This is a genomic window from Vibrio sp. SCSIO 43097, from assembly GCF_023650755.1.
GTDB classification, from domain to species: Bacteria; Pseudomonadota; Gammaproteobacteria; order Enterobacterales; family Vibrionaceae; genus Vibrio; species Vibrio alginolyticus.
In genome coordinates this window covers 2,825,774-2,941,116 of record NZ_CP071840.1, presented here as the reverse complement: position 1 = coordinate 2,941,116, position 115,343 = coordinate 2,825,774, and the positions used below count along the sequence as shown (strand labels likewise).

The 115,343-nt window shown below is 43.0% G+C and carries 99 protein-coding genes, 2 pseudogenes and 2 other annotated features (2 of these 103 running past the window's edge); of the genes and pseudogenes, 66 read left to right on the top strand and 35 right to left on the bottom strand.

What is annotated here, in order from left to right; genetic code table 11:
- The 3 genes from gltB (J4N40_RS14180) to gltB (J4N40_RS14170) all read right to left on the bottom strand — a co-directional run.
- On the bottom strand, positions 1-3,445 hold the 5' portion of the coding sequence (gltB, locus tag J4N40_RS14180; RefSeq protein WP_033906097.1) for a glutamate synthase large subunit. It extends 1,019 nt beyond the left edge of the window; the window shows 3,445 of its 4,464 coding nt (coding positions 1-3,445); its start codon is at positions 3,443-3,445; its stop codon lies beyond the left edge, outside the window.
- A gap of 448 nt (positions 3,446-3,893) precedes the next feature.
- Positions 3,894-5,363 carry a glutamate synthase subunit beta gene (locus tag J4N40_RS14175; protein ID WP_025768420.1) on the bottom strand — a complete coding sequence of 490 codons (1,470 nt, stop codon included), beginning with the start codon at positions 5,361-5,363 and terminating at the stop codon, positions 3,894-3,896.
- Positions 5,363-9,913, bottom strand: a complete 4,551-nt coding sequence (gltB, locus tag J4N40_RS14170; protein WP_025768421.1) for a glutamate synthase large subunit — start codon at positions 9,911-9,913, stop codon at positions 5,363-5,365. The genes J4N40_RS14175 and gltB (J4N40_RS14170) overlap by 1 nt, the downstream gene beginning before the upstream one ends.
- Positions 9,914-10,464: 551 nt before the next feature.
- Here gltB (J4N40_RS14170) and mnmL point away from each other — a divergent pair.
- The 4 genes from mnmL (at position 10,465) to J4N40_RS14150 (ending at position 16,248) form a co-directional block, all read left to right on the top strand.
- Positions 10,465-11,424 (top strand): tRNA modification radical SAM protein MnmL/YtqA, encoded by a 960-nt coding sequence (mnmL, locus tag J4N40_RS14165; RefSeq protein WP_017633631.1) that lies wholly within the window; start codon positions 10,465-10,467, stop codon positions 11,422-11,424.
- Positions 11,425-11,459: 35 nt separating this feature from the next.
- A complete protein-coding gene (locus J4N40_RS14160) occupies positions 11,460-13,205 on the top strand; it encodes a sensor domain-containing diguanylate cyclase (protein ID WP_025768422.1) in 1,746 nt (581 codons plus the stop codon).
- A 237-nt stretch (positions 13,206-13,442) separates the two neighbouring features.
- The gene (gene arcB, locus J4N40_RS14155; protein ID WP_005381826.1) at positions 13,443-15,797 is read left to right on the top strand and encodes an aerobic respiration two-component sensor histidine kinase ArcB; all 2,355 of its coding nucleotides are present in this window, start codon (positions 13,443-13,445) and stop codon (positions 15,795-15,797) included.
- A gap of 1 nt (position 15,798) precedes the next feature.
- Positions 15,799-16,248: a putative periplasmic lipoprotein gene (locus J4N40_RS14150; protein ID WP_005381825.1), complete on the top strand. Its 450-nt coding sequence runs from the start codon at positions 15,799-15,801 to the stop codon at positions 16,246-16,248.
- A gap of 85 nt (positions 16,249-16,333) precedes the next feature.
- Here J4N40_RS14150 and arcA read toward each other — a convergent pair whose 3' ends face one another.
- Complete coding sequence (arcA, locus tag J4N40_RS14145; RefSeq protein WP_005381824.1) at positions 16,334-17,050, bottom strand: two-component system response regulator ArcA; 717 nt, start codon at positions 17,048-17,050, stop codon at positions 16,334-16,336.
- Positions 17,051-17,411: 361 nt separating this feature from the next.
- Between arcA and J4N40_RS14140 the strand changes: the two genes are divergently transcribed.
- Together J4N40_RS14140 and J4N40_RS14135 are read left to right on the top strand one after the other, a co-directional pair.
- On the top strand, positions 17,412-17,822 hold the full coding sequence (locus J4N40_RS14140; RefSeq protein WP_250654286.1) for a DUF3293 domain-containing protein: 411 nt from the start codon (positions 17,412-17,414) through the stop codon (positions 17,820-17,822).
- 64 nt (positions 17,823-17,886) lie between these two features.
- Positions 17,887-18,369, top strand: a complete 483-nt coding sequence (locus J4N40_RS14135; protein WP_005381822.1) for a putative 4-hydroxy-4-methyl-2-oxoglutarate aldolase — start codon at positions 17,887-17,889, stop codon at positions 18,367-18,369.
- On the opposite strand, the gene J4N40_RS14130 is transcribed toward J4N40_RS14135, so the two are convergent.
- Complete coding sequence (locus J4N40_RS14130; protein ID WP_025768423.1) at positions 18,366-18,836, bottom strand: hypothetical protein; 471 nt, start codon at positions 18,834-18,836, stop codon at positions 18,366-18,368. The genes J4N40_RS14135 and J4N40_RS14130 overlap by 4 nt on opposite strands.
- 423 nt (positions 18,837-19,259) lie before the next feature.
- On the opposite strand from J4N40_RS14130, the gene thrL reads away from it, so the two are divergent.
- The 5 genes from thrL to J4N40_RS14105 all read left to right on the top strand — a co-directional run bounded on the left by thrL (position 19,260) and on the right by J4N40_RS14105 (position 24,957).
- Positions 19,260-19,337, top strand: a complete 78-nt coding sequence (gene thrL / locus J4N40_RS14125) for a thr operon leader peptide (RefSeq protein ID WP_074192076.1) — start codon at positions 19,260-19,262, stop codon at positions 19,335-19,337.
- Positions 19,273-19,392, top strand: a sequence feature (Thr leader region). Its footprint overlaps the gene before it by 65 nt.
- Positions 19,393-19,445: 53 nt before the next feature.
- Positions 19,446-21,905, top strand: coding sequence for a bifunctional aspartate kinase/homoserine dehydrogenase I (thrA, locus tag J4N40_RS14120; protein WP_025768424.1), 2,460 nt, complete (start codon positions 19,446-19,448; stop codon positions 21,903-21,905).
- A 20-nt stretch (positions 21,906-21,925) separates the two neighbouring features.
- Positions 21,926-22,882: a homoserine kinase gene (gene thrB, locus J4N40_RS14115; protein WP_017635074.1), complete on the top strand. Its 957-nt coding sequence runs from the start codon at positions 21,926-21,928 to the stop codon at positions 22,880-22,882.
- Entirely contained in the window at positions 22,879-24,159 is a 1,281-nt protein-coding gene (gene thrC, locus J4N40_RS14110) for a threonine synthase (RefSeq protein ID WP_025768425.1), read from the top strand. Before thrB ends, thrC begins: the two co-directional genes overlap by 4 nt.
- Positions 24,160-24,297: 138 nt before the next feature.
- Complete coding sequence (locus J4N40_RS14105) at positions 24,298-24,957, top strand: NADPH-dependent FMN reductase (protein ID WP_025768426.1); 660 nt, start codon at positions 24,298-24,300, stop codon at positions 24,955-24,957.
- Positions 24,958-25,068: 111 nt separating this feature from the next.
- Here the strand turns inward: J4N40_RS14105 and grcA are convergent, their stop codons facing one another.
- Positions 25,069-25,446: an autonomous glycyl radical cofactor GrcA gene (grcA, locus tag J4N40_RS14100; RefSeq protein ID WP_005381814.1), complete on the bottom strand. Its 378-nt coding sequence runs from the start codon at positions 25,444-25,446 to the stop codon at positions 25,069-25,071.
- A 326-nt stretch (positions 25,447-25,772) separates the two neighbouring features.
- Here grcA and nfo point away from each other — a divergent pair, with 326 nt between their 5' ends.
- From nfo to J4N40_RS14085, 3 genes are all read left to right on the top strand, one after another.
- Positions 25,773-26,657 (top strand): deoxyribonuclease IV, encoded by an 885-nt coding sequence (nfo, locus tag J4N40_RS14095; protein ID WP_017821508.1) that lies wholly within the window; start codon positions 25,773-25,775, stop codon positions 26,655-26,657.
- Positions 26,658-26,946: 289 nt separating this feature from the next.
- Positions 26,947-27,627 (top strand): uracil-DNA glycosylase, encoded by a 681-nt coding sequence (ung, locus tag J4N40_RS14090; protein WP_005382846.1) that lies wholly within the window; start codon positions 26,947-26,949, stop codon positions 27,625-27,627.
- Positions 27,628-27,740: 113 nt separating this feature from the next.
- Positions 27,741-28,292, top strand: a complete 552-nt coding sequence (locus J4N40_RS14085) for a hemerythrin domain-containing protein (protein ID WP_017821507.1) — start codon at positions 27,741-27,743, stop codon at positions 28,290-28,292.
- Between the two features lie 236 nt (positions 28,293-28,528).
- Here J4N40_RS14085 and J4N40_RS14080 read toward each other — a convergent pair whose 3' ends face one another.
- Positions 28,529-28,714 carry a DUF3545 family protein gene (locus J4N40_RS14080; RefSeq protein ID WP_250654285.1) on the bottom strand — a complete coding sequence of 62 codons (186 nt, stop codon included), beginning with the start codon at positions 28,712-28,714 and terminating at the stop codon, positions 28,529-28,531.
- Positions 28,715-29,435: 721 nt separating this feature from the next.
- Here J4N40_RS14080 and J4N40_RS14075 point away from each other — a divergent pair.
- Both J4N40_RS14075 and yaaA read left to right on the top strand, forming a co-directional pair.
- Positions 29,436-30,869, top strand: coding sequence for an alanine/glycine:cation symporter family protein (locus J4N40_RS14075; RefSeq protein ID WP_005381800.1), 1,434 nt, complete (start codon positions 29,436-29,438; stop codon positions 30,867-30,869).
- Between the two features lie 110 nt (positions 30,870-30,979).
- On the top strand, positions 30,980-31,756 hold the full coding sequence (yaaA, locus tag J4N40_RS14070) for a peroxide stress protein YaaA (protein WP_005382848.1): 777 nt from the start codon (positions 30,980-30,982) through the stop codon (positions 31,754-31,756).
- Positions 31,757-31,865: 109 nt separating this feature from the next.
- On the opposite strand, the gene srmB is transcribed toward yaaA, so the two are convergent.
- Both srmB and J4N40_RS14060 read right to left on the bottom strand, forming a co-directional pair.
- Positions 31,866-33,089 (bottom strand): ATP-dependent RNA helicase SrmB, encoded by a 1,224-nt coding sequence (srmB, locus tag J4N40_RS14065; RefSeq protein ID WP_005381797.1) that lies wholly within the window; start codon positions 33,087-33,089, stop codon positions 31,866-31,868.
- A gap of 107 nt (positions 33,090-33,196) precedes the next feature.
- On the bottom strand, positions 33,197-33,916 hold the full coding sequence (locus J4N40_RS14060) for a tRNA1(Val) (adenine(37)-N6)-methyltransferase (RefSeq protein WP_104978805.1): 720 nt from the start codon (positions 33,914-33,916) through the stop codon (positions 33,197-33,199).
- Positions 33,917-34,246: 330 nt separating this feature from the next.
- Between J4N40_RS14060 and brnQ the strand changes: the two genes are divergently transcribed.
- Complete coding sequence (brnQ, locus tag J4N40_RS14055; RefSeq protein ID WP_005381792.1) at positions 34,247-35,557, top strand: branched-chain amino acid transport system II carrier protein; 1,311 nt, start codon at positions 34,247-34,249, stop codon at positions 35,555-35,557.
- An 85-nt stretch (positions 35,558-35,642) separates the two neighbouring features.
- On the opposite strand, the gene fldB is transcribed toward brnQ, so the two are convergent.
- Entirely contained in the window at positions 35,643-36,161 is a 519-nt protein-coding gene (gene fldB / locus J4N40_RS14050; protein ID WP_005381790.1) for a flavodoxin FldB, read from the bottom strand.
- Between the two features lie 157 nt (positions 36,162-36,318).
- Between fldB and xerD the strand changes: the two genes are divergently transcribed.
- From xerD to J4N40_RS14015, 7 genes are all read left to right on the top strand, one after another.
- Positions 36,319-37,236 carry a site-specific tyrosine recombinase XerD gene (xerD, locus tag J4N40_RS14045; protein ID WP_005381788.1) on the top strand — a complete coding sequence of 306 codons (918 nt, stop codon included), beginning with the start codon at positions 36,319-36,321 and terminating at the stop codon, positions 37,234-37,236.
- A 59-nt stretch (positions 37,237-37,295) separates the two neighbouring features.
- Positions 37,296-38,084, top strand: a complete 789-nt coding sequence (gene dsbC, locus J4N40_RS14040) for a bifunctional protein-disulfide isomerase/oxidoreductase DsbC (protein WP_005381786.1) — start codon at positions 37,296-37,298, stop codon at positions 38,082-38,084.
- Between the two features lie 43 nt (positions 38,085-38,127).
- Positions 38,128-39,867 carry a single-stranded-DNA-specific exonuclease RecJ gene (recJ, locus tag J4N40_RS14035; protein WP_017821504.1) on the top strand — a complete coding sequence of 580 codons (1,740 nt, stop codon included), beginning with the start codon at positions 38,128-38,130 and terminating at the stop codon, positions 39,865-39,867.
- 173 nt (positions 39,868-40,040) lie between these two features.
- Positions 40,041-41,139 (top strand): peptide chain release factor 2 gene (gene prfB / locus J4N40_RS14030; RefSeq protein WP_100068604.1). Its coding sequence is split into 2 segments (ribosomal slippage): positions 40,041-40,115 and positions 40,117-41,139, totalling 1,098 coding nucleotides; the frame shifts between segments, so codons are not numbered across the junction.
- A 34-nt stretch (positions 41,140-41,173) separates the two neighbouring features.
- Complete coding sequence (gene lysS / locus J4N40_RS14025) at positions 41,174-42,691, top strand: lysine--tRNA ligase (RefSeq protein ID WP_005382861.1); 1,518 nt, start codon at positions 41,174-41,176, stop codon at positions 42,689-42,691.
- Positions 42,692-42,933: 242 nt separating this feature from the next.
- Positions 42,934-44,268 (top strand): cyclic-di-GMP-binding transcriptional regulator VpsR, encoded by a 1,335-nt coding sequence (vpsR, locus tag J4N40_RS14020; RefSeq protein WP_250654284.1) that lies wholly within the window; start codon positions 42,934-42,936, stop codon positions 44,266-44,268.
- Positions 44,269-44,796: 528 nt separating this feature from the next.
- The gene (locus J4N40_RS14015; RefSeq protein ID WP_005381776.1) at positions 44,797-45,048 is read left to right on the top strand and encodes a hypothetical protein; all 252 of its coding nucleotides are present in this window, start codon (positions 44,797-44,799) and stop codon (positions 45,046-45,048) included.
- Positions 45,049-45,179: 131 nt separating this feature from the next.
- On the opposite strand, the gene J4N40_RS14010 is transcribed toward J4N40_RS14015, so the two are convergent.
- Positions 45,180-46,214, bottom strand: coding sequence for an NADP(H)-dependent aldo-keto reductase (locus tag J4N40_RS14010; RefSeq protein ID WP_005381774.1), 1,035 nt, complete (start codon positions 46,212-46,214; stop codon positions 45,180-45,182).
- Positions 46,215-46,368: 154 nt separating this feature from the next.
- Here J4N40_RS14010 and J4N40_RS14005 point away from each other — a divergent pair, with 154 nt between their 5' ends.
- Positions 46,369-46,680, top strand: coding sequence for a DUF6482 family protein (locus J4N40_RS14005; RefSeq protein ID WP_005381772.1), 312 nt, complete (start codon positions 46,369-46,371; stop codon positions 46,678-46,680).
- Positions 46,681-46,695: 15 nt separating this feature from the next.
- Here the strand turns inward: J4N40_RS14005 and mutH are convergent, their stop codons facing one another.
- Positions 46,696-47,376, bottom strand: coding sequence for a DNA mismatch repair endonuclease MutH (gene mutH / locus J4N40_RS14000; protein WP_017821501.1), 681 nt, complete (start codon positions 47,374-47,376; stop codon positions 46,696-46,698).
- A gap of 608 nt (positions 47,377-47,984) precedes the next feature.
- Here mutH and rppH point away from each other — a divergent pair.
- The 15 genes and pseudogenes from rppH to J4N40_RS13925 all read left to right on the top strand — a co-directional run bounded on the left by rppH (position 47,985) and on the right by J4N40_RS13925 (position 64,317).
- Entirely contained in the window at positions 47,985-48,506 is a 522-nt protein-coding gene (gene rppH / locus J4N40_RS13995; protein WP_005381953.1) for an RNA pyrophosphohydrolase, read from the top strand.
- A gap of 2 nt (positions 48,507-48,508) precedes the next feature.
- Positions 48,509-50,755 (top strand): phosphoenolpyruvate--protein phosphotransferase, encoded by a 2,247-nt coding sequence (gene ptsP / locus J4N40_RS13990; RefSeq protein ID WP_104975865.1) that lies wholly within the window; start codon positions 48,509-48,511, stop codon positions 50,753-50,755.
- A gap of 6 nt (positions 50,756-50,761) precedes the next feature.
- Positions 50,762-51,553, top strand: coding sequence for a sulfite exporter TauE/SafE family protein (locus J4N40_RS13985; RefSeq protein WP_005385965.1), 792 nt, complete (start codon positions 50,762-50,764; stop codon positions 51,551-51,553).
- Between the two features lie 87 nt (positions 51,554-51,640).
- Positions 51,641-52,462 (top strand): prolipoprotein diacylglyceryl transferase, encoded by an 822-nt coding sequence (gene lgt / locus J4N40_RS13980; protein WP_005381948.1) that lies wholly within the window; start codon positions 51,641-51,643, stop codon positions 52,460-52,462.
- Between the two features lie 9 nt (positions 52,463-52,471).
- Positions 52,472-52,801, top strand: a pseudogene (locus tag J4N40_RS13975) (thymidylate synthase); the annotation flags it as partial.
- A gap of 67 nt (positions 52,802-52,868) precedes the next feature.
- On the top strand, positions 52,869-55,088 hold the full coding sequence (locus J4N40_RS13970) for a hypothetical protein (RefSeq protein ID WP_020196722.1): 2,220 nt from the start codon (positions 52,869-52,871) through the stop codon (positions 55,086-55,088).
- 13 nt (positions 55,089-55,101) lie between these two features.
- A complete protein-coding gene (locus J4N40_RS13965; RefSeq protein ID WP_020196721.1) occupies positions 55,102-57,228 on the top strand; it encodes a site-specific integrase in 2,127 nt (708 codons plus the stop codon).
- Positions 57,218-57,796, top strand: coding sequence for a hypothetical protein (locus tag J4N40_RS13960; RefSeq protein WP_115385741.1), 579 nt, complete (start codon positions 57,218-57,220; stop codon positions 57,794-57,796). The genes J4N40_RS13965 and J4N40_RS13960 overlap by 11 nt, the downstream gene beginning before the upstream one ends.
- 8 nt (positions 57,797-57,804) lie before the next feature.
- Positions 57,805-59,154 carry a tyrosine-type recombinase/integrase gene (locus tag J4N40_RS13955; protein ID WP_020196719.1) on the top strand — a complete coding sequence of 450 codons (1,350 nt, stop codon included), beginning with the start codon at positions 57,805-57,807 and terminating at the stop codon, positions 59,152-59,154.
- Between the two features lie 374 nt (positions 59,155-59,528).
- Positions 59,529-61,313: a hypothetical protein gene (locus J4N40_RS13950; RefSeq protein WP_250654283.1), complete on the top strand. Its 1,785-nt coding sequence runs from the start codon at positions 59,529-59,531 to the stop codon at positions 61,311-61,313.
- 376 nt (positions 61,314-61,689) lie between these two features.
- The gene (locus tag J4N40_RS13945) at positions 61,690-62,622 is read left to right on the top strand and encodes a hypothetical protein (protein WP_020196717.1); all 933 of its coding nucleotides are present in this window, start codon (positions 61,690-61,692) and stop codon (positions 62,620-62,622) included.
- Complete coding sequence (locus J4N40_RS13940) at positions 62,612-63,040, top strand: hypothetical protein (RefSeq protein WP_020196716.1); 429 nt, start codon at positions 62,612-62,614, stop codon at positions 63,038-63,040. The genes J4N40_RS13945 and J4N40_RS13940 overlap by 11 nt, the downstream gene beginning before the upstream one ends.
- Positions 63,041-63,560: 520 nt before the next feature.
- Positions 63,561-63,773: a transcription antiterminator/RNA stability regulator CspE gene (cspE, locus tag J4N40_RS13935; protein ID WP_005380667.1), complete on the top strand. Its 213-nt coding sequence runs from the start codon at positions 63,561-63,563 to the stop codon at positions 63,771-63,773.
- Between the two features lie 119 nt (positions 63,774-63,892).
- Entirely contained in the window at positions 63,893-64,093 is a 201-nt protein-coding gene (locus J4N40_RS13930) for a hypothetical protein (RefSeq protein ID WP_020196715.1), read from the top strand.
- Positions 64,094-64,158: 65 nt separating this feature from the next.
- Complete coding sequence (locus J4N40_RS13925; RefSeq protein ID WP_020196714.1) at positions 64,159-64,317, top strand: hypothetical protein; 159 nt, start codon at positions 64,159-64,161, stop codon at positions 64,315-64,317.
- Between the two features lie 805 nt (positions 64,318-65,122).
- Here the strand turns inward: J4N40_RS13925 and J4N40_RS13920 are convergent.
- The 5 genes from J4N40_RS13920 to J4N40_RS13900 all read right to left on the bottom strand — a co-directional run bounded on the left by J4N40_RS13920 (position 65,123) and on the right by J4N40_RS13900 (position 68,186).
- Complete coding sequence (locus tag J4N40_RS13920) at positions 65,123-65,278, bottom strand: hypothetical protein (RefSeq protein WP_020196713.1); 156 nt, start codon at positions 65,276-65,278, stop codon at positions 65,123-65,125.
- A gap of 202 nt (positions 65,279-65,480) precedes the next feature.
- Positions 65,481-65,690 (bottom strand): cold-shock protein, encoded by a 210-nt coding sequence (locus J4N40_RS13915; RefSeq protein ID WP_005380677.1) that lies wholly within the window; start codon positions 65,688-65,690, stop codon positions 65,481-65,483.
- 840 nt (positions 65,691-66,530) lie between these two features.
- Positions 66,531-66,932, bottom strand: coding sequence for a hypothetical protein (locus J4N40_RS13910; RefSeq protein WP_020196711.1), 402 nt, complete (start codon positions 66,930-66,932; stop codon positions 66,531-66,533).
- Positions 66,925-67,818: a hypothetical protein gene (locus J4N40_RS13905; protein WP_031829691.1), complete on the bottom strand. Its 894-nt coding sequence runs from the start codon at positions 67,816-67,818 to the stop codon at positions 66,925-66,927. The genes J4N40_RS13910 and J4N40_RS13905 overlap by 8 nt, the downstream gene beginning before the upstream one ends.
- A 158-nt stretch (positions 67,819-67,976) precedes the next feature.
- Positions 67,977-68,186: a helix-turn-helix domain-containing protein gene (locus J4N40_RS13900; protein WP_020196709.1), complete on the bottom strand. Its 210-nt coding sequence runs from the start codon at positions 68,184-68,186 to the stop codon at positions 67,977-67,979.
- A 105-nt stretch (positions 68,187-68,291) separates the two neighbouring features.
- On the opposite strand from J4N40_RS13900, the gene J4N40_RS13895 reads away from it, so the two are divergent.
- The 7 genes from J4N40_RS13895 (at position 68,292) to J4N40_RS13865 (ending at position 75,024) form a co-directional block, all read left to right on the top strand.
- On the top strand, positions 68,292-68,831 hold the full coding sequence (locus J4N40_RS13895; protein WP_020196708.1) for a hypothetical protein: 540 nt from the start codon (positions 68,292-68,294) through the stop codon (positions 68,829-68,831).
- Entirely contained in the window at positions 68,821-70,140 is a 1,320-nt protein-coding gene (locus J4N40_RS13890; protein ID WP_020196707.1) for a HipA domain-containing protein, read from the top strand. The genes J4N40_RS13895 and J4N40_RS13890 overlap by 11 nt, the downstream gene beginning before the upstream one ends.
- A gap of 64 nt (positions 70,141-70,204) precedes the next feature.
- Entirely contained in the window at positions 70,205-70,402 is a 198-nt protein-coding gene (locus J4N40_RS13885) for a hypothetical protein (protein ID WP_020196706.1), read from the top strand.
- A gap of 250 nt (positions 70,403-70,652) precedes the next feature.
- The gene (locus tag J4N40_RS13880) at positions 70,653-71,015 is read left to right on the top strand and encodes an HVO_A0114 family putative DNA-binding protein (RefSeq protein ID WP_020196704.1); all 363 of its coding nucleotides are present in this window, start codon (positions 70,653-70,655) and stop codon (positions 71,013-71,015) included.
- Positions 71,016-71,133: 118 nt separating this feature from the next.
- On the top strand, positions 71,134-72,330 hold the full coding sequence (locus tag J4N40_RS13875; protein ID WP_020196703.1) for a metallophosphoesterase family protein: 1,197 nt from the start codon (positions 71,134-71,136) through the stop codon (positions 72,328-72,330).
- Positions 72,323-74,116: an ORC-CDC6 family AAA ATPase gene (locus J4N40_RS13870; protein ID WP_020196702.1), complete on the top strand. Its 1,794-nt coding sequence runs from the start codon at positions 72,323-72,325 to the stop codon at positions 74,114-74,116. The genes J4N40_RS13875 and J4N40_RS13870 overlap by 8 nt, the downstream gene beginning before the upstream one ends.
- On the top strand, positions 74,116-75,024 hold the full coding sequence (locus J4N40_RS13865; RefSeq protein ID WP_020196701.1) for a hypothetical protein: 909 nt from the start codon (positions 74,116-74,118) through the stop codon (positions 75,022-75,024). The genes J4N40_RS13870 and J4N40_RS13865 overlap by 1 nt, the downstream gene beginning before the upstream one ends.
- Positions 75,025-75,104: 80 nt before the next feature.
- Here the strand turns inward: J4N40_RS13865 and J4N40_RS13860 are convergent, their stop codons facing one another.
- Positions 75,105-75,956: a thymidylate synthase gene (locus tag J4N40_RS13860; RefSeq protein ID WP_020196700.1), complete on the bottom strand. Its 852-nt coding sequence runs from the start codon at positions 75,954-75,956 to the stop codon at positions 75,105-75,107.
- Positions 75,957-76,133: 177 nt separating this feature from the next.
- Here J4N40_RS13860 and J4N40_RS13855 point away from each other — a divergent pair.
- Positions 76,134-76,661, top strand: a pseudogene (locus tag J4N40_RS13855) (thymidylate synthase); the annotation flags it as partial.
- Positions 76,662-76,731: 70 nt separating this feature from the next.
- Here the strand turns inward: J4N40_RS13855 and J4N40_RS13850 are convergent.
- A complete protein-coding gene (locus J4N40_RS13850; RefSeq protein ID WP_053306894.1) occupies positions 76,732-77,874 on the bottom strand; it encodes a flavohemoglobin expression-modulating QEGLA motif protein in 1,143 nt (380 codons plus the stop codon).
- A gap of 147 nt (positions 77,875-78,021) precedes the next feature.
- The gene (locus J4N40_RS13845; protein WP_025768431.1) at positions 78,022-79,167 is read right to left on the bottom strand and encodes a Na/Pi symporter; all 1,146 of its coding nucleotides are present in this window, start codon (positions 79,165-79,167) and stop codon (positions 78,022-78,024) included.
- Between the two features lie 386 nt (positions 79,168-79,553).
- On the opposite strand from J4N40_RS13845, the gene nhaR reads away from it, so the two are divergent.
- Positions 79,554-80,444 carry a transcriptional activator NhaR gene (gene nhaR / locus J4N40_RS13840; protein WP_005381942.1) on the top strand — a complete coding sequence of 297 codons (891 nt, stop codon included), beginning with the start codon at positions 79,554-79,556 and terminating at the stop codon, positions 80,442-80,444.
- 288 nt (positions 80,445-80,732) lie between these two features.
- Complete coding sequence (locus J4N40_RS13835; RefSeq protein ID WP_005381940.1) at positions 80,733-81,041, top strand: ArsR/SmtB family transcription factor; 309 nt, start codon at positions 80,733-80,735, stop codon at positions 81,039-81,041.
- Between the two features lie 304 nt (positions 81,042-81,345).
- Here the strand turns inward: J4N40_RS13835 and rpsT are convergent, their stop codons facing one another.
- Positions 81,346-81,606, bottom strand: a complete 261-nt coding sequence (gene rpsT, locus J4N40_RS13830) for a 30S ribosomal protein S20 (RefSeq protein ID WP_005381938.1) — start codon at positions 81,604-81,606, stop codon at positions 81,346-81,348.
- 305 nt (positions 81,607-81,911) lie between these two features.
- Here rpsT and murJ point away from each other — a divergent pair, with 305 nt between their 5' ends.
- The 6 genes from murJ to ispH all read left to right on the top strand — a co-directional run bounded on the left by murJ (position 81,912) and on the right by ispH (position 89,518).
- The gene (gene murJ / locus J4N40_RS13825) at positions 81,912-83,474 is read left to right on the top strand and encodes a murein biosynthesis integral membrane protein MurJ (RefSeq protein ID WP_005385957.1); all 1,563 of its coding nucleotides are present in this window, start codon (positions 81,912-81,914) and stop codon (positions 83,472-83,474) included.
- 69 nt (positions 83,475-83,543) lie between these two features.
- Complete coding sequence (gene ribF, locus J4N40_RS13820; RefSeq protein ID WP_005381933.1) at positions 83,544-84,479, top strand: bifunctional riboflavin kinase/FAD synthetase; 936 nt, start codon at positions 83,544-83,546, stop codon at positions 84,477-84,479.
- A 64-nt stretch (positions 84,480-84,543) separates the two neighbouring features.
- Positions 84,544-87,372: an isoleucine--tRNA ligase gene (gene ileS / locus J4N40_RS13815; RefSeq protein WP_017821497.1), complete on the top strand. Its 2,829-nt coding sequence runs from the start codon at positions 84,544-84,546 to the stop codon at positions 87,370-87,372.
- Positions 87,373-87,445: 73 nt separating this feature from the next.
- Positions 87,446-87,952: a signal peptidase II gene (lspA, locus tag J4N40_RS13810; RefSeq protein WP_005385948.1), complete on the top strand. Its 507-nt coding sequence runs from the start codon at positions 87,446-87,448 to the stop codon at positions 87,950-87,952.
- Between the two features lie 144 nt (positions 87,953-88,096).
- Complete coding sequence (gene fkpB / locus J4N40_RS13805) at positions 88,097-88,528, top strand: FKBP-type peptidyl-prolyl cis-trans isomerase (protein ID WP_042521860.1); 432 nt, start codon at positions 88,097-88,099, stop codon at positions 88,526-88,528.
- Between the two features lie 24 nt (positions 88,529-88,552).
- Positions 88,553-89,518: a 4-hydroxy-3-methylbut-2-enyl diphosphate reductase gene (ispH, locus tag J4N40_RS13800; RefSeq protein WP_042521861.1), complete on the top strand. Its 966-nt coding sequence runs from the start codon at positions 88,553-88,555 to the stop codon at positions 89,516-89,518.
- A 46-nt stretch (positions 89,519-89,564) separates the two neighbouring features.
- Here ispH and J4N40_RS13795 read toward each other — a convergent pair whose 3' ends face one another.
- The 4 genes from J4N40_RS13795 to J4N40_RS13780 form a co-directional block, all read right to left on the bottom strand.
- On the bottom strand, positions 89,565-90,038 hold the full coding sequence (locus J4N40_RS13795) for an arsenate-mycothiol transferase ArsC (protein ID WP_250654282.1): 474 nt from the start codon (positions 90,036-90,038) through the stop codon (positions 89,565-89,567).
- Between the two features lie 71 nt (positions 90,039-90,109).
- Entirely contained in the window at positions 90,110-90,838 is a 729-nt protein-coding gene (btsR, locus tag J4N40_RS13790) for a two-component system response regulator BtsR (protein WP_005381917.1), read from the bottom strand.
- A 31-nt stretch (positions 90,839-90,869) separates the two neighbouring features.
- Positions 90,870-92,540: a sensor histidine kinase gene (locus J4N40_RS13785; protein ID WP_005381915.1), complete on the bottom strand. Its 1,671-nt coding sequence runs from the start codon at positions 92,538-92,540 to the stop codon at positions 90,870-90,872.
- Between the two features lie 193 nt (positions 92,541-92,733).
- Complete coding sequence (locus J4N40_RS13780; RefSeq protein ID WP_005381914.1) at positions 92,734-94,218, bottom strand: carbon starvation CstA family protein; 1,485 nt, start codon at positions 94,216-94,218, stop codon at positions 92,734-92,736.
- Positions 94,219-94,498: 280 nt separating this feature from the next.
- Here J4N40_RS13780 and J4N40_RS13775 point away from each other — a divergent pair, with 280 nt between their 5' ends.
- The gene (locus J4N40_RS13775; protein WP_005381912.1) at positions 94,499-94,840 is read left to right on the top strand and encodes a DUF2799 domain-containing protein; all 342 of its coding nucleotides are present in this window, start codon (positions 94,499-94,501) and stop codon (positions 94,838-94,840) included.
- Between the two features lie 114 nt (positions 94,841-94,954).
- Positions 94,955-95,227: a hypothetical protein gene (locus J4N40_RS13770; protein ID WP_005381911.1), complete on the top strand. Its 273-nt coding sequence runs from the start codon at positions 94,955-94,957 to the stop codon at positions 95,225-95,227.
- 51 nt (positions 95,228-95,278) lie between these two features.
- Here J4N40_RS13770 and murQ read toward each other — a convergent pair whose 3' ends face one another.
- Complete coding sequence (gene murQ / locus J4N40_RS13765) at positions 95,279-96,208, bottom strand: N-acetylmuramic acid 6-phosphate etherase (RefSeq protein WP_017636161.1); 930 nt, start codon at positions 96,206-96,208, stop codon at positions 95,279-95,281.
- A gap of 36 nt (positions 96,209-96,244) precedes the next feature.
- Entirely contained in the window at positions 96,245-97,357 is a 1,113-nt protein-coding gene (locus J4N40_RS13760; RefSeq protein ID WP_017821495.1) for an anhydro-N-acetylmuramic acid kinase, read from the bottom strand.
- Between the two features lie 99 nt (positions 97,358-97,456).
- Here J4N40_RS13760 and nagZ point away from each other — a divergent pair, with 99 nt between their 5' ends.
- The 3 genes from nagZ (at position 97,457) to tyrA (ending at position 100,873) form a co-directional block, all read left to right on the top strand.
- Positions 97,457-98,440: a beta-N-acetylhexosaminidase gene (gene nagZ / locus J4N40_RS13755; protein WP_017821494.1), complete on the top strand. Its 984-nt coding sequence runs from the start codon at positions 97,457-97,459 to the stop codon at positions 98,438-98,440.
- Positions 98,441-98,647: 207 nt separating this feature from the next.
- Positions 98,648-99,724, top strand: coding sequence for a 3-deoxy-7-phosphoheptulonate synthase (locus tag J4N40_RS13750; protein WP_005381904.1), 1,077 nt, complete (start codon positions 98,648-98,650; stop codon positions 99,722-99,724).
- A gap of 21 nt (positions 99,725-99,745) precedes the next feature.
- Complete coding sequence (gene tyrA, locus J4N40_RS13745) at positions 99,746-100,873, top strand: bifunctional chorismate mutase/prephenate dehydrogenase (RefSeq protein ID WP_005381901.1); 1,128 nt, start codon at positions 99,746-99,748, stop codon at positions 100,871-100,873.
- 77 nt (positions 100,874-100,950) lie between these two features.
- Here the strand turns inward: tyrA and J4N40_RS13740 are convergent, their stop codons facing one another.
- From J4N40_RS13740 to ettA, 3 genes are all read right to left on the bottom strand, one after another.
- The gene (locus J4N40_RS13740; RefSeq protein WP_005381900.1) at positions 100,951-101,952 is read right to left on the bottom strand and encodes a M23 family metallopeptidase; all 1,002 of its coding nucleotides are present in this window, start codon (positions 101,950-101,952) and stop codon (positions 100,951-100,953) included.
- Between the two features lie 39 nt (positions 101,953-101,991).
- Positions 101,992-102,351: a PilZ domain-containing protein gene (locus J4N40_RS13735; RefSeq protein WP_031781006.1), complete on the bottom strand. Its 360-nt coding sequence runs from the start codon at positions 102,349-102,351 to the stop codon at positions 101,992-101,994.
- A 230-nt stretch (positions 102,352-102,581) separates the two neighbouring features.
- Positions 102,582-104,249: an energy-dependent translational throttle protein EttA gene (gene ettA, locus J4N40_RS13730; protein WP_005381894.1), complete on the bottom strand. Its 1,668-nt coding sequence runs from the start codon at positions 104,247-104,249 to the stop codon at positions 102,582-102,584.
- A 364-nt stretch (positions 104,250-104,613) separates the two neighbouring features.
- Here ettA and sltY point away from each other — a divergent pair, with 364 nt between their 5' ends.
- Positions 104,614-106,560, top strand: a complete 1,947-nt coding sequence (gene sltY / locus J4N40_RS13725; protein WP_373921177.1) for a murein transglycosylase — start codon at positions 104,614-104,616, stop codon at positions 106,558-106,560.
- Positions 106,561-106,573: 13 nt separating this feature from the next.
- Positions 106,574-106,882 (top strand): trp operon repressor, encoded by a 309-nt coding sequence (trpR, locus tag J4N40_RS13720; protein ID WP_005381892.1) that lies wholly within the window; start codon positions 106,574-106,576, stop codon positions 106,880-106,882.
- Between the two features lie 110 nt (positions 106,883-106,992).
- Here the strand turns inward: trpR and yjjX are convergent, their stop codons facing one another.
- From yjjX to bamD, 5 genes are all read right to left on the bottom strand, one after another.
- Positions 106,993-107,526, bottom strand: coding sequence for an inosine/xanthosine triphosphatase (gene yjjX / locus J4N40_RS13715; protein ID WP_005381891.1), 534 nt, complete (start codon positions 107,524-107,526; stop codon positions 106,993-106,995).
- 24 nt (positions 107,527-107,550) lie between these two features.
- The gene (gene pheA / locus J4N40_RS13710; protein ID WP_017636154.1) at positions 107,551-108,729 is read right to left on the bottom strand and encodes a prephenate dehydratase; all 1,179 of its coding nucleotides are present in this window, start codon (positions 108,727-108,729) and stop codon (positions 107,551-107,553) included.
- A gap of 12 nt (positions 108,730-108,741) precedes the next feature.
- Positions 108,742-108,863: a sequence feature (Phe leader region), on the bottom strand.
- A 108-nt stretch (positions 108,864-108,971) separates the two neighbouring features.
- Entirely contained in the window at positions 108,972-109,298 is a 327-nt protein-coding gene (gene hpf, locus J4N40_RS13705; RefSeq protein WP_005381889.1) for a ribosome hibernation-promoting factor, HPF/YfiA family, read from the bottom strand.
- A gap of 313 nt (positions 109,299-109,611) precedes the next feature.
- Positions 109,612-111,105: an MltF family protein gene (locus tag J4N40_RS13700; protein WP_025768442.1), complete on the bottom strand. Its 1,494-nt coding sequence runs from the start codon at positions 111,103-111,105 to the stop codon at positions 109,612-109,614.
- 147 nt (positions 111,106-111,252) lie between these two features.
- Positions 111,253-111,981: an outer membrane protein assembly factor BamD gene (gene bamD / locus J4N40_RS13695; protein ID WP_005381876.1), complete on the bottom strand. Its 729-nt coding sequence runs from the start codon at positions 111,979-111,981 to the stop codon at positions 111,253-111,255.
- 136 nt (positions 111,982-112,117) lie between these two features.
- Here bamD and rluD point away from each other — a divergent pair, with 136 nt between their 5' ends.
- From rluD to clpB, 3 genes are all read left to right on the top strand, one after another.
- Positions 112,118-113,095 carry a 23S rRNA pseudouridine(1911/1915/1917) synthase RluD gene (gene rluD / locus J4N40_RS13690; protein ID WP_005381875.1) on the top strand — a complete coding sequence of 326 codons (978 nt, stop codon included), beginning with the start codon at positions 112,118-112,120 and terminating at the stop codon, positions 113,093-113,095.
- Between the two features lies 1 nt (position 113,096).
- Complete coding sequence (pgeF, locus tag J4N40_RS13685) at positions 113,097-113,825, top strand: peptidoglycan editing factor PgeF (RefSeq protein ID WP_115385746.1); 729 nt, start codon at positions 113,097-113,099, stop codon at positions 113,823-113,825.
- A 144-nt stretch (positions 113,826-113,969) separates the two neighbouring features.
- Positions 113,970-115,343 carry the 5' portion of an ATP-dependent chaperone ClpB gene (gene clpB, locus J4N40_RS13680; protein WP_005381873.1) on the top strand. It continues 1,200 nt past the right edge of the window, so 1,374 of the gene's 2,574 nt are visible here — the first part of the coding sequence; it begins with the start codon at positions 113,970-113,972; the stop codon falls past the right edge of the window.

Genomic DNA, 115,343 nt, shown 5'->3' with positions numbered 1-115,343 from the left:
GCACTTCGTCTGCCAGGCCGATGAAGTAATTCATCACCATTTCTGGTAGACCTTTGAAGTATTCTTTACGCAGTGTCTCGTCTTGAGTCGCAACCCCAGTTGCACAGTTGTTGAGGTGACAAATTCGTAGGAACTTACAACCCATAGCGACCATTGGCGCAGTACCAAAACCGAAGCTTTCTGCACCTAAAATTGCGGCTTTAACTACGTCTAAACCAGTCTTTAGACCACCGTCTACCTGTAGGCGGATCTTATGACGCAGACCATTAGCAACCAGAGCTTGTTGTGTCTCTGCCAACCCCAACTCCCAAGGGCTACCAGCGTATTTTACCGAAGTTAATGGGCTTGCTGCGGTACCACCGTCGTAACCCGAAATGGTAATAAGATCAGCGTAAGCCTTGGCTACACCCGTTGCGATGGTGCCGACACCTGGCTCGGAGACGAGTTTTACCGAAACCAGCGCATTCGGGTTGACTTGTTTAAGGTCGAAGATCAGCTGGGCCAAATCTTCAATCGAATAGATATCGTGATGCGGAGGAGGGGAGATCAGAGTCACGCCTTGTACCGAATAACGCAGTTTTGCGATTTCTGCGGTGACTTTGTGTCCTGGTAGCTGTCCACCTTCACCCGGTTTCGCACCTTGTGCCACCTTGATTTGCAGTACATCCGCATTAGTCAGATAATGCGGCGTTACACCAAATCGGCCAGAAGCAATCTGTTTGATACGTGAGTTACGCTCAGTACCGAAACGGCGAGGATCTTCACCGCCTTCACCCGAGTTAGAGTAACCACCAAGACGGTTCATCGCCGTTGCAAGTGCTTCATGCGCTTCTGGGCTAAGTGCGCCAATGGACATTGCCGCTGAGTCAAAGCGTTTGAACAGTTCAGTGCGTGGTTCTATTTGCTCAAGTGGCAGCGGTGAGTCTGATTTTTTCAGCGACATTAAGTCACGCAGCATGGCAACAGGGCGTTGGTTTACCTGCTTAGCAAAGCTCTGATAGTCGTTACTTTCGCCAGATTTAACGGCCTGTTGCAGCGTGCCGACGACATCCGGGTTGTAAGCATGATATTCACCTCCATGGACGTACTTTAACAAGCCGCCATGATCAATCGATTTGCGTTTCGCCCATGCTTTACGAGATAAGTTTGTAAGATCTTGCTGGAAGTCGTCAAAATTCGCGCCTTCAATTCGAGTTGTGACGCCTTTAAAACACAGATCGACCACATCTTGGCTCAAGCCAACTGCTTCAAACAGTTGTGAGCAGCGGTAAGAGGCGATGGTTGAGATCCCCATTTTCGACATGATCTTGTACAGGCCTTTGTTGATGCCGTATTGGTAGTTTTGCATCACATCGCGGTAGTCTTTCTCTAGTGCTTTATCATCAATCAGTTTACCTAAAGCTTCATAAGCAAGGTATGGGTAAACCGCAGTAGCACCAAAGCCAAGCAAGACGGCAAATTGGTGTGGATCACGGGCTGTTGCGGTTTCGACAACAATGTTGGCATCGCAACGCAAGTTCGCGTCAATCAGACGAGTTTGAACGGCGCCGACTGCCATTGCTGCCGGAATTGGCAACTTACCTTTGACCAAGGCTCTGTCCGAAAGCACCACTAAAACCGTGCCTTCACGAACGACTTGCTCTGCTTGCTCACACAGATCATTAATGGCTTGTTTAAGATCTTTTTGTTGTGGGTCGTAGTTGATATCGAGAATGGTATTACGGTAATGATCGTCACTCAGCTCTAGTAGTTGCTGCATGTCTGAATAGAGCAGTACTGGAGAATCAAAGGTTACACGATGCGCGTGGCCATCGGTTTCACAGAAGACGTTCATCTCCTGGCCGATGCTAGTCGCCAGCGACATGACGTGTTTCTCACGCAGCGGATCGATTGGTGGGTTGGTGACCTGCGCGAACTTCTGACGGAAGTAATCAGTCACCAAGCGCTCTTTCGAAGAAAGAACCGCCATCGGGGTGTCATCACCCATCGAACCGACGGCTTCTTGCCCCATATCACCGAGGACACGCAATACTTGATCGACTTCTTCATTGCTCATGGCAAACTGCTTTTGATAAGTCTTAAGCAAGTCTTCATCAAAGCTACGCTCACCTACTTGATCTTCAGGCAGTTGAGAGAACGGTGTTAGTTTGCGAACGTTGTTCTCCATCCATTCGCGATAAGGGTGACGAGATTTCAGATCATTATCGATCTCGCTAGATTGCCAAAGCTTACCTTTACGAGTGTCGATGACGAGCAATTCCCCCGGACCTACACGACCTTTTTTGGCAACTTCATCTGGGGCGTAATTCCAAATCCCTACCTCAGATGCCAGAGTGATCAACTTGTCTTTGGTAATTACATAACGCGCAGGACGTAGACCGTTTCGGTCTAGGTTACAAGCAGCATAACGACCATCGGACAGTACGATACCTGCTGGGCCATCCCATGGTTCCATGTGTTTGGAGTTGAAATCGTAAAACGCACGCAAATCCGGATCCATGTCAGGGTGGTTTTGCCATGCTGGCGGCACAAGCATACGCATGGCACGGAAGATATCCATGCCGCCAGCTAAAAAGAGATCTAGCATATTATCTAGGCTAGACGAGTCTGAGCCTGTCTCGTTCACAAACGGTGCTGCAGTTTGTAGGTCAGGCAGCAGTGGTGACGAGAACTTGTAAGCACGAGCGCGTGCCCATTGTCGGTTACCTTCAATGGTATTGATCTCACCATTATGAGCAAGGTAGCGGAACGGTTGAGCTAATGGCCAACGCGGTTGAGTGTTGGTAGAAAAACGCTGGTGGAACAGACAGATAGCAGATTCCATACGTAGATCGGCAAGATCAAGATAAAAGCGCGGTAAGTCCGCAGGCATGCATAGGCCTTTATACACCAAAACTTGAGTCGACAAGCTACAGATGTAGAAATCCGGATCTTCGGTGATTTGTTTCTCGATGCGACGGCGTGCGATGTAGAGACGACGTTCAATGTCACGCTCGCGCCAACCTGCCGGTGCAGAGATAAAGACTTGCTGAATATTTGGAAGCGAGTTGGCCGCAATTGGACCGAGTACTTCTGAATTAGTTGGTACTTCACGCCAACCAGCCACAGTTAGCGTCTCTTGCGCCAGTTCTTTGTTGACGATGTCTTTAGCGAGTTGAGCTTTGACTGGATCTTGGTTGAAGAAAATCATCCCTACGGCGTATTGCTTGCCAAGGTTGAAACCATTTTCTTCGGCAATAAGACGTAAATAGGAATCGGGCTTTTGTAATAGAAGACCACAACCATCACCAGTTTTACCATCGGCGGCGATACCACCACGGTGAGTCATGCGGTCAAGTGCAGAAATTGCTGTACGTACCAGCTTGTGGCTTTGTTCGCCTTCCATATGCGCGATCAAGCCAAATCCACAGTTGTCTTTCTCAAGACTTGGATCATAAAGAGCCATTGCAATTCTCCCTTTGCTTATCCGTCATCCCGACAGATATATCAACACTGCTTACGTTGATATCGATGACTAACTATGCGTCATCTTTATAGCTTTATGTATAATTATTCAGTAAAAGTTGTGAAATATTTAACATTTTTTGAGTGTTTTATTTTCATCAACTTCACAAGCTATAGCTTATTGTAAAAAAGGTCAAGTTATTAGTGGATCATCACGTGAATATACGATTTACCATTTAATAAGCTAAAATAGTTTAATAATTTCAAATAGATAGAAAATTGATTGTTACAAAAAAGTAACATTTGATTCTGTGGGAGATAAAAAAGACCAGCATAAAATGCTGGTCAAAATAGAAAGATTGGAAGGAATTGTTTTCTTTCTTCACCGATAGCCATCGATATTGCTGATGGCTATTAGGCAATTGAAAGAGAGAAGCATGACTGCTTCGTTAAGCAGAAAGCATCAGTGAATCTGCTTTTGCTTCTAGGTTTGTGCCACCCATTAGATAATCATCGATAGCACGGGCACATTCGCGGCCTTCATTGATACAACGAACCACCAAAGATTGGCCTGTTCGCATATCACCAGCAGCAAATACGCCTTCTTGGTTAGTAGCAAAATCTTGAGTTGCTACGTTACCGCGATCGTCTAGTGCGATATCCAGTTGAGCAAGTACGCCTGTTGGTTCAGGGTGTAGGAAGCCCATCGCTAGAAATGCCATATCACATGGAATCACACGCTCGCTGCCTTCTACTTCTTTGAAGCTTGGGCGCTCGCCTGGTTTCGCATCTTGCCAAACGATATCAGCCAAACGAAGACCAGTAACTTCACCTTTGTCATTGCCGATGAACTCTTTGGTGAGGATGTTCCAGTGACGATCGACACCTTCCTCATGAGATGTCGAAGTACGCAGGATCATTGGATATTGAGGCCAAGGCATATTAGCAGGACGCTTTTCTGGTGGAATCGGCATGATTTCCACTTGAGTTACACTTGCTGCGCCGTGACGGTTTGATGTTCCCACACAGTCTGAACCCGTATCACCACCACCGATAACCACAACATGTTTACCCGCAGCGTGAATTTCTTCCGTTTTCAGGTCCATGTTATTGGCGCGACGGTTGTTTTGACCTAGGAACTCCATCGCGAAGTGAACGCCTTTTAGTTCACGACCCGGAACGGGCAAATCACGTGGAACCGTTGAGCCACCGGTTAGTAGAACCACATCGAACTCTTGACGCAATTGTTGAGCATTTACATCAACACCGACGTGTTGGTTTACTTTAAACTCAATGCCAGCTTCTGCCATTAGATTGATCTTGCGATCAATGACTTCCATGCTCAGTTTAAAGTCTGGGATACCAAAACGTAGCAGACCGCCCACTTTCTCGTCTCGCTCGAATACTGTCACGGTATGGCCTGCGCTGTTTAGCTGCTCAGCAGCCGCAAGACCAGCAGGTCCAGAGCCAATGATCGCCACCGTTTTACCAGTGCGAGAACGTGGCGTTTTTGGTTTGGCGTACCCTTCACGATACGCCGTTTCTACGATAGTTTTTTCGATATTACAGATAGTGATTGGGTCTTGGTTGATACCAAGAACACAAGCACTTTCACATGGAGCAGGGCAAACACGACCAGTAAACTCTGGGAAGTTGTTCGTCGAGCTTAGGATGTTCCAAGCTTCTTCCCAGCTATCACGATAAACCGCGTCGTTAAATTCTGGGATGATGTTACCGATAGGGCAGCCGTTATGACAAAACGGCACGCCACAATCCATACAACGAGAAGCTTGAGTATTGATCTTGTCACCAAACTCCTCGTTCAGAACGAACTCTTTGTTGTTCTTGATGCGTTCAGCTGGGTCAATCTTCTGTGGTAGTTCACGACCATGCTCTAAAAATCCAGTAGGCTTACCCATTATACGGCCTCCACTTGAGTTTCGTTTCCTTGAGACAGTGCTTCAGCTTTGCGTTTTTGAAGAACCGCTTTGTAGTCACGCGGCATTACCTTAGCCATAGAGGCTAGGCTAGCTTCAAAATTGTCTAGGAAAGACTGAGCGACTTCACTTCCTGTGAATTGAACATGCTTAGTTAGCATGTCGAGTAATAGATCTCTGTCTTCTTGCTCGATTGGATCTAGGTCTACTAGCTCTGGGTTCAGTTTCGACTCAAAGTCACCTGATTTATCCCATACGTATGCCACGCCGCCACTCATACCTGCGGCAAAGTTACGACCTGTTGAACCTAGGATAATTGCTGCACCGCCCGTCATGTATTCACAACCGTGGTCACCGACGCCTTCTACTACTACTTTCGCGCCTGAGTTACGAACACAGAAACGTTCACCAGCCATACCGCGAATGAAAGACTCACCCGAGGTTGCACCGTAGAAACACACGTTACCAACCACGATGTTGTCTTCCGCGACAATACTTGATTTTGCATCTGGGTAAAGTACTAAGGTACCGCCAGATAAGCCTTTACCCCAGTAGTCGTTCGCGTCGCCTTCCACTTCGAACTTCACGCCCTTAGCTAGGAATGCACCGAATGACTGACCCGCAGAACCTTTGAACTTCACGTTCATTGGCTGAGGTAGACCCGCATCTTTGTACACTTTCGAGATTTCGTTCGACAACATGGTACCTGCAGAGCGGTCCGTGTTGACGATAGGGAACTCGGCATTCACCGCTTCGCCTTTCTCTAGTGCAGGAATCGCTGCTTGAATCAGCTTACGGTCTAGCACTTCTTCTAGGTTGTGGTTCTGTTGAGCTTGGTTGAATACACCATCAGCTTCACGTGGTTGCTCAACGTGGAGAACAGGAGACAGATCTAGGTTCTTGTATTTCCAGTGAGAAATGTCTTGGCGAATCTTCAGCTTCTGACCTTGACCGACCATTTCATCGATAGTGCGGAAGCCAAGTTCAGCCATGATTTCACGTAGACCTTGTGCCATGTATTGGAAGAAGGTTACGACGTCTTCAACGCGACCATCAAAGCGCTCGCGAAGCGTCTTGTTCTGAGTCGCGATACCAACAGGACAAGTGTTCTTATGACACTTACGCATCATGATACAACCTTCAACCACTAATGCTGCGGTTGCTACGCCCCATTCTTCAGCACCAAGTAGTGTTGCCACTGCAAGGTCGCGAGGTGTCTTCATCTGACCATCCGCTTGAACCACGATACGGTTACGTAGACCGTTCTTCAGTAGCGTTTGGTGCGTTTCTGCCAAGCCAAGTTCCCAAGGAAGACCTGTATGGCGGATTGAAGACATTGGTGATGCACCTGTACCGCCGTCGAAACCTGCGATTAGTACAACGTCCGCTTTCGCTTTCGCGACACCAGAAGCGATCGTACCTACGCCTGCTTCTGATACCAGCTTCACGTTTACACGGCCTGCGCGGTTCGCGTTCTTCAAGTCGTAGATAAGCTGAGCCAAATCTTCGATTGAGTAGATATCGTGGTGTGGTGGTGGAGAGATAAGGCCAACGCCCGGAGTCGAGTGACGCGTTGCACCGATCCAGTCATCTACTTTATCGCCTGGTAGCTGACCACCTTCACCTGGCTTCGCACCTTGAGCCATTTTGATTTGTAGCTCTTCAGCGTTAGTTAGGTAGTAAGAGGTTACGCCGAAACGACCTGAAGCCACCTGCTTGATTGCAGAGCGTTCCCAATCGCCGTTCTCTTTGCGCTCGAAACGCATTGGGTCTTCACCACCTTCACCAGAGTTCGATTTCGCGCCAAGACGGTTCATCGCAACTGCCAGTGTGGAGTGTGCTTCGTAAGAAATAGAACCGAATGACATTGCACCTGTCGCGAAGCGTTTCACGATGCTTTCAATTGGCTCGACTTCATCGATAGAGATAGAGCCTGCTGGGTTTTTAATGAACTCAAGTTGGCTACGCAGAGTTACCGCGTTGTCACCTTGCTTATCTACTGCAGTCGCGTATTGCTTGAACTGATCGTAGTTCTTGTTGCGCGTAGACTCTTGCAGTAGAGAAATGGTTTCTGGGTTGAATAGGTGCTTCTCACCACGCTGTTTCCATTGGTAAACACCACCAACATCCAGCATTTGAATTGGGATTTCGCGTTGTGGGTAACCGATGCGGTGACGGATCAGCACTTCTTTGGCGATATCATCAAGGGTTAGACCTTGGATACGAGAAACTGTACCTGTGAAGTATTTGTCTACCACGGATTTATGGATGCCCAAGGCTTCGAAGATTTGCGCACCATGGTACGACTGTAGCGTTGAGATACCCATCTTCGAGAAGATCTTCAGAAGACCGCCATTGATCGCTTTACGGTAGTTGTTGAACAGATCACGAGGGTTCGCTTCTGGATCCAACTTCTTCGTACGTTGAAGTTCAATGATGGTTTCAATCACTAGGTAAGGGTTAACCGCATTCGCACCGTAACCAAGTAGCGTTGCAAAGTGGTGCGTTTCACGCGCGTCACCAGTTTCAACCACGATGTCACACTTCGCACGTAGACCTTTACGGATCAAGTGGTGGTGTACCGCACCAACTGCCAGCATTGCTGGGATCGCCGCGTGGTTTGAATTCACTGCACGGTCAGTGAGTAGGATGATTGAGTAACCATCGATAACCGCGTCTTCTGCGTATTGGCAGATACGTTTTAGTGCACGCTCAAGCTTGCCTTGATCTTCATTGGCTTGGAACACGATATCCAGCGTCTTCGCTTGTAGGTGCTCGTTATCGATCGCACGCAGCTTTTCAAGCTCTGAGTTGGCTAGAACAGGTGATTCCAATTCTACTTTCTGACAGTGAAGTGGTGTTTCAGTCAGAAGGTTTTGGTCTTTACCCAAGTAAGTGTTCAGCGACATAACCATACGCTCACGGATCGGGTCGATCGGTGGGTTAGTTACCTGTGCAAACAGCTGCTTGAAGTAGTTTGAAAGATGCTGAGATTGATGAGATAGAACCGCAAGAGGCCAGTCGGCACCCATTGCTGATAATGGCTCTTTCGCATCATTCGCCATTGGAACGATGATTTCGTTCACTTCTTCAGTGCTTACGCCAAACGCTTGTTGGCGGTGTAGAAGGTGTTCTGGCTTAGGTTGGCTGAACTGGTTGCTCGCATCTGGCAGCTTCTTCAAGCTCAGTAGGTTTTCTTCTACCCATTTCTCGTAAGGCTGTGCTGTTGCGATGGTGTCTTTCACTTCTTCATCGGAGATGATGCGACCTTGCTCTAGGTCTGCAACGAAGATACGACCCGGTTGTAGGCGACCACGGAACTCAACGTTCTCTGGTTCTATATCCACAACACCAGATTCAGATGCCATCACTAGGAAGTTATCTTTGGTCACTGTGTAGCGAGAAGGGCGCAAACCGTTACGGTCTAGTGTCGCACCAACTTGAACACCATCAGTAAAACATACTGAAGCAGGACCATCCCATGGTTCCATGATGTTCGCGTGGTACTGATAGAACGCGCGACGTTTAGGATCCATGTTTTTGTTTTCTTGCCATGCTTCCGGGATCATCATCATCAATGCGTGTGGCAGGCTGCGACCAGACAGAACTAGGAGCTCAAGTGCCATGTCAAAGTTAGATGAATCTGAGCTGCCTTCCTGACAGATTGGAAGAAGCATGTCGATTTCAGCCTGAGTAAACAGGTCTGATTCTAGAATTGCTTCACGGGCTTTCATCCAGTTCAAGTTACCGCGAACTGTATTGATTTCACCGTTGTGGGCAATGTAACGGAAAGGCTGTGCAAGACGCCATTTCGGGAAGGTATTGGTAGAGAAGCGAGAGTGTACCAGTGCTAGTGCAGTCACCATGGTCGGGTTTTGCAGATCAAGGAAGTACTGAGGTACTTGCTCGGTCGTTAACTGACCTTTGTACACCAATGTCTTGTAAGACATTGAGTTAATGTAGAAGTCGTCACCAATGTTCGAAACGCTTTCTAGGCAAACACGTACAGTGTAGTTACGAAGTACGTACAGTTTGCGCTCTAGCTCTTCAGGTGTGATGCCAGGGCCACCAGAGATAAACACATGCTCAAACTGAGGTTCTGTGCTTAGTGGGTCTGCACCGATCATTGAGTTATCGGTTGGCAATACGCGGTAGCCGATAACTTCAAGGTCTAGACGTTGTGCATTACGTTCTAGAATGTCACGGCATTGCTCGCGTTTGTATTCGTCTTTCGGGAAAAGAACGACACCAACACCATACTTTTCAAACGAAGGCAGTTTAATGCCTAGCTTAACGGCTTCTTCTAATAGGAATTCATGAGGTTTTTGTAGCAAGATACCCGCACCGTCACCGCTGCATGGGTCACAACCTTGACCACCACGGTGTTCCATGCGAGCCAGCATATCCAATGCTTGAGTCACTACTTCATGAGATTTACGGTTTTTAAGGTGAGCAACAAAACCGATACCACAAGCGTCATGCTCCAGTTCCGGAGTGTACAGACCCTGTGGATTTTGCTCTCTATCTACCATAGATACATCCTTCCAGTTCAATGTCGACGCAAAAGTACCGGGCAGAAAATACTACCTAGACTATTGATTACGTCTTGTCCTTTATATTTATTATCGCCACCGATCTAGGTTGACCGGTCTTGATTCCTTTCCGTATCTCGCAGGAAAAGTTTTGCGAGAAAAACAATCCTTGGTGGTATCCCTTTATTTATTATCACTATCTAGTGATTTATATAGGTAGGAGTGGGATAACACCGACAAATCCCGCAGTGTGCTTTGTAATAAAAGTCACAAAAATAACGGGGTTGTGTAAGTATCCTACAATTTTGTCACTTCAGAATGCAATGAAAAAGTCGGCGTTGTGACCCAATTTTTTCGTTTAATTATGCATTTTTAGTTTAACATTTACGCAACATGAACGTTTTTTGTCTTTAATTATGCAAGTTTATTGATTTTGACCCGCATGATGGGTGTTTGAATTGATTAATATTGTGTGTTTTTTCTTGCAGGGATGTAATTTATTTACACAGATCGTAGTGAGATTGATTACGATTTATTGTTGGTGAGAATTTATGCAGTTACATGAGTTGGTCAATACAATCGGCCAAGATCTTCAGCGTCGATACGGTGAAAAGGTTCATAAGTTAACATTGCACGGTGGATTTAGTTGCCCTAACCGCGATGGCACGATTGGGCGGGGAGGATGTACATTTTGCAATGTGGCTTCGTTTGCAGATGAAGAAGTCCAGATAAAAAGCATTCACGAACAGTTAAAAGATCGCGCAGGTGAAATTCACAGAGCGAAGAAGTATCTCGCTTATTTTCAGGCCTACACCAGTACCTATGCAGAAGTACAAGTTCTCAAAAACATGTATGAGGAAGCACTAAAGGCTGCAGACATGGTTGGTCTTTGTGTGGGGACGCGTCCTGATTGCGTCCCTGATGCGGTATTGGATTTACTGTCGGGCTATGTACAGCAAGGTTATGAAATTTGGCTAGAACTAGGTCTTCAAACCGCCAACAATGACACCCTAAAACGTATCAATCGTGGTCATGACTTTGAGTGTTATGCCGAAATCACTAAGCGTGCGCGAACACTCGGAATCAAGGTTTGTACTCACTTAATTGTGGGTTTACCCAAAGAAACCCGCGCCGAAAATATTGAAACGCTGCAAAAAGTGTTAGCCGTGGGAACGGATGGCATCAAGTTACATGGCTTGCATATTGTCGAAGGTAGCACCATGGCGAAAGCTTGGCGTGCTGGAAAGCTAGAAGCCCCTGAATTAGAAGAATATGTTGCGATCGCCAGTGAAATGATTCGTATGACACCACCAGATGTGATTTATCATCGCGTTTCATCAGCAGCTAGGAGGCCCACGTTATTATCGCCTCTGTGGTGTGAAAACCGTTGGCTAGCGATGACGGAAATTGGTCGAGATCTCAGTGCTCATGGTGCTCAAGGGAGTCTTACGGGGAATACCTTTATCTATACTAAACCGGAATTAATAGCAGATCGCTCAATAAATAACTGATATATTTTAACCAGTGTTCTTTGAAGGTTTAAACGATGGATCAGTTACTCAATTGGCTTTGGGGTGGTCAAGGCGGTTATGGCTATGTCGTCTTGTTGTTAATCGCAGGCGTGTGCGCGTTAGCACTGATCTATTTGCACTTTCAGACATCACTTAAGCAACTAGTAACGGATTCTCCCTATCCAGTCATAGTGGTGGACACTAGCCATGCTCAGCTCTTGCTATCTAACCAGGCTGCGATGCAGTTATTAGGCATTCGCTCTTTGGGAACGGGGTATTTGTATCCTGCTTTATTCGATATTCATGAGCTTGAGCAGTTTCTCGAGCGCTTCTCTAGTCGTCATTTTCGTCAGCAGGCTTTTGACTGGCGACTATCTGATAGTGAATCTATTAAAGTGGAGCTGTCAGGCAGAAAGAGTTTATTGCGCAATCATCGAGTTTGGATTCTTTATGCTCAGCCATATCAAGCCACTCACCAAGAGCAGCAACAAGAACTTGCCCAATTAATCATCGCACGTTCGGCATTAGACTCACTTTCAGAGCTGATTTGTACCCAAGACCGCCAAGGCAATCTATTAACGACCAATCGAGCATTTGATCAATTCTGGCAAGGGCGAAGGGAAGAAGCTTGCGCATCCAAGGCCTTGGGTGAGATGACCAGAAAAAGCGAACGTAAATGGACAACGGATCCACAAGGTCGAAGTTGCTTATTGGAAGTCAATCAAAACTCTCTTGTTTCGCCGAGTGGTGAGCTTATCGGTACGCTGTCTATTAGTCATGACGTGACTGAATGGCACAAGATGCAACAGAATCTGCGAGATGAAATGGAGCGTCGCAAAGATACAGAGGTGGCGCTAGCGCAAAGAGATACTATCTTACAAACGATTCTGGATGCCAGTCCGGACTCTATTGGTATTTTCAATGAGAACATGGTCTATCAAGCGTGTAATCAGCCTTTTGTTAAGGCGTTAGGCATTTCAAAAATTTCTGATTTGATAGGTAAGCGCCTCCAAGACGTGATTCCTAAAGAGATGTACGCGCGCTTAGCAGACAGTGACTTAGAAGCATTACGCCAGTTAGAGCCAGTTCGATACATAGATAAAGTCGTGAGTAGTGATGGTAAAAGTACGTGGTTTGATGTGGTGAAATCGCCTTTTAAAGATAAAGCATCAGGAACGAATGGTGTGCTGATCATGGCGCGTGATATTTCTGAGCGTTATCTTGCAGAACAAAAGTTGGAAAAAGCCAACCTAGAGTTAGAAAAATTGAGCTTTATGGATAGCTTAACTCAAGTATCGAACCGACGCCGTTTTGACGAACAGCTGCAGGTATTGTGGTACCACCACGCTCGAGAAAAGCTGCCGCTCACCATCATGTTATGTGACATCGACTTTTTCAAAGATTACAACGACTGTTACGGTCACCAACAAGGTGATGAAGCGTTAGTCAGTGTCGCTACCGTGTTTACACAAGTCATCAATCGTTCTTCGGATTGTGTTGCGCGTTATGGTGGCGAGGAGTTTGGTTTTATATTGCCGAATACCACCACGGAAGGTGCGCGCAACGTAGCGCAGCGTATTCATGAGAAAATTCTACAGCTTGATATGGAACACGACAGTTCAGAAGCATCTGAACGCCTTACCGTCAGTATCGGTCTGGTCTCTTACATTCCTCAGCATGGTGATGAACCCGAAATGGGCATCGCTATGGCTGACAGTGCGTTATACCAAGCTAAAGCTGATGGACGTAATCGCACCTGTATCCACCCCAGTTCTTGCTAACGCTTTGTGACCGCTTGCTCTAAGTTGATAGCTGATTGTTTAAATCACCGTATTAAACACGTTAAACTTACAGAAGCCTGTGCGCTCGTTGGTTTATCTTTCTATCTCGTGTCACAAGCGCAGATCGCACCGTGTGTTTTTCACTAATCAAACAGACCTAAATTGCGTTAGGTCGAGTGCATTTACCTGTTTTTCATCATCGAATGGCGCTATCTAGCCACCACCATGGAGTAGTTAATGAAACCCATGAAAAATCTCGCCCAGTATTATGTCGACTTGCTAGTCAAACTGGGGATTGTTCGCTTCTCTATTTTGCTAGCCCTTGCGCTGGTGGCATTAGCTGTTGTGGTGCAGGTAGGGATTACTTTAGCTCTCAAAGGGCGAGTAGATGATATCGACATTGTCCGTTCGGTGTTTTTTGGTCTATTGATCACCCCTTGGGCGGTTTACTTCCTCTCTGTGGTTGTCGATCAACTAGAAGAGTCTCGCCAGCGTTTAACTAAGCTGGTGTCCAAACTGAAGGACATGCGTTCGCGAGATCAAGAGCTGAATTACCAACTTCAACAAAACATTGAAAAGCTTAACCAAGAAATTGAAGAGCGTATTAAAGCGGAAGAAGCACGTGAAGAGGCGATGCAAGACCTCGAAAATGAGGTGTTCCAACGCGAACGTACTCAATTAGAGTTGGCAGAACGTACCGCATTACTGCGTTCATTTATTGATGCCTCACCAGACTTAATTTACTACCGCAATGCGGATGGTGTTTTCTCTGGCTGTAACCGCGCGATGGAAGAGCTAACGGGCAAGAAAGAGCACCAGTTAGTCGGATTAAGCCCTTGGGATGTGTATAGCAAAGAAATCGCCGAGCATATCGTTGATACTGACCAAAAGGTTTTTGCCGATAATCAAGCAATTACTTACGAGCAATGGCTCGAATACCCAGATGGTCGCAAGCATTACTTTGAGCTGCGTAAAGTGCCATTTTACAGCAAAGATGGCCGCCACCTTGGTCTCGTTGGGTTCGGTCGTGATATCACTGAACGTAAGCGCCATGAAGAGTCGTTAGAGAAAGCAAGCCGCGACAAAACTACCTTCATCTCAACCATCAGTCATGAGCTGCGAACGCCGCTGAATGGCATTGTAGGCTTAAGTCGTATGCTTCTAGATAGTCCGTTGACAGAAGAGCAGCGTAAACACATGCAGACCATCAATGTGAGTGCGATTACTCTAGGTAACATCTTCAACGATATTATCGATATGGATAAATTTGATCGCCGTAAGTTAGAACTATTACCTGCGCCACTTAACTTCGAAGACTTCGTCGCAGAGATTGAGAGTATCTCAGCTCTGATGGCGGAACAAAAAGGGTTACGCTTTGACTTAGAACGTTTAAGCGACTTGCCAAAAGCAATTGAAGTGGATGCAACCCGTCTACGTCAGGTGATTTGGAACTTGGTCAGCAACGCAATGAAGTTCACCAAGGAAGGTGGCGTTGTGATGACAGTGAGCGCGGATGTCGAAGACGATTTTGCGACCATTATTATGGAAGTGGAAGACACAGGTATTGGTATCCCAGACGAAGAGCTAGATAAGATCTTTGCGATGTACTACCAAGTGAAATCAGGCAAGGACAACCTGCATGCGGTCGGTACAGGTATTGGTTTGGCGGTATCTAAGCAACTGATCAATATGATGGATGGTGACATTACGGTTACCAGTGAGGAAGGCTTTGGTAGCACTTTTACTGTATCGATCCACGTTCCGATTGTTGAACTAGCTGAGCCAGTCATTGATGCGAAACGCGACAATGTGCGCCTCAACATATTTATGGTCGAAGACATCGAGCTTAACGTAACTGTGGCTAAATCGTTACTAGAGAGCCTAGGGCACTCTGTCACCGTGGCAATGACGGGCCAAGAAGCGTTAGTGAACTTTGTGCCAGAAAAATACGACTTAGCGTTGTTGGATATCCAACTGCCTGATATGACGGGCTTTGATGTCGCCAATTATTACCGCAAGCATTATAACAATCTTCCTCCATTGGTCGCCTTAACTGCTAATGTAATGAAAGATCGTCGTGAATACTTAGATAACGGCATGGATGATGCGATCAGTAAGCCGCTGGCAGTGAATGCTATTCAGTCAGTGATTGATAAATTCTTCGCTCACCAGTTAGAACAACCTAAGGAAGTGGTGAGCGGTCCCGAAACAGTGGAAGAGCCAGTGCCTTCTCCTGTGATTGAGACACATTTGCTCGATATGGATATGTTAGAGTCTTACGTCGACATTGTTGGTGCAAAACCTGTCTACGACAGCATAAAAATGTTTGAAGATATGATGCCAGACTATATCGATGTCTTAGATTCGAACATGACAGCGAAAGATCAAGATGGGATTGTTTCTGAAGCGCATAAAATCAAAGGTGCTGCAGGTTCAATTGGCCTGAAACGTATCCAAAGTGTGGCGCAAAAAGCGCAATCGCCCGATATGCCAGCATGGTGGGAAAACATTTCAGACTGGGTTGAAGAGATCAAAAATGAATACCAAAACGATATTCAAGTCCTCAAAAGTTGGTTGGAACAAAGGAAATAACATGAAAAGAATCGCACCATTGGCATTAGCCATGGCATTGATGGCAGGCTGTAGTTCCGTTCCAAATGTGAATTGGCAACAAAACAGTCAGATTACGATTAATGAGGTTAATGTTGAGCTCAAAAGTAATTTATGGGTGAACCTCATGCCGAATATTGGGGACGTGGAAGAGCAAAGTATTCAAGGTGCACTTTACCTCGAAGGAGATCAGTTACTTCCTGCAAATCTAACGGCAGAAGCTCTTATTATTAAACAGGGGCAAAAAGAGTGGTTGGTGGACAGTGCGTCTTTAGATACTCGAACGCACAGTGAAAGCCGATGGGAGGTGGCGTTCTCGTCTCACATTGATGTGAACACAGAAAAATCGGTTGATATCGCAGTGCTTCTAGACGATGCGGGTAAACAGCGTTGGTTAGTCGAAAAGTACGTGAAGATTAACAAGGTTTATTAACCGCAATGATGTTGCATTAGTCGTTAGACCTAAAACAAAAAGGGCTTGCTCAATGAGCAAGCCCTTTGCATATTAGCGGTTAAATCTAGTCTTCTAGATCGCCACAGAAGCGGTAACCTTCGCCGTGGATAGTGGCGATGATTTCTGGCGTACCTGAAACAGACTCAAAGTGCTTACGGATACGACGAATCGTTACGTCTACAGTACGGTCGTGTGGCTTAAGTTCACGACCAGTCATCTTCTTAAGAAGATCTGCACGAGTTTGAATCTTACCCGGGTTCTCACAGAAGTGCAGTAATGCGCGGAACTCAGAGCGAGGTAGCTTGTAGCTATCACCAGCAGGGCTTACTAGAGAGCGGCTGTTGATGTCTAGTACCCAACCGTTGAATTCATACTTTTCTACCGAGCGCTTCTCTTCTTGCACCGCGTTAGAGCTCATTGAGCGACTAAGTAGGTTACGTGCACGAATAGTTAGTTCACGTGGGTTGAATGGTTTAGTGATGTAGTCATCTGCACCAATCTCAAGACCTAGGATCTTGTCTACTTCATTGTCACGGCCTGTCAGGAACATTAAAGCAATGTTCGCTTGCTCGCGTAATTCACGCGCTAGTAGAAGGCCATTCTTGCCTGGAAGATTAATGTCCATAATAACCAAGTTGACTGAGTTATCAGACAACACTTGGTGCATCTCTTCACCGTCACTGGCTTCAAAAACAGCGTATCCCTCTGCTTCAAAAATACTCTTAAGAGTGTTACGAGTTACTTGCTCATCTTCAACGATAAGAATCTGCGGGGTTTGCATTGGCGGTACCTAAATTTGTGACAAAATTGTGCTAATAGAATAAATTCTAGGCAAAAATATAACATACAGGTAATGTGATTTTGATAATAAATCAAGTTGATCAAAAAAACACTTCTTTCAGTTATCCGCCCTCCATGGAATTTTGCCAACTCACCAGTATCCAATGGCGACGTTTATTCTAAAGGGCTTGTTTACCTTTCATTTCCTGCTTTCAGTGGGGCCTGAAACGTAAACACCCTAAGATATTGAGCGGATTTTATATTGTTAACAGCATGCTAACAATGCTCAAATGTTAATTCCATTCAGTTTGTTGATTTATATCAATTGATGAAATGTAACTGTTATTAATCGTTTAAGACTTATGATAGAAAAAAGTAATAAGAACATAGACGCATCGTTATGGAATGCTTATTCAGAATCTTTTTTCAGATTCGAAGCCGAGTGGCGTGTTTCAAACTATGCTGTGATAACCGCTTGGAACCCATACAGTAACTTGAGGTCCAAAAAAGAAGAGAACAGCATAAACAATCACGCGTTAGAAAAACAGCTACAGCACGTTAATTACGCGCCTGTCACGGTAGGTGATAGCGCTTTTACATGGTATGAGGAAAGCTTTGCCGTCGAGTTGTCGCCAGAGGTAGCCGTTGAATTGGCGAGTGACTTTCAACAAAACGCGATTTATTACGTCATTAATGACCAACTTTATCTTATTGCGTGCTCGCAGCCGAAAGTTTTTCATACGTTAGGCTCCATTAAACCTCGGCTCGTATAGAAGGTATAGAAAAGGATACTGCTCACTGAAGCACCGCTTGGGTGAGAAAATTCACGGAGGAAATATGAGAGACATTACACCCGATATTTGTGACCAATTTGAAGACCAAGTGAGCTTGCTTACTTTACCATTGCAGAACTTTGGTCAACGTAGCGCTTTTTACGGTGAAATCGTTACGGTGCGCTGCTATCACGATAACTCGAAAGTGCGTGAAGTACTGGGCGAAGATGGAACGGGTAAAGTATTGATTGTTGACGGGCATGGATCGTGTCAGAGAGCATTACTCGGCGATCAATTAGCGATACTCGGAATAGAAAATGGGTGGGAAGGCATCATTGTCTATGGTGCAATACGCGACGTAGCACAAATATCTCAAATGGACATTGGCGTTCAAGCTCTTGGAACTAACCCGTTTAAAACAGAGAAACGCGGGATAGGAGAGGTAAACGTAACCTTAACGATGCAAAACCAAATCGTTCAACCTAAGCACTACGTTTACGCTGACTGGAACGGTGTATTGATTTCTAAGCAAAAGCTGGACTTCTAAAAACGAAAGCCTAAACCAACCTCAAAGCCTTGTTGCCAATCTTGGTAATCAAGAGTCGCGTGAAGATCCAGTTTATCGGTAATTTTTACGCGACTTGATACTTCAGCCGCGAGGCTGCTGTCGTCTTGGCGAATACCTTCCGCTGTTTCGTTCTTGTAAGAGCGAACTGTACTTTTCAGCGTGACACGATCATTAAAGTGATAGCTGATCCCACTCAAAAAACCACTTTGATTTTGGGTAGGAGAGTTATTGACTCGCGCACCGACATAAACATCTACCGAATCAAAAAGTTCGTAGGCGTAACCCGTATCGATATTCCAAACATCAAAACTGTCAGACTGGTAACTGTCGCTGGAAATGAATAGTTTATGAGGAGAAGGGGATGTTTTACCTGGAAGCGGCGGAAGCTCGTTTGCTAGACAAACACCAGGCACAAAAAACAGCAACAGAAAAATCCATCTTTTCATGTTCACCACTCCTTGTGTCAACTTTTTTATTAGTATGCGCCCAAAGCTTCTCACTATTAAAGCATAGAATATGAAAGCTAGCTCACCTATTTTCTAAATAATTCGATCCTATGAACATAAGTCACAGTTAAGTTGTTGTTATGTGTCACAACCCTCTCGAATTATTTGATCGTACGTTTTATGGCAAAGATCAGACTAGTTATTAGATAAAAAACCGAACTGGTGATGATGGTTAAGTCCTTTACAAAAATTAACTGTAGATTTTCAAATGATCAATAATGTGTAATTAACTATAAATATCAATGACATTGCTTAGCAGAAATCTCTGAAAGATGGAAAAACAAACAATTTTTTGTTGACTATGTATCAGAAACTCGGTAAACGTAGAGTTAAGCAAACACAATTAACGTTGAATATTTATTTATGCCATCTAACAGCCTAGTAGTAATGACCACGACCATTATTATTACCGACACGACACATGTTGGGGCAGGCTGCTGAGCGAAAGAAATTCACAAAAAAGGCCTGTATCCAACAAGATACAGGCCTTTTTTTATGCTTTTTTATCCAGAATTTAGACAAATTTAAGAAGATATACCGGAGGAAGGGATGCGAGTATTGAAGTTTGGCGGATCATCACTAGCTGATGCAGATCGCTTTTTGAGAGCGGCAGACATTATTGCCAATAACGCTCAACAAGAAGAAGTGGCGGTTGTTCTTTCCGCTCCTGGTAAAACAACAAACAAATTGGTTTCGGTCATTGAAGGCGCATTGCGCAATGGTGAAGCAGAACTACAAATCAAAGAATTGGAGGAGTCGTTTAAAACGCTCTTCACTCAAGTCCAAGCAGTACTACCCAATATCGATGGTTCAGCTTTCGATAACCAAGTGAAAACTTCTCTCTCTCAATTACGCCAATTCGTTCATGGCATCAATCTTCTTGGCATGTGCCCAAACAATGTTAATGCACGTATTATTAGCAAAGGCGAACGCGTTTCGATTCAATTGATGAAAGCAGTGTTAGAAGCCAAAGGCCAGCCTGCACATCTTATCGACCCAGTTGAATACCTATACGCAAAAGGTGATCACCTTGAAGCCATGGTTGATGTAGACGTTTCAACGCAAAACTTCCGCCAAAACCCTCTTCCTCTGGGCCATGTGAACATCATGCCAGGCTTTACCGCAGGTAACGAGAAAGGTGAATTGGTAACACTTGGTCGCAATGGCTCTGATTATTCAGCGGCGGTTCTTGCAGCGTGTCTGCGCGCAGATTGTTGTGAGATCTGGACTGACGTAGATGGTGTATACAACTGTGACCCTCGTTTAGTAGAAGATGCTCGCCTGCTTAAATCTCTTAGCTACCAAGAAGCAATGGAGCTTTCTTACTTCGGTGCTTCCGTTTTGCATCCGAAAACCATTGCTCCTATCGCGCAGTTCCACATCCCATGTCTGATCAAAAACAGCTTTAACCCACAAGGTGCAGGTACCCTGATTGGGCAAGACACTGGTGAAGACAATCTGGCGATCAAAGGTATCACGACGCTAAACGACCTAACCATGGTTAACGTCTCCGGCCCAGGTATGAAGGGTATGGTTGGCATGGCAAGCCGCGTATTTGGCGCAATGTCTTCCGCTGGTGTGTCTATTGTTCTTATTACTCAGTCTTCTTCTGAGTACAGCATTAGCTTCTGTATTGAGGCAGAAGATAAAGCAAAAGCGCAACAAGTACTGGCCGATGCGTTTGAGTTGGAACTGAAAGATAGCTTATTAGAGCCGGTCGAGTTTATTGATAATGTTTCAATCATAACGTTGGTTGGTGACGGCATGCGTACATCGCGCGGTGTTGCATCTCGCTTCTTCTCATCTCTTGCTGAAGTGAACGTAAACATTGTAGCCATCGCACAGGGCTCATCTGAGCGTGCTATCTCAGCCGTGATTCCTGAAGATAAAATCTCTGAAGCGATCAAAGCGTGTCACGAAAACCTATTCAACTCTAAGCACTTCTTAGACGTATTCGTGGTTGGTATTGGCGGCGTTGGTGGTGAGCTGGTGGATCAGATCGAGCGTCAACAGGCGAAGCTTGCGGAAAAAGGCATCGTTATTCGCGTGTGTGGCTTGGCAAACAGCAAAGGTCTTCTGCTTGATAGTGAAGGTCTGCCACTCGATCATTGGCGTGATCGTATGTCGGCAGCGACAGAAGAGTTCAGCCTAGCGCGTTTGATTTCTTTGGTTCAACGTAACCACATCATCAACCCAGTATTGGTTGACTGTACATCAAGTGAAGATATCGCGAATCAATACGCTGATTTCTTAGCTGCTGGTTTCCATGTCGTTACACCAAATAAAAAAGCAAACACAGCAAGCATGGCTTACTACCATCAGCTTCGTGATGTTGCGCGCAGCTCTCGTCGCAAGCTGATGTACGAAACAACTGTGGGGGCGGGTCTACCGGTAATCGAAAACCTGCAAAACCTAATCTCAGCGGGTGATGAGCTAGAGCGCTTTAGCGGTATTCTTTCTGGCTCTCTGTCATACATCTTCGGTAAGTTAGATGAAGGTATGAGCCTAAGTGAAGCAACTAATATCGCAAAAGAAAATGGTTTTACTGAACCGGATCCTCGTGATGATCTTTCTGGTATGGATGTTGCGCGTAAGCTTCTGATCCTGGCTCGTGAAGCAGGCATGTCTCTAGAACTAGAAGACGTTGTGGTTGATCAAGCACTGCCACCAGGTTTTGATGATTCTGGTAGCGTTGATGAATTTATGGCGCGTTTACCTGAAGCAGACGCTTACTTTAAAGAATTATCTGCAAAGGCAGCAGAAGAAGGCAAAGTACTGCGCTACGTTGGTGAGATTAATGAGGGCAAGTGCACAGTAAGCATCGCAGCGGTGGATGAAAACGATCCAATGTATAAAATCAAGGACGGTGAAAACGCACTGGCATTTTACAGCCGTTACTATCAGCCAATCCCACTAGTGTTACGTGGCTATGGTGCAGGCACCGAAGTAACGGCTGCGGGTGTATTTTCTGACGTGATGCGTACTTTAGGTTGGAAACTAGGGGTATAATAATAATGAGTTCAAGTGATATGGATGTAGTGGTTTATGCCCCAGCATCAATTGGTAATGTAAGCGTTGGCTTTGATGTGCTGGGGGCTGCCGTGTCTCCAGTGGATGGTACACTATTGGGTGACCGTGTATTGGTGAAATCTGGGGCTGATCCGTTCAGCCTTAAAACGGCGGGTGATTTTGTTGAGAAATTGCCAACTGAACCAAAAGAGAACATCGTTTACGACTGTTGGCTTGTGTTTGCTCGTGAGTTAGACAAAAAAGGCGTTGAGCTAAAACCACTTGAGATGACGCTAGAAAAGAACATGCCAATTGGCTCTGGTTTAGGCTCAAGTGCATGTTCTATCGTTGCTGCATTAGATGCATTGAACCGATTCCATGGACAGCCACTTAACGAGACAGAATTACTAGCGCTGATGGGAGAGATGGAAGGCAAGATCTCTGGTGGTATTCACTACGACAACGTTGCGCCATGTTACCTTGGTGGTGTGCAACTGATGCTTGAAGAGTTGGGTATCATCAGTCAAGAAGTGCCTTGCTTTGATGATTGGTACTGGGTGATGGCGTATCCGGGTATCAAGGTATCAACGGCGGAAGCGCGTGAGATCCTACCATCTCAATACCGCCGACAAGATATCATCGCTCATGGTCGCCACCTTGCGGGCTTTATTCATGCGTGTCATTCTGGTCAGCCAGAACTTGCTGCAAAAATGATCAAAGACGTGATCGCAGAACCGTATCGTGAGAAACTGCTTCCAGGTTTTGCGAATGCACGTCAATACGCAGCGTCTGCGGGTGCATTGGCAACCGGTATTTCTGGCAGTGGTCCGACACTGTTCAGTATTTGCAAAGAGAAAGATGTCGCTGAGCGAGTTGCTCGCTGGTTAGAACAAAACTACGTACAAAACGAAGAAGGATTCGTCCACGTTTGTCGTCTAGATAAGCAGGGTTCGAAAGTAACAGGAAGTGAGCTATGAAGCTTTACAATATAAAAGAAAATGATGAACAAGTTTCCTTTGGCCAAGCCGTTCGCCAAGGGTTAGGTCGCAATCAAGGCCTATTTTTCCCATCGGAATTACCAAAATTTGAAGATATCGATGCGCTGCTTGCAGAAGACTTTGTCTCTCGTAGCACTAAGATTCTATCGGCGTTAATTGGGGATGAACTTACAGAGGAGAAAGTGAATGCTCTTGTTGATGCTGCATTCCAATTCCCTGCGCCTATCAACCAAGTAAGAGATGGTGTTTACGCACTGGAGCTGTTCCATGGCCCAACGCTTGCGTTTAAAGACTTTGGTGGTCGCTTTATGGCGCAATCTCTTGCTGCGGTTTCGGACGGCGGCAAGATCACTATTCTGACTGCAACTTCCGGCGATACTGGCGCAGCCGTTGCGCATGCTTTCTACGGTATGGAAGACATCAACGTTGTGATTCTTTACCCGAAAGGTAAGATCAGCCCACTGCAAGAGAAGTTATTCTGTACGCTTGGTAAGAACATCCATACTGTCGCGATCGATGGAGACTTCGATGCGTGTCAGGCACTGGTTAAGCAAGCTTTTGATGATTCTGCACTGCGTGAAGAGATCGGTCTGAACTCTGCAAACTCAATCAACATCAGCCGTTTGATGGCGCAAATCTGTTACTACTTTGAAGCAGCTGCGCAAATGAGCAAGCAAGAGCGTGAAAACCTAGTGGTATCAGTACCAAGTGGTAACTTTGGTAACCTAACTGCTGGTCTACTGGCAAAAGCGCTGGGCTTGCCTATCAAACGCTTTATCGCGGCAACTAATGCCAATGACACTGTTCCTCGCTACCTAGAAACAGGTAAGTGGGAGCCAAAACCAACAGTCGCAACAACATCGAACGCGATGGACGTGAGCCAACCAAACAACTGGCCTCGTATTGAAGAGCTGTGCCGCGTGAAAGAGTGGGGCTTGGAGACGTTAGGTAAAGGCGCAGTATCTGATGAGCAAAGCGCACAGTCAGTGAAAGATTTACATGCTCTAGGCTACCTATGCGAACCGCATGGTGCGATTGCTTACCGAGTGCTTGAAGAACAATTGCAAGACGGTGAAACCGGTCTGTTCCTATGTACTGCTCACCCTGCGAAGTTCAAAGAAGTCGTGGATGATATTCTAGAATCCGATATCGAGCTTCCTGCGCCACTAGCGAAGCACGCTGCGATGGAGCTGCTATCGGAAGAGCTCGACGCAGACTTTGACGCATTGAAACAAGTACTGCGCCGCGTGCAGTAAGCTTCAAAGTATAGTAAGTATCAAAACAGAAATAACGAGAGGTGAATGAGTAATCATTCACCTTTTTTATTGTCGGTAAGTTTTGACTCTCTTTATTATTGAGAAACGAACTTAACTAAATGAGATGGAAAGAGAAGCATGCATTTTTTGATTTTTCTTGGCTCAGTGAGAAACAGCACGCCACCACGACCAGCCCGTTTAGGAATGCGAGTCAGTAAAGCGTGTGAAAAACTCATCGCGAGTCAACATTCGCAACATACGGTCGAAATCATCGACCCTTTGAATTACGACTTTGGTGATGTGTTTAAGCCCGAGTTTGCTTATCACCGCTCTAAAGTTCCGCATCACCTAAGTGAGTTGGCAGATAAAATCAAACATGCGGATGGGTATGTGATGGTTAGCCCGGAATATAACCATTCGATGAGTCCTGCTCTGGCGAACACGCTTAACCATTTCGGCAGTTCGCTGTTTTCTTACAAGCCGAGTGCTATCGTGACCTATTCTGCCGGACAATGGGGTGGTGTTAGAGCTGCCGTTTCTATGCGTACCTTCTTATCTGAACTTGGATGTTTACCTGTCTCTGCGATGATCCACATTCCGAAAGCGCAAGAAGTGTTTGATGAGCAGGGCGTTGCTGCGGATGAGTCGGAGCAGACGCAGTGGGACAACTATATGAATCGCACTATGCATCAATTGATTTGGTGGGCAGAAGGGGCGTCACTGCAAAGAGATAGGCTTGATCCAACCTCTTTAGCGCAAGCGTTTCAGAAAGATCCTTCGCAAAGAAATGCACCTTAGAGGCGAGTTGCTTTCCATTATAGAAAGGCTTTAGAAGGATTCTGAAACAAAAAAAGCTTGGTCATTGCTGACCAAGCTTTTTAAATTCTAGCGAGCTAGTTTACTGAGAGATTATAGAGTCTCAGTAAAAGTACGAGCGATTACATCACGTTGTTGCTCTGGAGTTAGCGAGTTAAAACGTACTGCGTAACCAGAAACACGAATAGTTAGTTGTGGGTATTTCTCTGGGTGTGCAACTGCATCTTCTAGTGTTTCGCGTTTAAGCACGTTCACGTTTAGGTGTTGGCCGCCTTCGATACGAGGAGCAGTTTCGATTGCAACTTCACGGCTTTCGTATTCACCTAGGTCGCTGATTGCGATAACTTGGTCTGCTTCGTAGCCAGCAGTTGCAGCAACACAGCGAGCTTCATTTTTTTCGCTATCTAATAGCCAGATAGAGTTTAGTAGGTCGTCGTTTGCCGCTTTTGTAATTTGGATACCTTGGATCATCACTATCTCCTAGACCACTTACGTGGTGATTATTGGTGTTAATTTTCGAATTTTCGTTGAGCTGAGTATTATATAGCTAATATCCACTATTTTAATATTGATTTAAGTCAAAAAACAACCAAAAACATTATTTTTATTAAGGTGATTTTATTGAGTTAAATCAATAAAACCTTTGAAAACAAACTAATTACAATTTATTTGATAATATAAAAAATATTTAATAACTGGTTTTGTTGTAAATTTACTACAAATTGAGATTAAAGTTTAAACTGGTTAACGCAACTATCTGTATTTAGGTAGCAATACTGAAAGTCTAAAGTGATTAAATGACAAACATGAAAAACAAGCTTGGGAATAAACTCATTGGTGCACATGTCTCTGCTGCTGGTGGGGTCGATCAAGCTCCGTTGAGAGCTCGTGAAATTGGCGCGAATGCATTCGCACTATTTACAAAAAACCAACGCCAGTGGGTGGCGAAGCCTTTAGAAGCAAAAACCATCAGTGCGTTTAAAGCGAACTGTAAAATGCTGGGTTTCGGAGCAGAACATATTCTTCCCCATGATTCTTATCTGATTAACTTGGGTGCGCCGGAAGAAGAAAAGCTGAATAAATCCCGCGCGGCATTTATTGATGAAATGGAGCGTTGTAATCAGTTAGGGCTGACTTTGCTTAACTTCCACCCGGGTAGTCACCTAAAGAAAGTCTCTGAACAGGAGTGCCTCGCAACGATCGCCGAGTCGATCAATCTTGCGCATAAAGCGGTGCCGAATGTGATCGCTGTTATCGAGAATACGGCAGGTCAAGGCACTAACTTAGGCTGGAAGTTTGAGCACCTTGCTGAAATCATCGAGCAAGTGGAAGATAAAGATCGTGTCGGCGTTTGTATTGATACCTGCCATACCTTTACGGCTGGTTATGACTTACGTACAAAAGAAGATTGCGAGCGCACCTTTGCAGAGTTCGACCGTATCGTAGGTATGCACTATTTAAGAGCAATGCATCTAAATGATTCAAAAGTAGAGTTTGCCAGCAAAGTAGATCGCCACCATTCTCTAGGTAAAGGAGAGATCGGGTGGGATTGCTTTGAGTACATCGCGAAAGACCCTCGTTTTGATGGTATCCCTCTGATTTTAGAAACAATTGATCCAGATATTTGGCAGCAAGAGATCAACACGTTGCGTCAATTCCATTTAGCGGCCATTGACAGTTAATGGCGTAACCACAAAGTTGGCACCTTTCTTTCTTAGTCATTGAACATCAATCTCTGAATTAGCAAAGAAGGATGCCAACATGTCTCGACCACTCTCTTTTACTCCTTATGCTTTCACTCGTCGCGTGCTTCGCTTACCGATGCCTAATCGTCACATTACCGGACAGGGGCATTTTCGAACGCCACAGAAGCATTAGTCTTTTATTACTTGTCTCAAGTTCGTGGTAAGTTTTTGTTTGTTTGAGTTTCGCTCGTTAGAATAGAAGCAAAATTTAGGACAGGAACTTTCCATGAATCAGTCACCCACTTGGCACGATGTGATCGGCGAAGAGAAAAAGCAGAGCTACTTTGTAGACACCTTGAATTTTGTTGAAGCCGAACGCGCCGCAGGCAAAGCTATTTTTCCTCCCGCAAAAGATGTCTTTAACGCGTTTCGTTTTACCGAGTTCAAAGACGTTAAGGTCGTGATTCTAGGACAAGACCCATACCACGGCCCAAATCAGGCGCATGGCCTGTGTTTCTCTGTACTTCCTGGCATTAAAACGCCACCGTCACTGGTTAATATGTATAAAGAGCTGGCGCAAGATATTGAAGGTTTCCAAATCCCTCAACATGGTTTTTTGCAAAGCTGGGCTGAACAAGGGGTGTTGCTACTCAATACCGTATTAACAGTAGAGCAGGGCAAAGCACACTCACATTCGAAAACTGGCTGGGAAACCTTTACTGACCGCGTTATTGAGGCCATTAACCAGCATCAAGAAGGTGTAGTGTTCTTGTTGTGGGGGTCACATGCACAGAAGAAAGGTCGTTTTATCGATCGCAATAAGCACCATGTGTTAGCTGCCCCACACCCATCGCCACTCTCTGCACATCGAGGCTTTTTCGGTTGTAAGCATTTCTCTCAAGCAAACCAGTTACTTACATCACAAGAAAAAGCACCAATCAACTGGCATTTGCCATTAACGGTATAAATGAAGAGACAGCGATCATGGATGCTATGATCGCTGTTTTTTTGAGCACGCTCGAGGCTGATAGTAAATTTCTCATGTACACTTACTAAAAGTAGGTGTTAAGGAGAGACGCTATGATGATCGAAAGAATTCGACGCGAACATGGTTATATGGTTCGTCTGTTGGCGATACTGCGCCATAAGCTTAATGAGATAAAAAAAGAACGTGTAATCAACTATGCGTTAGTAAGCGAGATTGTTGATTACCTCTCTAATCATTCGGAGAAAGTACACCACCCGAAAGAAGATATCCTCTATCATCACTTTCTTGAACACTATGGTAAGCAACAAACCATGGAAAATTTAGAGAAAGAACATCTAGAGTTAGCGAGTAAAACCAGAGAGTTTTCATCCGTGATAGAGATGATCCTTCAGGATGCTGTTGTGCCACAAGACATGTTCGTCGCTCACCTAGAAGATTTCATTGAATCGCAAAGGCGCCACTTGGAGCTAGAAGAGCGAAAAATTTTGCCTCTCATTGAAGAGTTATTTACCACAGAAGATTGGCAGCATGTCGAGAGCTTATGGAGCGTCAGTGAGGATGATCCTGTGTTTGGTGACACGATTGCTGATCGTTATAAGCAGTTGGCCGAACGTGTTCGTCAAAGTGATACTGAGTATGTTTAAGCCTGAGTGATGAAACCTGAGCGAGCGAAAGCCGTCTCTCGGGTTTGTGAGATACATTTCTTATTTATTGGGAATCAACCGAAAATTTAGTGTGCATATTTCTCGGCAAAAAGTACGGAAGATTCTCATTGAGTAATAATGGTATTCATACTTAAACCTTGGTACATAAACTCACGGTGTTTACGGTCACTGTAAACAAAAAACAAAAGGCACCTGTAAGGTGCCTTTTGTTTGAATTAGAGTTTAATGTCTTCCAAGTTATAATCGGTACAGACATCAAGTTCGCGCAGCTTTTTAAGCAAATTGCGTCTGTCGTTCATCTCTTCTATTTCACGCCACTTTCGCTTTACTGGTTTGGCACGAGATTTGGTTGTTGAGGTAGTATCCAGATTAAAAATGTCATCTAGTTGAAAGCCTTCCATAAGCCACCTTTACCTTTCTTAAGCTAAACTGTTGTAACCAGTCCTTGTGGAGTTTTTTAAGTACCACAATAGCCGTGAGAATAACCATGATATATTTCGCATTTGTGTCGGTAGCATGACATTTTCGTGCAAAAATATTCTCAAAATCACACTTTTTATTGCAACGATGTGGATAAAAAATGCACAAACGATCTCAAGAAAACGATTAAATAGAGAGATTTTCTATGTTAATTCGATTTGATGAATGGGTGCACTGCGCAAAGGTTAAAGTTGCATAAAATCAGTTTGATGAAATAGTGTTCAATTAGATGGTAAGTCACTAGCGTAAATTTATGTAACACCTTGTGAATACTAGCTTGTTCTTGTTTATACGGTTTACCATTCTATTTAATGAGGAATAATTATTTATGTTGGTGTTTGGTAATTGAAATGTTGCGCAGTTTGAGTGTTAAGTCTTCTATTTATGTTATTTTTTGGTGACTTTATAGTGAAAAATAACAATGTTATTCTCATTGTTGCATATTGATTTTTGCGCTCCTAGGTTGCATTATCCGCCCGTCAAAAAATACGCTGGTACGTAAAATGGATGCATGAAGCGACGTTTACGATTCTAGATTGCCCATAAACATTACTTAAAAAGCTAAGCACACTTTGACACTTAGCAGGCAATTTGGTGGATGGCTAGGACGCATAGACTGGCGCAACTCACTTTGAGGTACACATGACAGACTTAATCAATTTGATGAACGATCTCCTCTGGGGCTCGATTCTGGTTTATCTTCTTGTTGGTGTTGGTATTTACTTCACCGTTCGATTAGGGTTCATTCAGTTCCGCCATTTCGGCCACATGTTCTCTGTTCTTAAGAACAGTCGTAAAGCAGACAAAGCTGGTATTTCCTCTTTCCAAGCGCTTTGTACTAGTCTTGCTGCACGTGTTGGTACAGGTAACATGGCGGGCGTTGCAGTTGCATTGACTGCGGGTGGTCCTGGTGCGATCTTCTGGATGTGGCTGATTGCAATGCTTGGTATGGCAACATCGTTTGCCGAGAGCACACTGGCGCAGCTATACAAAACCAAAGATGATGATGGCAACTACCGTGGTGGCCCTGCCTACTACATGGAAAAAGGCCTGGGCATGCGTTGGATGGGCGTGTTGTTCTCAGTTTTCCTAATCATCGCTTTTGGTTTGGTATTCAACGCCGTACAAGCTAACTCAATTGCCAATGCAATGAGCAACGCATTTGGTTGGAATAACCTGTATGTCGGTATTGCTGTTGTTTTACTGTCTGCAATTGTTATTTTCGGTGGCATCAAGCGTATCGCAAGAGTTGCTGAGATGATCGTTCCGATCATGGCACTACTTTATCTAGCCCTAGCGCTGTTCATCATGTTCTCTAACCTCGAGAAATTACCTGATGTATTGATGCTTATCTTTAAGAGTGCATTTGGTCTGCAAGAAGCAGCAGCAGGTGGTCTTGGCTACGCAATTGCACAGGCAATGATTAACGGTATCAAGCGCGGTCTATTCTCGAATGAAGCAGGTATGGGGTCGGCACCTAACGCGGCGGCTTCAGCAACACCTTACCCACCACACCCAGCGTCTCAAGGTTACGTACAGATGCTAGGCGTGTTCATGGATACAATCGTTATCTGTTCTGCAACAGTGGCTATCATCCTGATGTCTGGTGAGTATGTCGGTCAAGCAACAGAAGTGACGGGTATCGAGCTAACTCAGCGTGCATTGAGCTCACAAGTTGGCGATTGGGGCGGCATCTTTGTTGCTGTGGCAATCTTCTTCTTTGCGTTTACTTCAATCATTGCGAACTACTCGTACGCTGAAACGAACTTAATCTTCCTAGAGCACAATCATAAAGCGGGCTTAAGCATTTTCCGCGTTATTGTTCTTGGTATGGTGATGTTTGGTGCACTAGCTTCGTTACCAGTCGTATGGTCGCTTGCTGACGTCTCTATGGGGCTGATGGCGATAGTCAACTTAGTGGCGATCATCTTGCTATCTGGCATCGTGATTAAACTGGCAAAAGATTACAACCGCCAGCTTGGTGAAGGCAAAGTGCCAACATTTGATGCGAATGACTTCCCAGAGCTGAAATCTCAGCTTGAAGAAGGCATTTGGTACAACGATAAAAAAGACTAAGTGAGCTATCACTCATAGTTGAAAGCTATTAGTATGATGTAAAAAGCCATGCAGACAATGCATGGCTTTTTTTGTACCCTATTAAAAACAAAATTAGAGAAGGGAAAGTCATGCTTATCGTAGTTTCTCCAGCGAAGACTCTTGATTACGAGTCTCCGTTAGCGACAGAAAAATTTACTCAACCTGAGTTGGTCGAATACTCAAAAGAGCTTATCGATGTTTGCCGCAAACTGACTCCTGCTGATGTTGCCTCTTTAATGAAAGTGAGCGACAAGATTGCCGATTTAAATGTGGGCCGATTCCAAGAGTGGAGTGAAACGTTTACCACGGAAAACTCTCGACAAGCTATTCTTGCATTTAAAGGTGACGTTTACACAGGGCTAGACGCCGAAAGTTTATCTGAAGCGGACTTCGAATATGCTCAAGATCATCTGCGTATGCTATCGGGTCTTTATGGTTTACTAAAACCACTTGATTTGATGCAGCCATACCGTCTTGAAATGGGTACCAAGCTTGCAAACGACAAAGGTACGAACTTGTACCAGTTTTGGGGCAATGTTATTACGGACAAGCTTAACGAAGCAATTTCTGCTCAAGGTGATAATGTCCTTATCAACCTTGCATCAAATGAATACTTTAAAGCGGTTAAGCCAAAGAATTTAGATGCGCAAGTGATCACGCCAGTATTCAAAGATTGTAAGAATGGTCAATACAAGGTCATCAGTTTTTACGCGAAGAAAGCGCGCGGTATGATGGCGCGTTACATCATTGAAAACCGTGTTGAGAGCGTGGCAGACCTGACTAAGTTTGATACGGCGGGTTACTACTTTGTGGAAGATGAATCGACGCCAACAGAGTTAGTATTTAAACGTGAAGAGCAAAAATAAAGCTGATTGAGACGTAATCGACGTTAATCTCTATCAGCACAAACGAAAAAGGGTTGGCATTGCCAACCCTTTGTTATTTTCTAGCTTGAGCTACTTGGCTCCAACAAGATTACTTCTTCTTAGCGGTTTTCTTTTTCGCTACTTTTTTCTTGTCGTCTTTTTTCTTTTTCTTCTTAAACACAGGCTTTTTGTGTTTAGGACGCATCTCTTTCACGAAACGCTCTTTGATGTCTTCTTTCACGTAGCGCGCAACGCGATCCATCATTGGTTGGTCGTGTGCTTCTACGATTGAGATAGCGTTACCTTTCTTACCTGCGCGAGCCGTACGGCCGATACGGTGAAGGTAAACATCAGCCGTGCGCGGCATGTCGTAGTTGATAACGTGTGATACATCCGGAAGATCGATACCACGCGCAGCAACGTCCGTCGCTAGCAGCACGTTCACAGTACCATCGCGGAAGCGAGAAATCGCATTGTTACGACGATCTTGCGGCATTTCACCTTGAATCCAAGAACATGGAATCTGTGCACTTTCAAGCTGCGCTCGTAGCTCAGCCAAACGCTCACGAGTCTTTAAAAAGACGATAGTGCGCTCAGCTTGCTGAGTAATAATGTGTTTTAGTAATTCCAGTTTGTGTTCAGCATCATCAGCTCGGTGATACCACTGAGCAATTTTCTTACGCTCACGCAGCGGTGATTTTGCATCAATTTCTGCTGGGTCATTCAACAGATCAGCGGTAAAGCCTTCTACGCCTTTCCCTTCTAACGTTGCTGAGAACAGAAGGGTTTGCTTACGCCAGCGACATTCGTTAGATAGGCGATCGACAGTAGGAGCAAAACCCATATCTAGCATACGGTCTGCTTCATCAAGGATTAACCATTCGATTGCACGACAATCAAAACGTTCTGCATCAATGTATTCTTTTAAACGGCCAGGTGTCGCAACCACAATGTCTTGTGTTGTTGCAAGGATGTCGGCGTGCTCTTGGTACTGAACACCACCAGTGATGGTGAAAATGTTGAGTTTGGTATTTTTTGCCAAAGCACGTGCTTGATCGGCAATTTGCATCGCCAGTTCGCGAGTAGGCGTTAGGATCAAAATACGCGCAGGCCCAGGCTTACGACGAGGGAAGTCTTGCAAGTATTGCAATGCTGGCAGGACGAAGGCGGCCGTTTTACCAGTTCCTGTTGGCGCTGACGCTAGAATGTCACGACCGTCCAACGCTTGTGGAATCGCTTCTGCCTGAATTTTTGTTGGGCGTTCGTAACCCATCTCTTCAATGGCTTCAAGTAGGTTTTGGTCTAGATCAAGTTCAGCAAAGGTTCTGATCACAATGAGTTCTCCACAAGCAAAGCTTGGTTAATGGTTCGCCACAACAGCATAGAATACAAAAAGGTCGCACATTATAAAGTGATTGGTGATAAGGATCACATGTTATTTCACATCTTAAGATAAAACTCGCGGGTTAACTGGATGAAATCATCACTATAGCCGTCATTTGAACGGATAATTAAATGTGACGTCTGCAAATCGCAAGGTCGTTTTGACAGTTCAAATAACAATCGGTGTACTGGTTTCTTTTCTGATGGTTGCACACGACAGATCCTCGATAGATACCAACCTTGGTTTAATGCTAGCTCAATGAACTGCTCGCCTTCGGTGATTGGCAACACAAAACTAGCTCTCCCTTCGTCATCAAGCAAATGATAGCAACGCTGTAGCAATGCGTTATGGCCTAGCGTATCAGTGTGCCTCGCGGTTGCACGTTGACTGTGTTTCGATTGCTCGCCGCTGTTGAAGTAGGGCGGGTTACAAATGATGCGTTGGAATGAATGTGTCGGCGTAAAGTGCAGTATGTCGGTGTGATGCACACTTACACGATCTGACCAAGGAGACTGGGCCATATTTTTTTGCGCGGCAGCAACGGCTGTTAATTCGATATCGACCGCAGTTATTTGAGCTTCCGTAAAGCGTTGAGCACACATCAGGGCAAGCAGGCCAGTGCCAGTGCCAATATCGAGAATTTTAGCGTCGTTAGGGCTTTGAATCCAAGCACCAAGCATTACCCCGTCTGTGCTGACTGGCATACCACTCTCGCCGCCCTCAATACAAAATTGCTTAAAATTGAAGCCTTTAGTTTTCAGTTTTTTGTTCTTCATGATTGTTTTATATTTGCTCAATAATTAAGTGGATTGCTCTATTGTTTATTAATTGTATAGATTGTTGTTTTGTTGGTTATTAAATTGTATTGTTAATTGATCGAGATAAAGAACTGGTCTGTTGTTTGGATCTGGTTATATCCACTGCTTTTAAGTTTGAAAACTAAATTAATATGGTGTTTTTTTCTTAAAGGTTGCCAAATGATGAGTCTTTCGTCATTATGCGGCGAAAATTTTATAGATTGAACCACGTGTACTTATTGACTTTAGGTATACAAAAAGTGGTCTAAGCATACACAACATTCATTAATTAAAAGACAAGGGTTATCTGTGAAGCAGACGTTAAAACTAACAGATATTATCGCAGTAGGCTTTATGCTATTTGCGTTCTTTTTAGGTGCGGGCAATATTATCTTTCCACCTCTAGCGGGTCAGTTAGCGGGTGAAAACTTAATGCCAGCTATGTTTGGTTTCTTGCTAACAGCGGTAGGTCTACCTCTTATTACTATCGTTGCTATTGCTGTTGCTGGTGGTTCTTGGGATCACTTGACGCAAGATCTTCCGAAAAAAGCGGCAGTTCTTATGGCTGCACTGATTTTCATCATCATTGGTCCAGCGTTTGCAGCGCCTCGTACTGGCCTAGTGGCTTACGAGATGGCGGTGAAACCTTTCTTCCTTGAGGCGTCACAAACGCATCTGACAGCGTTCTCAGTGATCTTCTTTATCGCAGCAATGATGTTCTCATGGTTCCAAGGCCGTTTGATCGATCTCATCGGTAAAGTACTGACACCAGCATTGTTCGTTGGTTTGATCATTCTTGCTGTCGCTGTCTTCCTTGATCCTCAGGGCGATATGATTGGCGCGCACGGTGAATACCTAACGCAGCCTCTGACCAAAGGCTTCTTAGAAGGCTACAACACAATGGATACGTTCGCGTCATTGATGTTTGGCATGCTGATGGTTGATGCACTGCGCGGTAAAGGCATTACTGAGCGCTCTGCAACTACTAAATATCTGATCTATGCAGGTTGTATTGCTGCTGCTGGTCTTGCGTTTGTTTACATCTCACTATTTTACTTAGGTGCGACGAGTGCAACGGTTGCTGCTGGTGCTGATAATGGTGGCCTAGTGCTTAGCCAATACGTTCAAGCGTTGTTTGGTCCATACGGTCAAATCGTTCTGTCTGTCATCGTATTGCTAGCGTGTCTGACAACCGCGATTGGCTTGATTTCTGCGTGTTCAGATTTCTTCAGCTCGAAAACACCACTGTCATACAAGCAATGGGTACTGATTAATGGTTCTGTTTGTGCATTGGTTGCAAACGTTGGTCTTGCGCAGCTGATTTCTCTGTCAGTGCCAGTATTGTTTGCGCTGTACCCTGTGGCGATTGCGTTGGTTGCACTAACATTTGTGCGCAGCAAACTGCCGAATCCACGCTTTGCTTACCGTGCAGTACTGCTTGTATCTCTGCTGTTTGCGTTGGTTGATGCGGCAAAAGTATCGGGTATTGATGTTTCTGCGTTTAACATGTTGCCACTATTCGAAGTCGGCATGGGTTGGGTGCTTCCAACATTTGCGGCTATCGTGTGCATGTTCTTCATCGCGAAACCTCGCCCAGAGCTAGCACAAGAAACCGCGTAATCACTTCGCGTTATCAAGATAATAAAAAGCCCGATGAATTACTTCATCGGGCTTTTTACTTTTTAATGATGACGTGTTTGCGCTATTAAAGCGTGTCGTGGAATTCCACAAGAACTTGTTCACACCATTTTTCGATGCGTTCATCACTCAGTTCGTACTGTGAGTCTTCATCTAACGCAAGTCCAACAAACTTGCTGCCATCTTCGATCAATGCTTTCGATGCTTCAAATTCGTAGCCTTCATTTGGCCAGTAACCGATAAAGGTTGCGCCTGTGGCTTGTAATTCATCGTGAAGTAAGCCCATCGCATCTAAATACCACTCTCCGTAACCTTCTTGGTCACCCAGACCAAACAGCGCTACAACTTTGCCTTTCAGTGGTGTGGTCGCGATGTCTTGCCAAATCGCGTTCCAATCTTCTTGAATTTCACCAAAATCCCAAGTTGAGATGCCAAGGAGTAATAAGTCGTAGTCCGCCATTAGTGATAACGGTGTCTCTTTCACATTGTGAATGTCGACAAGGTCTTCACCAATAAGGGTACGAATTTTCTCTGCTGCCATTTCTGTGTAGCAGGTCGTTGAGCCGTAAAAGAGTCCGATTTTCATTATATTCGTCGTTATTTGTGTTGCTGTTGTGGAAGATTCTAACCATAAATTGAAGAAGATTGCAGCGAATATCCTATGTGGGATGATTTTTTATGGTATTGGATTGGCAGGTGCTTTAATCTAAATACTGTAAATATAAACAGATAAGGAAGCATTCATGACGGCACAACAGCCTGTCAATCAACAAGATTTTTCGCTTGTTGAGCAATTCTTAGATGCGATGTGGATGGAGCGTGGTCTATCAGAGAACACGTTGGCTTCCTACCGAAACGATTTAATGAAGCTGCTCGTGTGGATGGAAAAACATCGATACCGTCTTGATTTTATCAGTTTGTCTGGCTTGCAAGAATATCAAAGCCACCTTGTAGACTTAGATTACAAACAGACGTCCCGTGCGCGTATGTTGTCGGCTATTCGTCGTTTATTTCAATACCTGCATCGTGAGAAGGTGCGTGCTGATGACCCGAGTGCGCTCTTGGTTAGCCCTAAACTGCCACAACGTTTACCCAAAGATATTAGTGAAGAGCAAGTGGACGCGTTGCTCGAAGCGCCAGACCCGAATGACCCTATAGAATTGCGCGATAAAGCGATGCTAGAGCTACTCTACGCGACAGGGTTGCGTGTGACAGAGCTCGTCAGTTTGACCATGGAAAATGTTAGCTTGCGCCAAGGGGTGGTGCGCGTGACTGGTAAAGGTGGTAAAGAACGCCTGGTTCCTATGGGGGAAAACGCGGTCGATTGGATCGAGACGTTCATTCAACAAGGGCGCCCTGCGTTACTTGGTGATACATCATCTGATATTGTTTTTCCTAGTAAACGCGCAAGACAAATGACTCGTCAGACGTTTTGGCACCGTATTAAGTACTATGCTTTGATAGCAGGGATTGACACGGATCAGCTGTCGCCGCACGTACTGCGTCATGCCTTTGCCACGCATTTATTGAACTATGGCGCAGATCTCAGGGTCGTACAGATGCTTTTAGGACATAGTGACTTATCGACCACGCAAATTTATACTCACGTGGCGACTGAACGATTGAAGCAGATCCACAGTCAACACCACCCAAGAGCATAACAATGGTTAGATTCATCCATGTCTTCTTGGAAAAACGATTTTACATTAAGGTGAATTTCATGAGCGTATTACGCCGACTAACTCTGCTGACTTTACCATTTTTTGTTACCGCTTGTGGTGCAGAAGAAAGTCAGGCTCAAACGGAGACTCCTGCGCAACAAGTGGCGCCAGCTGCACAAAGCGGCTTTGATGAAGCAGCATTAAAAACTAAGTTCTCAAAGCTTGGTTTATCTATCGTTGATATTCAACCATCAGACGTCGCTGGCTTATTGGAAATTCAAACCAATGGCGGGATCCTGTTTGCTTCAAATGATGGTAGCCATTTTATCGCCGGTACGCTTTATGCCATTAATGATGATGGCAGTTACAAAGATGTCATAGCAGAGCGTCAAGCGCCGCTTAACGCCGAGAAAATTGCGCAGTTCTCCGATAGCATGATCGAATACAAAGCCGACGATGAAAAGTACGTTGTGACCGTATTCACCGATATCACCTGTGGTTACTGTGTGCGTCTGCATAGCCAAATGCAAGGCTATAATGATCTAGGTATTACAGTGCGTTACATGGCTTACCCTCGCCAAGGTGCAACTGGCCCTGTAGCGGAGCAAATGGCAACGATTTGGTGTGCTGAAGATCCGGCGTCGGCAATGCACAACGCGAAAGTGAATCGTACATTTGATAACCCTGCGAAAGACTTGAAACAGTGTAAAGAAACCATCCAGGCGCATTACAATCTAGGTCGCCAATTGGGTATTTCTGGTACGCCAGCAATCTTCTTACCGAATGGCGAAATGGTTGGTGGCTACCTACCACCTGCAGAGCTATTGAAACGTTTAAAGCAACTATAATCCATTAGGAGCAGAGTCGGCAAAGTTGTCGGCTCTTTTAAGCATGATAGAAATTCAACGACGTCCTGAACCTGATCTTTCCCTTCTTCCTGATTCCATTCCTCCGATTCTTAAACGTATCTACATCAACCGTGGGATAACGGATCTTTCACAATTAGAAACGTCGGCCCGTGGGTTGCATTCATATCAAAAACTCGGGGGGATTGAGCAAGCTGTCGATCTTTTGTTTCAGGCGATAAAAGAACAAAAACGCATCATCGTTGTCGGTGATTTTGACGCTGATGGCGCGACAAGCTCAGCATTATCAGTGCTCGCGCTGCGTATGCTTGGTAGTCACAATGTGGATTACCTAGTGCCAAATCGTTTTGAAGACGGTTATGGGTTAAGCCCAGAAGTCGTTGACCAAGCCTTAGAGCTTGGCGCTGAGATGATCATGACGGTGGATAACGGCGTCTCATCAATCGAAGGCGTGCGTTACGCAAAAGAAAATGGCATTACTGTGCTTGTTACCGATCACCACTTGCCAGGACAAGTGTTGCCTGATGTGGATGCAATGGTGAACCCAAACCTTGAGAGCTGTAGCTTTCCATCTAAAGCGCTTGCGGGTGTAGGGGTCGCGTTTTATCTCATGATGGCACTATGCGTTCATATGCGAAAACACAATTGGTTTGCAGAACAGGGGATGCAAGAGCCCAAATTGATGGAACTGATTGACCTTGTTGCACTGGGTACCGTCGCCGACGTCGTTCCATTGGATGAAAACAACCGCATTCTTGTACACCAAGGTTTGCAACGTATTCGTGCTGGCAAAGCGCGTCCCGGCATCCAAGCATTAATTGAGGTCGCGAAGCGCGATGCGCGTCGTTTAGTTGCGTCCGATTTTGGCTTTGCTTTAGGTCCACGTATTAATGCTGCAGGTCGTCTTGATGACATGTCTTTCGGTGTTGAACTGCTGATGTGTAACAACATCCACGCTGCTCGTCGCATGGCAAGTGAATTGGATGGCTTGAACCAAACACGTAAAGAGATTGAAGAAGGCATGAAGCAAGAAGCGATGGCTTTCTGTGAGCGCCTTCAGTTTGGTGAAGGCAATGAGCTTCCTTATGGCCTAGCCTTGTTCCAACGTGATTGGCATCAAGGTGTGATTGGTATTTTGGCTTCGCGTATTAAAGAGAAGTTTCACCGTCCAGTCATTGCATTTGCTGATGGCGGAGAAGGGACGATTAAAGGCTCGTGTCGTTCTATTCCGGGGCTACACATGCGCGATGCGTTGGATTTCATCGACACGCAAAACCCGGGTTTGATCATCAAGTTTGGTGGACACGCCATGGCAGCAGGCTTAACGATTAAAGAGCAGGATTTTGAGCGTTTCAGTCGTTTGTTTGATGAAGTGGTAAAAAAGGAACTCGATGAAGCGGCGCTAAAAGGCGTGATCATGTCAGATGGTGAACTTAAGCCGGAAGAGTTCTCTATGCATGTTGCTGAACAGCTGCGATCGGGTGGCCCTTTTGGACAAGCTTTCCCAGAGCCAATCTTTGATGGTGAGTTTAAAGTACTGCATCAAAAGCTGGTGGGTGAGAAGCATCTTAAATTGATGTTAGAGCCGCTTTATAAAGGTCACCCTACCAATGTGATGATCGACGGCATTGCATTCAATGTTGATCTACGCCGATGGCCAGATGCATCGGTTAAAACAGTACGTCTCGCGTATAAGCTGGATGTGAATGAATTTCGTGGTAATCAATCATTGCAATTGATGATCGATCATATCGAAGCTAAGTAATACCTAGATTAACCTTTCTTATAGAGTACGGTTGCCCCGAAGTGGGTGTAAAATTTTATGACCGTGCTCTCTCTCACCGCAATCTGATTTCTCATCCGAAATTTTCCTGTATCTCGGTCACATTTTTCAGTAGAATTTCTCGGTTAAATTCTATTCTAAAATGTTGAGTAAACATGTTTGAAATCAATCCAATTAAAAACCGTCTGCAGGACGTGTCTCAGCGCACAAATGTCCTGAGGGGGTATCTTTGACTATGACGCGAAGAAAGAGCGTCTAGAAGAAGTCAACGCAGAACTTGAACAACCAGATGTATGGAACGAACCTGAGCGTGCGCAAGCACTGGGTAAAGAGCGTGCATCACTAGAAGCGGTTGTTGAAACCATTGATCAACTAGAGCAAGGTGTGGAAGATGTAGAAGGTCTTCTTGAGCTGGCTGTAGAAGAAGAAGATCAAGAAACATTTGACGAAATTGAACCAGAACTTGCTGAGTTGGAAGAGAAGCTAGAAAAGCTTGAATTCCGTCGTATGTTCTCTGGCGACCACGATAGCTCTGATTGTTACATCGATTTGCAAGCTGGCTCTGGTGGTACAGAAGCACAAGACTGGACTAACATGCTGCTGCGTATGTACCTACGTTGGGCAGAAGCGAAGGGCTTCAAAGCTGAAGTGATTGAAGTCTCTGAAGGTGAAGTCGCGGGTCTTAAGTCGGCAACAGTTCGCATCTCTGGTGAGTATGCGTACGGTTGGTTACGCACTGAAACGGGCGTTCATCGTCTTGTTCGTAAATCTCCGTTCGATTCAGGCGGTCGTCGCCATACGTCATTTGCTTCTGCGTTCATCTATCCAGAGATTGATGAAAACATCGACATCGACATTAATCCTTCCGACCTACGCATTGACGTTTACCGTGCGTCAGGCGCAGGTGGTCAGCACGTAAACACCACAGAATCTGCGGTACGTATTACGCACGTACCTACGAACACAGTGGTTCAGTGTCAGAATGACCGTTCTCAACATAAGAACAAAGATCAGGCAATGAAACAGCTTCGAGCGAAGCTATTTGAGCTTGAATTGCAAAAGCAAAATGCGGAAAAACAAGCTAATGAAGACGCTAAGTCTGACATTGGCTGGGGTAGCCAGATCCGTTCTTACGTATTGGATGACTCACGTATTAAGGACCTCCGTACGGGCATTGAAAACCGTAATACTCAAGCGGTTCTTGATGGCGATCTGGACAAATTTATTGAAGCTAGCCTGAAATCAGGTCTATAAAGCTTTTCACCGACAAAAACAGGATACATCGAAAATGACTGATGCTGTTCAAAACGAAACTGTACTAGAAGAAAATAAGCTGATTGCTGAACGCCGCGCTAAACTGGATGCAATCCGAAAGAGCTGCAAAGCGAACGGCCATCCAAACGACTTCCGTCGTGACGCACTAGCGGGCGACCTTCAGAAAGAGTTCGGTGAAAAGACGAAGGAAGAGCTAGAAGAGCTTAACCACGTAGTAGCAATCGCAGGCCGTATCATGGCTAAACGTGGTCCATTCTTGGTAATTCAAGAAACTTCTGGCCGTATCCAAGCTTATGCTGACAAAGCGGTTCAAAAAGTACTTAAAGAAAAATACCAAGGTCTAGATATCGGTGACATCATCGGTGTTAAAGGTGCACTTCATAAGTCTGGTAAAGGTGACCTATACGTGAACATGGAAGAGTACGAGTTGCTAACCAAAGCACTACGTCCACTTCCAGAGAAGTTCCACGGTCTAACTGACCAAGAGATGCGTTATCGCCAACGTTACGTTGACCTGATCGTTAACGAAGACTCTCGTCAAGCGTTTGTAGTACGTTCTAAAGTAATGTCTGCAATCCGCAACTTCATGATCTCTAAGCAGTTCATGGAAGTTGAAACGCCAATGATGCACGTTATCCCTGGCGGTGCGAGTGCGCGTCCATTTATCACGCACCACAACGCACTAGACATGCCAATGTACCTACGTATCGCGCCAGAGCTATACCTGAAGCGTCTAGTTGTTGGTGGTTTTGATCGCGTATTCGAAATCAACCGTAACTTCCGTAACGAAGGCCTTTCTCCACGCCACAACCCAGAATTCACAATGATGGAATTCTACATGGCGTACGCAGACTACAAAGATCTGATGGACCTAACTGAAGAACTACTAAGCTCAGTGGCGCAAGAAGTTCTAGGTTCAACGTCAATGCCTTACGGTGATGAAACGGTTGAGTTTGGTGGTACTTACACTCGTATGAGCATGTTCGAAGCAATCAAGCACTACAACCCAGACCACGCGCAAATCCAAGCGCTAACAGAAGAAGACCTACAAAACCGTGATCTAATGGTTTCTATCGCGAAATCTGTTCACGTTGAAGTAGAACCTTTCTGGACATGTGGTCAGCTTCTTGAAGAGATCTTTGGTGAAACAGCAGAACCTAAGCTAATGCAGCCTACGTTCATCACTGGTTACCCAGCAGATATTTCTCCACTAGCTCGTCGTAGCGACGATAACCCGTTCTTTACAGACCGCTTTGAGTTCTTTATCGGTGGCCGTGAAGTAGCGAACGGTTTCTCAGAGCTTAACGATGCTGAAGACCAAGATGCACGCTTTAAAGCACAGGTTGAAGCGAAAGAGTCTGGTGACGACGAAGCAATGTTCTACGATGCAGACTACATCACTGCTCTAGAGCACGGCCTACCGCCAACAGCAGGCCAAGGTATCGGTATCGACCGTTTGGTTATGCTACTGACTAACACGCACACTATCCGTGACGTGATCCTATTCCCTGCAATGCGCCCGCAAGCGTAATTCGATAGGATGAGTAAAAAACCACCTTCGGGTGGTTTTTTTTGCCTTTTAGTTAAGTTAATTCAAGTTGTTGCATTTGCTTTTTAATGGGATATGCAAATAAACATTCGCCAAATCTCAATCTATTGCATAGTCTTAATACTGAGACAGACGTGAGGGGGCGGAGTCTCGATAATGTTACCCGCTCGCAAAGATAAGTTTGTGGCACAAAATTTCTATTAACAATGAAAAAGGGTTAGAGAATGGCTGGGCAGTTTAAGATGGATTCCATCCCGGGATCGCTTGTGGTAGTTGGCGGTACTTATGAGCCTTGGTTATCGGTACTGGAGCAAGTGGGCTGGAAGTGTCACCAAGTAGGTGACTTACGCAAAGCTAATACGCTGTTAGAAGATATTGGACCATGTATCGGTATTGTTGATCTCAGCCATGACGAGTTCAGCTTGAATGGTTTGGCGAACTTAGTCAGCTCTCACAAACACGTACGTTGGTTAGCGTTTATTCGTGAATCTCAGCTTGGCACTGACACCATATGCCAGTTCATTGTTAACTTTTGTATCGATTTTTTCACAGCGCCGATCCCAGATGCACAGTTATTAAGCACAATAGGTCACCAGCTTGGCATGCTTAAGTTGGAGAAAAAAGTTTGGCCTAGTTTTGGTAGCAGTTTAGATATGGGTTTGATCGGTGAATCTATCCCGATGAAACGTTTACGCGATCAAGTGAAGCGCATTGGTCCAACGGACGTCAGTATTCTGATTTCTGGGGAAAGTGGGACTGGTAAAGAGGCGGTTGCTAGGGCCATCCATAAAGTCTCTTCACGCTCTCATAAACCGTTTATGGCAATTAACTGTCGCGCACTCAATGAACAACGTTTCCAAGCTGAAGTATTTGGTATTAACGCCGATGAAGATATGGAAGCATGCCTGCTTGAACAAACAGATGGCGGCACCGTGTTGTTTAACGACATTCTTACCATTTCAAAAGAGCAGCAAATGAATCTGCTGAGATTCTTGCAAGAAGGCACCATTGATACCAAAGATGGCGTAAAAGCGGTTAACGTGCGTATTCTTGCTGCTAACTCGTCAGATGTTGAAAAAGCTTTGATTGACGGTGACTTCAATGAAGAGCTTTACCATTACATCAACGTTTTGCGCATCAATGTCCCTAGCTTGAAAGAACGTGCGAGTGACATCGCATTGCTGGCTCGTTTCTACTTACAAGAGTTCTCAAAAGAGTACAACTCGCAAGCAAAAAGCTTTTCTGAGGATGCATTCAAGGCACTGACACGTTATTTCTGGCCTGGAAATGTGCGTGAGCTGATGAACCAAGTGAAGCGAGCGGTATTAATGTCCGACAGCGTAATGATTGAAGAGCATCACTTAGATTTACCTCAACGTAATGACTCAAAGCGCAGCTTGAAATCAATCCGAGAGAAGAGTGAACGTGATGCGTTGCTGGTTGTTTTGGAATCTCATTCTGGTCAAGTTTCAAATGCGGCGAAAGAGCTCGGAGTTTCGCGTGCAACCATGTATCGACTACTTAATAAACATAACTTGATTTCCGAACAAGCCATGTAGTTGGCCTTTCCCTGTGTTAAATAGGCGAATAAATACAATAAAAGAGAGTGGCCACAGAGCCGCTCTTTTTATTTTTGTTTGGTTTGATTTATAAAATCCGCAAATTTATATATTCCTCAGGTGAATATGTTATACGTAAAAGTATATGAAACTAAATTGCGGTGTATTGATTTGTTTTTAATCAAAAAGGCAAAAAATGTTTGATATATATCCATCAAAGCTTACAATTTAACCGTAACTCAATGAGTTATACCTTTCATAAACGGATTAATTTTTAGCTAGGAGGCGCAAGATGAAACATTACGTTGTTAACACCACTGCTTGCGCTGATCGTATGCCTATCGCTCCGATAACCCTTAAATCGGATGATACCAATACCACTGGCTCACAAGATAAAAATTAATCCGTAACCTATCATATTTATTACTAGGCTGCGGAAAAGTAGCGGCTTAGTATCAACAGAATATTTCTGTTCATTTTACGCACTATTTTTCCCAGTCGAATACATCGATAATCGGAGAAAATATTATGCGTCACTCTATTTACCTACAATTGGCCACTTTGCTATTGAAAGCAGACCTTAAACGCGAAGAAAAGCAATGGCAGCGCACCATACGCCGAACTGCTCATGATATTCCATGGACGAATGTTCATCTATTGAGAGATATTGGTTTAGATCGCGATGGTCGTTCTACACGTGCCAATGTTCCGGATGCAGTAAAAGTTGAACGTCGAGTTCGTCACCTTCGTCGAGTCTTAACGTCGCGAATAATGACGTAATCGTTAGCGTGTTGGGCTGACTGAGTTGCTAACGAGTCATTCAACACGCTTAACTTTTTATATGAAGTATGACTTCATTGGATAAACAGCTGATCTTGAAGATCAGCTGTTTTCGTTTGAAGGTGGTACTGTTAAGGGCAAGGATTCGAGTAAGTTGTACCTATTGCTTGAATTTCAGTAAGTAGTTCGTCGCTAAGTTGCAAATCAATACTGTCGATATTGGCTTTTAATTGGTCTAGGTTTGTTGCTCCGATAATGTTAGAAGCAACAAATGGACGCTGATTGACAAACGCGAGCGCCATTTGTGCAGGGTTTAGACCATGCTCTTGAGCTAAATTGACGTAAGCTTCGGTCGCTTTAACACCTTGCGGAGTGAAGTAGCGCGCAAAACGCTCCCACTTAGTGCATCGAGCGCCTTCAGGTTTTGCCCCGTTTAGGTATTTACCACTCAGGCAGCCAAATGCCAAAGGAGAGTAGGCAAGTAACTGAACGCCTTCGTAATGGCTGATTTCAGACAAGCCAACTTCGAAGCTGCGGTTCAATAAGTTATATGGGTTTTGAATGGAGACAATTCTTGGCAAATCGTGTTTTTCTGCCAAACGCAATAGCGACATCACACCCCACGGCGTCTCGTTGGATACGCCGATATAGCGCACTTTACCTGCATTCACTAATTCAGTAAGCGCTTCCAACGTTTCAATTAACGTGACTTCTTCTTGTTTGTCAGGGTATGGGTAGTTGAGTTGACCAAAGCAGTTGGTTTGACGCTGCGGCCAATGTAGTTGGTACAAATCGACATAATCGGTTTGTAGACGATTAAGGCTGTCATCAATTGCTGTATGGATGTGGCGACGATTAAGGCTCATGTTGTCTCTAATGTGAGGAACATTGCGAGGGCCTGCCACTTTTGTTGCCAGTACTACTTTCTCTCTTTTGCCGCTTTTTGCTAACCAATTACCGATGTATTGCTCGGTGAGCCCTTGTGTTTCCGAGTTTGGCGGTACAGGGTACATCTCTGCGGTATCGATGAAGTTCACCCCATGATCGAGGGCAAAGTCGAGCTGTTCAAAGGCGTCCTTTTCTGTGTTTTGCTCGCCAAACGTCATAGTGCCGAGGCAGATTTTACTGATCTCAAGTGATGAGTGCGGTAGTTTTGTGTATTGCATATCACGTCCTTGAAGAGTTACCGACTAAATAAGTGACTCCAATATAGGGGATTTTTAGCCGCAATCGCAAATGATTTACGTATAAAGGGAGAGCAAACTCGAAAGCTACAGTTAGCCTAACTACACTTAAATAATCGTGTGAAGGAGGTATGTTATGCAGAAGCATCAATTGGACATGTGGCTACATGGTCCACATAAAGATACTTATAAAACTCCCAAAGTATTTGTGATTGGGTGTTCTGATGTCTCTGACTATCTTTTAGCTGTGGAGTACAAGCATCAACTTGAGCCGATTAAAGACGGTGAAGACCCGATACATTTTGGCTCTCTAGACTTAGTAAAAGAAGAATTATTGAGGCTAGGGGTCGATAAAGCGTATTTAAGGCTGCGTAATGCGTATGACGAATGTGGCACTGAAGAGGCAGCCTCGTACTGCGATATTGAGTTATCGCTCGTGACGCACTAAATAGCTGATATAGTTTTATTCTGGTTGAGTGTTAATGTAGTGCTTGAGTAAGATCTGTTCAGTAAACTGTGTTCTAAGGTAAAAGCCTCGGGGCAGAGTTTTCATCGGCTTACCATTTGAGTTATATGCTTCGGTGAGCGCTTTTGCATTTGCGGCTTTAGGGCGAAGATGCAGCGCTTCTCCGTGTCTGGCGGAAATTTGATCAAATCTTCCCAAGACGATCATCTCCATTAACTCTTCCCAGTCATTTCGCAAAATCCGTTCTTCTTCTTCATCTGGTGACCAAATGAGTGGACTGCCCACACGTCTTTCAGCGAGTGGGATTTCTCGTTCTCCTTCTACGGGTACCCAAAGCACACGAGATAGCTTGTTTCGAACATGACTTGTTTCCCATGTAAGACCATGAACACCAGTGAGGGGGGCCACAGAAACAAAGGTTGTTTCTAAAGGTTTGCCAGAGTAACTGATCGGAATACTTTTCAACTCGATCCCTAGTTTTGCGAAATCTTGTTGAGGTTTACTGCCAGCTGGAGCGCCCAAGTGCCATTCGAGTAATTGACCCACCCAACCTTTATCACGTTTTAAGTTTTCAGGAACAATCATATTCGCCTCGGCGGCCAACTCAGCAAAACTGAGTCCTGCCATATCATGCGCTCGTTCCAATAGCTCTGCTTCTGTTTGTGGTTCTGGTTTCATAGTTACAAGGTGGTATTACAAAAAATATAGTTTATCAAACTCCGACCAAATCTACTGTTTAAGATTTCACCGAGGCGGTGTAAGAACGATCAATTCATAACTTATCCACAGCTGGAGGAGGTATTGATAAGATCCTGACGAGGTCTGTATGAATAAACAGGGGTTAAAATGCATTTTTGGGGTTGATTTTGTTGTAATCATCTAAACGAATAGCAGGTAAGTGTGGATAAATAGCCTGTTGGTGGATCTTTGACCGATCTGAGTTTGGTGAAAAGATCATCAAGAAATTGAAGATCGAATTATCGTTATTTTTAAAAATAAATACCTTTTTATCAATGCTTTATGTTTGTTTTTTTGTTTATTCATTTGATGGGATTGAACTGAATTACTCATTTGAATTGAATTCTTCACAAAGTTATTCACAGAAAAGGTGAATAAATGTGGGCAATGTCTCACTCTTGTGTTGATAAGGTATGGTTTGATTAAAAGATATCCAAAAATGCTGAAAAGGTAATAAATCTTGCTCATATCACATCAGTAAGTTTGCTAGTAATGGGGATATGTGGAAAAATCACGGTAATAAAAAATTTATTCATAGAGGTTAGCCAGTGATAGATGGCGATGGTTACCGACTTAATGTTGGTATTGTGATATGTAATAACCATGGTCAGGTCTTCTGGGCTAAACGATACGGGCAACACTCATGGCAATTTCCACAAGGTGGGATTGACGAAGGTGAAACCCCTGAACAAGCCATGTTCAGGGAGTTATACGAAGAAGTCGGTTTAACGAAAAAAGACGTTAAGATCATTGCAACAAGTCGTCATTGGTTAAGATATAAGCTACCAAAGCGATTGGTGCGTTGGGACTCCAAGCCTGTTTGTATCGGCCAAAAACAGAAATGGTTTCTGCTGAGATTAGAATGCGATGAGTCTCGCATTAATATGCAACGCGGAAAATCCCCTGAATTTGATGGTTGGCGCTGGGTAAGTTACTGGTATCCAGTTAGGCAAGTTGTTTCTTTCAAGCGAGATGTTTATCGACGAGCGATGAAAGAATTTGCATCCTTAGCCATGCCTTTTCGAGAGAGAAAAGCGAAAGGGAAAAGAAAAAAGCAACGTAGAGGATAATCATGCTCAGTCAGCTAAGGGAAATAGTTGAGAAAGTCTCCAGGGTCGATGATGTGCATCTGGCACTCGATATATTGGTGAAAGAGACTTGTGCTGCCCTTAGTACTGAGTGCTGTACTATCTATCTTGCTAATGAAGAAATGCAGCGCCTTGAGTTAATGGCAACTCAAGGCCTTATTTTTGAAGGTGATAGTATTCATATCAACTTCAATGAAGGCTTGGTTGGGTTGGTAAAACGAAGCGCTGAACCCCTTAACCTTGCCGAAGCCTCAAAACACCCCGAGTTCAAATTCTTTCCTCAACTCGGCGAACAGATTTACCACTCTTTTTTAGCTACTCCAATCATTCATCGTAAACAAGTTTTAGGTGTGTTGGTGATCCAACAAAAAACGCCGCGCTTGTTTAGTGAAATGGAAGAATCGTTTCTTGTTACCTTATCCGCTCAGTTAGCGGTGCTCATTGCACATGCGCAGAATCTTGGGCATTGGCAGTTAGCATCTAAACCCACGGTATTAAAAGGTTTGCCTGCGTCTACTGGTGTCGCGATTGGAGAGTTTTGGTTCGACAATACCCAGCCGAGTTTATCGGATATTTTCCCTTCGTCCACGTTAGATAAGGAACGCGAGCACGAGACACTACTGGTGGCCATAGAGCGAGCGTTAAATGACTTTCGCCGCATGCGGAAAAAACTGGACAGTGAAATCAACAAAGATGCGCTGGCGATCTTCGATCTGTTTACTCACTTACTGAATGATCCGATGCTTCGCGGTGATTTGAAGAAGCAGATTGAAAAAGGAGATAGGGCAGACTGGGCGTTACGCCAAGTTGTAGAGTCATACTCGAATCGATTTGCAAGAATGTCGGATGTATACATGCGTGAAAGAGCGCAAGATATCCGAGAGTTAGGGCAAAGGCTGCTCTATTTTCTGCACAACAGTGAGCAAGAAAATTCTGCAATTGATCGTCCCATTATTTTGGTGGCGAACGAACTCACTGCCACCTTGCTCGCTTCTGTACCTAAAGAGTTTTTGTTAGCCGTCGTATCATTAGAGGGAGGCGCAAACTCTCACGCTGCCATTTTATCTCGAGCTCTTGGGGTCCCTGCAGTCATGGGCGCCAACATTAATCCGGATGTGGTGAATGGCAAACTCGGGATAGTCGACGGCTATACGGGTGAGATCTTCTTAGAGCCAAACCGCCAGTTGTTGCGAGAGTATCGCAGCTTAGTAAGCGAAGAGTCTGAACTGTTTGCCATGGTAAACAAGGACCTCGCACTCCCTGCGGTTACGCAAGATAATCACCATATCGAAATTATGCTGAATGCGGGACTCAGTGCAGACAGTAATATTGCCATCAACACAGGTGTTGATGGTGTTGGGTTGTACCGAACTGAGATTGCATTTTTACTTCAGCATCACTTTCCTTCGGAAGATGAGCAGTATCATCAATACCAAGCAATACTTAACAGCTATCCGAATCAACGAGTAGTGATGCGTACTTTGGATATTGGTGGTGACAAACCTTTGCCGTATTTGCCCATCGAAGAAGATAATCCGTTTCTAGGCTGGCGTGGCATTCGTTTTACATTGGATCATCCAGACATTTTCTTGATCCAGCTGCGTGCAATGTTAAGAGCGAGTGCAGAAAGCGGAAACTTAAGTATCTTATTGCCAATGGTGTCAGGGGTAAAAGAGCTAGACGATGCCATTAGCTTGATTAATCAAGCTCACAGCGAAGCCGTTTTGCTTGATGATAGAATTCAATTCCCACAAATTGGGGTCATGATTGAAGTACCATCGATGGTGTATCTGTTGCCAACGATTGCTCACCGTGTTGATTTTGTTTCTGTCGGGACAAACGATTTAACTCAGTATTTATTAGCGGTAGATAGGAACAATTCGCGCGTAGCGGATGTCTATGAATCTATGCATCCTGCGGTACTGTTAGCGCTTAAGCAAATCCATGAGGTGTGTGATAAATATCAGGTGCCCGTGTGTATTTGTGGTGAGCTAGCGGGTGATCCATTTGGCGCTCTTCTCTTACTTGGGTTAGGGTATACCAGTTTGAGTATGAACACCTCCAACGTGGCTAAGGTGAAATATTTGATTCGTCATAGTCAACAAGAAGAATTAGAAAAATTAGCGGAGCAAGCAATGACAAAGTCCTATGGGGAGGACATTCATCAAATGATGCATGACTTCTTCATTCAACAGGGCTTTGCGGGCTTTATCCGTGCAGGTAAAAAGTAGGAAATCGTGACCGTCTCTTTATTTTTGTTATTGTTGGCGCTAGGCGCTTTTGTGGGTGTGATGGCGGGGTTACTCGGTATCGGTGGTGGTTTGATTGTTGTTCCTGCCTTGTTGTATTTGCTTCCTCTTGCTGGGATCTCTCCAGAAATGAGTATGCACATGGCCTTAGCCACTTCGTTAGCGAGTATTATTGTCACGTCTGGCTCATCGGCGATGAATCACCTTAAGCTCGGCAATGTCGATATGTTTGTCGTAAAATGGTTGATGCCTGGTGTGGTCATTGGTGGCTTTGTTGGTGCCAATATTGCTGAGTGGATCCCTACACACTATTTGCCGAAAGTGTTTGGTGTCATTGTTCTTTGCCTGTCAGTACAAATGTTTCGTTCCATTAAAGTTACGAGCAGTAAACCTATGCCGAGCAGCCCTGTGACTGTAGTTTACGGCACGGGAATTGGTGTCGTATCAAGCCTTGCTGGTATTGGTGGTGGCTCACTGTCGGTACCATTTTTAAATAAACATGGGATAGAGATGCGTAAAGCGGTGGGCTCATCCTCCGTTTGTGGTTGCGTGATTGCTATTTCTGGTATGATCGGCTTCATCTTACATGGCTATAAAGTGGAAGGCTTACCTTCATACAGTATTGGCTATGTTTATCTTCCCGCTTTATTAGCGATTGCTATGGCCTCGATGCTCACAACAAAAGTGGGTGCGAAGCTCGCAACTAACCTTCCAACTGCGGTATTAAAAAAGATATTCGCGGTGTTCTTAATGTTTGTTGCAGCGACCATGCTGCTCTAAGTTTGTACCCAAGTCATTCTCGCTGAACCAAGCATCTAGAGGTTACTTGGGTATATTTATTTTGTTGTGATAAGAAGAGAATGATTTATGTCTCAGGGATATATTGAATTTCCCAATATTGATCCGGTTTTAATCTCTATTGGTCCTGTTTCGGTTCGTTGGTACGGTTTGATGTACCTTGTTGGCTTTATGTTTGCTCTATGGTTAGCGAACCGACGTGCGGATAAGCCTGGAAGTGGTTGGACACGAGAGCAGGTTTCTGATTTGTTGTTCGCAGGCTTCCTTGGCGTGGTGATTGGTGGCCGTGTAGGCTACGTGCTTTTCTACAATTTTGAGCTCTTCCTGGCTGACCCTTTGTATCTATTTAAAGTGTGGACCGGTGGTATGTCTTTCCACGGGGGCTTACTGGGTGTGATTACTGCGATGTTCTGGTATGCACACAAAAACGGGCGAACTTTCTTCGGTGTTGCTGACTTTATCGCGCCGCTTGTGCCATTTGGTTTGGGTATGGGGCGTTTAGGTAACTTCATGAACAGCGAGTTGTGGGGCCGAGTAACGGATGTGCCTTGGGCGATCGTTTTCCCAAATGGCGGTCCACTGCCACGTCATCCATCACAGCTTTATGAAATGGCGCTTGAAGGTATCGTCCTTTTCTTCATTTTGAATTGGTTCATCAAGAAACCTCGTCCTCTAGGTTCTGTTTCAGGACTCTTTCTTGCGGGTTACGGAACCTTCCGTTTCCTAGTAGAATACGTGCGCGAACCAGACGCTCATTTGGGGTTATTCGGTGGCTTTATTTCCATGGGACAGATTTTATCCCTGCCAATGGTGGTTATCGGTGTCCTCATGATGGTTTGGGCATACAAACGTGGTCATTACAAAGACGAATTACCACAAAAGACGAAGTAAGGTATTGGTGTGAAACAGTATTTAGATTTGTGTCAACGCATCGTTGACCAAGGTGTTTGGGTTGAAAATGAGCGTACAGGCAAGCGCTGCCTGACCGTAATCAACGCGGATTTAACCTACGATGTTGCGAACAATCAATTTCCGTTGGTCACCACACGTAAAAGTTTTTGGAAAGCGGCCGTTGCAGAGCTATTAGGGTATATTCGTGGTTACGATAATGCGGAAGATTTTCGTAAGCTGGGCACGAAAACCTGGGATGCCAATGCCAACCTAAATGATGCCTGGTTGAATAACCCATACCGTAAAGGCGAAGACGACATGGGCCGTGTCTATGGAGTTTTTGCCTTTTTCCCAATGTTGTCTATATTGTTCTATAGGATTGAAATTATAGGACATTGTGGTGCAAATGGAGCAGCTATCAAAACGGACAATTGTCCATAATAAAAACAAACTCCTCTTTTTGAACATTGAGGAGTCTGACCATGTTCTTCTTCAGACTCTTTCCCCTCTCATCGAACAGCTAAACAATGGTAAATCATCGATTGTTTTTTATGCAAAATTAATGTACGTCTATTCCGATGTGTTTGATGACCGTGTAAGTGAAACATCGATAAAATTAGGGCATGTTACCGACTTTCTTGGGCGATTTCTTAAGAGCATTAAAGATGGGATTTTGGTCGATGTAAGCCCTGCAACCTTCGATGGATATCTCAATTTTTCACGAAAATGCTTAAGATTTTTGTCATCAAAATTTGGCATTGGTGATTATCATAAGAAAAAGCGATTAATTGATATATATATACCGTTTGACGCTGTTGATTTGCCCACTATAGATAGTGATAAAGCGGACTATTATAGTTGGTGGGTAATAAAATCTAAAAGTGGTAAAGAGAGGTTCCTAGATCTTACTTATATATGGAAAAATGAAGGCGCTGATGCCGCTAGACAACTAGAAAAATATACGAACAGTGTTTTAGGTGGATTTAAAGCATTAGAGAATCATCTCCCCTTATTTTCAGCATATTTTTTATATCTATCTTCAGTCGAAGGTTTAAATTATTTTGATTTAAAAAGTAATTCGGATGTTTCAGATGATATTTGGCGTGGATTCTGTGCTCATTTTTTTAAAAAAAATGTAGAATCTGGTAATTGCCTTATGACAACGAAGAAACGTTGGAATGACGGTTCTCCAGCTCTTTTCTACACTTTATTTGAAACAGGCTTCTTTGCTAGACCTAATATAGATATTACATATATACCTACAGAGTATAAGACAGGTTCAGAAGCAAAGATAAAGAAAATAAAAGATGCGCCTACAGGGGAAATAATTCAGGTTAAAGAAAAATTGCTTACTGATGTCCCGATTTATTTGACTGATGATGAGGCTATAGAATCTATATTCGATGATATAGAAGATGATTATAACATTGTAATAAATTGGGCTAAAAATCAATTCAATGATTTATGGGCAAGATATTCAGATAACAATCATAAGTTTAAATTTGAGGATATTGAGTTATCCAGAGATGAATTTCGCGTCAAATATCGACTTAATTGCTATGAAAGATTGATAGATTCTAATGGAAATATTCGTAAGGTTTATAGTAGTAAAACATCATTGGCTGAAAGTTTTGGAATGCCGACATCGTATTTCGAAATTCCAATATCAATACTCCTGATAAAAGAACACAATGATATAACGGATAGCTTCTTATACAACCTTGATTTATATGATAAGAACGGGCATAGAGTTGGATTTTATAAGCTTGATAATAATTATTATCTTCAGGGATATAAATTACGTAAAAATGGACGCAAAGCTGAACAAACCATCAAATTAAATTCTGTTTCAAAAGAGCTAGTTGAAAAGCTATTGGTTATCACCTCTAGACCAAGAGAATATTTAAAGAAGAAAGGGGATGATAACTATAGAAAATTATTTATTAATACTGGTCAAGCATTTTTTCATCCAAGACCATGTGTGAGTGGTTCTACTTCATTATCTGAAAAATATATTAAATCTCGATTCGAACAGCTAAAAAATGCACATGCCAATAAAAGTGAAGAGGCTCTGAATAATCTAAATAAAAACCTTACTTTAACTAGGTTTAGAGCATCATGTGCTGTTGTAGGCTATTTGAAAGATAAAGATGTATCATTAATGGCTAAAAATCTAGGGCATGACAAATATAGACAAGACTTGCTTTCTCATTATTTACCCGACCCAATATTGAAGTATTTTCAATCTCGTTGGATTCGAATATTTCAAAAGGGAATTATTTGTGAAGCAATGAAAGATAATAAAAACCTTCTTAAGGCGTCTTGCTTTAATAATATAAAAGAGCTTGAGAGGTTTTTATTCAATCATTCCTTAAAAATTGAAAAAAGTGATAGTAAAGATTTTGCAGAAAACGATGCGAAAGGTAAAGTTCTTGTCGGTATAAATGTTGAAGTTTTAAAGGTTCTTTTAGCGATTCAAAATGGGACTATTGAAGACGACAAGTTATCTATCAAAGATAGTTATTATCTCAGCCTTAGTGAACTTATAATGGAAGATATAAGAAACTCAGATGATGTTCTTCTAAAAAGCTACTTAGACACGGCAGAGAAAGAGATGGAAAAATAGTTAAGGGCTTGACATGAATTTACATGATGACTTGGGTTTTCTTAATAATATTTTTGAATCAGGTGTTGAGCGGTTCAAGAAACATCCTTACCTTAAAAGCGAATTTATAGAAAATATTTGGCGGTTTGACACTTCTACTTCAACAGGAAAGTTTGTCACGGAAGTAGACTTTAATATCACATTACCCAATGGAGAGTTGCTAACTAGCGAAAGTCATGGTTCATTGCTAAATACGTTTAAGATGTGGATAATAGCATACCTATCTACTAATAGTAGCGGGAAGCTAATTGTAAAGCCATCCCCAATAACTACAAGAGATAAACTTCCTTACATCTGTAAAATAATTGATTATTTCATTCTAAGAGATGGATATATTAAAATATCAGAATATGGTTTAAGAATATTATCTGAAGATGATGTGATACAATTGTTCTCGATTTTATCTTCCTCAAAAGATACATATGAGACCATATACAACTTTAAAGATAGAGCGTTGTCATATATTTATTTTAATGCTGTAAATTCTATTCGTAATAATAGTGCCGATAGGTCTGATATTAGCTATGATTTACTTACTGGTAAAAATTCTTATGCATTTGATTTGATTGATAGTAAATATGTAGATAATTTATCTATTATGAGAAGTTGGTTACTATCTAACGACTTTTTTAGAGAAGATACAAAAACTAGCGCCGATTATAAATATGTTTTAAAAGTGTCAAAGTTAGGAAGGGAGTTGCTTGGTTCAAAAACCATTTGGGGAGGGAAGATTAGTAAATCGGGAGATTGGGTTGAAGCTTTTCATCTAGTTGATAAATCGCCATATCATATTGAGTATAGAAGGATTAATGTTCAAGATACCCCAGAAGATGAGTTAATATCTAAAACGGCTTTTATTAATTTTCGTTCTGCTTGGCAATCATTAAAGTTGTTATCTAGCCATGACTTTAGAAAGAATGGAATCTACGTACCTGAAGATAATATAATTGATTGTGTGGATTTTTCTCGTGTTAAAGTTAAGAACTCAGGAAGGTTTAAAAGTATTCCATTTCCTATTGTATTTAATATGATCGAGAAATGCATCGATTTTCATTTAAATTACGGTGAAGAGTTAGTCTCATCATACGATAGTGTGGTTAGGCTAGTAGCTAGTCGAGATTATGATAAAGCACTTAGTAAAAGTTCTTCAGAAGATAGAACTCGGCTCAGAGAGTTCATATCGGATAGAGAGTTCATAACTTGCATTCATCCTAAAATAAAAGAGCTAGGTTGTAATCAATTCGGAAGAGGTCAGAGGTGGACTGCGAAAGAGTTGAGGGAGAACAAAAGTTTAATTGATTTAATATCGGTATACTTTGGGCTAGTGGCCATTATATTTGGAGCTTTAGCCGCAAGGAGAGTTGGTGAATATCTATCCATCAAGCATGGTAGTGCATTTGATAAAAAAAATCGTTATGTGATATTTGATAGAGAAAAAGCGACTCAAAATTTAGGAGGATTACGGGATAAAATTGCTCGCCCAATGGATGAGCTATGTATTTCTATGCTTGAAAATTTGGAGCGAATCCAAAAAGTACTAATTGATTGTGGATACTTATCTAGTATCCCTCATATTTTCTCCTATCCGTATATTAATCCTGTCAGAATTTCTGAGGCAAATTTTTATAATTCTTTATATCAAGCGATGGATAAGGCTTGTGACTATTTTGAAACAGAAGTAGTAGATGGACTGCGATATTATCTACGTCCGCATCAACTAAGACGATTTTTCGTTCAACTTTACGTATGGTCTTCAGGTGAATCCCAACAGGGGCTAGATGTTTTACGTTGGTTTTTAGGGCAGACAGATATAGAACATCTCCACCGTTATATTACAGAGTCAGTTACAGGTGAGGTGTTACGTGATGTGGAGGTTCAGTATGTTTCAGAACACATTGATAGCTTTCCAAAGCTCAAGTCATATATATGTCAAAAATACAATGTAAATAATGTGGAGTTACTTGATTCAGAGGAGCTTGAAGATTATATAAATTACCAAGCATCAAAAGGATCGATTATATTTGATTATGAGTTTATAACTGATTTTGAAGGGAAAAAGCATAAACTATTAGTTAAAATAGTTGGTGAAAATGATGAATAAGCTATCAGAGAAAAAAGTTAATTCGTTAAAAAATATTGAATTGATTTTAAAAGATATCATTAAAGAACCAGAGAAATATCATGAATCTACATATCTCATTAAATCTTTAGAGTCCCAAGGCGGTCTGGCTAGATTTGAAGGCCATATTGTTATTAATGGGGAAAGGTTAGAAGTATCACCTTCTTCAATTAATACTCAAAAGAGACAAGCAAAAATATTATTTTCTGAAGGTTATCAGTATATAAATCGTTTGAGGATCAGTGCATTAGAAACCTTGAACACATCTCCAAGTGTAGAAAAAAAAGAGAACAGAAGAACTAAACAAGGTCTATATAATGCATTGAAATCAAGGGATAATTTGGTCGATTTGTACAAAGAAGAGCATTTGGTATGGATTCAGATAATCGATAGAGCTAAATCTGAAATCCTATCTATTTCTAAAATAGATGACCAAAAACTTAGGGAACATCGAGCTAAAAATGCAGTTAAAAAGTTAAATTCGACATTATCTCTATTAGATATTTTTCCTGAAGATAGTGATAAGGAAAATAATGTTTCTGAAATTTAGAGGTGTCTATGTCTAAAGTTCAGTTGTGGCAAATTATACCAGAGTATCGGAACATCCATTTTGTTGGAAGGGATTTACAACCTGTAGTAAAAGTGATCAAAAATTTCCCTTTTATGACATTACCAAGTGGGAAGGCCTGCGTTGCTGCAAATAAGTATTTAATAAAAGTATCTGAAAGAAAATCGGAAGGTACAGTTAAGCAATATGCATCTTCAATAAGTGCATTAGTTAGATATTGCTATGAGCATAAAGTAGATTTTATTGACTTAACTTCCGATCATTTTTCTGAACTCATGCAGATTCAAAGAGATGAGAAAACCAACTCTTTAACGCCCAAAAGAGTCAGTAATACTTTAATTTCAAACGCTAGGCGTTGGCTTGATTTTCTTGATTTTATAGCGAAGGAGAATGATGACTCAACATTTTTACCAGCTAGGATATTGGCGAGCAAAAGGGTCAGAAATGTCAGGAAGGGTAAAACTATAGTTAAACAAGAAGTATGGTGGCATTGCTCATTTGATACACCTAGTCCTCTGAAAAAAAGAAAACCAATCTCAAAAGCATCGATTGATGCATTACGTTCTGCAATTATCAATGTAACGTCAGATAAAGCACTAATTAGGCGTAGAGAAGCTTTATTAAGAGGTCTTGAATCAACTGGAGGAAGAGTTGCGGAGCTTGTAGAGTTGAAAGTTGAAGATGTTTTAAAAGCTGAGGAAATGAAGAACCCCATGCTTAAATTAATAACGAAAAAAAACGACTCTGGATATAGATTTATACCAATCTTACATCAAGACTTAAGAGCATTAATTAAATATATAGAAATACACAGAAGCAAGTTAATCGAAGATACGATTGGAGAGTCAAATGATCATGGATTTGTTTTTATAAGTGTAAAAACAGGCATAAAATTAACAGCAAAATATTTAAGCGATGAAGTGGGAAATTTGAGAAGAGCGGCTGGGATTGAAGAAAAAGCCTGTGCTCAAATGTTTAGACATAGATTTATAACTAAATTGTTTATTTCTTTGATAAAGGAATTTAATGCTTCAAACAAGTCAGAATTAAAGCTCGCTCTACTTGATGGTAGTATATTTAAGAAGAAAGTCCAGCAATATACTAACCATAAGAGTTTGGATAGCCTTGATCATTATATTGATCTCGCATTTGCGGAATTGGTAGATGTCGATGGTGTTGAAAATAGAGTTCGTCAAAGAATGGCATATGAAGCTTTCGATAGGGGGCTAGATGAACTTGAATCTAAATTAAAAGATGGAATGGTAGTGTCAGAGTATCTGGAAGAACTACAAAGCCTCAGGACGGCAATGCAGAAAGATCTAGATGCTTTATCGGGCTAAGTATGGGGTAGACAGCCCAGCAACTGTTGTGCAGTAAGTCTGCACTAAACTAAACATATCTGTATTCCAATGGCCTCTCGATTAAATCCGATTGATTGAACCATCTTTCTGCCCCGTTTCTACTTAGACTAAAAACTTATTCATATGTTGTTCATCTCTTTTTGCCTTACTAAACCTAATTGTACAGCGTAAGAGTTTCAGGTGGACTCTTTCCGTCATGCAAGGCCAACAATCACATAACGTGCTTATATTGCTTGAGTTGCATACGTGATAGTAGCAAGATAGTCCGAAAGCAAAAGCAGAAAGATTCTGTCTAAAAAGCGTCATATCTCAAAGAAATCAGCGAGTCAGAATTCACATCAGTAGGAGTGGTAATGTTCAAAATACACAAATCAAAAAGCAAGGATGAGTCCATAGAAGAAGTGACTGCCGTAGTTGTGGAAGAACCCCACAAACATCCCATGATATGCCTTTTTGATTTCGAGGAAGATGTAGAAAAAGAACTGGAAAACTTAAGGTTTAACTATGTAACTGCTAGTTTCGGTTCAACTGTGAAAGTTGCGAACAAACGTCATGAAGAAAAACTCCTGAAGCTGCACCATGACTATCCTAGCAATCTACATGAATTTGACATCGTTATGTTGGATCTGACTGTTGAGAAATCAGAAGATTTTGATGCTAGCCTGCATAGCCTAAAAAATACAACTGGAAACAAAGCTCATGCCTTGCTTAGCATATACCCCGAACAAGTTTTCGACCCTAGGCCATTATCCATTAATATCGTTTCTGATGAAATAAATGAGCTGGCATGGAAGAAGGCAATAGTGATCGCATTTTGCGGGAGTGCAATTTCTTCTGAATACCAATTTGTAGAAATAACAGCATACGAGGCTAGTATTACACGCCGAGAGTCATATTCTAACCATACATTCTATAAAGGCTTTTCTGGCTCTAAAAACCGACATGGCCGTAAGGTTGCCCTCCCAGAAAAAGGCTCAAAACTATCTCCGCTGTTTAATCAACACTTAGATGGAATTGAGTACCGAAGTGTGTTTAACCACCCTGATGTTTGGGAGGACGGAAAGTACCAGAAAGACCGTAATTTTATACCACTGTTACTTAATGAAAGAGATGAAATTGTAAGTTACGCGCATTTCCAAAACGAGTCACTGGTATTAGTCTTCCCAGACATTGAGAACAAAGGAAGCTTTGTTGCTAGTCTCCTTAAGACATACCTACCAGAAATAATGCCAGATATATTCCCATTTCATGGTGAATTCGGCTGGTTAGAAAGTGGGGACTATTTGTTGCCTGGAGAGAGCGAGTTATTGCAAGAAAAGGCCGATATAGAGGAAAAATACGTCAAAGATATTACTGAAAACGAGAACTCTCTGCTCAAATTAAAGAGTGAGTTCAAGTTTCTGACAGATTTAATTTCTGAAACTGGTGATGCATTAGTATCGTCGATTGAACATTATCTCAAGTGGTTGGAGTTTGAGTCGGTAGTTAACTTTGACGATACAAATCCAGATATTCTTGAAGAGGATATTCAGGTTGATTGTGGGGATCGGTTTTTAGTCATCGAGATTAAAGGCATTGGAGGTACATCGACAGACAAAGACTGCTCTCAAATTAGCAAGATTAGGTATAGACGCGCCGAGCAACGAGGAAAATTTGATGTGTTCGGACTATATATTGTCAATCACCAGCGATACATGCCACCAAAATCGAGATCCACCCCCCCGTTTACCGAGAATCAAGTCAAAGATGCAGGCCACGATAAGCGAGGGCTTTTAACCACATACGATCTTTATAAAGCATATTTCCTGATTGAAGACGGGATTTTGCAAAAATCAGATGTTAGAGAATCACTTTTTAAAACAGGGCTAATTACTCTAGAGCCTACAGACCTAGTATCTATTGGTGTTCCTCAAGAACTCTTCATGAACGGTCAAGTTGCTATCGTAAATTTAAATGATATAACTCTAGCTGTAGGCGACACCTTGATCGTAAGAAAACAAGGAGATTATTCAAGAGCTAAAGTCGAATCCTTGCAAGTTAATGGTAAGGGAGTAGATACCTGTAATGAAGGAGAGGTTGGCATAAAGTTAGACCGAAAATTGAAGAAGAACTCAGAGCTGTTTGTTAGAAAGTTATAACAAGCTGTTGATCTGTACCTTTAAGTACTGGGCACTGAGTTAAGCGATTTTTCCATACTTAAACTCATTCATTGATTGCTAATTTAGCAACATCGCTAACTCAGAAATGTCCAACAGTGTGCTGACGGGGCATGAAACACGAAAATGCCCCAAAACTCGCTAGACCAAACACTCTACAAGATCTGTTTCGTTCATTTTATCCTACAAAAAGTTATTCGATAGAATGCAACTCAACACGATTGAGTCTACATTATACTTATTTAGCCTGTCAGATTGCCTATTTGATTGGTTAAATCATCAGATTGTCTTCTTGTGGATGATAAATACTTGAAAATATTGTTATTATCGTTTTTATTTATCAGTAAAACCGACTTCCATGAGATATGAATCCGCTCCTGTAGCCCCAAAAGAAAGACAAGAAACAACTAGACAGCGAGCAGCTCGCCAACGTAGAGAGCGTCAGGAAGAGTTGAGGTATACCGCGAGCGATGAAAAGCGATGGGCAGAAATTAGAGAGAGGGTTCTTAGAGATAGACAAGAGGCTGGATTAGGTCAAATCTCTCAAGGTTTAAAAACGCCTCAAATTCTAAGCGATTCTATCGGGCTACAGTGTTCACTTGACGATGAAATGGCGAAGAATCATCAGCATGTACTTATTACTGATTTAGAAGATGCGCACAAGATATTGCATAACGTTTGGCTAGATTCTGGTAAAGACGTTGCAGCTCTTGCAGCGAGTATTAATACAGCAAAATCATGGTTCAACCACACAGAGCCGATGTTTGACGCCGCGTCTATTGCTAAGCAATTCGGGGATATGAACATTAAGGCGGATCTTGTTGAGAGCAGAGGACAAATCTTTGTCGCATTCAATGGGACAGATCAGAACGGGAAAGTACTCAAACATGCGTTAGTGAATGGCTCTCGTATCAACATGAACGGAAAAAAATACCCGCTTAATTCATTTAAAGCAATGCAAACTGGTTTTAGCCCGAAATCTAGGGTTGCAAACTTTAAAGGTGCAGGAGTTTTAACGTTTGTTGTATCGGCGAGTATTGCTACTAGTGACCTAGTGTTCAAAGATGATTACCACCTAGTGGATTGGTTTGGGAATGTTGGCTCTGACATGTTCAAATTTATGCTCCAAAGCGCAGTTGGTGAAGCCGCATTGTTTGCTGCTGCTGTCTTAGGTCAACCGATAATTATCGGTGCAATTGCTGTAACAGCGACATATCTTCTAATTGAATGGGCTTGGGGCGAATACAAAATTTCTCAAACGATAGTTGAAAGGTTAGAAAGTGCGATATAAAACTAAAATCCGTTTGGCTGGCTTATTTTTTGTTTCACTAATGCTGTTGTGTTGGTTTTATCCTTCTTATAGCGTTTATTTGGATTACCTTGAGCTATTGAATCGAGCCGATACTGTGCAAGTTTCCGTTATTACCTTGTGGGTTCCTGTTGGTGTTTTTGGGGCTTTAGTGTGTGTGCTTTTTATGACACCTAAAGCATTGCTATATGGGAAGAAGATTAATGAACTTTATTCTCAAAGAGCTATGCAGTTAGCTAACAAAATTAGTATTTATTTTGCATTGGCAGGCGTGGCATTTGCTGCTGGCTGGACATATCACTCTATCGACTTGTTAGAAAAATATGGGTACGTATACAGCCGAGATTTAACAAAAGTCACTCCAACAGGAGTGCACTTGATGTACGTTAAAGCTCGATGATTGAACTTAACGGCACTTAATCCGAACCCAGCCAATACTTTTCTGGTGCGATGTTGCTCATCGCACTAGCCCTTCACAACAACTTTGCAATACCTGTGATTATTCGTAGCTTTCTAAATTAGAGAAGGCACTGACAAGGTTTTGTCCATCTTCGAGCCAGCTAGATCTGTGCTGGCTCATTTATGCCCCATTCAAAGTTAGAATTAGGGATCATGCTTGTATCGAATATCTGTTTTGCAATAATTATTTTTAATGATGCTGTTGATTTCAATTCAGCCTTTCACTTTTTATGTCATTGATTTTATGGACAATAAAAATCAATCAAGAAATAGATATCTATTATGTTCATATAGTGTATAGTGTCAGAAGCTCAAACGATGAGCTATTAGTAAAATATTTAGTTCAAGATCTTCTCAGTTTTTATTCGATTAAATTCGTCATATTTATCCTGCGATACCTTTTTCTTCATTCCTTATTTAGTAGCTTTCTTTTTAACTTAATCAATGTATCGAGATATATTATGTCAAATAAATCAACAGGCTTAGTAAAATGGTTTAATGAATCCAAAGGTTTTGGATTTATCACTCCTGATAACGGCGGTTCTGACCTATTTGTTCACTTCAAATCAATTGTTAGTGATGGCTTCAAAACATTATCTGAAGGCCAAAAGGTTTCTTTTGTTGTTGAACAAGGTAACAAAGGTCCTCAAGCGGATAATGTTACGTTAGTGTAAGATATTTATAAAAAGTCTCTTCTGTCGAGGAGACTTTTTTACTTTATTTTTTAATAAAGATTCTGAACGTTCGAAATACGAATAAAATAAATTTTTGGATCGATAAGATAAGAAGCAATATGAGAAAACCAGTAAGAAAATCAAGCAAGAAAACACAGAAAAACAACTTCGAAGAACGATTCGCCGCGATGGTAAAAGAATATCAAGAAGCGAAAGAAATTCTCGACTCTATGACTGAAAGTTCATCAGAATATTTAGCACAGAAAAAAGCATGCGATAAACTTTTTGCAAACGCGGAACGATACATTAATAAGAGATAATGAATTGAAATGGCTTTATTCTAATCTGAATAAAATCATCTTTCTTAGCATCAATAGGATGATATATGAGCAAGTTACCTAAACCGACACAAAAGCAGAAGCAATTTAGTATTAATCAGAAAGGGACTAAACGAATACCAGAAGAGTTGAAAAAAATGGGTGTTCGCAAACGCATAGAAGAGATTGAAGAACAAAAAAAGTGGGATAAAGAGTGGGGACTATGAGTTCACGAAACCTCTCTGAGCTTATCAATACGACACTCCTCTTACATTCCGAAAAGCTGAGCAACTTGGACCGAGACATGCTGACAAGTTTACGAGATCAACTTAATCGTGAGCAAACCTTGTCAGACAAACAATCCAAACTGTGTCAAAGGCTACTACGAAAAACGAATCATGATTGCTAACCAACGTCAGTCTTCACAGCTATCTACCCAGCTATCATCAAGCATCAAGCGTTATTCGACTTAGCATCTGATCCATTAAATCTCTAATCTTAATTAGTATTGCACCCTCTGGCGCATGATGCTCAGCTGAGCGCTTGGCGTTCGTTAGACTTTTCATGAAGATAGTTTCGCTATCCATCACGGTGTGTTTTAGGTCGGCATGGTCCTATTCCTTTTGAGGAGACGTAGTGGTGTGATGCTTTCAATATGGCATTGTTTCACGCTTAAACGTTCGAACTGACTTGGTTTCTGCCTAAAAGCTGGACTAGGCAAGCAACTGATTATCAAGGAGTATGGACGGCAAAAAACCATCATAGAATGGTTATTACCTCATCTCACAAACCTGAGCACTACGAGTATGTTTCATCGCTTCTACAGTTTAAGCAACTTAACGTTCCACTTGTCATAATATGATGTGTGCCCCAGATATTTCGTTGTTGCTATTTCCAAAGCTCATCTGTTGAAGAGCATAGTCTTTCTATGAGCAACCTTGTACAAACCTTACATTCAATATAATAAAATTTTTTTAGTGTATGATTCGCACTTTTTTAACTTAAACCAGATCTTCTTTCTACCGTGATTTTTCAAAGTAGTTCCTCCAAAACAACACCAGTCTCACCGTTAGCAATCCTTTGGAGAAGGCTATTCATCTTTATTTTTTTATGTATTGATGTTTCTTTATTTTGAATAGATTTGTTTTTATTATTTCTATTCTCATTATTAAATATTTGATTAGACATATTATGCCCCTTTATAAAAAATTATAATTAAGGTGCACTGAACATAAGTATTTTTAGGATAGGTAATTAAGGAGATTACAGAGAGAAACTTGCTAGGGATTACGCTGGAAAACTATCTTTATATTTTATCTTGAAACAAATCTTTGTCAGAGCAACTACCTCGCCAGGCGTATGACGAGGCAGTGTAAATTCAATTGTAAGACTAAATAGTCGTTACATTTTCTGCTTGAAGGCCTTTAGGACCTTTACCTACAGTAAAGGAAACCTGCTCGCCTTCAATAAGCTTCTTAAAGCCATCGCCTAAAATGCTTCTGAAATGAACAAATAAATCATCGCCATTTTCTTGAGAAATAAAACCAAAACCTTTAGTTTCGTTAAACCACTTTACTGTACCAATTACTTGATTAGACATATTATGCCCCTTATAAAATTAAAATTAAGGTGCACTGAACATAGGTATTATTTTAGGATAGAGCATTAAGGAGATTACAGAGAGAAACTTGCTAGGGATGACGCTGGAAAACTTTCTTTATATTTTATCTTGAAACAACTCTGTGTCAGAGCAAAGACCACTATACAGATTAATTAAAAAAAATATACCTTTATTTTAAATTAATTTTTATATCATCTATTCAAACGCATTTTATCACAAAGGGTTCATCTTGATTCCGACGTTTTGCAGTTGGGAACATTAAGCAATAAATCAATACTGCCAAACGGCCTTTTTTGAGAGAGACTTGCTTGCGGCTGCCAAACTCGCCTTTGTCCAACGGCTTGCTGACGGGGTAGATCATCGTAACGCAAAACTGCACGGACATGATATGGCAGAGGAAGTTGCTGGCGCATTTCCAGATATTGATGAATTAGAAAAAGATGTAGCAGACCTTGATGAGTACTTTACTAACCTGAAAAAACGAAGAAAATAAATGTTTGAATAGGAGACATAGCCCCCTATGTCTCCTGTAATCATATATCTTATCTTGAGCTGCACCAGTATAGTGGCATAGTTAATTTAGTCACTAGAATAGATATCTTGTAATACCATTGGTAATCCATGAAGTGCTAATTTAGGTAAAGGGGTAACTCAGAAATGTCCAAAAAAGAGCTAGCTGCCGTGCCTAGCTCTGTTTTGCACAAAAGCACTTTAGCCCAGGAATACTGCTTGTTGTTACTCCAAGCATTTTTACCTTAGTTAAACTCGAAGAACTAAAAAGCAAAGCCTGCTTTTAGTAATTGTGGGTGTAATGACTACTCATGTATCGGACGACAAACTTGCTATTTTAGCTTGCATGGAGAAAGCTAAATGAGATAAGAATGCATAACTAAACAATGTAAATGCGAAGAATATATTTTTAACAACATGCCACCAAAAACCAAGTTCTTTTGTCAGTAATAACACATACAAAATCAGAGCTACGGAGGCAACTAACCGCAATAAATTTGTAAACAGAACAAAATTATCAGCGTTCTCTCCCTTATAGCCCTTTAAAGCCTCATACCTGGCTGCAAGCTGACCCCACATTATGCATGATGCGATAGCAGGATCTGAGATATAAAAAAGTTCAGTCGCGCTACCTTCTGCTAAACGAAACATCAGCACTGCGATAAAAGGGAGGATTATAAATACTAGCTCATTAATAGCACGGCTAAGCATTCTCTTGATCGTCCATTAACAATTGCATCATTTCTGTGCGAGGAATTACTCCGTGAACGGCCTCAATCTCGTGCCTGACCCGCTTCATTTTGTCGGTCATATACACTCTAAGATCTACTCGTAAGCCATCACCAGGAAGTATTGTTACTTGTCGGTTAAACCAGTTTTCTAGCCAATCTGCGTGTGTGATTTTTGCACTAAATTCTTGTCTACCCGTTACTTTGCAAAGCCACTTAAATCGCCATGTATTCCCACTAAAAGCAGCGTTTACTATTTCTAAAGCAATTTTTTCATGCGGAAAGTCTTTCTCGGAAGAGTATATTTCATCAACACTCTTGCTAATTGAGATACTTTTGCCAATCCTTTTATTTGGCTCTACACTTTTATCACCGATACCAACATATACTTTATCTTGTTCTGTTAGTTGGATTCTTATTGCATTCAGAGCTTTTTCCGCACCTTTAGCTATTCGGTAATCATCTATATGGGTGATTTTTAAAGCAGAGCTGGCATCATTTTCAAATGAATCAACTACTTCTTTATGAAGTTCATTTGCTAGATTCTTAAAAGGTTCTCGAGTGTTATGTTCAGCAGGTTTGCCCAAAAAACTCTCTATCTTCTTTTGAACCTTAAGTAAAAAGTTGTCTTTTTCGTAAGCTGTTCCATCCGTATTTTTTAATGAATTATTTTGAACGCCAACTACAGAACCTTCAATTGTACGAGAGAGCTTAGAAGATAAGCGCAATTGCAAGCCTGTCGAGTCAATAACTGCTTGCTGCATTTCATTTATGCCATCTATGAGGTCTCCCATCGCATGAAAAACACGAGACGAGTTTTCTTCATCTCTCGAGTAGTCTATTTTTATCCCAAACTGTAAGTTGCTCATTTTTTAGCTCTTTATGTCGTTTGTACAAAACGTAGCATATGATGCATGAATCTATCTATCGGCCAATTCAAAAAGCTTCATAACTTTTTGTTCTGAGAAGATCCTCATTCAACATCTTCCTCATATTTTCAGTAAAAATGAAACTAAGCTGTTAGACCTTAGGGCAGAAGCTCCTTGACATCACATTCCAAGGTCTCTGCAATCTTATACAATTTTTCAAGCGTGATATTGATTTTACCGCGTTCGATACGACTCATGTAGCTTCTGTCTATCTCTGCGAGTAGCGCGAGTTTTTCTTGAGGTAAGCCTCTGGATTTTCTAACTTTTACAATACGTTGGCCTACAGCTTCGGCAAGTTTCGTGTTCATGTTTTTTATTTATGAAATTAATTTCTTGAACAATGCATGCTTGCGGCTTATATGGCCACGGATTATAATCCTCATAATTGGTGTAATTGATTAATTTTTGATCAGATGAAGATAAAAATCAGAAAAGAGTTATTTCTCGCTATTTATAACAATGAACATTTCTCAGCTAACGACTTAAAGTCCTTTCCATTAGACAGTGATGAAAAAGAATACTTATCGGATGAATACGTCGAAAAAAAATTGAAGGAAATGTCGTTTATCGGCGCAGTCCTTTCGTGCGGTTTCGATAAGCATGGTGATGAGATGTTTTCCAAAGGTTTTATGTTTAACCATATCGACTGGGAGGTTGTTGATTACGACAATTATAGTGAGGATTCGAATTATCTTTCTCTCAAGAGAGAAAGTCTCTTGACGATTTTGCAAGATAAACAGTCAGCTCTGTCAGAGTCCTATTCTCTTCATAAAAGGGCATGGAAGCATTTCAATCAGTTGTGTGCTCAACACTCAGAACTTCGGCCGTGTTTAGACCAATATATATCCGAGCATGACAATTGTAGATTGGATATCAAAGCGGAAATGCTAGCTGTAGAAAATGCCATTACCTTCTACAAAAACATAAAGCAACCAGTAGAGAATGGGAGTTAATTTGTACAACTCTATACTTTACGTATATGCCACAAACAACGGCATGCTCGTTGGGCAGTTCATTCAACAGTCGAAGAACAACTTGTCATTCTCATATTCTGATGAATGGTTAGCACACGATTCAGCCTTCCCGATTTCGCTTAGCCTGCCACTAATAAAAGGTGAGAATTCATCGTTTAATGTATTGAATTTTATAAATAATCTCCTTCCTGACGTAATGGAAGACCGACTAGATCTCGCGCACTCAGTGGGTGTGCAATCCGTCGATGCACTCACTTTACTCTCTAAAATTGGTCACGATTGCATCGGTGGCGTTATGTTTACCGACAGCAAGGAACCTCTAAGCATAGGATGGGAATACCGAGAGATCTCTACAAGTGAGTTAGATGAACTTGTAACTAACCGTAAGTCATTTCTTCCTTTCTTTGTTGATTACCGTCCGTGTATTTCGGGGACACAGAGAAAAACAACACTGATGAAGTTGAATGGCAAATGGTATGTACCCCAAGGTAAATCAATTAGCAGCCACATTATCAAGTATCCGATGGATGCGATTACTCAAAGTAGCTCTGTACTAGATATGAGTAGCAGCATTGAGAACGAATTCATCTGCACTCAAATAGCCAAAGAGCTTGGATTTAAAGTACCCAATGTCGAGATAATAGCGACTGAATCAGGAGCTAAAGCACTTGCTGTCGAGCGGTTTGACAGGAGTTTTGGTGAAAGGAGCGTATCTTGCAGGCATCAAGAAGACTTTTGCCAGATTCTTGGCGTTCCTGAACATCGAAAATATCAATCGGAGAATGGGTTAGGAATCACCAGCATTGCTGATGTTTTAAATTTCTCAGCGGAAAGCAATGTAAATACTCATGATTTTTTTAAGTTTATGATATTACAGTATCTTCTTGGTGCTACCGATGGTCATCTCAAAAACTTTTCAGTGCATATTGATCCAGAAGGACACTATCAGCTTACACCGTTCTACGATTTGCTATCAGCTTATCCTGTTGTAGGTCCCAAAGGATTAAATAAGCGAAAACTAAAGTTATCGATCGGCCTGAAAGCATCTAAAGGATATAAATACAACATCAACAAGATTTACTTACGACATATAGAGCAGACCGCTAGTCAGTTCGATATCAGCAATGATGAATGCCACGAGGTCGTATCTGGCTTTCTCGCTCAATTTAGTAACGCACTCAGCTCAATAGACAAACAGTTTCCAGCAGCGGAATTTGCGTTAGTAAAGGACGCAATATTTCAACATTCCACCGAAAACGTTGAGAAGTTGAACAGAACAATCAAATAAACATCGCGGGTAACAATTGTTACTCTTTTTGCAAACATACTTCCGATCCAATGATGGGGGATATATGACAGGCAGCACTGCTCAAGAAAATAATACGACTCTTGATTTGCAGCAGTCTTTTGCTCTGCTAAGTGTCGATAAGAACGGTATTGTAACTATGAAATTTGGTGATGAAGTAACGGTTTTTATGAACGACAAATGCCCAGCTATCACTACAGATATATTGAAGGTGATTGCATCAATAAAAAACGGGAGTAGTTAGCAATGAAAGATGAGAAAGATGAGAAAGATGAGAAAGATGAGAAAGATGAGAAAGATAAAAGTAGTGAGCTATCGAAACCTTCTTGTGAGAACCAGACATTGAGCGCTTTCTAAACTCGCTCGAAAAAGACATACAGCAGCATACAGATGAATCAGTCATTACTTCTCAAAAAATGAAAGAATAATTGGATGAGTGAACGTCGGCGACTATTCAGTCGATTTAGATGATAAATTTTAGGAGTGAGGATTGTATGAAGGCAAAAATCGGAATTCTATCAGAAGAGATTGCACGTAATCGAGTGATTCGCATTGCACAAGGAAAAGTGAGGCATGAAGAGTCTTACCCTCTTTTTTTGTTTGAGTCACTAGCTGCGCTTTCACGACTGTTGTCTAACGAAAATATTGAACTACTGAATTTGATTGCTCGCGAAAAACCAAACAGTCTTGATGAACTTGCTGAAATGAGTGGGCGTGCTATCAACGATGTTAACCGTACTCTTGAAGCACTTTCGTCCAAGGGGTTTGCTCATATAGAGAAGAAGGGAAGTCAATCTCGACCGATAGCGTTGTTTACAACGTTCGAGATCGTTATGGGCAGCTCCCTTCAACTTTAAATTACAATTTAATAGCTAGAAATGGAGTGCAACACCAAGAAATCCGACTCACGAGGTAGTCTTCTCAAGTGGGGGGCATTTATAATGCATACAGTTGTATTAAGAAAAATGCGTTGAGATGAATAAATTAAGCATATTGGTGGTTTCAGATTTACATGTAGGGACTAGTCAGGAGCACGAGCTTGATACAAAGCTCATTGTTAACGGTACTCCCAATATCTATGGGCAGGCATTGATAGAGTACTTGAAACAACTTGAAAGAAAAATTGATATCCTTGTATGTGCTGGAGACATCGGTAATAAGGGATGTAAGGAGACGTTTAAAGCTGGATGGAGCTTTCTAAATGCGTTGGCAAGTGAACTTTCTATCGATGATGTATTGTGTGTTCCAGGAAACCATGACCATCAATCCCGTCCATCAGATGAATCAAACCCTAGTGGCTTTTCTCCGAAGCATGAGCTTCAATTCACAGATCCCCCTTTTCCTTTCAATGACTATTATAAAAACACACATTTTTGGGCATGGAACTGGGAGTTGACTCAGTCTGAAAACTATAACTGTATATCAATAAATAGTAGTGCTTATCATGGATTTGGAAGTGAGTTTAGGCACGGGAGAGTTGCTTTAGAGGTTAGCAAACAAATCAAAGATAGGCTTAGTCAAGAAGATGTTAAATCCAAGCCGTTAAATCTTTTAATTTGTCATCATCATCCACAAAAAATGGATTATGTTGATGTAAGCTATGATGGCGAGGCTATGGAAGGAGCCGACTATTTGCTATCAAATATAGAGGCAGCTGACATAGGTCCTTGGTTGATTATACATGGTCATAAACACTATGCGACTATAAGCTACGGAAACTCACGAACTTCTACACCTCCTACCATTTTATCAGCAGGTAGTTTATCTGCGGTTTTATATGACTCAATAGATAGCCGAACATCCAATCAGTTTTACTTGCTTGAAATTGATATCGATAAAAGCAGCCAAAATGGAAAGGTTGTAGGAAGATTTGAAACTTATGAATCGAATAAGTTACATCAATGGCAGCCTTCCAAATCCCATAACCTTCCTGCTTGTGGTGGTTTTGGGTCACTCTATACTCCAGAACAAATATTAAATCACTTGAAGTCAAAAATTAATGAATCTAACTCCTTTCTTGAAGGTGATGAATTAAATGAATTTAGAGATAAAATATTTAATTTACCCCCTTTTGAGTTTAAGCGTTTAGAAAAACTTTTAGAAAAAAATGGTTTTATGATATCTCGTGAATTTTCTGGTGAAATAACTGAAGTTGGTAAGCGTTATGAATAACTATACACCAAGTATAAACGAGTCAATTAATGCGAAAAACACATCTACTGCCGAGTTATGTAATACATTTATTATTAATGAATATTATAATAGATTAGCATCATCTAGCCATACTATTATGATGGGTCCACGAGGAAGTGGTAAAACAACATTAATGAGAATGCTCGAAGTTAGATCTTTGGAGCTATGGGAAAATGAGGTTGCAGAACAATTTAGAAATTTGATTGACTTCTCTGGAGTGTTCATTCCAACAGATCGAGTGTGGAAAACCCAATTTGAAAACACTAGTAAGAGAATTAAATCAAAAGAAGACCTGAGAGTTCTTAATTCTCAGTTTATTTACCATATTCTTCAACAACTAGCAATGACTGTTAGCTTTAGAACTTGCCGTGTTACAGAAAAGAAAAATAAATATAGACATGTGTTTTTGGAAAAGTCTGACGAGTCTGAATTAGTAAAAGAACTATCTACTCTTTGGTGCGTTGAACCTAGAATTAATTCTTTGAAAAGTTTGATTTCTAGTATTGTGATCAAAAAGAATCTTGTTTCTAAGTACCTTAATAACTCTCTAATTGTTGGTTCGAGTGTTCTAAGACCAAATGTTGTTTATGGTGAAATACAAAGTATATTAGATTCATCTATATCTATTATTAATACATATTTAAATGAAGATGGTAAAAAATGGGCATTTTTGTTTGATGAGTTAGAGCTAGCGCCTGACGAAATAGTTCAACCTCTTATAAATAGTATGAGAGGTGGTCATCCAGATATAATTCTTAAGTTAGCATTGTCTCCGTATCATAAAGGAGTTGATGTTACGAACTCGCCAGACAGTTCAATGAAAGATCAAGATTTGAGCTATATTAACTTAACTGAACTTTCTGAAAGTGAAGGTATTAAGTTTTGTAAAGAGCTATGTCTGAATTTGTTTATTAAAAAATCGATATATGAATCGATAGATAGCTGTTTTGAAAAGCCAAAAGATATTGATATTGATGCTGTTTTTGATTCTCTAGTTGCAAAAGATGTTGGGTTTGAACAGTATTTAAATAATCGAAATCTGAATGGGTTAAGCTATATCGAAGCGAAGGAAAAACAATCTCAGTTCAGGAAGATTAAATTTATATCTTATCTTAGAGATCATAGTAAAAAAGAAAATGGTAAATTAAAACCGCGTAGAAGAGCTGCTGACTATTATGCTGGTTTTGAAAATATATGTAAATCTACAGAATATAATCCTAGAATGTTGATAGGGATTATGAATATGTTTATTCCAATAATTAAGGAAAAAGGTTTAGTTTCTATTTCTGAGCAAATATCGGGACTAGAAACATATTTTGATTCATTTAGATCGTTACTAAGTACTATAGCTGTTGATTCGAGTGATGTTCGAGTAAATAATATTTACAATCTTGTAGATTTGATAGCAAACTATTTTAAAGATGAAATATATGGAGAAAGATTTAATCCAGAGCCTAAAGGTATGTTAGTTATTGACGAAAATACACCATCAGATTTAAGAGATGCAATAGGTTTTGCATTGAATGCGGGAGCCATGATTTCGGTAAAAACCCCTGATAATAATGGTATCGGATCTTCGATGGATAAGGTTTTAACATGCAGGCTTTCTTATTTATTTTCTCATCATTATGGGTTGCTACTTACAAAGCAAAAGAAAATTCAATTAAATAAAATAATGGATGTTAATAATATTAGTGCTTCAACAATTACATTAGTTAATGCATATGGTTTTGAGAACTCTAAACAGTTGGGGTTGGACTTGTAATGAAAGTATTAAAAGGAACTACTGTAAACTATTATGATCTAGCTATAGTAGGGCTAGGCTATGAAAGTAGAGCTATTACAACGTGTAATTCTGTTAAAGATAACCTCAACAGTATAATAGCAGTTGGATATAGAGAGCATACATCTGCATACAGTTATAAATCGAACTATAGTTTCTATCAGGAAGTAAATGCTAATATTATCGAAGAAAATGATCAAGAACTTTTTAAGAAGCTCCATTCTATAATTAACACTGATTGGGCAAATAGACAAATAAATTGTTTATTGGATATAACAGTGATGAGTCGCACTCGCTTAGCAACAATTCTTATGTTGTTAATGGAGAATTTAAAGAAAGGTTCTACCATTAGGATTTGTTATGAACTGGCTGAGTATAGTTCTCCATCGAAGGAAATATCACCAATAAGAAAAATTGGTCCTATAATTGAATCATTATCAGGCTCTATGGGCGATATTGAATTACCTAGTTCGATTGTATTAGGATTGGGATATGAACTAGGGAAAGCAATTGGGATCAGCAATTACTTAGATACAGAACAACAATATCTGTTGATTCCTAAGTCTATAGATTCTCGCTTTGAAGATGATATTTATTCAAATAATAAGTCGTTAATTGAAAGTACATCAAAAAACTGCATATTTGAATATGATGTATGTAATCCTTATGTTAGTTATTTAAATCTGAGAGAATTATTAATTGCAATTTCTGAAGTGTCTAGACCTATTGTTGTCCCTTTAGGTCCCAAGATCTTAAGTGCGCTATGTGTTATTCTTAGTAAGGAAATGGATTACTCTTTACCTATTTGGAGAGTATCTTCAGAACACAATGAAGTACCAGTTGATCGTCGCTCTAGTGGGCATATGTATGAACTTAGCTTAAGAATATAAATTAGCATTCTTTGATGTTCAATATTTCGACTACGTCAATATTATTGCAGGCCAAGATTGGCGATCTTGGCCTGCAATAATCATACTGAGAATGGGTAAGCTATTGGTTCGTGATGTTCATAACCTTCTACTTTGAAGTCGTCAAGAGTAACCCACGTTTCTAAGTCCTCTAGAGATTTAATTTCTGGATTGATATGGAATGTTGGCGATTTCAATGGTTTACGTTTAAGTTGTACATCACGCATCAACTCGTATTGGTCTTCGTATATGTGTGCATTTACTATTTTGTGAAAAACTTTTCCCGCTTTTAAGCCTGTAATTTGAGCCATGATCGCTAACAAAAAGTAGCATTGAACCATATTGAAGTTTAGGCCGAGCGGTACATCGCAAGAACGTTGTGTACTGTTTAGATACAGAGTGTCGCCTAAAATTGAGAAATGGTGGCTGTACATACAAGGACGTAAGCAACCTAAATGAAAAGCACCTGGATGATAGAATGTTATTATCTCACTACGGTCATCAATGCCTTTACTAAGGTTATTAACAACTTTTTTTACAAGATCCACATCACCGCCATCAGGTTTCGGGAACGCTCTGGCAACCTTTCCATAAATGAAACCGCAGTCATCTGTCCCTTTTCTATGAGGATTCGCAAGCCAGCTCTCATTTAAATTTGCGTTTGCATCCCATGTTTTGGTGCCTAGTGCTCTAAAATCTGCGGCATTATCGTAACCTCGAAGGTAGCCAATAATTTCTGCGATGGCGCTTTTCCAGTAGCTCTTACGTGTCGTTACTAAAGGAAACTCACCAGAACTGACATCGTAAGTCAAATCTGCATTTATAACTGTTAGGCAACGTTTGCCTGTTCTTTCGTTCTTTACCCAAACGCCTTCATCTATAATACGCTGGCATAAATCTAGATATTGTTTCACTTTTTCATTCCTACATTTCTTTTATTCAATTGTACCAAAGGAACTAACCCTTATTCGAGCAAAATACTCCCAGTTCTTACTCGGTGCTTGATGGTAGACAGAAGTGCTTATGGCTATAATGGATTATGAAAGTCACTTTATGTGATATGGACAACAAAAAGTGACAAAAGGTAAAATGGGGTTCAAGGGCGCGCCTGGGCGAAACCTGATGGTGGTCATGTTGACCAGCTACGTAAAATAGTGGATGACTTAACGCGTGGTGTTGATGATCGCGGTGAAATCTTGAACTTCTACAACCCGGGTGAGTTCCACATGGGGTGCTTGCGTCCTTGTATGTACAGTCACCATTTTTCATTGCTGGATGATACGCTTTACCTGAATAGTACTCAGCGTTCGTGTGATGTACCGCTTGGCTTAAACTTCAATATGGTTCAAGTTTACGTATTCTTGGCGATTATGGCGCAAATTACGGGCAAGAAACCTGGTCAGGCATTTCATAAGATTGTGAATGCTCACATTTATGAAGACCAGCTTGAACTGATGCGCGATGTTCAGTTGAAGCGTGAGCCATTAAAAGCGCCGACGTTCCATATCAACCCAGAGATTAAATCTCTAGAAGATTTGGAAACTTGGGTCACACTGGATGACTTTTGGGTTGAAGGGTACAAGCATCACGATCCTATTCGTTACCCATTCTCAGTGTAACGAGTATCGTTCTTCAAGATATAGAAAAAGCTCCGAATGGAGCTTTTTTCTTTTTTGTACTTAGAAGGTATTATTTTAGTGCACTGACAATATAACGGTGAATTGGGTTGGTCTGCATCGGTGTGGACAGTGCCGGGCTAATAAACTTAGGTTGAGTGAATATTTCTTTACTCACTAATGAACGGATAAGCTCAAAGTACTTCAGCTCTGTTTTCCCGCACAACAATAGTGAAAAGTCATCGCCCAATTTATCATAGGCATTGAGCACCTCTCGGAATCCTCTAAGATACAAGTAATCCTTCGTTAAACCTCCACCTCGATAGACTCGGGCAGTCGTTGTAAATGCTTGAAGATCAGAAGCTTTATACTGTTCTTTTAATAGCATGAACGTATGGCGGAAATCGCGATCCTTGATCATCGACTCTACTGCCAGAACTCGTAAGGCTAAGGTTCTTAGGCGCTTGATACTGAAATGTCCTGACAGATACTCACATAATATAGCCAGCCCTTCTTGAGTGTTGGTATTGGCAGGACAACCTAAGCTCAGGACTTTTAGCGGTTGTTGACGACCGTTAAGCGTAGTCAGGAGATGTACTCCCATTTCATGATGTGCAAGAGCCTCCAGCTCATCAGTGGTGATGTACGCCGCGTGGTTAATTTTGACTCGAGATCCTGAAACTAGTGCGTTTGCTAACATCCCGTCCAACACCTGTATTTCACATTCATACCCATTGCGTTGAGCAAAATTTTGCATGAAACGTGCTATTGCACGGCTATCGTGCTGAGGTTCTTTTTCTTCTTCTGTAGGAAGGTGCAATATGAAATGGGCGTTGGCAATATCTTTGGCGCTCGGTTCCCCATAATAGCGTAAGGAGTTATAAAGAAACTCTTGCGTACCTATGGTATTCACTTGATCCAGTTTATCTGCATAAGACTGAATTACATCCGCGTACAGCCTCTGCAGTTGGGTGTCTTGAATGTTTTCTAGAGGTAGCTCATATAGACGTCGCTTTGCACTGTGGGTATCTACGTTAGTAATTGAATATTGAAAATTAGGCTCTTGAGAATATTTGTTTTTAATGAAACGTTCTCTTTCTTGAGCATAATTAAGAGGATTCACGCTACTAAGGATATCAATATCAGCAACCAGTTGGGTTAGGTTTTCGTCTATTGCGAGTAGCTGATCAGAAATAGCGTCATTAAGCTGCGTCATGTTGTCGACTCCAAATGAGATAGCTCAGCATAAGCATGCTGATGTGGCTCAAATTATCACCGGACAATCGATTTGAACAGTTTAATTATCATAAAAAAGGCTCCACGATGTGGAGCCTAAACAATAAGCGATGGTATGTCGTTGTTGTTACGTTGTTAGGGCTAGAATTGCACCTGGTAGAATAACGAATACTGACATTAGGTAACCACCAACAACTGCTTTATTCTTAATAGCCATTTCAGAAATCATCTCAGCGCCTTTAACCGGAATCTCACGTAGGAATGGAATTCCAAAGATAAACAGCGTCGCCATGATGTTAAATACTAAGTGGACTAGAGCGATTTGAAGTGCGAATACTGCGAACTCTCCAGATACCGCTGTCGCTGCTAGTAGTGCCGTAATACAAGTACCAATGTTAGCACCCAGAGTGAAAGGGTAGATATCTCGTACTTTCAACACGCCAGTACCAACCAACGGAACCATTAAACTTGTCGTGGTTGAGGAAGATTGTACTAGAACGGTCACGATTGAGCCTGATACGATGCCGTGAATAGGACCACGACCGATGGCGTTTTTCAAAATTTCACGTGCACGACCAACCATTAGGCTCTTCATCAATTTACCCATCACTGTGATTGCAACGAAGATAGTCGCAATACCCAAAGCAATAAGCATGACGCCGCCAACAGTATCACCGAAGGTAGAAAGTGGCTCTTTAATTGCGCCTACGACTGGCTTTGTAATTGGTTTAATAAAGTTGAAGCCTTTAATGCTCATATCACCAGTAGCAAGCAGTGGAGAAACAAGCCAGTGAGAAACTTTCTCTAAAATGCCGAACATCATTTCCAACGGAAGGAAAATAGCGACAGCAAGCAAGTTGAAGAAGTCATGAATGGTTGCACTTGCAAATGCACGTTTGAACTCTTCTTTACAGCGCACGTGGCCAAGAGACACAAGCGTATTGGTCACTGTGGTACCAATGTTAGCACCCATCACCATAGGGATAGCGGTTTCTACAGGTAAGCCACCTGCAACCAAGCCTACAATAATAGACGTTACAGTACTTGAAGACTGAATTAAGGCTGTTGCCACCAAGCCGATCATTAGACCTGCAACTGGGTGTGCGGCAAATTCAAATAGCACCTTAGCTTGATCGCCAGTTGCCCATTTAAAGCCACTACCAACCATAGATACTGCTAGAAGAAGCAGATATAACATGAATGCCAAGTTAGCCCAGCGTAACCAACGAGCTGTGCTCGAAATTGGTGCCACTGTTGAAGTAGCTTGGTTCATCATAATTTTCTCCGTTGACCTTTCAGTTCATTTTTCGGTCTGTAGTTGAATCTGCGGGCGATGTTAGAGAATAAATATTTCAGTAATATTACAGATTTCTTGCTGTGAGAGATTTTTATTGTTCTTTTTGATAATGGCGTAAAAGAGGAAGAAAATTAATTTTTAACCTATTGATTTTAATGGTTAAATTTTGATTTCGTTTTATTTGATTTTTGCGTTTTTTTTGTAGAGAAAATGCGCCTCAGTTCAACTTTTATGACAGTGTTGACTTTATACTTTCGGTAAAACTTATACTTTTGTAAGGTATTGTATGGTTTTGTCGAGTTTATTGTTTGTCTCTGTCACATTTGGTATAAAAAGTATCACTTTCTTTTCGGGACTCGATCATGTCACATCTAAACTACAACCATCTCTATTATTTCTGGATGGTGTGCAAACAGGGCTCTGTAACTAAGGCGGCTGACGCGCTCTTCCTGACACCGCAAACCGTGACAGGACAGATTAAAGCGCTTGAAGAGCGCATGAAAGGAAAGTTAACCAAGCGCAATGGTCGTACAGTTGAGCCCACTGAGTTAGGTCAGCTTGTGTTTAAGTACGCCGACCGGATGTTCGGTTTGAGCTATGAGATGTTAGATATCGTCAATTACAGCCAGCACTCGAACATTCTATTTGAAGTTGGTGTAGCCGATGCATTATCTAAACGCTTGGTCAGTAAAGTACTGATGACGACCGTCCCGGAAGATAACAGTATTCATTTACGCTGTTATGAATCGACCCACGAACTGCTACTTGAACGCCTTTCTCAGCACAAGCTAGATATGATCCTTTCGGATTGTCCCGTTGATTCTACTCAAAGTCCTGGCCTTTATAGCAAAAAGTTGGGTGAAAGTAGCATGAGCTTTTTTGCTTCTTCTGAAATTGAAAATGTGCGATTCCCTGAGATCTTGGAACAAAAAAAACTTCTGATTCCCGCGAGCCGAACGGCTATGGGGCGTAAAGTTATTCAATGGTTTGATCGTCAAGGCCTTCAACCCAATGTGCTGGGGGAGTTTGATGATGTTGCGTTGATGAAAGCTTTTGCTCGGTACCACGATGATGTGATTTTCTTGGCACCGACCGTATACATGTCGGAGATTGAAGACGACCGAAATTTACAGCTAATTGGCCATGTCGATGGGCTAAAAGAAGAGTACTACGTGATTTTTGCGGAACGAATGATCCAACACCCCGCGGTAAAAAATGTTTGTGATGCTGATTTCAGTCAAATGTTTGAGTAAACCCGTATCGTTGCGTAAATAAATAGATTACTATCAATAAAAATATAATTCTAAATAATATCTAAGTAAGCAAGATACTTGTTTTAGTGAGCAAAACTATTAATTATTGATGGCGCACCAATTAAAATCCTTGGTGGATAATATTGGTGTATCACTAACAACTAAATTAGAGGTTCTAATAATGAAGACTCTGGAAGTGTATCTTGATTTTCTTAGATATATAAATCAGTGCAACACAACAAGCTGGCCAGGGTTGGAATAAGTAAGTTGTAGCTAGAGGTCCAACACATGAATCTACAAGAAATGGAGCAGAACTCCGCAAAAGCCGTCGTGTTGCTCAAAGCGATGGCAAACGAGAGACGCCTACAAATCCTTTGTATGCTGCATAACCAAGAGCTGTCCGTGGGAGAGCTGTGTGCAAAGTTAGAGCTAAGCCAGTCGGCATTATCTCAGCATCTTGCTTGGCTTCGCCGTGATGAGTTAGTCACGACAAGGAAAGAAGCACAAACGGTGTACTACACATTAAAGAGTGATGAAGTGAAAGCGTTAATAAAAACACTGCATAGTCTTTATTGTGCTGAGAGTGCTCAACATTAATTAAATAGTCCTAATATACTGCTCATCTTAGAGTGTGAATCTAACTTGTTGGAATATTTGAGAGTGGCGTTAAACTTTTGATGATAGGGTACTACTCATCGACCAATTTGCTTTGTTCTCAAGTGTTTTATTAGTGCTTTCTAGTTTGAGCGTTATATGGGTAATGAATAAGCTGATGTCTTTAAATGGGACATTCAGAAAAAGAAAAGCTGGCATTGCCAGCTTTTTTTATTAAGAAAATTTTGTAGATATAAAAAAACCGACACAAGGTCGGTTTTTTCTTCACTGTAAAATCAGGACTCTATTAAAGAGCTTTGATTTGTGCAGCGAAACGAGACTTATGGCGAGCTGCTTTATTCTTGTGAATAAGGCCTTTAGTTGCCATGCGGTCTAGGATAGGTGTAACTACAGCGAATGCAGCAGTTGCAGCTTCTTTGTCGCCTGCTTCGATAGCAGCAACAGTTTTCTTCATGTAAGTACGCATCATTGAGCGACGGCTAGCATTGTGCTGACGACGTTTCTCAGCTTGGATAGCGCGCTTCTTAGCAGATTTACTATTTGCCAAGGGTCTAACTCCCAAAAACTTAGTTCTGTGACAATTTAAGGGCGAGGAATATCCCTCATTTGCGCTTAAATGTCAAATGATTTGTGCAAAAACCGATCTAAGCCAAAACAAATTTTGGTAAGAGAGGTTATCGCGGTTAAGATGGCGGGGATTCTAACAGCATTTTTATACCAATGCTAATAATTATCCGCGAAAGGCACACTTATTCCTTACAACCCGCGGATAGATTTTTGACGTCTATTTACAGCACCTGTCAGAGAAACAGTATAGGGTTAGCTGTCTTATGGTGATATTCCGAGGTTACAGTGAGTAAACGACTACTCAAGTCTGGCATGATCGTCAGTGCTATGACATTTATTTCCCGCGTTCTTGGCCTAGTTCGTGATGTTGTAGTGGCAAATTTAATGGGGGCAGGAGCAAGCGCAGACGTCTTTTTCTTCGCCAATAAAATTCCTAATTTTTTACGACGTTTGTTTGCTGAAGGTGCTTTTTCCCAAGCGTTTGTACCTGTTTTAACGGAAAGCCATGCTCAAGGCGACATGGATAAAACTCGGGAGCTCATTGCTCGTGCGGCGGGTACATTAGGGGTGATAGTCTCAATTGTTACCATCTTAGGTGTTCTAGGTTCCGGAGTGGTGACTGCACTGTTTGGTTTTGGTTGGTTCCTAGACTGGATGCATGGTGGTCCCGCGGCTGAGAAGTTCGAACTTGCTAGCGTGATGCTCAAGATTACCTTTCCTTATTTATGGTTCATCACTTTTGTTGCCCTATCGGGAGCCATTCTCAATACACTAGGTAAGTTTGCGGTTTCTTCGTTTACTCCTGTCTTCCTCAATGTGATGATCATTTTGGCAGCATGGTTTATCTCGCCGCAGATGCCACAGCCAGAGATTGGTCTTGCCATCGGTGTTTTCCTTGGTGGTTTGGTTCAGTTCTTATTTCAAATCCCTTTCCTTATTAAAGCGGGGGTTATGGTTAAGCCGAAATGGGGCTGGCGCGATCCGGGCGTGGTGAAGATCCGAACCTTAATGATTCCTGCTTTGTTCGGTGTGTCGGTAAGCCAAATCAACTTGTTGTTTGATACTTTTATTGCCAGCTTTCTGCAAACCGGTTCGATCAGTTGGTTGTACTATTCAGATCGCTTGTTGGAATTCCCGTTAGGTCTGTTTGGTATTGCTATTGCAACGGTGATTTTACCAGCATTATCACGCAAACATGTTGACGCACAAAATGAAGGATTCGCACAAACCATGGACTGGGGGGTGCGCATGGTGATCTTACTTGGCCTTCCTGCAATGCTTGGTTTGATGGTACTGGCAAAACCTATGTTGATGGTGTTATTCATGCGAGGTGAGTTTTCGCCACAAGACGTACATCAAGCATCATTGTCACTCTTTGCTTACGCTTCAGGCTTGTTGAACTTTATGCTGATTAAAGTGCTCGCTCCGGGTTATTACTCGCGTCAAGACACTAAAACGCCAGTGAAATACGGCATCATTGCGATGGTGACCAACATGGTATTTAATGCAATTTTTGCGTACTTCTATGGCTACGTTGGCTTGGCTATCGCGACGGCACTATCGGCATTTGTGAATATGGCACTGCTGTATCGTGGCCTGCACATCGCAGAGGTATACCAAATCACTAAGCGAACCGTCTTCTTTATTATACGTTTAGCTATTGCTGGCGCGGCGATGGTGGCGGCAATCTTATGGCAACTGGAAGATATGTCAGTATGGCTGGGCTGGAGCTTTGCTCACCGAAGCGCGGTGCTAGGGATGTTGATCGGTTTAGGAGCCGTGGTTTACCTAGTGGTTCTATTTTTAACTGGTGCGCGTTTAAAAGACCTAAAAGCTGGGACAGACTGAGGGTGATTAGTATATAATCCGTCAGTTTCACACAGTGTAAAGTAAAACAGAGGCAGAAAGCAGTATCCAATGGAACTGATTAGAGGCATTCACAATATCAACCCGCGACATCATGGTTGTGTGCTGACTATTGGCAATTTCGATGGTGTCCATAAAGGCCATCAACAAGTATTGCAGCAAGTGTCTGAGCAAGCGGACAGGCTATCCTTGCCTTCTGTTGTGATGACCTTTGAACCTCAGCCGATGGAGCTGTTTGCCAAAGACAAGGCACCTGCAAGGTTGACGCGATTACGCGATAAGTTCGTGCAATTGAGTAAGCTCGATATTGACCGCTTACTGTGTGTCAATTTCAATCGCCATTTTGCAAGTTTAACCGCGGAAGAGTTTATCCGTGACTTGTTGGTCGAGCGTTTGGGTGTTAAGTTTCTTGTCGTTGGTGATGATTTCTGCTTTGGCAAAGGCCGTACAGGTAACTTTGCAATGCTGCAGGAAGCAGGGGAAAAATACGGCTTTGATGTCGTAAGTACCCAGAGCTTTTGTTTACAACAATTACGTGTCAGCAGTACGGCTATCCGTCAAGCGCTGGCGCGTGACGATTTGCATTCCGCGCAACAGATGCTGGGAAGAAACTACAGCATCAGCGGTCGTGTTTCTCACGGAAGAAAGCTAGGTCGAACCATTGGGTTCCCTACTGCAAATATTCCTTTGAAACGCTGTGTTTCTCCGGTTTCCGGAGTCTATGTTGTTCAAGCGCTTGGCTTAGGAAATAAGCCAGTTGGTGGTGTTGCTAATATTGGTCAGAGACCAACCGTCAATGGTGTTCGCCAACAGTTAGAAGTGCACTTATTCGACTTTCATGCCAATTTATATGGCAAGCAACTAGAAGTGGAACTTTTGCATAAACTTCGAGATGAGCAAAAGTTTGAGTCGTTTGAAGCACTTAAACAACAAATCGAATTGGATGCTGAAGCAGCAAGGGTGTGGCTGCGTCAGCTTAAGCGTTGAGCGGTTTATTCCACCGTTCAACATAATGTCTAATTTTCGCCCAATATAACGGAATTAAGAATCGATGAGTGAGTATAAAGATACCCTGAACTTACCTGAAACAGGGTTTCCAATGCGCGGCAACCTGGCCAATCGTGAGCCAGAAATGCTTAAGCGTTGGTACAAAGAAGATCTTTACGGTGAAATCCGTAAAGCTAAGAAAGGCAAAAAGTCATTCGTATTGCACGATGGCCCTCCTTACGCAAATGGTGACATTCATATTGGTCACGCACTAAACAAGATTCTTAAAGACATTATTATTAAATCCAAAACACTTTCAGGTTTTGACGCACCTTACATCCCAGGCTGGGACTGCCACGGTCTACCAATCGAATTAATGGTAGAGAAGAAAGTAGGTAAGCCAGGCCAAAAAGTGACAGCAGCGGAATTCCGCGAGAAATGTCGTGAATACGCAGCAGGTCAGGTTGAAGGTCAGAAAGAGAGCTTCAAACGCCTTGGTATCATGGGTGAGTGGGACAAGCCATACCGCACTATGGATTTCGCAACTGAAGCGAACATTATTCGTGCTCTTGGTAAGATCGCAAGCAATGGTCACCTGCTAAAAGGTTTCAAACCTGTTCACTGGTGTACAGACTGTGGTTCTGCTCTTGCTGAAGCGGAAGTAGAATACAAAGATAAAGTATCGCCATCTATCGACGTTCGTTTTAAAGCGGCTGACGAAGCGGCACTGCTATCTAAATTTGAACTGACAGAAGGTCATGAAGGTCACGGTGACGTATCTATCGTTATCTGGACAACAACACCTTGGACACTGCCAGCAAACCGCGCAGTATGTCTACGTGATGATCTAGAGTACGTACTTATCCAAACAGAAGGCGACAACGCCGAGCGTATCATCGTTGCTGCTGAGCTGGCGAAAGACGTAATGGACCGTGCAGGTATCGAGCACTTCCACAACCTTGGCTTTGCTAAAGGTGCGGATCTAGAGCTTTCTCAATTCCAACACCCATTCTACGATTTCACTGTACCGGCGATCCTTGGTGATCACGTTACGACTGATTCAGGTACTGGTGTTGTTCACACTGCACCTGGCCACGGTCAAGAAGACTTCGCGGTTGGTAACAAGTACAACCTAGAAGTAGCAAACCCAGTTGGTTCAAACGGCGTTTACCTACCAGATACAGAGCTATTTGCTGGTCAGCACGTATTTAAAGCGAACGATGCAGTAGTAGAAGTACTGAAAGAAAAAGGTGCACTACTACACCACCACGCTTACGAGCACAGCTACCCACACTGTTGGCGTCATAAGACCCCAATCATCTTCCGTGCTACACCTCAATGGTTCGTTTCTATGGACCAAGCTGGCCTACGTGCTAAAGCATTAGAGTCAATCAAGAATGTAGAGTGGATGCCTGAGTGGGGTCAAAGCCGCATCGAAGGTATGATCGAAGGTCGCCCTGAGTGGTGTATCTCTCGTCAACGTACTTGGGGTGTGCCAATTGCTCTGTTTGTTCATAAAGAAACAGCAGAACTTCATCCAAACACGCTAGAGCTGATCGAGAAAGTCGCTAAGCTGGTTGAAGAGAAAGGCATCCAAGCATGGTGGGATGTAGATGCCGCTGAACTACTAGGTGCTGACGCTGACCAATACGAAAAAGTGCTAGATACGCTAGACGTATGGTTCGATTCAGGTGTCACTCACTTCTCTGTTGTTGATGCTCGTGAAGAGTACAACGGCAACAGTGCAGACCTATACCTAGAAGGTTCTGACCAACACCGCGGTTGGTTCCAATCTTCTTTAATTTCATCTATTGCGATGAAAGACGAAGCACCTTACAAACAAGTACTGACACACGGTTTCGTGGTTGACGGTCAGGGTCGTAAGATGTCTAAATCTATCGGTAACGTGGTTGCGCCAAAAGACGTAACCAACAAGCTAGGTGCTGACATTCTTCGTCTATGGGTTGCTTCTACAGACTACACTGGTGAAGTTGCGGTTTCTGATGAAATCCTAAAACGCAGCGCAGATGCGTACCGTCGTATCCGTAACACAGCGCGTTTCTTCCTAGCTAACTTGAGCGGCTTCAACCCTGAAACAGACATCGTTCCTGTTGAAGAGATGGTTGCGCTAGATCGCTGGGCGGTTGGTCGTGCACTAGCAGCACAAGAAGAGATTGTTAAAGCATACGAAGAGTACAACACACACGGTGTAACTCAGCGTCTAATGCAATTCTGTTCAATCGAAATGGGCTCTTTCTACTTAGACGTAATTAAAGACCGTCAGTACACAGCAAAACGTGGCGGCAACGCTCAACGTAGCTGTCAGACTGCACTTTACTACATCGTAGAAGCGCTAGTTCGTTGGATGGCGCCAATCATGTCGTTCACTGCAGATGAAATCTGGAACGAAATGCCAGGTCAACGCGACAAGTTCGTATTCACTGGTGAGTGGTTCGACGGTCTATTCGGTCTTGCTGAAGGTGAAGAGCTGAACAACGAATTCTGGTCTGAGATCCAAGCGGTTCGTGGTGCGGTAAACAAACTTCTAGAAGATGCGCGTAAAGAGAAAACCATTGGTGGTGCACTACAAGCTGAAGTGACTCTGTTTGCTGATGACGCACTAGCGGCGAAGATCAACAAACTTGAAGATGAACTGCGCTTTGTTCTACTAACCTCTGCGGCGAAAGTTAAGCCTCTAGGTGAGAAGACGGATGCAGCACAAGCCACAGATATCGAAGGCTTGTTTGTAGAAGTAGCAGCAGCTGAAGGCGAGAAGTGTGACCGTTGTTGGCACCACACGCCAGACGTAGGCACAATTGAAGGTCACGAGAAGATCTGTGGTCGTTGTGTGTCTAACGTAGACGGCGAAGGTGAAGTACGTAAATTCGCGTAATTGCCTAGAACGACTGAACTTTTTTTAAAATTAACAGCCCCAGTATTTACTGGGGCTGTTTGTAGGTAAAGTAATGAGTGAAAAAGCACTGACGTTAAAGCAATCTGGAGTTCGCTGGCTGTGGTTAGCAATTCTGGTATTTATTGCAGATATTGGCATCAAATTGGTGGTGATGGACAACATGGGCTACGGATGGGCAAACCGAATTGAGGTGTTGCCATTCTTCAACCTACTTTATGTTCATAACTACGGTGCTGCATTCAGCTTCTTGAGCGATCAAGCCGGTTGGCAGCGTTGGTTATTTACAGGTATCGCGTTTGTTGTGACGGGTCTTTTGACCTACTGGATGAGCAAGCTTCCAGCAAAAGAAAAATGGAACAACATTGCTTATGCACTGATTATTGGTGGTGCAGTGGGCAACGTGTTTGACCGCGTCGTTCATGGCTTTGTTGTTGATTACCTAGACTTCTTCTGGGGTAACTACCACTGGCCAGCATTCAACCTTGCTGACATGGCGATCTGTATTGGTGCGGCAATGATTATTCTGGATGGCTTCCGTAAAAAAGACGCTGACAAGTAATCTTTTGCGGTATATCGAATAACCCTAAGCGTCGTCCGTTGATTCGAGCGACGCTTTTTATTATGTTGGAGCGCCAATCAGCATATCAATGTATAAAAAGACCAAGCTGACAGCGTAATAACCCAAGAACAAGGAAGCATTAACGTGACAACAATAACCAATGAATCGGTAGTAACCCTTCACTTTACGATTAAAATGAAAGACGGATCGGTTGCAGATAGTACTCATAACATGGGTAAACCAGCGAAGTTTGTTATGGGCGATGGCAGCTTGAGTGAGAACTTTGAGCAATGCCTACTAGGCTTACAAGTAGGCGAACAAAAGGCAATTGAACTAAAAGCGGCGGACGCTTTTGGTATGCCAAACCCTGATCATATTCACTATATGGATCGCACTAAATTTGTAGGTGATGCAGAAGTGGAAGTTGGTACAATCATGGCCTTCAGTGGCCCTGATGGCATGGAAATCCCGGGCATTATTACAGAGATAGCAGGCGATTCAGTCACTGTGGACTTCAACCATCCTCTAGCGGGACAAGACGTGACTTTCGAAGTTGAAATTTTGTCAGTAGAATAGCGAACCAAATAAAAGATAACTTCCATGAGCAATGAAATGAAAATCCTGTTAGCTAACCCACGTGGTTTCTGTGCTGGTGTTGACCGCGCGATTAGCATCGTAGAGCGTGCGCTAGAGATGTATCAGCCACCTATCTATGTTCGACATGAAGTGGTGCATAACCGTTTTGTGGTTGAAGGTCTAAAACAGCGTGGTGCTATCTTCGTTGAAGAACTGCACGAAGTGCCAGACAACAACATTGTGATTTTCTCTGCTCATGGTGTATCGCAGGCAGTTCGTCAGGAAGCCAAGCAGCGTGATTTGACCGTATTTGACGCAACGTGCCCTTTAGTAACCAAAGTGCATATGGAGGTGGCGCGTGCGAGCCGTCGTAATATGGAAGTGGTTCTGATTGGTCACGCAGGTCACCCTGAAGTCGAAGGTACGATGGGGCAATACGCCAGTGAAACCGGTGGTATGTACTTGGTTGAAACTCCAGCCGATGTTGAGAAACTGAAGGCGATTGTGAAAGATCCATCCGATCTTCATTACGTAAGCCAAACGACGCTTTCTGTCGATGAAACTGCCGATGTTATCGAAGAGCTACGCCGCGTGTTCCCAGATATCCAAGGTCCACGTAAAGACGATATCTGTTATGCGACACAAAACCGCCAAGATGCCGTACGTGAATTAGCTGGTGACGTAGATGTGATGGTTGTGGTGGGTTCTAAAAACTCATCAAACTCTACACGTCTTAAAGAGCTAGCTGAAAAGCTAGGGACACCTGGCTACTTAACCGACTGTCCGGAAGATATCAAACCTGAGTGGTTCGAAGGCAAAACAAAGGTCGGCGTGACTGCGGGAGCATCTGCTCCGGAAGAGCTCGTTAATCAGATTCTAGAGCGAATCAAAGAACTCGTTGGTGCCGAAGCGGTTGATGAAGTACTTGGCCGTGAAGAGAATATGTTCTTTGAAGTACCTAAAGAACTTCAAATCAAGCAAGTGAATTAGTCTCTATTTATCGAATATTCAAAAGGCGACCTGTGGGTCGCCTTTTTTACATCTCTCTTAACTCATTTAGGTAATCACGAATTTGGTCTTTTCCTAAACCATCGATAATCATATCAGACATCTTCGTGATTCTTCGCTCAAGCGATTGAGCAACCTTTTCGCAATGTGCGTACATGTCTTCATCAGAACCATAGGTCGGAAAAGCATCAACTTGCCAGTTTACTCGAACACCACCTGCAAGCCACTGAGGAGCGGTTTCTTGATGTAAAGAATCACAGAGAATAATAACGATGTCGGGAAGAAACTGAGTTCGCTCCTCCCATGAATGCGTGTGGATATGCGGAATGGGGAGTTGGTGGTCATCTAAATATTTTTGCACCACTGGGTGCACCTTGCCTGTGGGATGTGAGCCTCCACTGGTGACACTAAAATCTGCTGGCAGGATATTGGTTGCGATTGACTCCGCGAGGACGCTTCGTCCAGCGTTGTACTTACATATGAATAAAACTTTATACATCATCGCCTCGTCTTTTCAGAGCGTCCTATTTATACGCTAGCGGAAACTCAGCGATGATGTGTGAAGTTTTTGTGTTAGTGGCTAATGCCGAGCATCTCTTTGAGCACCTTTAAGTAGCGGCGGCTTACTGGTATCTCAAAGCCTGTTTTGGTGATGATTTCCGCTAACCCATTTTCCAGTAACTTGATTTCGCTAATCGCTTTAATACTGACTAAGTATTGACGATGGCAGCGGACTAGAGGGGTTTTCTCTTCCAACGTTTTTAATGTCAGTTGGGTGCTCGCGGTTTGGCTGGTGGAGCGTACATGCACGCCGCTGATATCACTGTAAGCACATTCCACCGTGTCGGTGGCCATGATAACGATGCGGTTGTGTCCGATGCACGGTATCTGATCCAACGTGTCAGGTGTAATAGCAGACAGTTGTTGCGTTAGGGCGGATTGGCTAATGACTTTGTTTAGTCGTTTGACCGTTTTAGTTAACCGGCATGGGTCGACAGGTTTGAGCAAGTAATCAAAGGCATTGTCTTCAAATGCTTGAATCGCATACTGATCATAAGCCGTGACAAAAACCACATAAGGCATGGTTTCTGGATCAAGCATCCCAAGTAATTCAATCCCCGTGACTTGAGGCATTTGGATATCGAGAAACACCACATCAGGCTTGAGTTCATTGATTTTTTTTAGGCCAAGGATTGCGTTTGAGGCATCGCCCACGACCTCAACTTGGCCTGTTTCATCCAGTAACTCTGCTAGCTCTTCACGAGCAAACTGTTCATCATCAATGACGAGTGCGGTTAACATCCAACATTACCTTTATTGCTTCAGCGTGCTTTTATGATTTTGGGGGAATGATAAAGCTCATTTTAGTAAATTGATGTGGCTCGCACGTAATTTTTAGCGCTGCATCACGTCCAAATTGATTAGTGAGACGTTTGTCGACAATTTCTAAACCTAGCCCTGAGTGGTTTTCTTTTGGCGGTTCAAAACTGCCTGCGTTGTCTTCGACGGTAATCAAGTGACCTTGTGGGTGTGCTTCGCTGTATATATGAACTTTACCACCTTCAAGCATGTTTGAAATGCCATGCTTAATGGCGTTCTCAACCAAAGGCTGGAGTGTAAAGCTTGGTAATTTGATGTCCAGCAATTCAGGTTGAATATCGATTTCAACCTCTAAGCGGTCCGTAAAACGCGCTTTTTCGATGCTCAAGTACGAGTTCACATGTGCAAGCTCTTCCTTTAGCGTCACGGTATTAATGTTCTGCTTTAAATTGCTGCGGAAGAAGTGCGATAGATTTTGGATTAGCTCGCGCGCTTTGTCAGGGTCACGACGAGTAATCGCACTAATAGTATTGAGTGCATTAAACAAAAAGTGTGGATTCACCTGAGCGTGAAGCAATTTTATTTCTGCTTGGGCGAGTAAGGCTTGTTGTTGTTGGTAATCGCCATAAAGGATTTGGCTAGATAGAAGCTGGGCTATTCCTTCCGCCATCGACATGTTGGCCGTCGAGAACAATTTACGCTTCGGTTCATACAGCTTTATGGTACCAATGACCTCTTTCCCTGCACGCAGTGGGATGATCAGCGCAGATCCGAGCTTGCAATCTTTTGCAATGGAGCATTGGTATGGACGCTCCGCGCCATCAAGATAAATGATGTCGTTTTTCTCCATGGAGTCTAATGTGCTTTGCGATGAAATCGGCGTGTTTGGTTTATGGTGATCATCGCCAATGCCCACAAACGCTAAGATTTTTTCTTGGTCAGTAATCGCGACAGCGCCCACTTTGGTTTCTTCGTAAATAATACGTGCGATTTTTTCTGCGTTTTCGGTGTTGAAGCCGTTGCTTAGAATTCCCACTGAGCGATCAGCAATGGTGAGCGCTCGACGCGAAAACGTCGCAGAAAACTTTTCAAAGATTGCTTTTCTGTCTTGCAGGATACTCATGAACAACGCCGCACCAAATGAGTTCGCGATGATCATAGGCGCTGCAATAGCGGACACCAGTTCATAGGCTTGATCAAAAGGTTTCGCGACGGCGAGCAGCAAAATCATTTGCACCACTTCTGCAACAAACGTGACGCTGAATACAACGCTTGGATTAAACAGCAATGCACCTTTATTTCGCTTGATAAGGTAAACGTGGAGCAAACCACCAATTACGCCCTCGGCGGTGGTTGAAATTGCACAGGCTAGGTCGGTAAAACCACCAAGAGAGTATCGATGGATGCCACCAGTAAATCCGACGGCGAAACCTACAACAGGTCCACCAAACAGCCCGCCCATAACTGCGCCGATCGCACGAGTATTGGCAATAGCATCGTTGATGTGCAGACCGAAATAGGTGCCGAGAATACAAAAGCCAGAGAAGAGTACGTAACAAATTAGGCGGTGGCTTAAGCGCGAAGAAATACTCAGCAAAGGTAAGATGATTGGCGTTTTACTTAGCATGTAAGCCAAAACTAAGTACACACACATCTGTTGTAAAAGGGAGATGACCAGTTCCATAGTGAACCTAACCTAGAATCAATGTTGTTATTGTATACCTAAGTAACCTCAAGATGCTTGGCTCAGATAGATAAGAACAGCTAAGTAAATGATGCTGCGCTGTGCTTTCTGAGTCTTAAAGTGACTTGGGTATAAAACAAAAAGAGCCTGCAATTGGCAGGCTCCTATCTTAGTCACTCAGATGTGACGAGTATTACGCTGTTTCTGATACGGCTTGTGGTTTCTCTTCGTCAGCCAGTTCAGTTTCACCTTTACCCTTAGAGGTTTTGATAACGTAACCTGTCACAGCTAGGGCAAACACAATACCTACGATAGTTGATAGTTGCATTGGCAGACCAAAACCTAGCGAGCTGTTGTTTAAGATGAACGTGACACATACCGTGGTCATGAAGATAGCTGGGATAGTGGTAATCCAGTGCAGCTTGTTGTGACGCAGTAGGTAAGCGGACGCAGTCCAAAGCATCATTACCGCTGTTGTTTGGTTTGCAAAACCGAAGTAGCGCCAGATAATGCCGAAGTCTACTTGAGTTAAGATACCGCCGATAACGAACAGTGGAAGTGCCATCAGTAGACGGTTACGTAGCGTTTTTTGTTCCATGTTGAAGTATTCAGCAAGGATCAAGCGGCTTGAACGGAACGCTGTATCGCCAGACGTAATTGGTAGGATAACCACCCCCAGGAACGCAAGGATACCACCGAACACACCTAGCAGACCAAATGATGCGCTGTATACCACGTTACCAGGACCACCGTTTTTCACAGCTTCGGATAGAGCGTCTAGAGAGCCGAAGAAAGACAGAGCGATAGCACACCAAATTAGCGCGATAACACCTTCACCAATCATTGCACCGTAGAATACGAAGCGACCGTTTTTCTCATTTTCCATACAACGCGCCATCAGTGGAGACTGAGTTGCGTGGAAGCCAGAGATAGCGCCACATGCGATAGTGATGAACAATGCAGGCCATAACGGCATGTCATTTGGGTTGAGGTTAGAGAACATGTCCGAAACTTGGAAGTCACCCATTACTGTGTGTTCGCTAGAGAAAGCAACGGCTGTCATTAGGCCAACAGACATAAAGATAAGTAGGGCGCCAAACAGTGGGTAGAAACGACCAATGATTTTATCGACAGGAACAATCGTCGCAATGATGTAGTAAGCAAAGATAGCAATAACCATCGTTGTCATGCTTACACTCAAGCTTGTTTGATCATTGATGAGGTTGGTAATCATGCCAGCAGGGGCTGAAACGAACACTACGCCAACTAGAAGCAATAGGACAATGGCAAAAATATTCATAAAGTGTTTTGCGCCATTACCTAGGTAGCGACCTGTAATGGTAGGTACAGATGCACCGCCGTTACGCACTGAAAGCATGCCTGAGAAGTAATCGTGTACTGCACCAGCAAAAATACAACCGACTACAATCCAAAGCATCGCCGCAGGACCGTATAGTGCCCCCATGATCGGGCCAAAAATTGGACCAACACCTGCGATGTTAAGTAGTTGAACTAGGTAAACTTTCTTTGTTGACATTGGAACGAAGTCAACACCGTCCGATTTGGTGTGAGCTGGCGTTTGGCGTTTTTCATTGATGCCGAAAATCTTCTCGACGAAAGCGCCGTAGATGAAGTATCCGCCGATTAGGGCTGCGACACAGGTTAGAAACCACATCATAGCAATTGTCCTTGGTCTTAGTTGGGTAGGGTAATTTTTTAATCTCAGGATGCATGTTATGCGTCACTTGTGTTAAATGCATTCGGTTAGTAGATGAGTGGTCGAATAGAGCACTGAGTGGTCGATATGCTGCTTGAGCGGTTTTTAAAAATGGCGAAAGGTTGATGACAGTCTTGAGCGGCTGATTTGAGTCATCAGTGGTTAAATCTGCAAGCTCAGCGGCAAGCGCCAATAATTAGTGGTAAGCTTATTTTTGAAAACAATTACTTAAGGAAGAACCATGAAAAAGGTAACGGTAGGTCTGGCACTGGCTTTACTTGCAGGATGCACAGCAACGACAGCAGATCTTGCCAAGTCGGGAGATTGGCATCAGATCGGATATCAAGATGGCATAACCGGACACACATCGCGCACGATGAGCGAGCTTCGTGAGTTGGGTAGTGTTAAGCAAAGTGACTACGACCAAGGTTATTTAGAAGGTTTACGTGAGTACTGTAATCCTGCTTTTGCGTATCAAATGGGGTTATCTGGTCAGTATTACGAAGGGGTTTGTGAAGGTACTGAGCAAGCGCAAAAATTCCGCATGGAATGGCAACGTGGTTGGAATGAATACTCAAATTAATAGTCAATAAAGCCGTTGTTACACTGTCTGCATCACATAAATGTGGCAAAATCTTCCTTATTAAACTATGTTCACATTGCTTGATAGTGAGCACAGAAAAAAAGGAATCACATTATGTCAACGCAAATGGCTGGTGGCTGGAGTCCATTTCATGAACTCACAGCAGAGAATAAAGAAGTATTTGCTAAAGGTATCGAGGGGTTTGTCGGTGTCAAATACTCCCCTTTGGTTGTGGCTACTCAAGTCGTAGCCGGACAAAACTATGCGTTTTTCTGTAATGCAGAAGTTGTCTACCCTGGAGCACAACCATACCCAGCAATGGTTCATATGTTCAGCGACCTTGAAGGTAAAGTCGGTATTACTCACATTGAACGATTGAACTACTAAATTAAGCCATAAAAGGCGCCTGACTTTTAAATAAGTGAGGCGCTTTATTGATTAAGATTGATTAGTTTGCGCGATCACGACTTTTCTTAAATATCCTTGCTTGGCGTTCAGTTGCTCAGTCGCGCTTTCTCTATCCAGCCCGGTTAAAATCATCAAAATCGCTAACTTGGCGTCGTAGTCCGTTTCTTTGAGCGCCGTTTTAGCCTCTTGGTTAGTACAATCTGTTGCTTGCATAACAATACGAGCCGCTCTTGCAACTAGCTTTGCATTCGTCGCTTTCACATCTACCATTAAGTTCTGATAACTTTTGCCTAGGCGAATCATGCTTGCGGTAGTGAGCATGTTCAGTACGAGTTTTTGTGCCGTCCCTGATTTTAAGCGAGTGGATCCCGTTAACGCTTCAGGTCCTACAACGGGGCTAATCGCAATATCAGCAATATCAGCAATCGGAGAGTCAGGGTTACAAGATAGTGCTACAGTGGTGGCACCAAGCTCGTTCGCATACTCTAAGCCACCAATCACGTAAGGTGTTCGTCCACTTGCCGCAATACCAACGACGACATCGCGTTGTGTTAGTGTATTCTCTTTAAGATCTTGCTCACCCAATGCTGGATCGTCCTCCGCCCCTTCTTTTGCACGGAACATTGCCTCTTTTCCACCGGCAATAATACCAACGACCATCTCTGGATCTGTGCCAAAAGTTGGTGGGCATTCTGAAGCGTCCAAAACGCCAAGTCGACCACTGGTACCCGCACCGATGTAAAACAACCGACCTCCGACCTTAAATGCTTCCGTGATCTTATCAACGGCTTCAGCGATCTCAGGCAATACTTTTTCAACGGCAAGAGGAACGAGTTTGTCCTGTTGGTTGATGCGTTGAACAATATCGAGAGAAGGCAGCAAGTCGATGTCCATGGTGTCTGGATTTCGCCCTTCAGATACCAGATGGGATAAAGCTGCGATAAGTGCATCGTTCGTCATAATGAATTAAGCCTTTTTGTTTAGGATCTATTGCCCTTAATTTTTTGAATAGAGTACACCCAGTGAAGCGAGACGACTTGCCCCCGTAACTTCCGGTAAGTTGCTAGGGAGGCCGTGAATATGGCGCTGCGCAAGCCAAGCAAACGCCATTGCTTCCATGTAGTCGCCATCAACGCCTTTTTCTGCCGTTGTCGCAACGCTCCATTGTGGCAATAACTTAGCTAGTCGCTGCATCAAAAGTGGGTTTCTTGCTCCACCGCCACAGACCAATAGTTGAGGTGTGATGCCATGAGAAAACTTGTCGACTTCGTTGGCAATGGTAATTGCAGAATACTCGCAAAGTGTACGTTGTACGTCTTCGATTGGTAAATTGTGATGGGCCAGTTGTTGATGCAGCCAGTCAATATTGAACAGTTCTCGTCCGGTACTTTTAGGGGCTGGCATGGCGAGGTAAGCTTCTTTGAGTAATTGAGTCAACAAAGTAGCGTTTACCGTTCCTTTAAGTGCAAACTGTGCATCTTCGTCGAAGCTTTGCCCAGTATGCAGCGCACACCATGCGTCCATCAACATATTGCCCGGGCCTGTGTCATAGCCAATGACTGGTTGTTCTGGATGCAGTACCGAGATATTGGCAATGCCTCCAATGTTAAGTACCACAGTTGTGGAATCCTGCATCGCAAAAATGCTTTTATGGAAAGCAGGGACGAGTGGGGCACCTTGTCCACCTAGCGCCATGTCTTTACGACGAAAATCCGCTACCGTATCAATGCCTGTTTTGACCGCGATAATGTTTGCATCGCCCAATTGAGTGGTAAACGGCAAGTTTCCGGTAGGCTGATGGAATACTGTTTGACCGTGATTACCAATCGCACGAATTTGCTCTACGACGTAACCAGACTTATTGAGCAGCTGTAACACAGCATCTGCAAATAGGTGGCCGAGCTGGTGGTCAAGTTCACCTATGGCTTTTAAATTTGTTGCTTGACCGGTACAAACAGATAACAGCATGTCTTTTAGTGCTGCGGGCATTGGGTAGTCGTCATGCGCAATCAGGCGAACGTGCTCATCGCTTATTTCAACTAGAGCGGTATCAACACCATCCATACTCGTTCCAGACATCACACCAATGTACAGTTCGTTAAATTTCATAGCCGATCTCGTCAATTCTTCATTCACTTATTGTAAAGCAAATCTGAAGCGAATAACCTCATCGAATACGAGATATTCAGCCGATTTTGAGGAGAAAACATGGGACCGTTATGGGTTGACGTTGCGGGGTATGAACTGACCGCTGAAGACAAAGAAATCTTGGAGCATCCTACGGTTGGTGGCTTAATTCTATTTGCTCGCAACTATCATGATAGCAAACAGCTTCAAGCACTTACTCAATCCATCCGAAAGGCGGCTAAGCGCCCGTTTTTGATCGGTGTGGATCAAGAGGGCGGCCGAGTGCAGCGCTTTCGCGAAGGTTTCTCATTAATTCCTGCTGCTGATGAGTACGCTAAACATCAAAATGGTGAAGAGCTTGCTCGTATGGGCGGTTGGTTAATGGCAGCAGAGCTGATTGCCCATGATATTGATTTAAGCTTTGCCCCGGTACTTGACCAAGGCCATCAATGTAAAGCGATCGGTAACCGTGCATTCGGTGAAGATGCCGATACCATTCTTCGCTATAGCACTGCATATATGCAGGGAATGAAGAGTGTTGGCATGGCAACGACAGGCAAGCACTTCCCTGGACATGGTGGCGTGATTGCAGACTCACATCTAGAAACACCATACGACGAGCGCAGTGATATTTTTGAACAAGATATGGCGATCTTCAAAGCGCAAATTGATGCCGGTATTTTAGATGCCATGATGCCTGCTCACGTGATTTTCCCACACTATGATGCTCAACCAGCCAGCGGTTCTGAATACTGGTTAAAACAGGTCCTGCGTCAGCAATTGGGTTTTAAAGGTTTGGTTTTTTCGGATGACTTGACCATGGAAGGCGCTGCGATCATGGGCAGCCCTGCCGAGCGAGGTGCTCAAGCATTGAGAGCTGGCTGCGATATGTTGTTAATGTGTAATAAACGAGAAGCGCACGTTGAGGTATTAGACAACTTACCGGTTTCAACCGTGCCACTCGCGGATGGATTACTGAAAAAACAGTCATTTTCTCCAAGCGAACTTAAGCTATCTCAAGAGTGGAAAGCGGCGAGTGAAGCGATGAAACGCTTGACTAGCTAAACCTCTTGTAAAAGATTCAAAACAGCGATGAGAAGCCAAAGTTAATTATGCTTTGGCTTTTTATTTGACTGTAAATTTTAATTTACACTAAATGTTTTTTATTCTGTACGCTTGTTTTTCTTTTTTAGCCTGTTATCTTGTCGTTAAAGCTTAGTTGTCTCACCAAAGGTTTGGTTGGGTGTAAAAATAAATATACAGGTTAGAGTTATGCAGAAAAGTGAGTTGAGCAATATTAATATTATCGAAGAACAGGTTCTTATTACCCCGGAGGAACTAAAAACCAAGCTTCCTTTGAGTGAAAAAGCACGTCGCTTTATTCAAGAGTCTCGTCAAACTATCGCTAATATTATTCACAAGAAGGATCACCGCCTGCTTGTTGTATGCGGTCCATGTTCTATCCACGACGTGGAAGCGGCGAAGGATTACGCAAAGCGACTTAAAGCACTCTCTGAACAACTAAGTGACCAACTGTATATTGTTATGCGTGTTTACTTTGAGAAGCCGCGCACCACGGTCGGCTGGAAAGGCCTGATCAATGACCCACACCTAGACGGCAGTTTCGATATTGAACACGGTCTGCATGTTGGACGCGAACTTCTGGTGGAGTTGGCAGAAATGGAAATCCCGCTCGCGACTGAGGCTCTAGACCCAATTAGCCCACAATACCTGGCGGATACTTTTAGCTGGGCTGCAATCGGCGCACGTACGACGGAGTCACAAACTCACCGTGAAATGGCAAGCGGCCTGTCTATGCCAATCGGTTTTAAGAATGGCACCGATGGCAGTTTGGCAACCGCAATTAACGCGATGCAAGCTGCGTCCTCTAGCCACCGTTTTATGGGAATTAACCGTGAGGGACAAGTCGCACTGTTAACCACCCAGGGCAATGCTAATGGACATGTGATCTTACGTGGCGGCAAGCAAACTAACTACGATTCGGTATCAGTCACTGAGTGTGAGCAAGAGATGGCGAAATCTGGTCTTGATGCTTCATTAATGGTGGATTGCAGTCACGCCAACTCACGTAAAGATTACCGTCGCCAGCCATTAGTCGCGGAGGATGTGATTCATCAAATCCGTGAAGGCAATAAATCTATTATCGGTCTTATGATTGAGAGCCATATCAATGAAGGAAATCAATCTTCTGACTTAGCTCTTGAAGAGATGAAATACGGTGTATCTATCACTGACGCATGTATCAATTGGGATTCAACTGAGGCACTATTACGTCATGCACATGAAGAGCTAGTGCCTTTCTTAGAAAATCGTCTAAAGGCTAATTAATACAGGATTTAAGGAACATCAATGGCAGTTGAACTTAACGCATTACGCGATCAGATTGATGCAGTCGACAAGCAAATGTTGGAGCTATTGGCTCAGCGTTTAGCGCTCGTAGAGAAAGTTGGGGAAGTAAAAAGCGAACATGGTTTGCCAATTTATGCTCCAGACCGCGAAGCGGCGATGTTAGCTTCTCGTCGCGCTGAAGCTGAAAAAATGGGAATTCCTCCACAGCTTATTGAAGATATTCTGCGTCGAACAATGCGTGAGTCTTATGCCAGCGAGAAAGATTCCGGTTTTAAGTGTTTGAACCCTGATTTACGCTCAGTTGTTATTATTGGTGGTAATGGTCAATTGGGTGGCCTGTTTGGGCGTATGTTCAAATTGTCGGGCTACCAGGTCAAAGTTCTCGGTAGTAAAGACTGGGATCATGCGGATGAGATTCTAGACAACGCGGGTTTAGTCGTGGTCACGGTGCCGATTCATCTAACGGAAGGGGTGATCGAAAAACTGGGGAACTTGCCGCAAGACTGTATTCTGTGTGACCTGACTTCTATCAAATCGAAGCCTCTGCAAGCAATGTTGAATGTGCATCAAGGTCCTGTGGTTGGTTTGCACCCAATGTTTGGCCCAGATGTTCCGAGCCTTGCCAAGCAGGTTATTGTGTACTGTGATGGCCGTGGTCACGAGCATTACCAATGGCTATTGCAACAGTTTGGGATTTGGGGCGCAAGCTTGTGCCAAATCGATGCACAAGAGCACGATCATGGCATGACGTTGATTCAGGCGTTGCGCCACTTCACGTCGTTTGCTTACGGTATGCACCTAAGCAAAGAGAACCCGAACATCGATCAGTTGTTGAAGTTAAGCTCGCCAATCTACCGCCTTGAATTGGCGATGGTGGGACGACTGTTTGGTCAGGATCCGAACTTGTACGGTGATATCATTTTCTCTTCTCAAGAGAATATCGATATGATCAAGCGATTCCATCAGCGTTTAGGTGATGCGGTAGCGATTCTGGATAGCAGAGACAAAGCGCGATTCATCGAAAGCTTTAAGCAGGTGAGTGATTGGTTTGGTACTTATTCTCAACAATTTATGAATGAGAGCCAAAACTTACTCAAACAGGCGAATGATAATATTCATCGCGGCTAATCACGGGTCATTTAGCCGTGCAGAGTCCGAAACAAAAAGAGCAGCGTAAGCTGCTCTTTTTCGTGTTGATGGACAAATCAGTTCGTCGCAGTATTACTCGTATCTTCACTTGATACTGTGTTGATACTGGTATCGCGATAGGGTGAATTGGTTAAATTGACTTGTAGGCGTACAACGTTATCAATCAATTGAACCAAAGGTCCCCATTTCACTTTTTTCTCTTTTTCAAAGACGTCATTGAAGTTTTCTGGTGTCCACTCCATTAAGTATTGAGGGTTGAGTGCTCGTCCGAGGAAGCGTACTTCATAGTGCAAGTGTGGCCCTGTGGAGTTGCCAGAGTTACCGCATTGAGCAATGATGTCGCCTTTACTAACAAACTGACCGCTTTTCACTTTGAAGCGTTGTAGATGAGCAAAGGAGCTCATAAAGCCAAATGAGTGACGAATGGTGACATAGTTACCATAACCACGATTGCTCGGGCGAACGGTTTCCACCACACCGTCAGCCGGTGCCAGGATCTCTTCTCCTCTTTTACAAGTCAGATCGATACCAGTATGAACATGCCTCTTACCTGAAATCGGATTAATACGACTGCCGTAAGAAGAAGAAATTCGTTGGTATGTGACTGGGCTGTCATTTGGTATCAAACGGAACATCGTCGCTCGAACAGCAGAATCGATAGCGGCTGCGTCAATTCGCTCCTCTAACCCCATGCTGTTCTCATCGATCATCAACTCTTCGTCTGCGAGACCTAAAACCGATTCAACGTCGAATACCCGTTTGCCCAATAGCTGAATTTGATTGTTTTTGTCCGTCAAAGACTGGGAAAGCGAATGATTGGTATCAAGCTGTTCTTCGTAAAGAGCCGTCACTTCGGCCTTTTCACTTTCCAGTTTGGCGATGATTTGTGTTAGTTCGTCTTTATTGTGCATCTGCTGCTGATTAAGGTACCACGCGCCACCAACGACGGCGGGTAATGCCAATACTGAAGCAAATACTGCTAGGACCGAACTGCGGCCCAAATAGAACTGCTGATCGCCGTCTTTCGTCGGGATCTGCATGATGATTTTTTTAGACATAGTTATTGTTACTTAAATAGGCGTTCATTTATTTTTCTCCTAAAAACCAGAGAGGTGCTCTAACTCTCGATTCAGAAGGTCGTTATTGCCTACATTCAATTCTATAAATCGTTTTAGTTGGCTAATGCTTTCGATGTCTACCTTAGCGATCTTCAACCTAATCTCACACTTAGAGACATTCACAATTTGCGCTTTTAACGTAATCACTTGTTCGGATTGATCAAATGAAAAAGTCACATGGACTGGAAGGGTTGGATCCAAAGCCTCAGTCTCTTCCACTTTCATGAGTAAACCATGCAAGGAAAGATCTTGAATCCTAGCTTCAATTGCCAAGTCACGTTGTTCTATCTTAGCTGGAGCTTGATGGAGAATACGTGAAAAGCGTCGTCTCTCTGTCATATGAATATTCTCGTCAGGTCGTCAAACAGAATTGAATAGTATATCAATACGAACAAAAAGTGTTCGATTGTTGTTTGAAAAGTGTCGAGGTCGCTACAGAGTGACGTAAGTGCAATGTCATGTTCTTAACGAACGAGACGGGCTAATGAGCTCTTTTTATAACAAAGAAAACAAAGGCCGCTATGATAGCGGCCTTTGTACAAATTACAATCAAACTTTGTGGGTTGCGATTACTTCGCAATACGCTTGTATTTGATACGGTGTGGTTCTGCGGCTTCAGGACCCAATGTTTTCTTCAACCAATCCATGTACTCTGTGTAGTTACCTTCGTAGAAGTTAACTTGGCCTTCGTCACGGTAGTCAATGATGTGGGTCGCGATACGGTCAAGGAACCAACGGTCGTGCGAGATAACCATTGCACAACCAGGGAACTCTAGTAATGCTTCTTCTAGAGCACGCAGTGTTTCAACGTCAAGGTCGTTGGTTGGTTCGTCGAGTAGCAACACGTTGCCGCCCGCTTTAAGAAGCTTCGCAAGGTGGACACGGTTACGCTCACCACCCGATAGTTCACCAATAATCTTTTGTTGGTCACTGCCTTTAAAGTTAAAGCGTGAACAGTATGCGCGAGCTGGGATTTCGAAGTTGTTGATCTTAATGATATCAGCACCTTCAGAGATCTCTTGGAATACGGTTTTAGAATCGTCCATGCTGTCACGGAACTGATCGACCGATGCCAGTTTTACTGTATCGCCCATCTCAATTGTGCCCGAGTCTGGTTGTTCAGTACCACTTAACATCTTGAATAGCGTCGATTTACCTGCGCCGTTAGCACCGATGATACCAACAATTGCACCTTTAGGGATGCTGAATGACAGGTCATCAATCAGAACACGACCGTCAAATGACTTGGTCAGGTTCTTCACTTCAATAACCTTATCACCTAGACGCTCACCTGGTGGGATAAACAGTTCATTGGTTTCATTACGTTTTTGGTGATCAGAGCTTTGCAGTTCTTCAAAGCGAGCCATACGTGCTTTTGACTTCGCTTGACGACCTTTAGGGTTTTTACGTACCCACTCAAGCTCTTTCTCGATAGTCTTTTGGCGAGCACTCTCTTGGGAGGCTTCTTGTTGTAGACGAGCGTCTTTTTGCTCCAGCCATGAGGTGTAGTTGCCTTCCCATGGGATACCTTCACCACGGTCCAGTTCTAAGATCCAGCCCGCAGCGTTATCTAGGAAGTAACGGTCGTGGGTGATGGCTACTACGGTACCTGTGTAATCCACTAAGAAGCGCTCTAGCCAAGCCACTGATTCTGCATCTAGGTGGTTGGTAGGCTCATCAAGCAGTAGCATGTCTGGCTTAGAAAGTAGCAAGCGACAAATAGCCACACGGCGGCGTTCACCACCTGATAGGTGCGCAATTTTTTGGTCCCATTCAGGTAAACGAAGTGCGTTTGCCGCACGCTCAAGCGCATTTTCTAGGTTGTGGCCATCTTTCGCTTGGATAAGGGCTTCTAGCTCGCCTTGCTCTTTTGCAAGTGCGTCGAAGTCTGCATCTGGTTCAGCGTATGCTGCGTAGACTGCGTCCAAACGTTTCAGAGCGTCAGCAACGTCAGCAACCGCTTCTTCAACAACTTCACGAACGGTTTTTGATTCGTCTAATACTGGTTCCTGAGGTAGGTAACCTACGTTTAGACCAGGTTGTGGACGCGCTTCACCGTCGATATCCGTGTCGATACCTGCCATGATACGTAGCAGTGTGGATTTACCTGCACCGTTCAGACCTAAAACACCGATTTTCGCACCAGGGAAGAAGCTCAGAGAGATGTCTTTAAGAATTTGACGCTTAGGTGGCACAATTTTGCTCACCCGCGACATGGTATATACGTATTCAGCCATTGCCGATCGTTCCTAAATTAACTGTCATTCAAACCCATCATTTTATACCAACTGCTTTGTTTTTGTTACCGCATTGCAAGAATTTCCCTAACGAATGGATTTCTTATTTTGAGCTGACCGGAAACTTACACGGTTAGGGTATACACTTTTGTTATTCGTTAAGAATGACGAAGTGTTTTCTATGCGAGTTAGAAACGCTTTGTCTCCATCGTCTTAAAAGTTTGACGAGTACAATTTTTAATACACTAAGTTGCTTTACATGGACATCTGCATTCTGTGTAAATAGATGCATGTGTGAAAATTGCCTTAACATCACATGAACTCTAACAAAACTAGGCTTTAGGGCAGTATATGTCTGGGGAAAATGACACAAATGAGATTCAACGTATCTGAATTGGCTAAAAACGTATGCTGCGCCGCCGCGTTGTGTGCTATGAGTTTGAGTGCTAATGCCGCGCTGAGTTTGGAAAAGCAGCGCGAAGTATATGAGCAAGCTCAAGATTTATTAGATAAAAATGACATCGATGGATACCTTTCGATTCGTCCTAAAATTTCTGACTATCCACTAACGCCTTATGTGGATTACCGCACTTTTATTAGACAGTTACCGGAAAAGTCACCACAACAGGTAAACGAGTTTATTTCTGAGCACGAGTCTTTTCCATTTTCTCGTCGAGTTCGCGCTCCATACCTCAATCATCTTTATAAGCAAAAAGATTGGAAAACTATTACTGAGTTTCAAAAAGTCATTCCTAGTGGTGAGCGTTACCAATGTATTTTCTACGTCGCCCAGTTAAAGCAAGGCAAGAAAGTCGCGGCATTTAAAGGGGCTGAACATATGTGGTTACGTGGCATCAGCATTGCTGATGAGTGTGACCCATTATTTGCGGCATGGGACAAGGCGGGTGAGCGTACCGATGAACTGATTCTACAGCGTATGTTACTGGCGTTTGATGCTCGTAATGGCGGTTTGATGAGTTACTTGCTCAAACTGCCTAAATCAGCGCAGGCAAAGCAACAAGCCAAAGAAATGAAAGCGTTGTTTGATAATCCTTCAAGTGTTGCGGAATTCGCGAAGAAAAAACCTGCGAATGATTTTAATCGAGCGCAAAGTGAATATGCGTTAGAAAAGTTGGCTCGTATGAACACTAGCCAAGCACAAGGTGCGTACGATGCTGTCATTGAAGGACAGAAGTTTTCTCCAGAAAAAGCGCAAGAACTTGCCGACTATATTGCATTTCGATTGACTCGTACGGAGTCTGAGTCATTAGCTAAATGGCGCGATGATAAAACGAAAACCAGTCAGTACTTACCGTTGATTGAAACGCGCATCCGCTTAGCGATTCAAAATGCAGATTGGAAAGGCGTACAAGAGTGGATTGCTGTTCTAAATAAAGAAGAACAAGCCACGCTACGCTGGCAATATTGGCTTGGAAGAAGTGAAATAGCGTTAGGTGATGACATCGCGGGGAAACAGCGTTTAGCAACTCTGCTTGGGCAACGAAACTTCTACAGTGTGGCTGCCGCCAATGCAATCGGGCAATCAATCAAATACCCAACGCATACGGTTAAGTTGGATAAGAAAGTTGTTCAACCCTATCAAGACTCGTTAGCTCGTATCGAAGAGTTGATCGCGACGGATAAAATCGCAGCAGCGAAGAGTGAATGGGCACACTTACTGCGCCGCGTAGGGAAAGATGAAAAGGCGATGTTGGCGGCTTATGCATCATTTAAACGTTGGCATCACCTAACGGTGACCGCGAGTATTCAAGCGCAGATGTGGGATAATATCGAACTTAGGTTCCCAATAGCACACCGCTGGTGGTTTAACTTTTATGCGAAAAAGCACAACATTGATCCCGTCACGATGATGTCTCTCGCTCGACAGGAAAGTGCGTTAGATGTTGAAGCCCGCTCTCCAGTTGGCGCTCGTGGTCTTATGCAGATCATGCCTGCGACGGCGAAGTACACGGCACGTAAATATAAGTTGAGTTATCAAGGTACGCAGGATCTCTACAATGTAGGAAAAAATATCGAAATTGGTAGCCATTATTTGCAAGGTTTATTAGAGGATTACGATAATAATCGTATTTTTGCTCTTGCTGCTTATAATGCAGGTCCTAACAGAGTAAAAACGTGGCGAGAGCGTACCCAAGGAAAAGTGGATGCTTATGCCTTTATTGAGGCAATTCCATTTAAAGAGACGCGCGGTTATGTACAAAACATCTTGATGTTTGAAACATACTATCGTGATCTTTTGGGTATCGATGGCGCGTTCTTGAATCAACATGAGATCAATACCAAGTATTGAGTGAGGTAACTTGATGTCGCACGAACCCGAGTACAAAGACTGGCAACAGATTATTGAGCTAATTCGAACAAGTATGGGCACCCAGCAAGATGACATGCTGTTAACAATGCTGATGTCACGTGATGAGAGAGAGTCATTAATATCACGCGTTAATATAATTAACGAACTTCTTAAAGGAGAATTATCTCAACGTCAGATCAGTCAGATGCTTGGTGTGGGCATTGCCACCATTACTCGAGGCTCTAACGAACTAAAGTCGAAATCTGATGAAGAAAAAGACAAGTTGAAAGTCTTGTTAGAACAAGTTGCGGTATCTAAGTAGACAGTATATCCAATTTGCTTTTAGGCCTTGGTGTTACAAGTGACTAAGATAACGTATTACAAAGGGCGGAAATATCCGCCCTTTTGCGTATCTAGAGACTAGGCTGAGTGTTATAAATTTGAAGGAAAGTGCTCAGGGTTTGTGAATGGAATTAAAGCCAGAATCAAGGCTTGGTGATAGACCGAGCTTCGAGTTAGCTGGTTTTGGGTTAGCAGGCTAATAGCGCCACCTTTCTGTTTGATGTTATCAGTACCAAACACTTCGTCCATTACATCTCCCAACTCATTCGCATCCTTGAGTTTTTCCAAGACTTTTGGCGGCAACATTAAGCTTGCAGAACGAGATTCACCGCGGTGAGTCTCTGATTCAACCACCATCCAAGCAAACGTCACGTTTGCTTCAATTCCCGCTTCGAGACCGACATAGTAATCCGCGTTTGGCATCTCTACTTTTGCGTTTTTAACGCGGTTTAGCGCACCACGATGAGTTTCTTCATTCGTCATGGGCTGATCTGCGACCTCACTCGGTACACTGATGCCAACGAAGTTGAACTCTTGATGCGGAAATGCATTACGAAATGCACTTTGAACTGCATTAATTTTGGCTGGGTTTAGCGATGCGATTACGACTTTTTGGGTTGCCATGATCTTTTTACTCACTGGTGTCTATTAACTCAATTTTACTTGCGTAGGCTTTACGTTCTCACTCGGGTAACAGCCTAATACTTTCAAGTGCTTAGTGATTTTTGTTAGCTCTTCAAGTGCCTGTTGCATTTCTGTCGAAGCAAGATGTGATGTCAAGTCTACGTAGAACATCTCTTCCCACGGGTTCCCCATAATTGGGCGTGATTCCAGCTTGGTCATATTGATGCCGTAACGTTGCAGCACTAATAGTGTTTCAACCAATGAGCCTGCCTCTTGGGAGGTCGACATGATCAATGTGGTTTTTGCTGGAATCTGAGTAGAAACTTCAACCGGTTTACGAGCAACCACGATAAAGCGAGTATGGTTTTCGGTTTGGTTTGCGATGTTGCCTTGAATTGCTTGCAAGCCATATAGCTTACCGCTTGATGCATTACCAATTGCAGCCACATCATCACGATCCATCTCTTGGACTTTCTGCATTGCATCTGCTGTGCTCGCGCAGGATTCCAGCTTTACCCCTTTCATACGGCTTAAAAACTCACTGCACTGTTGGTGTGGCTGAGGGTGAGAATACAGCGTTTTAATATCTTCCAGACGAATGTCTTTTTTCGCAACCAAGCAGTGTTCGATTGGTTGAGTTAGCTCTCCAACGATGTAAAGCGTCGTGTGTTGTAGTAAGTCATACACTTCATTAATAGAGCCTGAGCTGGTGTTTTCGATTGGCAGAACGCCATAATCAGCATGGCCAGATTCAACCGTTTGAGTCACTTCTTTAAAGTGCTCGCAGTTGAGCTCGATAAGCTCCGTATTTTTACGACTGAAGTATTCGCGACTTGCCAAGTGCGAATAAGAGCCTTTGGCTCCTAAAAAAGCGACGCGAGCAAGTGGCTTACGGCTTTGCTGTGGGTTAACGAGATTTTGCAGATAACTTTGTTGAAGCAGAACTGAGTCTTCAATGATGGTATGGAAAAGTTTGGTGATGTACTGCGCGTCAAGTTCGTATTTATCTTGGCCATTAGAAATCAGCTTGACCAATAATTGCTGTTCACGGACGGCGTCGCGAACAGGCTTTGAGGTTTGTACTTTGCTTTTGGCTACTTCAATGCTGAGTTTACGGCGCTCAGACAATAAGCTGAGAAGTTGGTCATCCAACTCATTCAAGCGTAAACGAATTTCTTCGAGGGAAATAGGTTGGTCAGTCATCAATTCTTTCCTTATAAAAAAGCCTCCCGATTTGGGAGGCTTTCTGTTTGTTTTTGACTTTTCTTTCACAAACGAGTTCGCCCCTCCAACTATGGGAGGAAAAAGAAGTCAAAAATAAACAGTGAGGTTAAATGCATAAATAGTGCTTAATTTATGAGTGTTTAAACACAATAAGCAAGGCTGGGGAGAGCGTCAAGCAAAAAAATAGCGCCTTTCGGCGCTATTTCCTCAATCTGTTCAGTTTACTCTTCTTCTTCCACTAGCTCAGGCTTACTTGCACGTCGAGCTTCAGGTTTGTGGGTCAGCTTGTTCAATTGTCGTTCTAGTTTTTGCTCCACTTCGTTGATAGCTGCGTAAAGATCTTCGTGAGTTGCTGAGGCAATGAGCTGGCCTTTAGGAACTTTGATAACCGCTTCGAATTTTTTCTGTTTGTTTGGTTCCTCACTGAAAGTTGCTTGGCAACCAATTAGGTCTACTTGCCATTTCTCCAGTTTTTTAAATTTGCTCTCAATATGAGCTCGGATTGCAGAGGTGATTTCGATGTTTTTGCCAGTGATATTCATTGTCATAAGTGTTTTTCCTCTGTTGCATCCCTCATGGGTTGAGTTCAGATTACCGCTTTAAGCATAAAAAAATGTGATTCAGATCATTATTTTGCTCGGGTTTTTTATGATGAAAAATGAATGTGATCTCACTCAAGAACTTCTGAGATTTATCGTGAAATTGCTTGTTATCGGTTAGTAAATCCGTAGATTGGATAGAGTACTCAGCTGAAAACGGCCTCGTTTTTAGGGAAGTTTTACGGCCTAATATTTGAGGTGGTTAAAATTTAACTACACGTAAGGTGTGATGACGATCACTGAGTCTCTCCAATGAATCCATTTAAAAAGCCGCTTGCTGTACAAGCGGCTTTTTACTGTCTGGCATTTGGCTGACTTTTCGTAGCGGTATCATGAAAATGGGGTCTTTTGGGGCTAGTGAAACCCCTTCTAAACTTTTGACTTGGTCCAAACTTTCTAGTTGTTTGTATATTATGTAGTAGCGATTAATGCTTGTGACGTACCCAACCGTTGAGCTTAAACTTTTCCGCATAACGACTTCCACGTTATTAAACCAAACATTAGGATCGTAACCTTGTTGGGCTGCACGCTTACGAATACGCTCTACATTGCCGGGGCCCGCATTGTAAGCCGCCAATGTAAAGTAGAGTTTATTTTGTGCAGTAATATCAGGATCACTGAAGTACTGCTTACGCAAAAAAGCTAAGTATTTCACTCCAGCATGAATGTTGTTTTCTAATTGTCGAACATTTTTGATATTGATATTCGGATCTTGAGCGGTGCTGGGTAGGACTTGCATTATGCCAACGGCACCTCGGCTTCCAACTAGGTCGTTATTAAATCCTGATTCCTTGTAAGCGATTGCAGCGATCAGTAAATAGTCGATATCGTATTTCTCACCATAGCGTGAAAATAGCGCCGCGAGTTTTTCTAGTTGAGCAATTTTCTTAGGGTTAAGAGCTCTGTTCAACCATCCCGTGTTATCGATGTATTTGCCGTAAATAACGTTACCGAGTAGTGTCCCAGAGCGAGACTTCTGGATGAACTTATTCACGACGGCTTTTAATTTGGGACTATTTTCTCGCATTGCCCAAGCAATTTTGCCATTTTTGCGGATAGGGATTTTTTTGTGCACCCGAATATCATCCATCACTTTCAGCCAAAGCTTGGCTTTATGGCTATCGAGAACAATGGCTTTGACGTAACCATTGTTGAGCATTCCGACCAGCTCATAATCTTGAAGTGTTTCTTCAATAAAGTGCACGATAACAGGCGGTAAGCCTTTTTTGTTTAGTTTCTTATTTAGTGTCTGAATGCTTTCAAAGTAGCTAGAACTGGCGCGCACCCAAATCTCTTTGCCGCTCAATTGTTCGATTTTCGTCATCGTTGGTGTGCTTTTGTTTGTCACTACCCACTCTTGAATACCAGTGAGGATGGGTGAACTGAACTCCACTTTCTGTTTGCGCGTGTCGGTAATAGTCAGGTTGGCGACAACTAAGTCACCTGAACCGTTTTCTAAGGCTGGCAGTAGCTGGTCGCGGGCAACAGGAATAATTTGTACGTTAAGCTTTGGTTTGAGTTTACGAAGGTCTTTTTCGAAATGCGCCAGCAATTCCGCGCCTATGCCTTTTGGTGTGCCGCCCTCAATGTAGTAAAAGCCTAAATCAGCAGAAACTAAGACGCGCAGTACATTCTTCTCCTTGATGACATCGAGGTCTCCGGTATAAGGAGGCTGTTTGAGCGGCGAGATTTGCAGTGCGTAAACGGAAGCAGACAATAGGAGCAGCATAACTGCGCAAAGCTTAGATATCGTCACGTTCACATCCTTTTTATAAAGGGGGAGGAGAACTTTAAGCATATGTGGAGCTAGGAAGATCATCAAGAAAGGGCTGAATATACTATTGAGAGTAATAAAAAACCGCCACGGTAAAAACGGTGGCGGTTCAGTTTAAAGCAAGTTCAATTACTTCACAGGGTTGAGCTCTATAAGCTTTTCAGTTCTTGCTACGGCGTCTTCCAAACCAAGTTGCTTGTAGGCCTCTAGCTGGATAGTCAGTGACTTACGTGCAGCTTCTGTGTCTGGATACGCTTTTTGTAGCTCTTGGCTGCGATTAATAGCAGCGACCCAAGCTTCACGGCGAAGGTAGAAGTCAGCAGTCGCTAAATCATAGTTCGCTAGACGGTTTTTCAGCGCAACCATACGTTTTTGTGAATCTTCTGCATATGGGCTATTCGGGTAGCGTTGAAGTAGTTTTTTGAAGTCATCAAACGCTTTTTTTACCGGTTCAGGATCGCGATCGCTTCGATCTACGCTGAATAAATCATGCATAAAGTTACGATCTTGCGCCATGTGGCTTAGACCTCGCATGTACAGCACCCAATCCATCTTTTCATGGGTTGGGTTTAAACGCATAAAGCGAGAAATGGTTGCCAAGCCCAAAGCAAGGTCGTCGTTTTTGTAGTACGCATAGATTAGGTCAAGCTGCACCTGTTCTGAGTAGGCACCGAATGGGTAACGTGAGTCTAATGCTTCCAGTTTCTCAATTGCAGAAAGCCAATTACCACTTTGAAGAGAAATCTGTGCGTCTGCATACAGTTCCGAAGGCGGCACATCAGGAACGATTTCTTCTTTGCTTGCACATCCAAACAGAAGGGATACCGCTAAAAGGCCTGTTAAAGTCTGACGTTTCATATCAGGAGTCTGTTCCTTGAATCTAAATATTTCTTAAGCTGCCGTTACTTTCTTTCCAGTAACAGATACAATGACGTAATAGTCTATTTTTTCACAGTCGTGAGCATTAGTCTCACAGTTTTTAAAAAAGTTCGATATGGCTCAGCAGATTGTATTAACAAATACCGTAAAAGATAGCCAGTTAGGTCAACGTTTAGACCAAGCTATCGCCGAATTATTCGCGGACTTCTCTCGCTCGCGCCTAAAAGAGTGGCTGCTTGATGGGAAAGTTCAAGTTGATGGTGAAGTTGTCACTAAACCTCGTACCAAAGTAATGGGTGGCGAGGAAATTACATTGCAAGCCGAGTTAGAAGATGAAGAACGCTGGGAAGCGCAAGATATCCCGCTAGATATCGTCTATGAAGATGAAGATATTATCGTTATCAACAAACCTCGTGACTTTGTGGTTCATCCGGGCGCTGGTACGCCTGATGGCACTGTACTTAATGCGTTGTTGCATCATTACCCTGATATTGCAGAAGTACCTCGTGCAGGTATCGTGCACCGTTTGGATAAAGACACCACGGGTTTGATGGTGGTGGCGAAAACCGTTCCTGCACAAACTCGTCTGGTTCGCGCACTGCAAAAACGTAATATTACTCGTGAGTACGAAGCGATCGCTATTGGTCGTATGACTGCGGGCGGTAAAGTGGATCAACCGATTGGTCGTCACTCTACTAAGCGCACGCTTATGGCGGTAGCACCAATGGGCAAACCAGCAGTAACGCACTACCGTGTTGCTGAACGCTTCCGCGAACACACGCGTATTCGCTTGCGTCTAGAAACGGGTCGTACGCACCAGATTCGTGTGCACATGTCTTACCTTCAGCATCCGTTGCTCGGTGATATTGCATATGGTGGACGTGCTCGCATCCCGACAGGTGCGTCTGAAGAGCTAACGGCAATGATCCGGGGCTTCGATCGCCAAGCATTGCACGCAGTAATGCTGCGCTTTGAGCACCCAATTACGGGCGAAGTTCTTGAGTTTCATGCTCCAGTGCCTGATGACATGGTTGTGATGACTGAAGCGCTTCGTCAAGATACAGAAGAGCACGGCTTACCGGAAGAATTCTAATATGAAGACGATCATTCCGAATTGGCCAGCGCCTAAAAATGTCAAAGCTTTCGCCTCAACACGCATAGGCGGATTTTCGACAGGCCCTTACCAAGGGCTAAATTTAGGTACTCACGTTGGGGATGATTTGTCTTTAGTAGAGAAGAACCGAGCTTGGTTGGCGCAACAGGCAAGCATGCCAAATGCGCCAATCTGGTTAAACCAAACGCATTCAACCGTTGTGGCTCAAGCAAATGAACCAACAACACAGGTGCTTGATGCGGATGGTGTATTTACTTCTTCAAGCCATGTTGTATGTTCAGCGATGACCGCCGACTGTTTACCTGTATTATTGACTAATACACAAGGTACGCAAGTAGCCGCTGTTCACGCAGGTTGGCGCGGCTTAGCAAATGGCATTGTCGAAAATGCGTTAGCGTTGTTTTCTGGTGAAGTGATAGCGTGGCTTGGCCCCGCCATTGGCCCTCATGCCTTCGAAGTGGGTGAAGATGTTCTGCAAGCTTTTGTTGATTTTGATTCACAGGCGAATCAAGCATTTGCTCCACGCGATATCGACGGTAAATGGTTTGCTGACATGTCGGTGCTGGCAACGCAACGTTTAAACCGAGCTGGTGTGACACAAGTGTTTGATTCTGGACTTTGTACTTACCAAGATAAAGCCTCTTTTTACTCGTATCGCCGTGATGGTAAGACAGGTCGACAAGCAACCTTTATTTGGATCGAAGACTAGCTATAAGCACCAAAGTGCTAAGATGCATACTACTATTTTTGCAAAGCTATCTTTATTCATTCACTCCCTTGAAATTCCCCTCGTGAGTATCCATCTTTCTAACTGTCAAAAGAATTTCCTTTAGTTGAGGTTAGGAAGGTAGATATGCGTCTTGATCGATTCACAAGTAAGTTTCAAATCGCTATCTCTGATGCTCAATCACTAGCGTTAGGGCGCGATCATCAATATATCGAGCCAGTTCACCTCATGGTGGCTTTGCTTGATCAAAATGGCAGTCCAATTCGTCCATTGCTTACTATGCTGGATGTGGACGTAACGCATTTACGCTCTAAATTGAGTGAAATGTTAGATCGATTACCAAAAGTCAGTGGCATCGGTGGGGATGTTCAGCTCTCTAGCTCGATGGGCACATTGTTTAACCTGTGTGACAAAGTGGCGCAAAAGCGTCAAGACTCCTATATCTCGTCTGAAGTCTTCCTGCTTGCCGCTTTAGAAGATCGCGGACCGTTGGGGCAATTACTCAAAGAGATCGGTTTAACAGAGCAAAAAGTCAGCCAGGCAATCGAAAAGATCAGAGGTGGTCAAAAGGTCAATGACCCGAATGCGGAAGAGCTTCGCCAAGCATTGGAAAAGTTCACCATAGACCTTACCGAACGTGCAGAGCAAGGTAAATTGGATCCTGTTATCGGCCGTGATGATGAAATCCGTCGTACTATCCAGGTATTGCAGCGTCGTACTAAAAACAACCCTGTGATTATCGGTGAACCAGGCGTAGGTAAGACAGCAATTGTTGAAGGCTTAGCGCAGCGCATAGTTAACAATGAAGTACCTGAAGGTCTGCGTGGTCGCCGTGTGCTATCACTGGATATGGGCGCACTGGTTGCTGGCGCGAAATACCGTGGGGAATTTGAAGAGCGTTTAAAATCAGTATTGAATGAACTTGCTAAAGAAGAAGGCAACGTCATCCTCTTCATTGATGAACTACACACTATGGTCGGTGCTGGTAAAGGTGAAGGCTCAATGGATGCGGGCAACATGCTAAAACCGGCATTAGCTCGTGGTGAGCTGCACTGTGTTGGCGCAACAACATTGGATGAATATCGTCAGTACATCGAAAAAGATGCAGCATTAGAACGTCGTTTCCAAAAAGTGCTGGTGGATGAGCCGACCGTTGAGGATACCGTGGCGATTTTACGTGGCTTGAAGGAGCGTTATGAGCTTCATCATCACGTCGAAATTACCGACCCAGCGATTGTTGCTGCGGCGAGTTTGTCACATCGCTATGTCTCCGACCGTCAGTTGCCGGATAAAGCGATTGACTTGATTGACGAAGCGGCTTCAAGCATTCGTTTACAAATTGACTCTAAGCCAGAGTCCTTGGATAAGCTTGAGCGTAAAATCATCCAACTCAAAATTGAGCAACAAGCACTAAGTAACGAGCACGATGAAGCGAGTGAAAAGCGTTTGAAAGCGCTTAATGAAGAACTCAATGAAAAAGAACGTGAGTACGCTGAACTA

What these genes read in the sequence shown, in the direction of transcription:
- lysS (WP_005382861.1), top strand. Translation starts at nt 41,174, where the DNA reads ATGACTGATGCTGTTCAAAACGAAACTGTACTAGAAGAAAATAAGCTG.
- J4N40_RS13945 (WP_020196717.1), top strand. Translation starts at nt 61,690, where the DNA reads ATGAGATATGAATCCGCTCCTGTAGCCCCAAAAGAAAGACAAGAAACA.
- J4N40_RS13735 (WP_031781006.1), bottom strand. Translation starts at nt 102,351, where the DNA reads ATGACAGAGAGACGACGCTTTTCACGTATTCTCCATCAAGCTCCAGCT.
- recJ (WP_017821504.1), top strand. Translation starts at nt 38,128, where the DNA reads ATGATAGAAATTCAACGACGTCCTGAACCTGATCTTTCCCTTCTTCCT.
- gltB (WP_025768421.1), bottom strand. Translation starts at nt 9,913, where the DNA reads ATGGTAGATAGAGAGCAAAATCCACAGGGTCTGTACACTCCGGAACTG.
- J4N40_RS13910 (WP_020196711.1), bottom strand. Translation starts at nt 66,932, where the DNA reads ATGCTTAGCCGTGCTATTAATGAGCTAGTATTTATAATCCTCCCTTTT.
- trpR (WP_005381892.1), top strand. Translation starts at nt 106,574, where the DNA reads ATGTCGCACGAACCCGAGTACAAAGACTGGCAACAGATTATTGAGCTA.
- J4N40_RS14075 (WP_005381800.1), top strand. Translation starts at nt 29,436, where the DNA reads ATGACAGACTTAATCAATTTGATGAACGATCTCCTCTGGGGCTCGATT.
- tyrA (WP_005381901.1), top strand. Translation starts at nt 99,746, where the DNA reads ATGGCAGTTGAACTTAACGCATTACGCGATCAGATTGATGCAGTCGAC.
- cspE (WP_005380667.1), top strand. Translation starts at nt 63,561, where the DNA reads ATGTCAAATAAATCAACAGGCTTAGTAAAATGGTTTAATGAATCCAAA.
- J4N40_RS13785 (WP_005381915.1), bottom strand. Translation starts at nt 92,540, where the DNA reads ATGGAACTGGTCATCTCCCTTTTACAACAGATGTGTGTGTACTTAGTT.
- thrA (WP_025768424.1), top strand. Translation starts at nt 19,446, where the DNA reads ATGCGAGTATTGAAGTTTGGCGGATCATCACTAGCTGATGCAGATCGC.
- J4N40_RS14060 (WP_104978805.1), bottom strand. Translation starts at nt 33,916, where the DNA reads ATGAAGAACAAAAAACTGAAAACTAAAGGCTTCAATTTTAAGCAATTT.
- J4N40_RS14010 (WP_005381774.1), bottom strand. Translation starts at nt 46,214, where the DNA reads ATGCAATACACAAAACTACCGCACTCATCACTTGAGATCAGTAAAATC.
- arcB (WP_005381826.1), top strand. Translation starts at nt 13,443, where the DNA reads ATGAAACCCATGAAAAATCTCGCCCAGTATTATGTCGACTTGCTAGTC.
- lgt (WP_005381948.1), top strand. Translation starts at nt 51,641, where the DNA reads ATGTCTCAGGGATATATTGAATTTCCCAATATTGATCCGGTTTTAATC.
- thrL (WP_074192076.1), top strand. Translation starts at nt 19,260, where the DNA reads ATGCCATCTAACAGCCTAGTAGTAATGACCACGACCATTATTATTACC.
- J4N40_RS13780 (WP_005381914.1), bottom strand. Translation starts at nt 94,218, where the DNA reads ATGATGTGGTTTCTAACCTGTGTCGCAGCCCTAATCGGCGGATACTTC.
- btsR (WP_005381917.1), bottom strand. Translation starts at nt 90,838, where the DNA reads ATGTTAACCGCACTCGTCATTGATGATGAACAGTTTGCTCGTGAAGAG.
- murQ (WP_017636161.1), bottom strand. Translation starts at nt 96,208, where the DNA reads ATGACGAACGATGCACTTATCGCAGCTTTATCCCATCTGGTATCTGAA.
- nfo (WP_017821508.1), top strand. Translation starts at nt 25,773, where the DNA reads ATGACAAACATGAAAAACAAGCTTGGGAATAAACTCATTGGTGCACAT.
- dsbC (WP_005381786.1), top strand. Translation starts at nt 37,296, where the DNA reads ATGAGCGTATTACGCCGACTAACTCTGCTGACTTTACCATTTTTTGTT.
- ettA (WP_005381894.1), bottom strand. Translation starts at nt 104,249, where the DNA reads ATGGCTGAATACGTATATACCATGTCGCGGGTGAGCAAAATTGTGCCA.
- J4N40_RS13875 (WP_020196703.1), top strand. Translation starts at nt 71,134, where the DNA reads ATGAATAAATTAAGCATATTGGTGGTTTCAGATTTACATGTAGGGACT.
- ileS (WP_017821497.1), top strand. Translation starts at nt 84,544, where the DNA reads ATGAGTGAGTATAAAGATACCCTGAACTTACCTGAAACAGGGTTTCCA.
- vpsR (WP_250654284.1), top strand. Translation starts at nt 42,934, where the DNA reads ATGGCTGGGCAGTTTAAGATGGATTCCATCCCGGGATCGCTTGTGGTA.
- J4N40_RS13900 (WP_020196709.1), bottom strand. Translation starts at nt 68,186, where the DNA reads ATGAACACGAAACTTGCCGAAGCTGTAGGCCAACGTATTGTAAAAGTT.
- J4N40_RS13930 (WP_020196715.1), top strand. Translation starts at nt 63,893, where the DNA reads ATGAGAAAACCAGTAAGAAAATCAAGCAAGAAAACACAGAAAAACAAC.
- J4N40_RS14135 (WP_005381822.1), top strand. Translation starts at nt 17,887, where the DNA reads ATGAGAGACATTACACCCGATATTTGTGACCAATTTGAAGACCAAGTG.
- J4N40_RS13865 (WP_020196701.1), top strand. Translation starts at nt 74,116, where the DNA reads ATGAAAGTATTAAAAGGAACTACTGTAAACTATTATGATCTAGCTATA.
- grcA (WP_005381814.1), bottom strand. Translation starts at nt 25,446, where the DNA reads ATGATCCAAGGTATCCAAATTACAAAAGCGGCAAACGACGACCTACTA.
- J4N40_RS14175 (WP_025768420.1), bottom strand. Translation starts at nt 5,363, where the DNA reads ATGGGTAAGCCTACTGGATTTTTAGAGCATGGTCGTGAACTACCACAG.
- J4N40_RS14140 (WP_250654286.1), top strand. Translation starts at nt 17,412, where the DNA reads ATGATAGAAAAAAGTAATAAGAACATAGACGCATCGTTATGGAATGCT.
- xerD (WP_005381788.1), top strand. Translation starts at nt 36,319, where the DNA reads ATGACGGCACAACAGCCTGTCAATCAACAAGATTTTTCGCTTGTTGAG.
- bamD (WP_005381876.1), bottom strand. Translation starts at nt 111,981, where the DNA reads ATGAAACGTCAGACTTTAACAGGCCTTTTAGCGGTATCCCTTCTGTTT.
- J4N40_RS14160 (WP_025768422.1), top strand. Translation starts at nt 11,460, where the DNA reads ATGGATCAGTTACTCAATTGGCTTTGGGGTGGTCAAGGCGGTTATGGC.
- J4N40_RS14080 (WP_250654285.1), bottom strand. Translation starts at nt 28,714, where the DNA reads ATGGAAGGCTTTCAACTAGATGACATTTTTAATCTGGATACTACCTCA.
- ispH (WP_042521861.1), top strand. Translation starts at nt 88,553, where the DNA reads ATGAGCAATGAAATGAAAATCCTGTTAGCTAACCCACGTGGTTTCTGT.
- pheA (WP_017636154.1), bottom strand. Translation starts at nt 108,729, where the DNA reads ATGACTGACCAACCTATTTCCCTCGAAGAAATTCGTTTACGCTTGAAT.
- J4N40_RS13965 (WP_020196721.1), top strand. Translation starts at nt 55,102, where the DNA reads ATGAATTTACATGATGACTTGGGTTTTCTTAATAATATTTTTGAATCA.
- J4N40_RS13955 (WP_020196719.1), top strand. Translation starts at nt 57,805, where the DNA reads ATGTCTAAAGTTCAGTTGTGGCAAATTATACCAGAGTATCGGAACATC.
- hpf (WP_005381889.1), bottom strand. Translation starts at nt 109,298, where the DNA reads ATGACAATGAATATCACTGGCAAAAACATCGAAATCACCTCTGCAATC.
- J4N40_RS13915 (WP_005380677.1), bottom strand. Translation starts at nt 65,690, where the DNA reads ATGTCTAATCAAGTAATTGGTACAGTAAAGTGGTTTAACGAAACTAAA.
- J4N40_RS13760 (WP_017821495.1), bottom strand. Translation starts at nt 97,357, where the DNA reads ATGAAATTTAACGAACTGTACATTGGTGTGATGTCTGGAACGAGTATG.
- arcA (WP_005381824.1), bottom strand. Translation starts at nt 17,050, where the DNA reads ATGCAAACCCCGCAGATTCTTATCGTTGAAGATGAGCAAGTAACTCGT.
- J4N40_RS13895 (WP_020196708.1), top strand. Translation starts at nt 68,292, where the DNA reads ATGAAGATAAAAATCAGAAAAGAGTTATTTCTCGCTATTTATAACAAT.
- J4N40_RS13950 (WP_250654283.1), top strand. Translation starts at nt 59,529, where the DNA reads ATGTTCAAAATACACAAATCAAAAAGCAAGGATGAGTCCATAGAAGAA.
- rluD (WP_005381875.1), top strand. Translation starts at nt 112,118, where the DNA reads ATGGCTCAGCAGATTGTATTAACAAATACCGTAAAAGATAGCCAGTTA.
- J4N40_RS13925 (WP_020196714.1), top strand. Translation starts at nt 64,159, where the DNA reads ATGAGCAAGTTACCTAAACCGACACAAAAGCAGAAGCAATTTAGTATT.
- yjjX (WP_005381891.1), bottom strand. Translation starts at nt 107,526, where the DNA reads ATGGCAACCCAAAAAGTCGTAATCGCATCGCTAAACCCAGCCAAAATT.
- J4N40_RS13870 (WP_020196702.1), top strand. Translation starts at nt 72,323, where the DNA reads ATGAATAACTATACACCAAGTATAAACGAGTCAATTAATGCGAAAAAC.
- J4N40_RS13920 (WP_020196713.1), bottom strand. Translation starts at nt 65,278, where the DNA reads ATGTCTAATCAAATATTTAATAATGAGAATAGAAATAATAAAAACAAA.
- J4N40_RS13770 (WP_005381911.1), top strand. Translation starts at nt 94,955, where the DNA reads ATGTCAACGCAAATGGCTGGTGGCTGGAGTCCATTTCATGAACTCACA.
- pgeF (WP_115385746.1), top strand. Translation starts at nt 113,097, where the DNA reads ATGAAGACGATCATTCCGAATTGGCCAGCGCCTAAAAATGTCAAAGCT.
- J4N40_RS13845 (WP_025768431.1), bottom strand. Translation starts at nt 79,167, where the DNA reads ATGAACCAAGCTACTTCAACAGTGGCACCAATTTCGAGCACAGCTCGT.
- mnmL (WP_017633631.1), top strand. Translation starts at nt 10,465, where the DNA reads ATGCAGTTACATGAGTTGGTCAATACAATCGGCCAAGATCTTCAGCGT.
- J4N40_RS13890 (WP_020196707.1), top strand. Translation starts at nt 68,821, where the DNA reads ATGGGAGTTAATTTGTACAACTCTATACTTTACGTATATGCCACAAAC.
- thrB (WP_017635074.1), top strand. Translation starts at nt 21,926, where the DNA reads ATGGATGTAGTGGTTTATGCCCCAGCATCAATTGGTAATGTAAGCGTT.
- nagZ (WP_017821494.1), top strand. Translation starts at nt 97,457, where the DNA reads ATGGGACCGTTATGGGTTGACGTTGCGGGGTATGAACTGACCGCTGAA.
- J4N40_RS14085 (WP_017821507.1), top strand. Translation starts at nt 27,741, where the DNA reads ATGATGATCGAAAGAATTCGACGCGAACATGGTTATATGGTTCGTCTG.
- yaaA (WP_005382848.1), top strand. Translation starts at nt 30,980, where the DNA reads ATGCTTATCGTAGTTTCTCCAGCGAAGACTCTTGATTACGAGTCTCCG.
- sltY (WP_373921177.1), top strand. Translation starts at nt 104,614, where the DNA reads ATGACACAAATGAGATTCAACGTATCTGAATTGGCTAAAAACGTATGC.
- ribF (WP_005381933.1), top strand. Translation starts at nt 83,544, where the DNA reads ATGGAACTGATTAGAGGCATTCACAATATCAACCCGCGACATCATGGT.
- J4N40_RS13795 (WP_250654282.1), bottom strand. Translation starts at nt 90,038, where the DNA reads ATGATGTATAAAGTTTTATTCATATGTAAGTACAACGCTGGACGAAGC.
- lspA (WP_005385948.1), top strand. Translation starts at nt 87,446, where the DNA reads ATGAGTGAAAAAGCACTGACGTTAAAGCAATCTGGAGTTCGCTGGCTG.
- J4N40_RS13750 (WP_005381904.1), top strand. Translation starts at nt 98,648, where the DNA reads ATGCAGAAAAGTGAGTTGAGCAATATTAATATTATCGAAGAACAGGTT.
- J4N40_RS14015 (WP_005381776.1), top strand. Translation starts at nt 44,797, where the DNA reads ATGCGTCACTCTATTTACCTACAATTGGCCACTTTGCTATTGAAAGCA.
- nhaR (WP_005381942.1), top strand. Translation starts at nt 79,554, where the DNA reads ATGTCACATCTAAACTACAACCATCTCTATTATTTCTGGATGGTGTGC.
- J4N40_RS13740 (WP_005381900.1), bottom strand. Translation starts at nt 101,952, where the DNA reads ATGTCTAAAAAAATCATCATGCAGATCCCGACGAAAGACGGCGATCAG.
- ung (WP_005382846.1), top strand. Translation starts at nt 26,947, where the DNA reads ATGAATCAGTCACCCACTTGGCACGATGTGATCGGCGAAGAGAAAAAG.
- J4N40_RS13960 (WP_115385741.1), top strand. Translation starts at nt 57,218, where the DNA reads ATGATGAATAAGCTATCAGAGAAAAAAGTTAATTCGTTAAAAAATATT.
- J4N40_RS13775 (WP_005381912.1), top strand. Translation starts at nt 94,499, where the DNA reads ATGAAAAAGGTAACGGTAGGTCTGGCACTGGCTTTACTTGCAGGATGC.
- J4N40_RS13835 (WP_005381940.1), top strand. Translation starts at nt 80,733, where the DNA reads ATGAATCTACAAGAAATGGAGCAGAACTCCGCAAAAGCCGTCGTGTTG.
- thrC (WP_025768425.1), top strand. Translation starts at nt 22,879, where the DNA reads ATGAAGCTTTACAATATAAAAGAAAATGATGAACAAGTTTCCTTTGGC.
- J4N40_RS14150 (WP_005381825.1), top strand. Translation starts at nt 15,799, where the DNA reads ATGAAAAGAATCGCACCATTGGCATTAGCCATGGCATTGATGGCAGGC.
- J4N40_RS13970 (WP_020196722.1), top strand. Translation starts at nt 52,869, where the DNA reads ATGGAGCAGCTATCAAAACGGACAATTGTCCATAATAAAAACAAACTC.
- ptsP (WP_104975865.1), top strand. Translation starts at nt 48,509, where the DNA reads ATGCTCAGTCAGCTAAGGGAAATAGTTGAGAAAGTCTCCAGGGTCGAT.
- J4N40_RS14105 (WP_025768426.1), top strand. Translation starts at nt 24,298, where the DNA reads ATGCATTTTTTGATTTTTCTTGGCTCAGTGAGAAACAGCACGCCACCA.
- mutH (WP_017821501.1), bottom strand. Translation starts at nt 47,376, where the DNA reads ATGAAACCAGAACCACAAACAGAAGCAGAGCTATTGGAACGAGCGCAT.
- J4N40_RS13885 (WP_020196706.1), top strand. Translation starts at nt 70,205, where the DNA reads ATGACAGGCAGCACTGCTCAAGAAAATAATACGACTCTTGATTTGCAG.
- J4N40_RS13905 (WP_031829691.1), bottom strand. Translation starts at nt 67,818, where the DNA reads ATGAGCAACTTACAGTTTGGGATAAAAATAGACTACTCGAGAGATGAA.
- J4N40_RS13850 (WP_053306894.1), bottom strand. Translation starts at nt 77,874, where the DNA reads ATGACGCAGCTTAATGACGCTATTTCTGATCAGCTACTCGCAATAGAC.
- fldB (WP_005381790.1), bottom strand. Translation starts at nt 36,161, where the DNA reads ATGAAAATCGGACTCTTTTACGGCTCAACGACCTGCTACACAGAAATG.
- J4N40_RS13880 (WP_020196704.1), top strand. Translation starts at nt 70,653, where the DNA reads ATGAAGGCAAAAATCGGAATTCTATCAGAAGAGATTGCACGTAATCGA.
- J4N40_RS14005 (WP_005381772.1), top strand. Translation starts at nt 46,369, where the DNA reads ATGCAGAAGCATCAATTGGACATGTGGCTACATGGTCCACATAAAGAT.
- J4N40_RS14130 (WP_025768423.1), bottom strand. Translation starts at nt 18,836, where the DNA reads ATGAAAAGATGGATTTTTCTGTTGCTGTTTTTTGTGCCTGGTGTTTGT.